General features: G+C 65.2%; 99 protein-coding genes and 1 tRNA gene (1 of these 100 running past the window's edge). 46 read left to right on the top strand and 54 right to left on the bottom strand.

Annotation, left to right across the window (positions count from 1 at the left end; genetic code table 11):
* Window positions 1-134 (bottom strand): hypothetical protein (locus tag Q8M13_RS06380; RefSeq protein WP_305299212.1); only part of this gene is annotated, 134 nt, incomplete at its 3' end.
* A 143-nt stretch (window positions 135-277) separates the two neighbouring features.
* On the opposite strand from Q8M13_RS06380, the gene Q8M13_RS06385 reads away from it, so the two are divergent.
* From Q8M13_RS06385 to Q8M13_RS06405, 5 genes are all read left to right on the top strand, one after another.
* The gene (locus tag Q8M13_RS06385) at window positions 278-1,705 is read left to right on the top strand and encodes a short-chain fatty acyl-CoA regulator family protein (RefSeq protein WP_305298945.1); all 1,428 of its coding nucleotides are present in this window, start codon (window positions 278-280) and stop codon (window positions 1,703-1,705) included.
* A 232-nt stretch (window positions 1,706-1,937) separates the two neighbouring features.
* Window positions 1,938-3,749, top strand: coding sequence for an SLC13 family permease (locus tag Q8M13_RS06390; protein ID WP_305298946.1), 1,812 nt, complete (start codon window positions 1,938-1,940; stop codon window positions 3,747-3,749).
* 156 nt (window positions 3,750-3,905) lie between these two features.
* Entirely contained in the window at window positions 3,906-5,444 is a 1,539-nt protein-coding gene (locus Q8M13_RS06395) for an AbgT family transporter (protein ID WP_305298947.1), read from the top strand.
* 66 nt (window positions 5,445-5,510) lie between these two features.
* Window positions 5,511-7,004, top strand: a complete 1,494-nt coding sequence (locus Q8M13_RS06400; RefSeq protein WP_305298948.1) for a leucyl aminopeptidase — start codon at window positions 5,511-5,513, stop codon at window positions 7,002-7,004.
* Window positions 7,005-7,169: 165 nt separating this feature from the next.
* Window positions 7,170-7,466, top strand: coding sequence for a hypothetical protein (locus Q8M13_RS06405; RefSeq protein WP_305298949.1), 297 nt, complete (start codon window positions 7,170-7,172; stop codon window positions 7,464-7,466).
* Between the two features lie 15 nt (window positions 7,467-7,481).
* Here Q8M13_RS06405 and Q8M13_RS06410 read toward each other — a convergent pair whose 3' ends face one another.
* Window positions 7,482-10,073: an autotransporter domain-containing protein gene (locus Q8M13_RS06410; RefSeq protein WP_305299213.1), complete on the bottom strand. Its 2,592-nt coding sequence runs from the start codon at window positions 10,071-10,073 to the stop codon at window positions 7,482-7,484.
* A 280-nt stretch (window positions 10,074-10,353) separates the two neighbouring features.
* The gene (locus tag Q8M13_RS06415; RefSeq protein WP_305298950.1) at window positions 10,354-10,902 is read right to left on the bottom strand and encodes a 2'-5' RNA ligase family protein; all 549 of its coding nucleotides are present in this window, start codon (window positions 10,900-10,902) and stop codon (window positions 10,354-10,356) included.
* A 162-nt stretch (window positions 10,903-11,064) separates the two neighbouring features.
* On the opposite strand from Q8M13_RS06415, the gene Q8M13_RS06420 reads away from it, so the two are divergent.
* The 5 genes from Q8M13_RS06420 to Q8M13_RS06440 all read left to right on the top strand — a co-directional run bounded on the left by Q8M13_RS06420 (window position 11,065) and on the right by Q8M13_RS06440 (window position 15,793).
* Window positions 11,065-11,730: a hemolysin III family protein gene (locus Q8M13_RS06420; protein ID WP_305298951.1), complete on the top strand. Its 666-nt coding sequence runs from the start codon at window positions 11,065-11,067 to the stop codon at window positions 11,728-11,730.
* A gap of 140 nt (window positions 11,731-11,870) precedes the next feature.
* Entirely contained in the window at window positions 11,871-12,740 is an 870-nt protein-coding gene (locus tag Q8M13_RS06425) for a pirin family protein (protein ID WP_305298952.1), read from the top strand.
* Between the two features lie 202 nt (window positions 12,741-12,942).
* Complete coding sequence (locus tag Q8M13_RS06430) at window positions 12,943-13,341, top strand: hypothetical protein (protein WP_305298953.1); 399 nt, start codon at window positions 12,943-12,945, stop codon at window positions 13,339-13,341.
* A 137-nt stretch (window positions 13,342-13,478) separates the two neighbouring features.
* Entirely contained in the window at window positions 13,479-14,636 is a 1,158-nt protein-coding gene (metB, locus tag Q8M13_RS06435; RefSeq protein WP_305298954.1) for a cystathionine gamma-synthase, read from the top strand.
* Window positions 14,633-15,793, top strand: a complete 1,161-nt coding sequence (locus Q8M13_RS06440) for an aminotransferase class V-fold PLP-dependent enzyme (RefSeq protein WP_305298955.1) — start codon at window positions 14,633-14,635, stop codon at window positions 15,791-15,793. Before metB ends, Q8M13_RS06440 begins: the two co-directional genes overlap by 4 nt.
* A gap of 9 nt (window positions 15,794-15,802) precedes the next feature.
* Here the strand turns inward: Q8M13_RS06440 and guaA are convergent, their stop codons facing one another.
* The 5 genes from guaA to Q8M13_RS06465 form a co-directional block, all read right to left on the bottom strand.
* Complete coding sequence (gene guaA, locus Q8M13_RS06445) at window positions 15,803-17,374, bottom strand: glutamine-hydrolyzing GMP synthase (RefSeq protein WP_305298956.1); 1,572 nt, start codon at window positions 17,372-17,374, stop codon at window positions 15,803-15,805.
* The gene (locus Q8M13_RS06450) at window positions 17,371-18,660 is read right to left on the bottom strand and encodes an RsmB/NOP family class I SAM-dependent RNA methyltransferase (RefSeq protein WP_305298957.1); all 1,290 of its coding nucleotides are present in this window, start codon (window positions 18,658-18,660) and stop codon (window positions 17,371-17,373) included. Before Q8M13_RS06450 ends, guaA begins: the two co-directional genes overlap by 4 nt.
* A gap of 15 nt (window positions 18,661-18,675) precedes the next feature.
* Window positions 18,676-19,071: an MAPEG family protein gene (locus tag Q8M13_RS06455; RefSeq protein WP_305298958.1), complete on the bottom strand. Its 396-nt coding sequence runs from the start codon at window positions 19,069-19,071 to the stop codon at window positions 18,676-18,678.
* Window positions 19,071-20,531 (bottom strand): IMP dehydrogenase, encoded by a 1,461-nt coding sequence (gene guaB, locus Q8M13_RS06460; protein WP_305298959.1) that lies wholly within the window; start codon window positions 20,529-20,531, stop codon window positions 19,071-19,073. The genes Q8M13_RS06455 and guaB overlap by 1 nt, the downstream gene beginning before the upstream one ends.
* 71 nt (window positions 20,532-20,602) lie before the next feature.
* Entirely contained in the window at window positions 20,603-21,799 is a 1,197-nt protein-coding gene (locus Q8M13_RS06465; RefSeq protein ID WP_305298960.1) for an MFS transporter, read from the bottom strand.
* Between the two features lie 54 nt (window positions 21,800-21,853).
* Between Q8M13_RS06465 and Q8M13_RS06470 the strand changes: the two genes are divergently transcribed.
* Entirely contained in the window at window positions 21,854-22,774 is a 921-nt protein-coding gene (locus Q8M13_RS06470; RefSeq protein ID WP_305298961.1) for a LysR family transcriptional regulator, read from the top strand.
* On the opposite strand, the gene Q8M13_RS06475 is transcribed toward Q8M13_RS06470, so the two are convergent.
* Both Q8M13_RS06475 and Q8M13_RS06480 read right to left on the bottom strand, forming a co-directional pair.
* Window positions 22,741-23,445, bottom strand: coding sequence for an RlmE family RNA methyltransferase (locus Q8M13_RS06475; RefSeq protein ID WP_305298962.1), 705 nt, complete (start codon window positions 23,443-23,445; stop codon window positions 22,741-22,743). The genes Q8M13_RS06470 and Q8M13_RS06475 overlap by 34 nt on opposite strands.
* On the bottom strand, window positions 23,442-24,566 hold the full coding sequence (locus Q8M13_RS06480) for a Ppx/GppA phosphatase family protein (protein ID WP_305298963.1): 1,125 nt from the start codon (window positions 24,564-24,566) through the stop codon (window positions 23,442-23,444). Before Q8M13_RS06480 ends, Q8M13_RS06475 begins: the two co-directional genes overlap by 4 nt.
* A gap of 243 nt (window positions 24,567-24,809) precedes the next feature.
* Between Q8M13_RS06480 and hspQ the strand changes: the two genes are divergently transcribed.
* Window positions 24,810-25,196, top strand: a complete 387-nt coding sequence (hspQ, locus tag Q8M13_RS06485; protein WP_305298964.1) for a heat shock protein HspQ — start codon at window positions 24,810-24,812, stop codon at window positions 25,194-25,196.
* Window positions 25,197-25,314: 118 nt separating this feature from the next.
* Window positions 25,315-26,190 (top strand): phenylalanine 4-monooxygenase, encoded by an 876-nt coding sequence (phhA, locus tag Q8M13_RS06490; protein ID WP_305298965.1) that lies wholly within the window; start codon window positions 25,315-25,317, stop codon window positions 26,188-26,190.
* Here the strand turns inward: phhA and Q8M13_RS06495 are convergent.
* The 3 genes from Q8M13_RS06495 to Q8M13_RS06505 are packed head-to-tail and all read right to left on the bottom strand — an operon-like array spanning window position 26,187 to window position 32,535.
* Complete coding sequence (locus Q8M13_RS06495; RefSeq protein ID WP_305298966.1) at window positions 26,187-26,561, bottom strand: hypothetical protein; 375 nt, start codon at window positions 26,559-26,561, stop codon at window positions 26,187-26,189. The two genes, phhA and Q8M13_RS06495, sit on opposite strands and share 4 nt — an antisense overlap.
* Window positions 26,562-26,569: 8 nt before the next feature.
* Complete coding sequence (locus Q8M13_RS06500) at window positions 26,570-30,754, bottom strand: translocation/assembly module TamB domain-containing protein (RefSeq protein WP_305298967.1); 4,185 nt, start codon at window positions 30,752-30,754, stop codon at window positions 26,570-26,572.
* Window positions 30,751-32,535: an autotransporter assembly complex family protein gene (locus Q8M13_RS06505; RefSeq protein WP_305298968.1), complete on the bottom strand. Its 1,785-nt coding sequence runs from the start codon at window positions 32,533-32,535 to the stop codon at window positions 30,751-30,753. The genes Q8M13_RS06500 and Q8M13_RS06505 overlap by 4 nt, the downstream gene beginning before the upstream one ends.
* A gap of 302 nt (window positions 32,536-32,837) precedes the next feature.
* Here Q8M13_RS06505 and Q8M13_RS06510 point away from each other — a divergent pair, with 302 nt between their 5' ends.
* The 3 genes from Q8M13_RS06510 to Q8M13_RS06520 are packed head-to-tail and all read left to right on the top strand — an operon-like array spanning window position 32,838 to window position 36,186.
* A complete protein-coding gene (locus Q8M13_RS06510) occupies window positions 32,838-34,253 on the top strand; it encodes a circularly permuted type 2 ATP-grasp protein (RefSeq protein WP_305299214.1) in 1,416 nt (471 codons plus the stop codon).
* Window positions 34,250-35,194: an alpha-E domain-containing protein gene (locus Q8M13_RS06515; protein WP_305298969.1), complete on the top strand. Its 945-nt coding sequence runs from the start codon at window positions 34,250-34,252 to the stop codon at window positions 35,192-35,194. The genes Q8M13_RS06510 and Q8M13_RS06515 overlap by 4 nt, the downstream gene beginning before the upstream one ends.
* Before the next feature lie 11 nt (window positions 35,195-35,205).
* Entirely contained in the window at window positions 35,206-36,186 is a 981-nt protein-coding gene (locus Q8M13_RS06520) for a transglutaminase family protein (protein WP_305298970.1), read from the top strand.
* 3 nt (window positions 36,187-36,189) lie between these two features.
* On the opposite strand, the gene Q8M13_RS06525 is transcribed toward Q8M13_RS06520, so the two are convergent.
* Genes Q8M13_RS06525 through cysT form a run of 3 tightly spaced genes read right to left on the bottom strand, consistent with a single transcriptional unit; the run spans window position 36,190 to window position 38,946 of the window.
* On the bottom strand, window positions 36,190-37,224 hold the full coding sequence (locus Q8M13_RS06525) for a sulfate/molybdate ABC transporter ATP-binding protein (RefSeq protein ID WP_305298971.1): 1,035 nt from the start codon (window positions 37,222-37,224) through the stop codon (window positions 36,190-36,192).
* 16 nt (window positions 37,225-37,240) lie between these two features.
* On the bottom strand, window positions 37,241-38,083 hold the full coding sequence (gene cysW / locus Q8M13_RS06530) for a sulfate ABC transporter permease subunit CysW (protein WP_370869971.1): 843 nt from the start codon (window positions 38,081-38,083) through the stop codon (window positions 37,241-37,243).
* Window positions 38,080-38,946, bottom strand: a complete 867-nt coding sequence (gene cysT / locus Q8M13_RS06535) for a sulfate ABC transporter permease subunit CysT (RefSeq protein WP_305298972.1) — start codon at window positions 38,944-38,946, stop codon at window positions 38,080-38,082. The genes cysW and cysT overlap by 4 nt, the downstream gene beginning before the upstream one ends.
* Window positions 38,947-39,255: 309 nt before the next feature.
* Here cysT and Q8M13_RS06540 point away from each other — a divergent pair, with 309 nt between their 5' ends.
* The gene (locus tag Q8M13_RS06540; protein ID WP_305298973.1) at window positions 39,256-40,260 is read left to right on the top strand and encodes a DUF2853 family protein; all 1,005 of its coding nucleotides are present in this window, start codon (window positions 39,256-39,258) and stop codon (window positions 40,258-40,260) included.
* 211 nt (window positions 40,261-40,471) lie between these two features.
* On the opposite strand, the gene Q8M13_RS06545 is transcribed toward Q8M13_RS06540, so the two are convergent.
* Window positions 40,472-40,546: transfer RNA gene (locus Q8M13_RS06545), tRNA-Lys, on the bottom strand.
* 119 nt (window positions 40,547-40,665) lie between these two features.
* On the opposite strand from Q8M13_RS06545, the gene Q8M13_RS06550 reads away from it, so the two are divergent.
* Entirely contained in the window at window positions 40,666-41,250 is a 585-nt protein-coding gene (locus Q8M13_RS06550) for a hypothetical protein (protein WP_305298974.1), read from the top strand.
* On the opposite strand, the gene tgt is transcribed toward Q8M13_RS06550, so the two are convergent.
* Both tgt and queA read right to left on the bottom strand, forming a co-directional pair.
* Window positions 41,235-42,350, bottom strand: coding sequence for a tRNA guanosine(34) transglycosylase Tgt (gene tgt, locus Q8M13_RS06555; protein WP_305298975.1), 1,116 nt, complete (start codon window positions 42,348-42,350; stop codon window positions 41,235-41,237). The genes Q8M13_RS06550 and tgt overlap by 16 nt on opposite strands.
* Window positions 42,350-43,423 (bottom strand): tRNA preQ1(34) S-adenosylmethionine ribosyltransferase-isomerase QueA, encoded by a 1,074-nt coding sequence (gene queA, locus Q8M13_RS06560; protein WP_305298976.1) that lies wholly within the window; start codon window positions 43,421-43,423, stop codon window positions 42,350-42,352. Before queA ends, tgt begins: the two co-directional genes overlap by 1 nt.
* A gap of 63 nt (window positions 43,424-43,486) precedes the next feature.
* Here queA and Q8M13_RS06565 point away from each other — a divergent pair, with 63 nt between their 5' ends.
* Window positions 43,487-44,431 carry an endonuclease/exonuclease/phosphatase family protein gene (locus tag Q8M13_RS06565; protein ID WP_305298977.1) on the top strand — a complete coding sequence of 315 codons (945 nt, stop codon included), beginning with the start codon at window positions 43,487-43,489 and terminating at the stop codon, window positions 44,429-44,431.
* A gap of 2 nt (window positions 44,432-44,433) precedes the next feature.
* Entirely contained in the window at window positions 44,434-45,387 is a 954-nt protein-coding gene (locus Q8M13_RS06570) for an endonuclease/exonuclease/phosphatase family protein (protein WP_305298978.1), read from the top strand.
* Here Q8M13_RS06570 and Q8M13_RS06575 read toward each other — a convergent pair.
* From Q8M13_RS06575 to gyrA, 7 genes are all read right to left on the bottom strand, one after another.
* Complete coding sequence (locus tag Q8M13_RS06575; protein WP_305298979.1) at window positions 45,379-45,537, bottom strand: hypothetical protein; 159 nt, start codon at window positions 45,535-45,537, stop codon at window positions 45,379-45,381. The two genes, Q8M13_RS06570 and Q8M13_RS06575, sit on opposite strands and share 9 nt — an antisense overlap.
* Before the next feature lie 8 nt (window positions 45,538-45,545).
* Window positions 45,546-45,836 (bottom strand): hypothetical protein, encoded by a 291-nt coding sequence (locus Q8M13_RS06580; RefSeq protein ID WP_305298980.1) that lies wholly within the window; start codon window positions 45,834-45,836, stop codon window positions 45,546-45,548.
* 10 nt (window positions 45,837-45,846) lie between these two features.
* Window positions 45,847-46,404: a phosphohydrolase gene (locus Q8M13_RS06585; RefSeq protein WP_305298981.1), complete on the bottom strand. Its 558-nt coding sequence runs from the start codon at window positions 46,402-46,404 to the stop codon at window positions 45,847-45,849.
* Window positions 46,401-46,862 carry a peptidylprolyl isomerase gene (locus tag Q8M13_RS06590; protein ID WP_305298982.1) on the bottom strand — a complete coding sequence of 154 codons (462 nt, stop codon included), beginning with the start codon at window positions 46,860-46,862 and terminating at the stop codon, window positions 46,401-46,403. Before Q8M13_RS06590 ends, Q8M13_RS06585 begins: the two co-directional genes overlap by 4 nt.
* Entirely contained in the window at window positions 46,862-47,734 is an 873-nt protein-coding gene (locus Q8M13_RS06595) for a peptidylprolyl isomerase (RefSeq protein ID WP_305298983.1), read from the bottom strand. The genes Q8M13_RS06590 and Q8M13_RS06595 overlap by 1 nt, the downstream gene beginning before the upstream one ends.
* 44 nt (window positions 47,735-47,778) lie before the next feature.
* Window positions 47,779-48,270, bottom strand: a complete 492-nt coding sequence (gene coaD, locus Q8M13_RS06600) for a pantetheine-phosphate adenylyltransferase (protein WP_305298984.1) — start codon at window positions 48,268-48,270, stop codon at window positions 47,779-47,781.
* Between the two features lie 124 nt (window positions 48,271-48,394).
* Complete coding sequence (gene gyrA, locus Q8M13_RS06605; RefSeq protein ID WP_305298985.1) at window positions 48,395-51,163, bottom strand: DNA gyrase subunit A; 2,769 nt, start codon at window positions 51,161-51,163, stop codon at window positions 48,395-48,397.
* A gap of 110 nt (window positions 51,164-51,273) precedes the next feature.
* Here gyrA and Q8M13_RS06610 point away from each other — a divergent pair, with 110 nt between their 5' ends.
* Window positions 51,274-51,801, top strand: coding sequence for a superoxide dismutase family protein (locus tag Q8M13_RS06610; RefSeq protein ID WP_370869986.1), 528 nt, complete (start codon window positions 51,274-51,276; stop codon window positions 51,799-51,801).
* Window positions 51,802-51,936: 135 nt separating this feature from the next.
* Here Q8M13_RS06610 and Q8M13_RS06615 read toward each other — a convergent pair whose 3' ends face one another.
* From Q8M13_RS06615 to Q8M13_RS06645, 7 genes are all read right to left on the bottom strand, one after another.
* The gene (locus Q8M13_RS06615) at window positions 51,937-52,449 is read right to left on the bottom strand and encodes a single-stranded DNA-binding protein (protein WP_305298987.1); all 513 of its coding nucleotides are present in this window, start codon (window positions 52,447-52,449) and stop codon (window positions 51,937-51,939) included.
* Window positions 52,450-52,600: 151 nt separating this feature from the next.
* Window positions 52,601-53,002: a hypothetical protein gene (locus Q8M13_RS06620; RefSeq protein WP_305298988.1), complete on the bottom strand. Its 402-nt coding sequence runs from the start codon at window positions 53,000-53,002 to the stop codon at window positions 52,601-52,603.
* Between the two features lie 41 nt (window positions 53,003-53,043).
* A complete protein-coding gene (locus tag Q8M13_RS06625) occupies window positions 53,044-53,733 on the bottom strand; it encodes a hypothetical protein (protein WP_305298989.1) in 690 nt (229 codons plus the stop codon).
* A gap of 49 nt (window positions 53,734-53,782) precedes the next feature.
* Window positions 53,783-56,680, bottom strand: a complete 2,898-nt coding sequence (locus Q8M13_RS06630) for a hypothetical protein (protein ID WP_305298990.1) — start codon at window positions 56,678-56,680, stop codon at window positions 53,783-53,785.
* A 142-nt stretch (window positions 56,681-56,822) separates the two neighbouring features.
* Window positions 56,823-57,659 (bottom strand): flagellin, encoded by an 837-nt coding sequence (locus Q8M13_RS06635; protein ID WP_305299216.1) that lies wholly within the window; start codon window positions 57,657-57,659, stop codon window positions 56,823-56,825.
* 185 nt (window positions 57,660-57,844) lie between these two features.
* Complete coding sequence (locus Q8M13_RS06640; protein WP_305298991.1) at window positions 57,845-58,135, bottom strand: hypothetical protein; 291 nt, start codon at window positions 58,133-58,135, stop codon at window positions 57,845-57,847.
* Between the two features lie 102 nt (window positions 58,136-58,237).
* Window positions 58,238-59,071, bottom strand: a complete 834-nt coding sequence (locus Q8M13_RS06645) for a flagellin (protein WP_305298992.1) — start codon at window positions 59,069-59,071, stop codon at window positions 58,238-58,240.
* Window positions 59,072-59,458: 387 nt separating this feature from the next.
* Here Q8M13_RS06645 and Q8M13_RS06650 point away from each other — a divergent pair, with 387 nt between their 5' ends.
* Entirely contained in the window at window positions 59,459-60,796 is a 1,338-nt protein-coding gene (locus Q8M13_RS06650; protein ID WP_305298993.1) for a dicarboxylate/amino acid:cation symporter, read from the top strand.
* 64 nt (window positions 60,797-60,860) lie between these two features.
* The gene (locus Q8M13_RS06655; protein WP_305298994.1) at window positions 60,861-62,246 is read left to right on the top strand and encodes a sensor histidine kinase; all 1,386 of its coding nucleotides are present in this window, start codon (window positions 60,861-60,863) and stop codon (window positions 62,244-62,246) included.
* On the opposite strand, the gene Q8M13_RS06660 is transcribed toward Q8M13_RS06655, so the two are convergent.
* The 5 genes from Q8M13_RS06660 to Q8M13_RS06680 form a co-directional block, all read right to left on the bottom strand.
* The gene (locus Q8M13_RS06660; protein ID WP_305298995.1) at window positions 62,243-62,668 is read right to left on the bottom strand and encodes an OsmC family protein; all 426 of its coding nucleotides are present in this window, start codon (window positions 62,666-62,668) and stop codon (window positions 62,243-62,245) included. The genes Q8M13_RS06655 and Q8M13_RS06660 overlap by 4 nt on opposite strands.
* Window positions 62,669-62,734: 66 nt before the next feature.
* Window positions 62,735-64,171 (bottom strand): MFS transporter, encoded by a 1,437-nt coding sequence (locus Q8M13_RS06665; protein WP_305298996.1) that lies wholly within the window; start codon window positions 64,169-64,171, stop codon window positions 62,735-62,737.
* Window positions 64,168-64,611, bottom strand: coding sequence for a MarR family winged helix-turn-helix transcriptional regulator (locus Q8M13_RS06670; RefSeq protein WP_305298997.1), 444 nt, complete (start codon window positions 64,609-64,611; stop codon window positions 64,168-64,170). The genes Q8M13_RS06665 and Q8M13_RS06670 overlap by 4 nt, the downstream gene beginning before the upstream one ends.
* A 351-nt stretch (window positions 64,612-64,962) precedes the next feature.
* Complete coding sequence (locus tag Q8M13_RS06675) at window positions 64,963-65,547, bottom strand: DUF2239 family protein (protein ID WP_305298998.1); 585 nt, start codon at window positions 65,545-65,547, stop codon at window positions 64,963-64,965.
* Between the two features lie 119 nt (window positions 65,548-65,666).
* Complete coding sequence (locus Q8M13_RS06680; RefSeq protein ID WP_305298999.1) at window positions 65,667-66,137, bottom strand: helix-turn-helix transcriptional regulator; 471 nt, start codon at window positions 66,135-66,137, stop codon at window positions 65,667-65,669.
* 333 nt (window positions 66,138-66,470) lie between these two features.
* Here Q8M13_RS06680 and Q8M13_RS06685 point away from each other — a divergent pair, with 333 nt between their 5' ends.
* From Q8M13_RS06685 to Q8M13_RS06695, 3 genes are all read left to right on the top strand, one after another.
* Window positions 66,471-67,142 (top strand): GntR family transcriptional regulator, encoded by a 672-nt coding sequence (locus tag Q8M13_RS06685; RefSeq protein ID WP_305299000.1) that lies wholly within the window; start codon window positions 66,471-66,473, stop codon window positions 67,140-67,142.
* A gap of 247 nt (window positions 67,143-67,389) precedes the next feature.
* Window positions 67,390-68,061, top strand: coding sequence for a lasso peptide biosynthesis B2 protein (locus tag Q8M13_RS06690; protein ID WP_305299001.1), 672 nt, complete (start codon window positions 67,390-67,392; stop codon window positions 68,059-68,061).
* Window positions 68,062-68,246: 185 nt separating this feature from the next.
* Window positions 68,247-69,836, top strand: coding sequence for an asparagine synthase-related protein (locus Q8M13_RS06695; RefSeq protein ID WP_305299002.1), 1,590 nt, complete (start codon window positions 68,247-68,249; stop codon window positions 69,834-69,836).
* Here the strand turns inward: Q8M13_RS06695 and Q8M13_RS06700 are convergent.
* The 3 genes from Q8M13_RS06700 to Q8M13_RS06710 all read right to left on the bottom strand — a co-directional run bounded on the left by Q8M13_RS06700 (window position 69,813) and on the right by Q8M13_RS06710 (window position 76,481).
* Window positions 69,813-72,329 (bottom strand): prolyl oligopeptidase family serine peptidase, encoded by a 2,517-nt coding sequence (locus Q8M13_RS06700; protein ID WP_305299003.1) that lies wholly within the window; start codon window positions 72,327-72,329, stop codon window positions 69,813-69,815. The genes Q8M13_RS06695 and Q8M13_RS06700 overlap by 24 nt on opposite strands.
* Before the next feature lie 29 nt (window positions 72,330-72,358).
* Complete coding sequence (locus Q8M13_RS06705; protein WP_305299004.1) at window positions 72,359-75,322, bottom strand: TonB-dependent receptor; 2,964 nt, start codon at window positions 75,320-75,322, stop codon at window positions 72,359-72,361.
* A gap of 148 nt (window positions 75,323-75,470) precedes the next feature.
* Window positions 75,471-76,481: a FecR family protein gene (locus Q8M13_RS06710; protein ID WP_305299005.1), complete on the bottom strand. Its 1,011-nt coding sequence runs from the start codon at window positions 76,479-76,481 to the stop codon at window positions 75,471-75,473.
* 619 nt (window positions 76,482-77,100) lie between these two features.
* Here Q8M13_RS06710 and Q8M13_RS06715 point away from each other — a divergent pair.
* Together Q8M13_RS06715 and Q8M13_RS06720 are read left to right on the top strand one after the other, a co-directional pair.
* The gene (locus Q8M13_RS06715; protein WP_305299006.1) at window positions 77,101-77,601 is read left to right on the top strand and encodes an RNA polymerase sigma factor; all 501 of its coding nucleotides are present in this window, start codon (window positions 77,101-77,103) and stop codon (window positions 77,599-77,601) included.
* Window positions 77,602-77,968: 367 nt separating this feature from the next.
* Complete coding sequence (locus Q8M13_RS06720) at window positions 77,969-78,379, top strand: DUF3617 family protein (RefSeq protein ID WP_305299007.1); 411 nt, start codon at window positions 77,969-77,971, stop codon at window positions 78,377-78,379.
* A gap of 45 nt (window positions 78,380-78,424) precedes the next feature.
* Here the strand turns inward: Q8M13_RS06720 and Q8M13_RS06725 are convergent, their stop codons facing one another.
* The 3 genes from Q8M13_RS06725 to Q8M13_RS06735 form a co-directional block, all read right to left on the bottom strand.
* A complete protein-coding gene (locus Q8M13_RS06725; protein WP_305299008.1) occupies window positions 78,425-78,838 on the bottom strand; it encodes a hypothetical protein in 414 nt (137 codons plus the stop codon).
* Window positions 78,839-78,993: 155 nt separating this feature from the next.
* On the bottom strand, window positions 78,994-79,800 hold the full coding sequence (locus Q8M13_RS06730; protein WP_305299009.1) for a LytTR family DNA-binding domain-containing protein: 807 nt from the start codon (window positions 79,798-79,800) through the stop codon (window positions 78,994-78,996).
* Complete coding sequence (locus tag Q8M13_RS06735; protein ID WP_305299010.1) at window positions 79,797-80,816, bottom strand: sensor histidine kinase; 1,020 nt, start codon at window positions 80,814-80,816, stop codon at window positions 79,797-79,799. Before Q8M13_RS06735 ends, Q8M13_RS06730 begins: the two co-directional genes overlap by 4 nt.
* A gap of 435 nt (window positions 80,817-81,251) precedes the next feature.
* Here Q8M13_RS06735 and Q8M13_RS06740 point away from each other — a divergent pair, with 435 nt between their 5' ends.
* On the top strand, window positions 81,252-83,033 hold the full coding sequence (locus Q8M13_RS06740) for a M1 family metallopeptidase (RefSeq protein WP_305299011.1): 1,782 nt from the start codon (window positions 81,252-81,254) through the stop codon (window positions 83,031-83,033).
* A gap of 92 nt (window positions 83,034-83,125) precedes the next feature.
* Here the strand turns inward: Q8M13_RS06740 and Q8M13_RS06745 are convergent, their stop codons facing one another.
* Entirely contained in the window at window positions 83,126-84,856 is a 1,731-nt protein-coding gene (locus tag Q8M13_RS06745; protein ID WP_305299012.1) for a hypothetical protein, read from the bottom strand.
* A gap of 161 nt (window positions 84,857-85,017) precedes the next feature.
* Entirely contained in the window at window positions 85,018-85,500 is a 483-nt protein-coding gene (locus tag Q8M13_RS06750; protein WP_305299013.1) for an Lrp/AsnC family transcriptional regulator, read from the bottom strand.
* Window positions 85,501-85,623: 123 nt separating this feature from the next.
* Between Q8M13_RS06750 and Q8M13_RS06755 the strand changes: the two genes are divergently transcribed.
* The 7 genes from Q8M13_RS06755 to Q8M13_RS06785 all read left to right on the top strand — a co-directional run bounded on the left by Q8M13_RS06755 (window position 85,624) and on the right by Q8M13_RS06785 (window position 95,663).
* Window positions 85,624-86,835 (top strand): pyridoxal phosphate-dependent aminotransferase, encoded by a 1,212-nt coding sequence (locus Q8M13_RS06755; RefSeq protein ID WP_305299014.1) that lies wholly within the window; start codon window positions 85,624-85,626, stop codon window positions 86,833-86,835.
* Between the two features lie 259 nt (window positions 86,836-87,094).
* Window positions 87,095-90,073, top strand: a complete 2,979-nt coding sequence (locus tag Q8M13_RS06760) for a TonB-dependent receptor domain-containing protein (protein ID WP_305299015.1) — start codon at window positions 87,095-87,097, stop codon at window positions 90,071-90,073.
* 63 nt (window positions 90,074-90,136) lie between these two features.
* Complete coding sequence (locus Q8M13_RS06765) at window positions 90,137-91,111, top strand: ornithine cyclodeaminase family protein (RefSeq protein WP_305299016.1); 975 nt, start codon at window positions 90,137-90,139, stop codon at window positions 91,109-91,111.
* Window positions 91,112-91,142: 31 nt separating this feature from the next.
* Window positions 91,143-92,441 carry an APC family permease gene (locus tag Q8M13_RS06770; RefSeq protein WP_305299017.1) on the top strand — a complete coding sequence of 433 codons (1,299 nt, stop codon included), beginning with the start codon at window positions 91,143-91,145 and terminating at the stop codon, window positions 92,439-92,441.
* Window positions 92,441-92,914, top strand: a complete 474-nt coding sequence (locus tag Q8M13_RS06775; RefSeq protein WP_305299018.1) for an Lrp/AsnC family transcriptional regulator — start codon at window positions 92,441-92,443, stop codon at window positions 92,912-92,914. The genes Q8M13_RS06770 and Q8M13_RS06775 overlap by 1 nt, the downstream gene beginning before the upstream one ends.
* Window positions 92,915-93,868, top strand: a complete 954-nt coding sequence (locus tag Q8M13_RS06780; RefSeq protein WP_305299019.1) for an ornithine cyclodeaminase family protein — start codon at window positions 92,915-92,917, stop codon at window positions 93,866-93,868.
* A 67-nt stretch (window positions 93,869-93,935) separates the two neighbouring features.
* Window positions 93,936-95,663, top strand: a complete 1,728-nt coding sequence (locus Q8M13_RS06785) for a hypothetical protein (RefSeq protein WP_305299020.1) — start codon at window positions 93,936-93,938, stop codon at window positions 95,661-95,663.
* Here Q8M13_RS06785 and Q8M13_RS06790 read toward each other — a convergent pair.
* Window positions 95,660-97,144, bottom strand: a complete 1,485-nt coding sequence (locus Q8M13_RS06790; RefSeq protein WP_305299021.1) for a S10 family peptidase — start codon at window positions 97,142-97,144, stop codon at window positions 95,660-95,662. The genes Q8M13_RS06785 and Q8M13_RS06790 overlap by 4 nt on opposite strands.
* 231 nt (window positions 97,145-97,375) lie before the next feature.
* Between Q8M13_RS06790 and Q8M13_RS06795 the strand changes: the two genes are divergently transcribed.
* Both Q8M13_RS06795 and Q8M13_RS06800 read left to right on the top strand, forming a co-directional pair.
* Window positions 97,376-98,851: a S10 family peptidase gene (locus Q8M13_RS06795; protein ID WP_305299022.1), complete on the top strand. Its 1,476-nt coding sequence runs from the start codon at window positions 97,376-97,378 to the stop codon at window positions 98,849-98,851.
* Window positions 98,852-98,880: 29 nt separating this feature from the next.
* Window positions 98,881-99,336 carry an FKBP-type peptidyl-prolyl cis-trans isomerase gene (locus tag Q8M13_RS06800; RefSeq protein ID WP_305299023.1) on the top strand — a complete coding sequence of 152 codons (456 nt, stop codon included), beginning with the start codon at window positions 98,881-98,883 and terminating at the stop codon, window positions 99,334-99,336.
* 11 nt (window positions 99,337-99,347) lie between these two features.
* Here Q8M13_RS06800 and Q8M13_RS06805 read toward each other — a convergent pair whose 3' ends face one another.
* From Q8M13_RS06805 to hutI, 5 genes are read right to left on the bottom strand one after another with little or no spacing between them, the layout of a single operon-like run.
* On the bottom strand, window positions 99,348-99,890 hold the full coding sequence (locus tag Q8M13_RS06805) for a HutD family protein (protein ID WP_305299024.1): 543 nt from the start codon (window positions 99,888-99,890) through the stop codon (window positions 99,348-99,350).
* Window positions 99,890-101,557, bottom strand: coding sequence for a urocanate hydratase (gene hutU, locus Q8M13_RS06810; RefSeq protein ID WP_305299025.1), 1,668 nt, complete (start codon window positions 101,555-101,557; stop codon window positions 99,890-99,892). The genes Q8M13_RS06805 and hutU overlap by 1 nt, the downstream gene beginning before the upstream one ends.
* 8 nt (window positions 101,558-101,565) lie before the next feature.
* On the bottom strand, window positions 101,566-102,378 hold the full coding sequence (gene hutG / locus Q8M13_RS06815; protein ID WP_305299026.1) for an N-formylglutamate deformylase: 813 nt from the start codon (window positions 102,376-102,378) through the stop codon (window positions 101,566-101,568).
* The gene (gene hutH / locus Q8M13_RS06820) at window positions 102,375-103,907 is read right to left on the bottom strand and encodes a histidine ammonia-lyase (protein ID WP_370869974.1); all 1,533 of its coding nucleotides are present in this window, start codon (window positions 103,905-103,907) and stop codon (window positions 102,375-102,377) included. Before hutH ends, hutG begins: the two co-directional genes overlap by 4 nt.
* Window positions 103,904-105,109: an imidazolonepropionase gene (gene hutI, locus Q8M13_RS06825; RefSeq protein WP_305299028.1), complete on the bottom strand. Its 1,206-nt coding sequence runs from the start codon at window positions 105,107-105,109 to the stop codon at window positions 103,904-103,906. The genes hutH and hutI overlap by 4 nt, the downstream gene beginning before the upstream one ends.
* Window positions 105,110-105,174: 65 nt before the next feature.
* Between hutI and Q8M13_RS06830 the strand changes: the two genes are divergently transcribed.
* Window positions 105,175-106,545, top strand: a complete 1,371-nt coding sequence (locus tag Q8M13_RS06830; protein WP_305299029.1) for a formimidoylglutamate deiminase — start codon at window positions 105,175-105,177, stop codon at window positions 106,543-106,545.
* Window positions 106,542-107,282 carry a histidine utilization repressor gene (gene hutC / locus Q8M13_RS06835; RefSeq protein ID WP_305299030.1) on the top strand — a complete coding sequence of 247 codons (741 nt, stop codon included), beginning with the start codon at window positions 106,542-106,544 and terminating at the stop codon, window positions 107,280-107,282. The genes Q8M13_RS06830 and hutC overlap by 4 nt, the downstream gene beginning before the upstream one ends.
* Here the strand turns inward: hutC and Q8M13_RS06840 are convergent.
* Together Q8M13_RS06840 and Q8M13_RS06845 are read right to left on the bottom strand one after the other, a co-directional pair.
* Window positions 107,279-107,632 (bottom strand): DUF1428 domain-containing protein, encoded by a 354-nt coding sequence (locus Q8M13_RS06840; RefSeq protein ID WP_305299031.1) that lies wholly within the window; start codon window positions 107,630-107,632, stop codon window positions 107,279-107,281. The genes hutC and Q8M13_RS06840 overlap by 4 nt on opposite strands.
* A 92-nt stretch (window positions 107,633-107,724) precedes the next feature.
* Complete coding sequence (locus Q8M13_RS06845; protein ID WP_305299032.1) at window positions 107,725-108,195, bottom strand: Lrp/AsnC family transcriptional regulator; 471 nt, start codon at window positions 108,193-108,195, stop codon at window positions 107,725-107,727.
* 111 nt (window positions 108,196-108,306) lie between these two features.
* Between Q8M13_RS06845 and Q8M13_RS06850 the strand changes: the two genes are divergently transcribed.
* From Q8M13_RS06850 to Q8M13_RS06875, 6 genes are all read left to right on the top strand, one after another.
* The gene (locus Q8M13_RS06850) at window positions 108,307-109,509 is read left to right on the top strand and encodes an amino acid aminotransferase (protein WP_305299033.1); all 1,203 of its coding nucleotides are present in this window, start codon (window positions 108,307-108,309) and stop codon (window positions 109,507-109,509) included.
* Window positions 109,506-110,576 (top strand): 4-hydroxyphenylpyruvate dioxygenase, encoded by a 1,071-nt coding sequence (gene hppD, locus Q8M13_RS06855; RefSeq protein WP_305299034.1) that lies wholly within the window; start codon window positions 109,506-109,508, stop codon window positions 110,574-110,576. Before Q8M13_RS06850 ends, hppD begins: the two co-directional genes overlap by 4 nt.
* A gap of 174 nt (window positions 110,577-110,750) precedes the next feature.
* Window positions 110,751-112,028, top strand: a complete 1,278-nt coding sequence (hmgA, locus tag Q8M13_RS06860; RefSeq protein WP_370869987.1) for a homogentisate 1,2-dioxygenase — start codon at window positions 110,751-110,753, stop codon at window positions 112,026-112,028.
* Window positions 112,025-113,329 carry a fumarylacetoacetase gene (gene fahA / locus Q8M13_RS06865; protein WP_305299036.1) on the top strand — a complete coding sequence of 435 codons (1,305 nt, stop codon included), beginning with the start codon at window positions 112,025-112,027 and terminating at the stop codon, window positions 113,327-113,329. Before hmgA ends, fahA begins: the two co-directional genes overlap by 4 nt.
* Window positions 113,299-113,697: a Rieske (2Fe-2S) protein gene (locus Q8M13_RS06870; protein ID WP_370869975.1), complete on the top strand. Its 399-nt coding sequence runs from the start codon at window positions 113,299-113,301 to the stop codon at window positions 113,695-113,697. Before fahA ends, Q8M13_RS06870 begins: the two co-directional genes overlap by 31 nt.
* Window positions 113,698-113,843: 146 nt before the next feature.
* Window positions 113,844-115,343 carry the 5' portion of an amidohydrolase family protein gene (locus tag Q8M13_RS06875; protein ID WP_305299038.1) on the top strand. Its footprint extends 528 nt past the window's final position, so 1,500 of the gene's 2,028 nt are visible here — the first part of the coding sequence; the start codon lies at window positions 113,844-113,846; its stop codon lies off the right edge, out of view.

The raw sequence follows: 115,343 nt of genomic DNA on the forward strand, positions 1-115,343 counted from the left end.
TCGTCCAGCAGCAGGTCCAGCCGCTCGCGCGCCGTCAGCTTGCCCTTGCCGTGCTGGCTGGCGATCCGCCGCTCGCCCCCGCCCAGCCGGGCCTCGCCCCGACGCTTCTCCAGCTCTTCAAGGATGTGCTTCATCGGGCCCTTTGGTAAAACTGTGGGGACTAAACGTCAGCCAACTTCGGCGTGGATCGTGCAGAAATCAGAGATTTGCGCTGCGATTCAACCAAGATCGTGCATAAGCTTCGCGCCTTCACTCGCCTATTTTGTAAAGTTGCGAAATGCGCCAGAAAGTCTTCGTCGGTCCCCGTGTCCGCGCCCTGCGTGAAGCACGTGGCTGGAAGCTGGAGGCCTGCGCGACCCGGCTCGGCATCTCGGTCAGCTACCTGTCACAGATCGAGGCCAATCAACGGCCCGTCAGTTCCCGCGTCCTCATCGCCCTGGTCGAGACCTTCGACGTCGCCGCCGAAGCGCTGGACGCCGACAACGACCAGCGCCTGCTGGCCGATCTGCGCGAAGCGGTCGCCGAGGCCTCGGCCGGCGCCCCGCCCATTCCCCTCTCTGAACTGCGCCAAGTGGCCCAGCAGTCGCCGAGCTTCGCTCACCGCTACCTTCAACTGCACCACGCCTATCGCCGGATGGACGAGCGCTTGAAGCTGACGGAAGAGGCAGTCGCCCTGGACGAGGCGGTCGCCGCCAGCGCCCTACTGCCCTACGAGGAGGTCAGGGACTATTTCCACTACTGCGACAACTACGTGCACGCCCTCGACATGGGGGCCGAAGCGCTGTCGCCGCGATGCATCGGCCAGAATGGCGAGAGCCTCGAGCGGGCCCTGGAAAACTACCTCCAGCAATCGCTCGGCATCGTCGTCGAGCGACGGTTCGCCGGTGATCTACTCCGCCGACTAGATCCCGCCACACGCGTCCTGACCCTAAATTCGGCGCAGCCCATCGAAAGCCGCTGCTTCCAGATGGCCTATCAAATCGTCGCCGAAGACCTGGGCGCGATCATCGAAGCTGAACTGGCGGCCGCCGGACTACGCAGCCCCGCAGCGGAGGCTATCGGCCGGATCAGCCTGACCAACTACGCCGCGGGCGCTCTGCTATTGCCCTACGAGGCGTTCCGGGCGCAGGCCATGGCCACCCGCCACGACGTCGACCGGCTGGCCCTGCAGTTCCAGACAAGCTTCGAACAGACATGCCACCGGCTCAGCACACTGCAGCGGCCAGGATCGCGCGGGGTGCCGTTCTATTTCCTGCGGGTAGACCGCGCCGGCAACATCACCAAACGCCATAGCGCCACCCGGTTTCAGTTCGCCCGGTTCGGCGGCACCTGCCCTCTGTGGAACATTCATGAGGCCCTGGACGGCGCGGGCCAGACTCTCATCCAGCTCGCCGAGATGCCGGACGGCGAACGTTACCTCTGCTTGGCCTGGGGGATCGAAAAGCGCTCGGGCTCGCACTTGGAGCCTGGGCGGCGCTACGCGCTAGGCCTCGGCTGCGACGTGCAGCATGCCAGCGCCCTGGTCTATGCCGACGGCCTCGACATGAAAGCTCGGGCCACCCCCATCGGCGTAAGCTGCCGGATCTGCGAACGGGAGAACTGCCGGCAACGCGCCTTCCCGCCCATCGATCGCGCGCTTGCGGTGCCCGGCGCCGAACGGTCCATCGTTCCGTTCACCCTAAGGCCCCTCAAGACCCCAGCCTAAAATGTTGACTTCCCGACGAGGGCGCGGCCAGCATGCGTAAGTAGAGCTAGCGGACAGCTCACCCATGGCGGGCTGCTCCAACACCATCGCCGTTACGAGGGTTGCGTATGGGGGCTTGTCGAACAGCGGCGGACACCGACGCCCGCAGAGGTCGTGACCCCATCAGGGCCGACCCCGACGTACTCCAACGTCCCTCACCGACCTCCCCCGTCACCTGCAAGGATGTCGTTCGTTGAGCGACATCGCCATCATGGCGGCCATCATCGCGGTCGCGGTCGTCCTGTTCGTGTGGAACAAGCTTCCGGTCGTCGTTGTGGCCATGAGCACGGCCCTGGCGCTCTATGCGACCGGCGTCCTGTCGCTGGACGACGCGCTGAGCGGCCTGGGCGACCCCGCCGTCATCTTCATCGCGACGCTGTTCATCGTCAGCGCCGGGCTCGAAGCCACCGGCCTGACGACCTGGGCCGGCCAGATGCTGATCGCGAAGGCAGGCGAGAACAGCCGCGCGCGGCTACTGGTCCTGACCGCCTTGCTCGTGGCGTTCCTGGCGGCCCTGATCAGCGTGAACGGCGCCGTCGCGGCCCTACTCCCGGTCGTCGTAGTCATGGCGATGCGCCTGAAACGCGCGCCCTCGCAACTGCTGATGCCGCTGGTCTTCTCGGCCCACGCCGGGTCGCTGCTGGCCCTGACCGGGTCACCAGTCAACGTGTTGATCTCCAATGCGGCAAGCGATGCCGGTTTGGGACGCTTCGCATTCTTCGAGTTTGCGCTTGTCGGCGCGCCGCTGCTGTTGGGGTCGATCGCGATCATCGTCTTCTTCGGCGAGCGGCTGCTGCCCAACAGTATCAGCCGCAAGATCCCGGCCGATCTCAGCACCCACGCACAGACCCTGGTCGAGCAATACGGCCTTAGCAGCGACGCCTTCCAGATGCGGGTCCGCGCCAGTTCTCCCTTCGTGGGCGCTCCGATCACCTCCATCGATCTGCGGAGCTTCCCGGACCTGCAGCTCATCGCAGTCAAGCAGGACGACGGGAGCCCGCCGCGCCGAAAGAGCATCGCCGAAGGCGACTTCTTCATCCTGCGCGGCAGCCCAGATGCGGCGGTGGCCTTCGCGGCTCAGAACCATCTGGCCTTCCGCGAGCAGAACGCCGCCGCCGAGTTGCAGGACACGCTGTTCAACCGGAATTCCGGCCTGGCCGAGGTCATCATCCCGCCGCGGTCGGGCATGATCGGCACATCGGTGTTTCCAGGCATGATCACCGAGAGCGGCGACCTGATCGTGCTGGCCGTCCAGCGACGCGGCACGGACCTCATCCCCAACGAAACCATCCTCGAAGCTGGCGACACCCTGCTCCTCCAGGGCACCTGGAAGGCGCTGGACCTCAACCTCAACGATCCCGACGTCCTGATGGTCAATTCGCCTGAAGTGGTGCGCCGTCAGGCTGTGCCGCTTGGAGCAGGCGCCAAGCAGACAGTGGTGATCCTCCTGGCCATGGTGGTCATGCTGGCCACGGGGATCGTCCCGCCCGTTGTCGCCGGCATGCTGGCCGCCGGCGCCATGATCCTGACCGGCGTCCTGACGGTGGAGCAGTCGTTCCGCTCCATCAACTGGACGACCGTCATCCTGGTTGGCGCGATGATGCCGCTCTCGACCGCCATGTATGAGACCGGCGCGGCGGCTCTGCTCGCCGACGGGCTCGTCAACATCGTGGGCGACTCCGGCCCGGTCTTCCTGCTGGCAGGGCTATTCATCCTCACCGCCGTGCTCGGCCAGTTGATCAGCAACACCGCCACCGCCCTGATCGTCATCCCGATCGCGCTGGCCGCCGCCCAAGGCATGGGCGTCTCGCCCCGGCCGGTGTTGATGAGCGTCGGCGTCGCCGCAGCCGCGGCCTTCCTGACCCCCATCGCCACGCCAACCAACCTCATGGTCATGGCGCCCGGCGGATACAAGTTCAGCGACTACTGGAAGCTCGGCCTGCCGCTGATGATCTGGTTCTTCATTATCGCTACTTTCTACGTCCCCTTGATTTGGCGGTTCTGATGCGAGCCGCCCCAGAAGCCTCCCCAAAACTCCGCCACCAACCTAACGGCACGGTTGCATTTTAGATAATTGCGCGCCCAATTGCAGATACGTCACCGGTTCTCGCCGCCTAGCTCAGGCTGACGACGGAGCAGATCTCTTGAAGGACTGACGCCCGTGAGCCAACCCGCAGCAGCGCCGAGGTCAACGACCCAGCGCTTTCTTGATGCGATCGAGAAGGTAGGGAACAAGGTCCCCCACCCTGCGGTCATCTTCCTGATCCTGATCGCAATCGTGGTCGCCCTATCCCACGTCTTCTACATGTTGGGCGTGAGCGTGACCTATCAGGTCGTCAATCCCGAAACCCATCAGGTCGAGAACGCTGCAGCGACGGCCAAGAGCCTGCTCACCGCCGACGGCATCCGGTTCATGTTCACCGGCGTCGTCCAGAATTTCATGAATTTCAATGCGGTCGGCGTGATCATCGTCGCCATGGTCGGGGTCGGGGTCGCCGAATCCGCCGGCCTGATCAAGGCCCTGATCCGCAAACTGGTGATCGTCGCCCCGCGCAAGGCGCTCACCTACATCCTGGTCTTCGTCGGCATCCTCTCCAGCATCGCCGCCGACGCCGGCTATCTGGTGCTGATCCCACTCGCCGCCGCCGCCTTCATGAGCGTTGGCCGCCATCCGCTCGCCGGCCTCGCGGCCGCCTTCGCCGCGGTAGCCGGAGCGTTTGGCGTGAACATCCTGATCGTTCCGCTCGACGGCATCCTCACCGAGATCACCAACGACGCCATCCACCTGATGAACCCGGCCATTTCGATCGGGCTGGCCGCCAACATCTGGTTCTCGATCGCCTCCGTCGTATTGCTGACCGTGGTAGTCGCCATCGTCACCGAGAAGGTGGTCGAGCCCCGGCTCGGCCCCTGGGGCGAGGTCGACGAGGAAGTCGAGAACGCCAAGCTGGCGCCCGAAGAGGTCCGCGGTCTGAAGTTCGCGACCTTCGCCTTGATCGCGGTGGCGATCTTCCTGGCCATATTGACCGTCCCGTCAGGCGCCCCGCTGCGCGATCCGGTCACCGACGCTCTGGTCGGCAATTCGCCCTTCATGAACAGCCTGATCGTCGTCATCGCGCTGGTCTTCATGGCCATGGGGATCGGCTATGGCTACGGCGCCAAAACGATGACCAGTATGAACGACGTCATCAACGCCATGACCCAGGCGATCGCCAGCTTGGCCAGCCTGATCTTCCTGCTGCTGATCATCAGCCAGTTCCTGGCCTATTTCGAATATACCAACATGGCGACCCTGGCCGCGGTGTCTCTGGCCGACATCCTGACCCAGGCCGATGTGGACGCCCTTTGGCTGCTCATCGGTTTCGTGGTCGTCGTGATGATCCTCGACCTGATCATCACCGGGGCAATCCCGAAGTGGGCGATCTTCGCGCCAATCTTCGTCCCACTATTGATGAAGCTCAACATGTCACCCGAAGCCGTGCTGGCCGCCTACCGGGTAGGCGACTCGCCGATGAACGCGGTGACCCCGCTCAACGCCTATTTCGCCATGATCGTGGTGTTTGCGCAGCGCTATCAGAAAGAAGCTGGCGTCGGCACCATCATCGCGCTGATGCTGCCCTATGTGCTGGCGATCGGGGTGAGTTGGACTCTCCTTCTTGCAGCCTGGCAGATCCTCGGACTGCCATGGGGCGTGAACTGACACCTCTTCCCGCTTGGCCCCGTCCAGGCGATCGCATCCACGACACCGTCTTCTCGGAGAGTGCTGATGAACATCACCTTGGTGAGCGGATCGCCCGAAACGATCCGGACCGGCACGTTAGTCATCGGCGTCTTTGCCGACGGCGCGCTTCCACCCGCCGCCAAGCTGCTGGATGCAGCCCTGGGCGGCCGCCTCGCCGCGCTTGTAAAGCTTGGCGAGGTCGGGGCCGAGGCCGGGGCCACACTGGTGTTGCATGGACCGGCCGGCGTCGCCGCTGAGCGGCTGCTGATCGTCAGTCTGGGGAAAAGCCAGCCGCTGTCCGAAAAGGCCTTCCGCGACGCCCTGGCCGGCGCTGGCAAGGCGCTGGCGAGCAGCGTCGCCCCCGAGGCTTGCATGGTCCTGTCCGATTTGGCGCCTGCAGGCAGATCGGCCGAATGGCGGCTACGCCACGCCAGCCGGATCATCGCCGACTGCGCCTATCGCTTCGACGCACCCGGACGCCGGCGCGACGCCCCAAAGCCGACGGGCGCAGGCAAGATCGGACTCCTCATCGATGCGCCGTCGAGCGAGCCGCTTGAAGCCGCCATCCGCGAAGGCGCGGCGATCGCCGAGGGCATGGCTTTGGCCAAGGACCTTGGCAATCTGCCAGGCAACATCTGCAATCCGGCCTATCTGGCCGAAACCGGCCAGGCGTTGGGCAAGGAGTTCGGTTTCGAGGTGGATATCCTCGAGCGCGCCGATCTCGAAAAACTCGGCATGGGGTCGCTCCTGGCGGTCGGCCGGGCGTCCTATTCGCCCTGCAAACTGATCGTGATGCACTATCGCGGCGGTCCTGCGGGCGCCCAGCCGGTCGTCCTGGTCGGCAAGGGGATCACCTTCGACACCGGTGGGATTTCCCTGAAGCCCGCGGCCCTGCTCGATGAAATGAAATATGACATGAGCGGCGCCGGGAGCGTCTTCGGAACGCTCAAGACCATCGCCCGCCTCGGCCTGCCGATGAATGTGACAGGCATCGTCCCGGCGGTGGAGAACATGCCAGGCGGCAACGCCGCCCGCCCCGGCGACGTGGTCACCTCGATGTCGGGCCAGACCATCGAGATCCTGAACACCGACGCCGAGGGCCGGCTGATCCTCTGCGACGCCCTGACCTATGCCGAGCGCTTCAATCCCGCCTGCGTCGTGGATATCGCGACGCTGACCGGCGCCTGCGTCGTCGCCCTGGGCAGTCACGCCAGCGGACTTTTCGCCAACGACGAGTCGTTGGCGGCCGAACTCCTGAAGGGCGGCGTCGATTCAGGAGACCGCGCCTGGCAGCTTCCGCTGTGGGACGACTACCAGGTGCAGCTGAAAAGCAATTTCGCCGACATGAGCAATCTTGGCGGACCGGCCGCCGGCTCGGTGACCGCCGCCTGCTTCCTTGCCCGGTTCACCGGGGCCTACAAATGGGCGCACCTGGACATCGCGGGTACGGCGTCGACCTCTGGCGAGGCAAAGGGTTCCACGGGCCGGCCGGTGCCATTGTTGTCGGAGTTCCTGCTATCCCGGTCACGGGCCACCTAGAGGAAAATAGGCTCGATGAGACTTTTCGCTCGCAGGCGATGCGTCGCAAACGCGAGAAAGAGATCGTCGGCATCTGGCTCTTTGCGACGTTCCGCCCTATCGCCGCCACCTTACGCCCTATGGTCCCTTTCGGTCCGCGACGTGGGCGGTGTTTAAGTGAATGGCATGAACGACTTCATCGATCTGACCGGGGCCTCCGGCGCGACCTACCGTTTCCGCCGCCGAGCCGTGGCCGGCGATCACCTGCCGATCGCAGGCAATTTCGCCTTGGTGACCCTTGTCGATGGCAAGGTAACCGTTACCACGCTTGGTAAATCCAACGATCTCTCGCGTCTGGTCGCACCGACCGAGCCGCCCGAAGCACAGGTCTACACGCGCCTGAATGTCGCGCGCGCGATCCGGACTTCCGAGCACGACGACCTGGCCGCCGCCTACCCGGAGGCTCAAGTCATCGAGCACTAGGCCGCCCGCAGCCGCCTACCAGGTGATTCGCAAACCGGCCGTGGCGGCATGCGCCGCGCCGGTTGTGCGAAGTTCGGCGTCGTAGTTTGCGAATATATCGACCGACTTGCCCGCCGCCGCGGCGACGCTCAGGCCGAGCAGAGCGCTGTCGCGAGCCGCGCGAGGCCCGCGCGACGTGAACCCGGTTGTCGGCGCGCCGATGAAGGCGGCCTCAAGCTCCCCATGATCATCTAGGAACTCGTGCAGCCATTGGGCGCGCGCGCCGATCTGGCCCGAGATCTTGGCAAGCGTAAGCGGGGCTGAGAGCCGCAAGCCCAAACCGCCGTCCAGGCTGTCGGCGTTGTTAGAGCCGGCCACCAGCCCGAGACTGCCCACGCCCTGCTCGCTAAAGCCGTCCTGGCGAAGCCCGGCATACCGAATTGAGGCCAGCGGACGGGCGGTCGCACCGCCCAAGTCAATTGCATAGGACGCCTCACTGAAAGCGCTGATGCGTCGCCCGTCATAGTCGGCGCGAGCTCTGCCGCTGCCGCCGCCGAGAACCAGGGTCCGCTCGACCTCGTTCGAAAGCGCCGCATAGCTGAGCCAGCTATCCACCGCGATCGGACCGCTGGCGTAGGCGCTGTAAAGCGCGCCCTCGTAGGTGGTGATGTCCCCCTTGCCGTCAAAGGCGTCGAAATCGACATCGGTCGAGCCATAGCCGAGGCTCACACCCACGCGCAGCGAAGGCGAAACCTGCCAGTCGCGCCCGGCAACCAACCCGCCCATGCTGTAGTCAGCGCCGGAGGCCTCGGAGTCGCCGCCTTGGCGTCCCCACTGGCCGTAGCCGCGCAGCCACACGCCGTCGTCTGAGGCAGGCGACGTCCTGAGGTTGGTCAAACGCGCCGACATGGTCTGGGCGAACGGCAGGCCGCCGGTCAGGGCGATGGAGGCGAGCGAAGCGTGAGCTTCCCCCGAAAGGCTGGCGAGGGATGCCCTGGCTTGCTCCGTGGACGATCCCTGCAGCGCCATGGCGCTGAGCAGGAAGCCGAGGTCCCCTGCGCCAACGCCGCGCTCGAACGCGCCGCCGACGGCACAAGCGTTGCTGCTTGTACAAACCCAACGGTCATCGAACGCCAAGCGGTTGAGGGTCAGATAGACCGCGCCCGCGTCATAGCTAAGCGAGGGTTTGAGATAGGCGTAGTCCTCGGCGTACACCCCATCGAACCGACCGATGACCCCCTCGCCCGCCCGAACAAGGACCTCGGTAAAGGAGCGGAGATAGAGCCCAGGCATGATGACGGCCTCGACCGCCCCGCCCTCGAGATATGCCTCTCCACTGACCGCGAGCCGGTTGCTGAGGCCAAACGGAGTGATCTGGCCGACGACGACACCGGTCTCGGCGTTCACGAAGTCGCCATCAATGCTGAGCGTCCCGGTGAGAAGCGCGTCGCCGGGCGCGACGAAGCCTTCGCTATGCACGGGCCCGCGCACCACGCCCCGACCGGCAAGAGCTCCGTCGTAAGCGATGAAGGTCGGTGAGGGGCTGCTACCCATGACCGCCAGCAGCCCCTCATTGACGCGCGTCGCGCCCGAATAGGTGCTCTGCCCGTAAAGCACGAGCGTGCCGGCGCCGGACTTGGTCAGCCCGCCAGCGCCGGAGATGTTGTTGTACCACTCGCTCGTCCCGCGCGGCTGTACGACATGGAAGTCGCCCCAATCGAAACGACCTGGGCCGTCCACCGCCCGGGCGACGTTCAGCAGGCCGTAGCCGTAGACCTCATCCACACCGGGCGCGCCGAGATCGGTGGCCGTTCCCAGCAGGGTCTGACGCACCTGATCGGTGGTGAAATAGGGAAACATCTGTGTGACCAGCGCCGCGGCGCCGGCGACGTGGGGCGCCGCAAATGAGGTTCCATTGCCCTGCAGATAGCCGCCAAAGGCGTCGGCCATCCAAAGACCGAAGCCGTCGGTCTGGAAGTCACCACCCGGCGCGGCGAGGCACCAAGCCTTGGCCAAGCCGCAGGCGTTAGCATAGGAAGCGATCTCGCCCGTGAAGCCCACGGCGGTGACCGCAAGCCATCCGCGCTCCAGTTCGGGGAACAGGTAAGGCAGGCCGGCCTGGGTGGTCGGCTGCGCCCCCCCATCATTGTGGGTGATGAAAATCACCAGGCCCTCACGCTCTACCGCCCGCCGAGACGACGCGACCAGATCGGGGTCGAAGGCCTCTAGTTCGGCCGCGCTCCAACTGGTGATCGCCTCGTCGTAGCCCCAGCTGTTGTTGAGAATTCGCACGCCACGATCCATCAACCCGCCCCAGGCTTGCTGAAGCAACGTGGCGTCAGAGGCCATGTCTCCGTTTTCATCAAAGACCCGCGCGCTAACGACGCGCGCGCCCGGGGCGACGCCATGGATGCCGACGCCATCACGCTTTCCGACGATGATCGAGGCCACCGCCGTTCCATGGCCGTTGCCGTCGATCACCACCGGGGATCGCGTCACATAGTCGTAGCCACCCGCGACCTGTCCCTGGAGCTCGGGATGGTCCGTAGCCACCCCAGAGTCGATCACGCCGACCAGGACGCCGGTCCCATCGACGCCGCTCGCATAGGCGTAGTCGGCGCCAATCATGTTCACGCCCCACGAGTCTCGAAACTCTGCGGTGCGATAAGTCCTTCGGTCCGTGGGATCGCCAGCGGTCTGGGCCAGGGCGCCTGTCGTCAGGCAAGACGACAGCATCAACGTCGCAAGGACGCTCTTGGACCTAAGATTCACGTAACCCCCCGGAAACGGCCCGACGCTCACGGCGCCGGACTTGACGGGTTTGGGCATGCGCTACGGGACGCGGGAGATCAACCCGCTGTACGTGTATTTTTCTCGATTATAGTGTGCGGCGAGTAAACTCCGCGCCCTAGTTCAGCGGCCATCGCCCAAAGCAGGCATATCCGTCGCGCCGCCGGTCTCTGCCGACCAGCACGAACTCTCTGGCCGGCCAACGGACCGGATCCGCCAACACAGTCGGCGGAATGCGTGGCGCGCGATAGGCGAGTGTCAGATGCGGCGTATATCGCCCCTTCGCCCGCAGAGGCCACTTCATCTTCGCCTCGCGCAGAAGAGCGTGCTGCAAGTATGTCATGGCCTCCGTTGTCTCGGCCGCACAACAGAGCACCAGACTGTTCCCAAAGCTGCAGGCCGTGGGCAGCACGATCTCGAAGGGAGCCGCCGCGACCGCCGAACCCACCTCCCTCATGGCGTCCAAGTCGCCGGACCTCACGTCAAGGCGCAGCCCCAGCAACGAGATGTGGAACCGGGCCGGGGGATATAGAGACGCATCGCTAGTCTGCTTCCCGACCGCGGAAAGACGGGCGCTCGCCGCGGCGCCTGGGGTGACCGCGAAGAACACCACCTGCCCACCGCCCGAAGATGGCTCCGGGATGTCGAGGGAAAGCTGTTCACTCATGCTCAATCTCATTGCTCGAATTAGAACAAAAATAGAACATCTGTTCACATAGGCAACGACGGACTGTCATATCGCCCCACCATCATCGCCGGAGATCGACAACCCGGGGCGCCTGGCGTCTAACTGCGCCTGCCTGCCCCTTTCACGAGAGCGAGCAAAGCCGTGACCCAATCCGCCGCTATCGCGCCACGCCACTACCCGACCGCCGCGGCCAAGTGCGCCGATCTCGTGGTCCATGTCGTCGGCCTGACCCTGGCCCTGGTTGGGGGTGTCGTGCTGCTCACCCTGGCGGTGAGAGACCAGTCGCTCAGCAAGGCGGTCGCCGTTGGCATCTACGCCGTTGGCCTGCTGGCGATGCTGGGCTTCTCCACCGCCTACAATTTCGCCAAGCCGGAGTATCGGCCGGTCCTGAGACGCCTGGACCATGCCGGCATCTTCCTGATGATCGCCGGTTCCTACACCCCGTTCACCACCCAGACGCTAAGCGGCGCCTGGGCCTGGGGCATGACGATAGCGGTGTGGTCGATCGCTCTGTTCGGCGCGCTCGGTAAGGTCTTCTTACCAATTGTCGATCGGCGCTTGTGGGTCGCCGCCTATCTCGCGCTCGGCTGGATCATCGTCCTGGCGCTGAAGCCGCTGATCGACGGCGCCAGCCCCCTCACCCTGACCCTACTGGTGGTCGGCGGCCTGCTCTACTCCACCGGCGTCGCCTTCTATGTGAACAAGCGACTGCGCTTCGCCCGGGCGATCTGGCACGGCCACGTCGTCGCTGGAGCCGGCGCACACTGGGCGGCCGTCCTGCTCGGGGTCGTCCTGGCGACGCACTAGACGGCGGTCCAGCCGGCGTCATCGTTCCACGGATAGGACGCAGCGTGCGATCCGGCGGCCTACAGCCCCCACCGTCCCAGGCTTATTAATACTGCAACAGTTGATCGGGCCCCGCTCGATCCAAGATCGTGAGTTGCAGAATGAAAAAGGTCCTCGGAATCTACAGCAATCCCAATTCTCATTGGGTCGGCGACGGCTTCCCCGTCCGCTCGTTGTTCTCCTACAATTCGCTCGGCTCCCACGTCAGCCCGTTCCTGCTGCTGGACTATGCGGGACCTCATCAGTTCGATCCCGCCACCCGTCCTCGCGGCGTCGGTCAGCATCCTCACCGTGGGTTCGAGACGGTGACAATCGTCTATGACGGCGAGGTCGCCCACCGCGACTCCACCGGTCAGGGCGGCGTGATCGGGCCAGGCGATGTCCAATGGATGACCGCGGCCGGCGGGATCCTCCATGAGGAATTCCACTCGCCGGGCTTCACCCGCACGGGTGGTCCGTTCCGGATGATCCAGCTTTGGGTGAACCTGCCTGCCAAGGACAAGATGAACGCCCCTGGGTATCAGTCGATCGTCAATGCGGACATCCCATCGGTCGATCTGCCCGATGGGACGGGACGCGTCAGGGTGATCGCGGGCGACTTCCGCGGTCACAAGGGACCGGCGCGCACGTTTACGCCGATCAATGTCTGGGACACGCGCCTCAACCGCGACGCCTCGGTGACGCTCGATCTGCCGGAAGGTCACACGACCATGCTGGTGGTGTTGTCTGGCCGGATCGTCATCAACGGCCAGCAAGACGCTCAGGAAGCCGAAATGGTCATGCTCGACCGCCAAGGCGCCTCGGCGATCATCGACGCCAGCAGCGACGCCGTCGTCCTGGTGCTCACCGGTGAGCCGATCGATGAGCCGGTGGTCGGCCATGGTCCGTTCGTCATGAACACCGAGGCTGAAATCCACCGTGCGATCGAGGATTTCAACACCGGCCGCTTCGGCGCGATCGCACACGCCTAACCAACGGCCCCGGCCCCAGATCTGGGGCCGGGGCCGTCACCCTTTGGGCGGCCCAGTTCGCCTACGACCACACGGAGTACTTCCCGAAGGCGAGAGCGGCTCAAGCGTCACTCTCGCCTGTCCGTCCGGCGCCGAACCGGTTAGGCCTTAGATCGGTTCGTTCATTTCGCGTTGCAGCGCCAACCGGAGCTTCGTTGCCCACATGGCTCAATCTGTCGATCGCTTCCTTCGCCACCGCCCACGGATTTCGACCCATGCGCCGCTGGGCCGGGTGTTCAGCGTGACTCAGCAAAGCTGGGACCTGACCGACGACCCGAAGAAGATTCCCCCGATGATCGAAGTGATCGCCACCGGCCGCAGCGCGGCGGAAGCGGCCGACCTGGCGAGAGCGGCCGCGGTCACCTTCAACCGCCACGGTTTCCACAAGCCCTCGGGCGCTTGGTGGGCGTCGGAAGACGGCCGCTTTCATCGCTTCGTGATCGGCAACCGAGGCCAGGCGTCAGCTACATTAGTCGCCGGAATCGGCTTGGCGGGCGTCCTTGCAGGCGCGGCCGGACTGGCTTTCGCCCAGCAACGGACCAAGGGCCGCAAGCGCTCCTGAAGACAATCACGCGGCGTCCTGGCCAAAACGATACGCTCGCATGACGCAGATTACTCGGGCCGCTAAGTAGGGCCAGGCGATGGGTCGCGACTCCCAGTTTGGCGTACGGCGTTCCCCCAGCAGCGAGGAATGAAGACATGCCGAGGGCCCGGGATCCACGAACCATCGCAGCCGCAAATGGTGTCGGCTCAGACACCGCTTTTGGCGCGGTGACGCCGCCGCTTCATCTATCGACGACTTATCTGTTTGACGGTTTCGAGGGCGAGGGCCGCTACGCCTACAGTCGCACCGCCAATCCGACCCGCGACCAATTGGCCGATACGCTCGCCAAGCTCGAAGGCGGCGCCGGCGCGGTGGTGACGTCCAGCGGGATGGCGGCGGTGGATCTGGTATTGTCCCAGGTAGAGCCCGGCCGGCTCGTCGTTGCGCCCCATGATTGCTACGGCGGCACCTATCGATTGTTGGCCGCCCGAGCCGACCGCCGCCAATTCGAAATCGCCTTCATCGACCAGTCCGACCCGGCCGCCATGGGAGAAGCGCTCGGCCGCGGCCCCGCGCTCTTGCTGATCGAGACGCCCAGCAACCCTTTGATGCGCGTGGTAGATGTTCGGGTCCTTTCGAGCCAGGCCAAGGCGGCAGGCGCGAAGGTCGCTGTCGACAACACCTTCCTCTCTCCGGCCCTACAGCAGCCGCTAAGCCTTGGCGCCGACTACGTGATCCATTCGACGACCAAGTACCTCAACGGCCACTCCGACGTGGTGGGCGGCGCGGTGATCGCCGCAGCCCCCGCCGACGTCGAGGCCCTGGCCGCCTGGGCCAACATGACCGGCGTCACCGGCTCTCCGTTCGACGCTTACATGACCCTGCGCGGCGTACGCACCCTCTTCCCGCGCATCGAGCGCCAGCAGCAGAACGCCGCCGCCGTCGCGGCCTTCCTCCAGGCTCACCGCGCGGTCAGCGCGGTCCACTATCCCGGCCTCGCCAGCCATCCGGGGCACGAGATCGCCAGGTCCCAACAGTCCGGCTTCGGCGCGATGCTGAGTTTCGACTTGGCCGGCGGGACAGAAGCCGTGCGCAAGGTCGTTGAGGCAGTCCAGGTGTTCAGCCTGGCCGAGTCGCTTGGCGGCGTCGAAAGCCTCATTGCCCATCCCGCCACCATGACTCACGCCGCGATGAGCCCTGAAGCCCGTGCGATCGCCGGCATTGGCGACGGCTTGCTGCGACTGTCTGTGGGGCTGGAGAGCGAAGCCGACCTGCTCGCTGATTTGGACCAAGCGCTCGGAACACTATCATGAGCTTCAAACCCCTCTTCTCCCACGCCCTGGCCGCGGCGCCGGAGCGATTGCACTTCGCGGCGCACAGCCACCACCTGTGGCCCGACGCCACCCGGACGGCGCAACTCGCCGCCTGGGATGACGCCGCGCGCCTTGCGGACCTGAAATGGGACAGGGTGATTGGAGAGGTGCTCCCCCAAGCTCAGCGTCATGTGGCCGGCGAGCTTGGCCTGCCCTCGCCCGAAACCATCGTCTTCGCCTCGAACACCCATGACCACCTGATCAAGCTCGTCTCGGCCATGGGCAAGTCCCACGTCCGGGTCTTGTCCACCGACTCCGAGTTCCACTCGTTCCGCCGCCAGACCGAGCGCTGGGCCGAGAGCGGGCGCATTTCGCTGGAACTGGTCCCGCAACATCCGCTTGAGACCCTGACCGAACGCTTCCTGGCGCGGGCGGCCGAGGGCGAGCACGACCTGATTTTCATCAGCCAGGTCTTCTTCAACACGGGACGGATCTTCGAAGGCGTCGAGGCTCTGGCGGCCCTGAGCGCGCCGGCCGGCCCGTGGGTCGTCGTCGACGGCTATCACGCGTTCTGTGCGATCGACGTGGACTTGGCGACGGTGGCCGACCGCATCTTCTATCTGGGCGGCGGGTACAAATACGCCATGGCCGGTGAAGGCGCCGCGTTCCTCCATGCCCCGCCTGGGTTTGGGCCTCGGCCGGAAATCACCGGATGGTACGCCGAGATCGCGCAACTGGAGGAAGCCTCCAGCGGGGTGCGGTATTCGCCAACCGCTCAACGTTTTGCAGGCGCCACCTTCGACCCTAGCGGTCTCTATCGCCTGAACGCCGCGTTCGCCGCCCTGCGCGGAGCCGGCCAAACCACGTCCAGCATCTCCGCCCACGTCTGGGGCTTGCAAGAGCAGCTGCTTCAAGGCGTGTCGCGCGGCGACGCCGGCGCTCTGTCAGACGCTCAGTTGCTGAACCCCTTGGGCGCGGGCCAGCATGCCCGCTTCCTGGCCCTACGCGACCCGCGCGCGGCCTCGTGGAAGGCCGCGCTCGCCGAGCACGATGTGCTCGTCGATGTCCGCGACGACGTCCTGCGGATAGGCCTGGCGATCTATCACGACCCCGAGGACGTGGAGCGCTTCATCAGAACGTGTGGAGCGGCGCTTTAGCCGCTCCCATCACTCCCACTCGATGGTGCCGGGGGGCTTGGACGTGACGTCGTAGACGACGCGGTTCACGCCGCGAACCTCGTTGATGATCCGCGTGGCGCAGCGGCCCAGGACCTCCCACGGGAACTCAAAGAAGTCGGCGGTCATGCCGTCGGTGGAAGTGACGGCGCGCAGGGCCAGCACGTCCTCGTAGGTGCGCGCATCGCCCATCACCCCGACCGTCTTCACCGGCAGCAATACGGCGAAGGCTTGCCAGATCGAGTCGTAGAGGCCCGCCTTGCGGATCTCGTCCAGATAGATGGCGTCAGCCTGTTGCAGTACGGCGACCTTCTCGCGGGTGATTTCGCCGGGAATGCGGATGGCCAGGCCCGGGCCCGGGAACGGATGGCGGCCTACGAATGCCGGCGGCAGGCCGAGCTCGACGCCGAGCACACGCACCTCGTCCTTGAACAGTTCGCGCAGCGGCTCGACCAGCTTCAGCTTCATGTAATCCGGCAGGCCGCCGACATTGTGGTGGCTCTTGATCACCGCCGAAGGACCGCCGCGCGCCGAGACGCTCTCGATCACGTCTGGATAGAGCGTGCCCTGCGCCAGGAAGTTGGCGCCGTCGATCTTGGCCGCTTCCTTGTCGAAAACGTCGATGAACAGGCGCCCGATGGTCTTGCGCTTGGTTTCCGGGTCCGAGACGCCGGCCAGTTCGCCCAGGAACAGGTCGGCGGCGTCCACGTGGACCAGCGGAATGTTGTAGTGGTCGCGGAACATGGTGACGACCTGGGTCGCCTCGTCCTTACGCAGCAGGCCGGTGTCGACGAACACGCAGGTCAGTTGGTCGCCGATCGCCTCGTGGATCAGCACGGCGGCGACGGAGGAGTCGACGCCGCCGGACAGGCCGCAGATCACCTTGCCGTCGCCGACCTGGTCGCGGATTTTCTGGACCATCTCGCCTCGGAAGGCGGCCATGGTCCAGTCGCCCTTCAGACCGGCGATCTTGTGGGTGAAGTTGCGCAGCATCAGCGCCCCGCGCGGGGTGTGAGCGACTTCCGGGTGGAACTGGATGCCGTAGAAGCGACGGCCTTCATCGGCGATCACGGCGAAGGGCGAGCCCTCCGACGAGGCCACGACGTGGAAGCCCTGCGGGATGGCGGTGATCTTGTCGCCGTGGCTCATCCACACGGTTTCCTTGGCGCCGACCGCGCCCAGGCCATCGAGCAACGGGCTTTCGCGTTCGATCAGGATCTCGGCCCGGCCAAACTCGCGAGTGTGACCGCCCTCGACCGCGCCGCCCAGTTCCGCGCACATGGTCATCTCGCCGTAGCAGATACCCAGCACCGGCACGCCCAGCTCGAAGACCTTTTTGGTGACGGCCGGGCTCTCGTCCTCATGGACGCTGGCGGGGCCGCCGGACAGGATCACGGCCTTGGGTCCGAAGGCTTCCAGCATCGCCTCGACCTTGTCGAAGGGATGGACCTCGCAATAGACGCCGCTTTCGCGCAGGCGGCGGGCGATCAGCTGGGTGACCTGGCTGCCGAAGTCGACGATCAAGACGCGTTCGTGGGCCTGTTGGGGGGCTTGTTCAGTCATTGCGGGGTCCATTTGGCGCGCTCAAGCACGGCGACGAAGAAGCCGTCGGTGGCCGAGCTGCGGGGCGAAAGGCGAAGATATCCCTCGGCGGTCAGATGACGGACGAGGTGCGGGTTGTTGGTGGCCGGTATCACGCGGAAGTCCATCCAACGCTCCAGGAAGGCGGCGACGCGGTCCTCGTCCTCCTCCGGCAACACCGAGCAGGTGACATAGACGATGCGGCCGCCGGGCTTCACGAACTGCGTTCCCAGGTCGAGCACCGCGTCCTGGTCGGTCATGCGCTGCGCCAGCAGGGCCGGCTTCAGCCGCCACTTGGTGTCCGGGTGACGACGCCAGGCGCCTGTGCCCGAACAGGGGGCGTCGATGAAGACGACGTCGATCTTCTCTTCGAGGTCCTTCAGCGCGTTGGGGTAGATCGGCGAGCGGACCTGGAGATTGCGCACGCCGGCCCGTTCGGATCGGCGGACAGTGTCGGCCAGACGGCGCGCCTCGCTGTCATAGGCGTAGATCTGGCCCTTGTTGGCCATCGCCGCAGCAAGCGCGAGCGTCTTGCCCCCGCCCCCCGCGCAAAGATCGAGCACCTGCGAACCCTTGATCTCGCCCGCCGCCTCCGCGGCGATCTGGGAGGCGAGATCCTGCACCTCGAACCAGCCTTTGGAGAAGGCCGGGACTGTTTCCAGCGACGCACCGCGCTGGCTCGGGTCGGGCGCGGCCATCCGCAGGGCGTTGGGCAAGACGCCCGTCGGCTCGGCGTTGAGCGGGCCGAGCGCCTTGAGCGCCTGCTCGACGTCGGTCTTCAAGGTGTTGACCCGAAGATCGACCGGCGCGCGTTCGGACAGCATTGCGCCTTCCAGCGCCGCGTCGTCGCCAAAAGCCCGCGCCAGCGAGGGCTCAAGCCAGTCGGGATAGTCGCCGCGAACGGCGGCCGGCGCGTCGGCGAGATCGCGGGGCTGGACCAGCGCGGTGCGTTCGGCCTCGGTCAAGGCGCCCGGACCGTGGGGTTCGTCACCGGCGGCCTCGGCCACCCGTTCCACCGGCCAGTTCCAGAACACGTGCAGGGCGCAGAGCGTGGCCGCCCGCGGGCTGTCGTCGCTCATTCGCCAGCCGAGCGAACGGCGACGGCGCAGGACGTCGAGCACCAAGCCCGAAACCCAGGCGCGGTCCTTGGATCCAGCAAACCGGGATGCATCACCCCACGCCTTGAGCGCCAGCTTCACAGGCCGGTGGCGCGTCTCGACGTCGGTGAGGATCTCGATGGCTGCGGAGAGGCGTCCGCCGTCACGCAAGGGCTCTACTCACATTCATAGGAAAATGGCGGCGATGACCGCCAGGGCGCCCCCAAAGCCCACGAACCAGATCAGGCTGCGCAGGTAGGGAACGTTAAGCATATAGGCGATCGGATGGAGCACCCGCGAAACGACATAGAGCACCGAGCCCCACAGCGTCAGCGGCCCGAGCTTGGCGGCGAGGTACGCCGTCACCACGGCCGCCGCAAACAGCGGGAAGGTCTCCATGAAGTTCGCGAAGGACCGATTTAGCCTGGCGGCGACGCCCGTCACAGGGCGCGCCTCGTCCCGCGAGCCGGCGGCCCATTCCAGACCTTGCTGGCGCCGCGAGGCGGCCGCCGCCCAGAGCAACTGGACCATGCCGATGATGACGGCGGCGCCCAGCAGCTTCAGTTCGACGGCCATGGCCATCAGACCGGGCTCGTATAGTTCGGCGCCTCACGGGTCATCATCACATCATGGACGTGGCTCTCGCGGAGCCCCGCCCCGGTGATCCGGATGAAGCGCGCCTTGTTCCGGAAGGTCTCCAGATCGCCAGCGCCCACATAGCCCATGGCCGCCCGCAGGCCGCCGACCATCTGGTGAAGGATCGGGGTGATCGGACCCTTGTAGGCGACTTGGCCCTCGATGCCCTCAGGCACCAGCTTCAGGGCCGAGACCTCCTTCTGGAAGTAGCGGTCGGCCGAGCCATTGGCCATCGCGCCCAGCGAACCCATGCCGCGATAGGCCTTGTACGAACGCCCCTGGTACAGGAACACCTCGCCCGGAGCCTCGTCGGTGCCAGCGAAGGCCGAACCCATCATCGCTACCTGGGCGCCCATGGCGAGCGCCTTGGCCAGATCGCCGGAATACTTGATCCCGCCGTCGGCGATGACCGGCACGTCGGTGCCGGCCGCGGCCCGGACTGCGTCGGCGATAGCGGTCAGCTGCGGAACGCCCACGCCGGCCACGATCCGGGTGGTGCAGATCGAGCCAGGACCGATGCCGACCTTCACCGCGTCGGCGCCGGCGTCGATCAGAGCGCGTGCTCCGTCATAGGTGGCGACGTTGCCGGCTACGATCTGAACGCGGTTGGTTTCGCGCTTCAGGCGGTCGACCGCCTTGGAGACGTCGGCGTTGTGGCCGTGGGCGGTGTCGATCACCACCACGTCCACACCGGCGTCTACGAGAGCCATGGAGCGCTCATAGCCGTTGTCGCCGACAGTCGAGGCCGCCCCGACCAGCAGGCGCCCCTGGGCGTCCTTGGCGGCGCTCGGATAGGCCTGGGCCTTCTCCATGTCCTTGACGGTGATCAGGCCGACCGCGTGATAGTCGTCGTCGACGACGATGATACGTTCGATCTTGTGCTTGCGCAGCAGATCGCGGGCCTCGGCCTGGGTGCAACCTTCGCGGACAACGATCAGGTTGTCCTTGGTCATCAGCTCTTTGGCAGGGATGTCGTCGCGACCTTCGAACCGCATGTCGCGGTTGGTCAGGATGCCGACGAGCTTGTTCGAACCGCGCTCGACCACCGGAAAGCCGGAGATCTTGCGACGCGCCTTGATCTCCCGGACCTCACGAAGGGTCGTGTCAGGATGGATGGTCAGCGGATTGATGACCATGCCGCTCTCGTACCGCTTCACTTCGCGGACTTGATCGGCCTGCTCTTCGACCGTCAGATTACGGTGCAGCACGCCCAGGCCGCCAGCCTGCGCCATAGCGATGGCGAGACGGCTCTCGGTGACCGTGTCCATGGCGGAGGACACGAGAGGGATATTGAGACTAATTTCGCGGGTGAACTTGGTGGTCGTGTCCACCTGGGTTGGCATCACATCCGATGCGCCCGGTTCCAGCAAAACGTCGTCGAAGGTAAGACCTTCGCGAATGTCCATGAAAGGCTCCATTTTGCGAGCCGCGTATAAGCCCTCTGGGGCGCCTCGGGCAAGGGCGGGTTCCAGTGTAATCATGCCGCAGCTTCCTCTTTTTGGGGTTGGAGCCGTCTTTCGAGGCCGAAAGTCATGGAAAACATCACCAGGCAGAGCCCGGCGGACAGGGCGAGCGCCATGCGCGGCGACTCGGCCAGGGCGAATCCGTAGAGCGCCGGGCCGCCGATTTGGATGAGTTGGGCGGGCCGCGAGAGCAGCGCCGAGCGGTAGGCGTAGTTCGCCGGGCCGTAGAGGTGGAGCGGCAGTACGCCCTTGGCGACTGTGGTCATGCCGCTGCCCGCGCCATGGCCGAGGGCCATCAGCGACGCGCCCTTTGCCCCCAGCGCCAGGAGGCACGCCGCCCCCAGCGGGTGCATCAGTGTCGCGACCCGCGTAGCGATCAGCGGCGAAAAGCGCCGCATCACTGTGAACTCGGCGAAGCGCACACTGACCGAAGCCACCCCGACCAAGGCCGCCACTGTCGCAGCTTTGGTCGGCGTCAGGCCAAAGGCGGCCAACAGGCGCGGCAGGTGACTGCTCATAGCCGTGGAGATGAACCAGGCGCAGGCGAACAATACCGCCAGTTGGATCATGCGCCGATCCCACACCACCGGCTCATGAGCGCCGCCCTTGGCGTGATGCTCGCGCCCGACAACGCGCGGCACGATCCAGGCAGAAAGCGGCAGGCAGATCCCGACATGAAGCGCCGCCCAGGCCAAGCAGGCGCCGCGCCAACCGAAATGCTGTTCGAGGTAGGCGCTCAACGGCCAGCCCAGGGTCGATCCGAGGCCGCCCAGTAGGGCAACGCCGGTGATTGGTCGCCGCGCGCCTTCGGCGTAGAGCGACACCAGGATCGCGAACGGCGTGCCGTACATGCCGATCGCCATGCCCAGCCCCAGGACAAGGATGGCGAAGGCTAGCGTCAGGCCGTCTGTCGCCAAGCCCAGCAGGATCAGGCCGGCGGCGAATATCACGTTGGACGCCAGCAGCACTTCCTTGCCGCCCCGCGCCTCGATCCATCGCGCCGTTCGCGTCGCCACCAGCGGCGTGACCGCTAGGGCGACCGACATCAAGCTGAAGATGACGGTGGGGCTGAACCTCAGGTCCGCTGCGATGGCGTCGCCCAGGACGCCCAGAAGATAGAAGCTGGAGGCGAAAGCTACGGTCTGGCCGAACCCAAGCACCAGCGTGATCGCTGTCTGTGATGTGCGTGGATGGGTGGCCGCTCCCGACATTCCGAGCTTGTGCGCCGATTGTCGAATTGAGGAAATCGACATATTGGTTCTGAGATGTTCGAAAATCTCACATCATTACCTCTGCCCTCGCTGAACGCCCTGCGCGCCTTCGAGGCCATGGCCCGCACCGGCCGCGCCACTCTGGCGGCCCAGGAGCTGAACGTGACGCACAGCGCTGTCAGCCGTCAGGTGAAAGCGTTGGAGGAAGCCCTGGGCGTGCGCTTGTTCGCCGGGCCCAAGCACAGGCTGGAGCTGACCCAAGCCGGACGCGAGCTGTTGCCGGCGCTGACCGGCGCCTTCGACCAGATCGCCACCGCCGTTCGGCAGATACGTGGCGCCGGCGAGGATCTGCATGTCGCCGTCAACGCCAGCGTCTCGGTGAAGTGGCTGATCCCGCGCCTGAGCGGCTTTGCGGACGCCCATCCAAGTGTTCGGCTGCATCTGGCGGAACTGCCGTCGCACGCCACCTCCTACCGCGGGGCGCATGCGGTCGTGAGGATGGTGCCGACCAGCCGCTTGGCGGATCCTGACGCGACGAGCTTTATCCAGAGCCATCTGGGCTTGGTGATGTCGCCGGCCCTGGCGGAGCGCTTCGCCGACAATCCGCTAAGAGCGCCCAGGCTGTCGGCCCAAACCCATCAGCAAGGCTGGGCGATCTGGGGCGCGCTGGCCGGCATGGAACTGCCTCCAGCGCCCGAGCAACCCTTCGCCCACCTGCACTTCGCGATCGACGCGGCGATCGCAGGGCTTGGCGTCGCCGTCATGCCCTGGCCGTTGGTGGCCGACTATGTGCGCAGCGGGCGACTGGTCGCTCCGTTCGGCTTCCGCAAGGCTGAAAGCGCCTTTGCATTGCTAGCGGCGCCCGGCGTATCGAGCCGGGCCTTGGATCAATTTCGCAAGTGGCTGGTGTCGGAGGGCGCGAAAACGCCCCCTGCTCCCGCCTATCGACCTTTGAAGCCAGTCGCCACGAGATAGACTTCTGAGCTGTCGGCGCGGCTGGCTTTCGGCTTGATGTGGCGCACGTCGTCGAACTGGCGGTTCAGCTCGCCGATGATCTCGTGGGTCTCACCTCCCTGGAACGCCTTGGACAGGAAGGCGCCGCCCGGCCGCAGAACGCTGACGGCGAAGTCGGCGGCGGTTTCGATCAAAGTCATGATCCGCAGGTGGTCGGTGCGACGATGGCCGACGGTGTTGGGCGCCATGTCCGACAACACCAGGTCCGGCGGGCCGCCGAGCAGTTCGATCAGCCTCGGGCCGCATTCCGGATCGGTGAAGTCCATCTCCAGGATGTGAGCCGGCGGCAACGGATCAACCGGCAGCAGATCGACGCCGACGATATTTGTCACGCCACGCTCGATCGCGACCTGGGTCCACCCACCGGGCGCGAGACCAAGATCGATGACCCGCACGCCGGGCTTCAGCAGCTTCAGCTTGTCGTCGAGTTCACTCAGCTTGTAGGCCGCGCGGCTGCGATAGCCGTGAGCGCGCGCCTTGGCGGCGAAGGGGTCGTTGATCTGACGCGACAGCCAGGCCTGGGACGACGGCGTCCGGTCCTTCGCGGTCTTGAGGCGCGCGGGCTTCACCCGGCCCTCTTCGGTTCCGCCCGAGGGCGGCTTGACCATGCGTTTGCGGGGCGGCTCTGTCATTCAGGGGCGTTTACAGGGGAAGCGCCGCCCGATCTACGGCCGCGACGCCGACGCCTCCGCTTACGCTTGGTTCCCACGCCCGACATCAGCGACATCAGTATGCCTTCGCGGAGGCCGCGATCGGCGACCCGCACCCGCGAACAGGGCCAGAGTTCCTGCACCGCCTGGAGGATCGCCGCGCCCGCCAGCACCAGGTCGGCGCGTTCTGAGCCAATGCAAGGCTCGTCGGCGCGCTCCTGAGGGCTGAGGCGTAGCAGCGTCTGGGCGGCCACGTCGCACTCGTCCCGGGTCATCCAGATGCCGTCGACCTGGCTGCGGTCATAACGCCGCAGGCCAAGATGCATGCCCGCCAGGCTGGTGATGGCGCCCGATGTCCCCACCATGTGCGCGCGGTCAGCGTCGAATATCGGGCGCAGCGGATCGGCATGACGGAACTCGCGGATCTCGTCCTTCACCGTCTCGACCATGGCACGGAACCAGGTTTCGGTGGCGGCAGGGCCTTCCGGAAAACGTTCGGCGAGCGTGACGACGCCGATCGGGATGGAGAGCCACGCCTTGATCGGCAAGCGACCTGCGGCGAACTTCGCCAGTTCGGTTTCCAGGCCGCCTGACGTCAGGTCCACCCAGGACAACTCCGTCGATCCGCCGCCGACATCGACCACCAGCGCGGCCTCCGCCTTGCGATCGAGCAGATTCAGGCAGCCGGCGACCGATAGCTGGGCTTCCTCGCGCGGGGTGATGATCTGGAGCTGCAGGCCCGTTTCAGCCGCGACGCGCGCCACGAACTCGGGGCCGTTCTCGGCTCCGCGGCACGCCTGGGTGGCGATCGCCTTCAGCTTCACCACCTTGCGGCGGCGGATTTTTTCGGCGCTGACTTTCAGGGCCGCGAGCGCGCGCTCCATGGCCGCATCGGACAACCGGCCCGTCTGCGATAGCCCCTCGCCCAGCCGCACGATGCGCGAATAAGCCTCCACAACCCGAAAGCCGCGCCCCGACGGGGTTGCGATCAACAGGCGGCAATTGTTCGTACCAAGATCGAGCGCGCCGTAACAAGGCGACTCGGCCGCTCCTGAGGAATTGCTCTTTTTGGCTCCTGGAGCCGTCTCGAGATCAAGCGTCATCGTCACCGGCTTGGTGGCCGGAACGCTTGTAAATCAAGGATCTGGAGCGCGTTCGGCAAGAACGCGCTCAACAGCGCCGCAGTCATTGACCGCCATCCGTCCCTATGAAGCGCCGACACGACGCCTCGTTTCAGGAGAGACTGTAGCAAGCTGGCTCGCCTCTCGGAAGGCACGCCCTTGCACATGCGAAGATGAGCGGTACGTTCACCTCCCAGTTAGGCGCCAAGGTCTAGAATCGTTTCTATGGACGCTCGCATCGAAAAACGTGGAAGCGACACGGTCACGCCGCCGGCGGTTCTCGCCGAGCCGCGCTTGGCGAAGTACGCCATCGGCCAGGTCGTGAGACACCGTCACTACCCCTTCCGGGGCGTGATCTTTGACGTCGACCCCACCTTCTCCAACACCGAGCAATGGTGGCTTTCGATCCCCGAAGAAATTCGGCCGCGCAAGGACCAGCCGTTCTACCACCTGCTGGCCGAGAACGAGGAGAACGCGTACGTCGCCTATGTCTCCGAACAGAACCTCGTGCCCGACGACAGCGGCGAGCCGGTCGGCCATCCGCAGGCCTCGCTGATCTTCGAGTCGTTCCATGAGGGTCAGTACACGCTACGCCCGCGCATCAGCCACTAGGGCGATCCGCACGGGCGTTTCAATCGGGGCGCCAGCAGCGCAAACTTTTACCGGACGGACCTGATTTCGGCGCACAGTTCGCACGGAAGTTTCGCTGACTTGCGCTCATTCTGTCGCCATGAGCGCAGATAGCCCCACGCCAACCCCGCCCCCCGGCGCACGTTCCGACTGGACGATCGACCAGGATTGGCAGGCCTACTCCCAGAGCGAACACGACGTCTGGACGACGCTTTACGAGCGTCAGACCAAACTGCTGCCGGGCCGGGCCTGCAACGCCTTCCTGAAGGGTCTCGACGCCTTGGATCTGCATCGAGGCGGCATCCCCGAGTTCTCTCGCATCAATGAAGAGCTAAACCGGCTAACCGGCTGGAGCGTTGTGGCGGTGCCTGGCCTGGTGCCTGACGAGGTGTTCTTCGAACATCTGGCCAATCGCCGGTTCCCGGCCGGACGGTTCATTCGCAAGCCCGATGAGCTGGACTACCTGCAAGAGCCAGACGTCTTCCACGATGTCTTCGGCCACGTGCCGATGCTGACCGATCCCACCTTCGCCGACTACATGCAGGCCTATGGCCAAGGCGGCATGCGCGCGCTGGGCCGCGGCCAACTGCACAACCTTGCGCGGCTCTATTGGTACACGGTGGAGTTCGGCCTGCTGGAGACGTCGGAAGGCCTGAGGATCTATGGCGCGGGCATCGTCTCCAGCCGCGCGGAATCGATTTTCGCCCTGAATGATCCTTCGCCCAACCGACTGGGCTTCGATCTGGAGCGGGTGATGCGTACGCCCTACCGGATCGACGACTTCCAGCAGGTCTATTTTGTGATCCCGTCGCTGAAAGCGCTGTTGAACGCCACACTCCAGGACTTCGAACCGATCTATCAGCGCCTCACCCAGGCGCCCGATATCGACATTGACGTCATGGCCCCTGGCGATCGGGTGTTCACCTGCGGAACCCAGGCCTACGCCATGGCCGGTGGACGGTTGGCCTCCGCCTAGCCGCCCGCTTTTTCGCGCGCCATCAGGGTTTCGATGCCCTTCTGGATCTCCAGTCTCTGGGCAGGCGTAAAGACGCGGTAGCGCTGGGAGTTTGGACCGGATGCGGCGCTGATCTCCTCGTCGGTCACGTAAATGAACCGTCCCTGGAAGGCGCCCGTCACCGGCTGGCCGTAGGCCATGCGGATTCCCTCCAGCCGCACCGCACAGTTTTCCAGCGTGTCGATGTTGGGCGCGACCGGCTTGAAGTCCGGCTTGCGGTTCATGCCCTCGACCATGCGCCAGCAGACGCCGGTATGCCCAGGAGCCGCCAGCGGCTTCTCGCAGCCAAACAGTCCCACGGCGGCCGCCAGCCCCAGCAAAACCTTGCGCATGTCGGCCCTCAATAGTCCCTGCGCCAGCGTACGGCGAGCTTGCCGTCGCCCTGGCTGGCGATCTGGGAAATAACCGAGAGGTTGCGGCCAAACCGCCACTCCACCTGGGCCGAGGGACCATCTCGGCCACCACCGGTGATTTCCAGATAGACGTTCTCGGTCAGATACTTGCCGCCAGACACCGTGACGCCAGACTCGTCGCCTCCCGCGAGCGCCAGACGGTCCAGTCCGGCGAAGCTACGCAAGTTGCCGACCACGTCGAAGCCACCACCGCCCGCCAGGGACGAGAGAGCCGAGGCAAGCTGAGCTGCTTCCAACGGTGACAACTGCGCGGCCGAGCGACCGAACAGCACCTGCGACAGCACCTCGTCCTGGGGCAGGACGGGGGTGGAGCTGAGCGTGATCTCCGGGCGCGCGGCCGTGCCTTGAATCCGCACCACCGCCGTCAGAGACGGATCTTCTCGTGTCGCCGTCAGGTCCAGCCGGATCGTCGCCGGGGTGGAGCCCAGGTGCACGACGCCGCGATCATCGAACTCAAATCGCCGGCCAGCGAAGTCGTATTCGCCACGCACCACTCGCGCCGCGCCGGTCAGGACCGGCCTCGCGGTGGTTCCACTAACCTGGGCGTCCAGGGAGAGTTCAACATCCAGCCCCCTGCCCCGCAGATAGACCCGCCGCGGCGCCCGCAGCCGAACATCCAACGCCACCGCCAATCCCCGGCGAGCGACCGGTTGCAACGATTGCGACAAATCCTTCGGTCGGTTTATCTCAACCACGTCGATGCTCACCACGCCTGATGGCGCGGACATGTTCGCCGAGACGTCGGCGCGGTCGATGACCAGATCGCCGCCCAGACGCACCTGGCCATTGGCGGCGCGGTCAAGGGTCGCCTGCCCTGAGGCCGAGGCCGTCGCCATGTCGTTGTCGATCAGACGGAAGTTCTTGAGGTCCAGACGGAAGGTCGAGACCCCTTCGCGAAGCAGACTGACCCGGCCGGCGCCGGACAGCGTCCCGCCGTGACCGTCGGCGGCCGTCGCCTGGGTGATGTCGACGGCGTTGTTGGCCATTGATGCGCGCAGCAGGACATCGGTCAGGATCAGGCCGGTGGCGCCATCGACGAACCGACCGCCGTCCACCTGAGCCGTGCCCGTCGCGCGAGGATCATTGATCGTGCCGCCCAGTGTTCCCTTCAGTTGAACATGCCCAGCCAGCTCGCGTTCGCCGCTGGCCAGCAGTTCCCACAACGGCTTGACCTCACCGTCGGCGAAGAAATCCCCGCGGATCGGGCGATTGCGAACGATGGCGATACGGAATGGGTTCGCGGTCGCCTCGGCGGGAAGGACCACGTTAGCATTGGCGCGAAGACCCTGTTCGTTGGTCATAGCGGCGTTCAGCGTGACGCTGTCGCCAGCCAGCCGCGCCTTGATCGCCCCGTCCATACCCAGCTCGCGCGGCGAGCCTCGGCCACGGGCGTCGTCGAGCTTGGCGTCCAGCGTCCCCTCCAAGGCCTTGCCACGTCCGGTCAGCGTCAAGGTCGCGTCGGCTCGGCCGGTCAGGTCTGGATTGATGATCCCCAGGCCGAGCTTTTCAATCTCCGCCCGGATGCTGGTGACATCCTTGGCCAACCGGGCGTCGAGATCGATCCGCCCGTCATCGGCCGCCGCGAGTCGTAGCTTGGCGCTGGTCTCGGCGCCGCCGAACCGGACCATCGCCGTCTCGGTCGTCTTCAGGACGCGCGCGCCCACATGACCTGAGCCATCGAAGCTTAGGGCGTAGCCTGGCTTGGCGTCCGCCAGCGCGCCGCGCCCCTCCACGCCCCATTCCCCGTTGCTCGCCACGCCTTCGAGATCAATTGCGTATGGCAGACGCGACATCGGGCCATCGGCGGTCAGCCTTCCTTTGCGAACCGCGAACTTCGCGCCGGGAAGAACCGCGTCCGTAGCGGTCAAACTCAGGGTCGCATGCGGGCCGCCGGCGGCGTCCACGATCTTCACCGCGCCGGCGACCTGGCCATGCTCGAGGAAGGCGCCCTCGACAACACGAAGCTGTAGATTGGCTGCTGATGGCGTGGCCCGCCGAAGCGCGACTGAGCCCTCGGCCGTCAACCCGCCCGCATTGACCAGAAGATCCGATAGATCCACCCCGCCACGCGGGAAGCGGAAGGCCGAGCGCGCCTGCGCCGGGCCATAGTCGCTGACCGCGGTCAGGGCGACGACGCCGCTGGAACCGTCGGCTCGACGCAGGAAGCTCAGCGTGAGCTTGGCGTCCTTCAAGGGCAGACGCGGAAGATCGATGGCCTCGAAATTGGCGAGCAGGTCGGCGCGCGGCGCGCCGATGCTGCCCGTCAGCGCTCCGGAGCCCTTGGCCTTACCGGTGATCTCCACCGGCCCCGCCCGGAAGGGACCATCGGCGGACCAATCGAGTTTGAAGCGCAAGGCTCCGTCGGCGCCTAGGACACCGGCGGTCTCGGCGCGGATCGCCGCGCCGTTCAAGCTGCCGTTCGAAACCGAGACCTTCCGGCCCTCGACCGCCGCCTGGGCCTTCAGCCTGGGCGTTGCGCCGAGCAGCCGGTCCAGTTCGGAGAAGCCCGAGGCGAAGCGTGCGCCTTTGGCGTCAAGGCTGAGATTCCATGGTCGCCCGGCCCGCGCCTGGCTCGCAGACCAATCGGCCGACAAAGACCCGGCCGCCCCCGCACGCGCTGCAGCCAGGTTCGAGAACTGAGCCTGGCCTTTGAAGTTCAGGCCGCCGAGCAGGCTGCGCCCGCCGCTTGCGCTCACCTTCAGGCCGGCGCCGGTCGCCTGGATGTCGCGCAACAGCAGCCGGCCGTCCGCGAGCCGGGCCGCGTCGAACGCTGCAGTCGGCCGCGCGCCCAGCAAGGCCGCCGGCAGCCCGGTCCCTCGTCCTCCAGCCCCGGTGATCTTGCCCTCAATAGCCAAGACCTTGTTGCGACGGGTGAAGGTGAACGGTCCCGACACGCGGTCGAGGCTGTAGTCCCCAACCTGCAATCGGGAGACGTCGGCCGTGCCCGCGAACCGCAACTCATCGAATGAGCCGGTCAGCACTCCGTCCACCCGGCCAAAGCCCATCGGCGGGCCGCCCGTCACCTTGGACAGTTCTCGCGCCGTAGCGCCGACGGTGACACCCGCGGGGCCGGCCATGCGCTTGCCGAGATTGGCCTTCCCCTTAGCCGTGACAGCCAAGTTAGCCGACGTCACCTGGGCGTCGAGATCGTAGAGTTCGGCCGGGGCCTGGGTTCCCTTGATGCTGAACTGCACGTCGGGCCCAAGGCGACCGACTAGGTCTTTGGTCAGCGTAGAGGCGCTGAGCAGCACCTTGCCGCTCGCGGCCCCGCCCTCTTTGGTCCAGGCGCCCGAAGCGTCCAGCGGCGTGATCGCGCCCGATTTCGCCAGGGCGGTGAACCGACCCTGCGGCCCTTGGCCCTTGGCCTGGATCTGAAGTGAGAAAGGCTGATCCGCCGGCAAGCCAAGGCTGCCCGCAAGGGCGCCGCCTTTGGCCTCGACCGCGTCGGCGATGACCAGCAGAGGCCGGCCGCCGCCGAAATCAAACTCCGCATTCAGATGGTCGCCGGGCGTCAGGACACTGGTGATCGCGACCTTGCCGTTCTGCCCACCGTTGCGCTTTTGGACATCCACATTGGCGACGACGTCATAGACGCCGCGCGCGACACTGAACTCTGGCGTCAACTCCAGGCGGGTGACGGCGCGGTCGATATTAATCGAGATCGGCAGTCCGGCCGACTCGGTCTTGGGCTCCATCGTCGGACGTCGCAACACGACGACCTTTTCGGCGACGATGTCCTCGGCATGGAACCGGCGCCTGAAAAGCGCGGCGTAACTCCATGTCATCTCGATATTTTTGGCCTCGAGCCAGACACCCTTCTCGTCGCTGATCGTCAGCCGGCGTACGGTGAACTCGCGCCAGACGTCCCCGCCCAGCCCCTCGATCTTCAACCGGCCAAACCGTCCGATTTTCAAGCCGCTGGCTCGGGCCTCGATCAGCAATCGCCCCTGCGGCAGCAACACGCCGTAGCGCGCGGTCAGGGCGATCCCGCCAATGACCAGCGCCAGGACGGCGCACACCACAAGAATGATCTTGGGCAACATCGAGCTTTTCGCGACCTTCGCGACGGCCTCGGTGGCTTCCTCGACGGGTGTGGTCGGCGGCTCGCTCAAAACGCCTGCCCAATGCTGAGATAGATCTGGAAGGACGGATCGCCCTCGCGCTTGTCGAGGGGAATGGCGATGTCAGCGCGGATCGGGCCAAAGCCCAGGTCGTAACGAACCCCGACGCCCACGCCGACGCTTACGTCGTCACCGGTTGGGATCTCGTCAGTGCCGACGGCGCCGGCGTCGGCGAACGCGACGAAGCCCCAGCGCTCGCCGATTTTCTGGCGAAGCTCCACAGACGTCTCCAGCAACGAGGCGCCGCCCTGCGGGGTGTTGTCCGGGGGGGTTCGAGGACCGATAGCCTGGAAAGCGTAGCCCCGGACTGAACCGCCGCCGCCGGCATAGAACCGCCGTGAAGCCGGCACGTCGGGAACGGTCGCTCCGATCATAGAGCCGACGCGCAGCCGACCGGCAATGACGGTGCGAGCCTTTTCGCCAAACGGCACGTAGACCGTGCCCTGGCTTTGGATTTTCACATAGGGTAGCCCCTCGTCGCCGATCAGATAGGTGGGCTCAGCCCGCACCTCCAACCGCCAACCGCGTCGTGGGTCGAGCGGATCGTCGGAGCGATCGAGCGCACCGGCGGCGAGCCCGGCGATCGTCAGCAGATTGGTTCCGAGCGGACTCTTGAGGAATTCCTGCTGATCCTCGGTCTTGCCGTAGTCAACCGAGCCGCCAAAAGTGAGATAGGACGTCTTGCGGAAGCGCCGCGTCACGTCGGCCCGGACGCCGAATCCGGTTTCGTCATAGGCGTCGGTTCGGGTGCGATATCCGCCAGCGCCGGCCTTGAACGTCTGCTGCGGCTTCAGCCAGTGCGGGAGAGTTATCTCCCCCCCCAGCCTGCTGTCCACCCTCGATAGTCGCGCCAGGGCGGCGATGGTGTCGGCACGGCCAAGAACATTGAAATGGGTCCAGCGAGCGTCGGCGCCGACGCCCTCGCTGGTGGAATAGCTCGCCCCGAGCTCAAGCGTCCGCCGCTTGCGATCGGCCAAGCTGACGACGATCGCCCGAAGCCCCTCGGCGTTGATCTGGTCCTTCGGGGCCAGCGACACCGTCACCGAGTCGTAGACGCCGGTATCGAGCAGACGGCGCTCCAACTCGCCAACGTCTTCTGGATCGTAGATGTCGCCCTTACGCCAGGGCGTCAGATGCTCCAACCAGGCGCGGTTCGTGCGCCCAACGGTCGTCAGCTGGACCACATCAAGCCGGACAAGATCGCCAGCGATAATCTTGTAGGTCGGCTGAACCGTGCTGTCGGCATGGTCGACCGTGACGACGCGCGGCGCCGGAGCGACGTCGGCGTAGCCTCGCTTCTGCACCGCCGCGACGATCCGCCCCTCGGCGTTGACGACATCAATCGCCCGACCGGGCGCGCCGGTCGCCAAGCCCAGCACAGCTTCACCAGCCTGCTGAACCTCCGGCAGCGGCGCAGGTTCGATCCAGTCGATCTGCGGGTCGGTAAAGGCGAATCGCGGCCCAGGCTTGATACGAACGATCGCGACTGGCGGCTCGGTTTCGCTGACGTCGGGCTCGACCTGGTGGCCGTAATAGCCTTCCGAACGCAGCACCGCGATGGCGCTTTCGCCCGCGGCGACGGCGCGGCGGCGCGCCTCGAAACGATTGGCGATAGGCCGGTCAGTCTGACCGATGGCGTTGACAATGGCGGTCCGCAGACTCGCGCTGATGTCTCCCTCGACGGTGGCCCGTGGAGACTCGGCCCGGGCGGTCCCAGACACACAAATGGCCGCCGAGGCGGCGACCGCGACGACCAAACGTCCCACGCCCATCCCTTTAATCGCGCCCCGATATTGGATGTAAACTGCGTCGCGGCGTGATGTCACCCATGCCGATGGCGTCAAGCTGCACCATCTAGGGCAGACCGGCGCCTAAATACTGTGCGACGCCCCTCAGTACGGGGTTCATTTCCGAATAGCCGCCGCATTTCACCGCCTCCTTCCTAAGCTCGGAGTTCCCTTCGGCGCGAAAGGACTTGGCTGTGGAGTACGGTGTGGCGACGGCTCAAAGACCCGATGAGGCCGCGGCTTTCTCGCCGGAGGAACTCGCTCAGGCCCCGGTCGCCTATGACGAAATGCTGGCCGCCCTAGGCGATGTCAGGCCGCATTACGCGGCTCTGGACCGCCGCATCGCCACCTTAGCCTCCGCCGAGATGTCGGAACGCCAACGGACTCTTGAACGCTTCTTCCTGCTGCAGGGAATAACCTTCACCGTCTATGGGGGCGAGAGCTCTACCGAACGGATCATCCCGACCGACCTGTTGCCGCGCATCATCCCGGCTGCCGAATGGGCGAAGATCGAGGCAGGCCTCACGCAGCGGCTGCGCGCGCTGAATATGTTCCTCTCGGACATCTATGGCGATCAGCAAATCCTGATGGACGGGGTGGTGCCACGGGAACTGGTGCTCGGCGCACCCTCCTATCGACGCGAGATGCAGAACCTCTACGTGCCGCACCAGGCCTATGCCAACGTCTGCGGCTCCGACCTGATCCGCCAGCCGGACGGCGCCTTCGCGGTGCTGGAAGACAATCTGCGAGTGCCTTCCGGCGTCTCCTACATGCTGGCGAACCGCGAGGCTTCGCGGAGAACCTTCCCGGGGACCTTCAGGGCCGCCGGCGTCCGCGCCATCGACCGCTATCCCGACCTGCTGCTGGCGACGCTGAAGGGCATGGCGGCCGACTGGCGGCCCAACCCGCAGATCGTGGTGCTGACGCCTGGCGTCTACAACTCGGCCTATTATGAACATGCCTATCTCGCCCGGTTGATGGGCTGTCCGCTGGTCGAGGGCCGCGACCTCGTCGTCCACGACAACATGGTCTACATGCGGACCACCACCGGCCTGCGCCGCATCGACGTGATCTACCGCCGCGTCGATGACGACTTCATCGACCCCCTCACCTTCCGGCGCGACTCCGGCCTCGGGGTCGCCGGGCTGTTCAACGTCTATCGCGCCGGCAATGTTGTGATCTGCAACGCGCCGGGGACCGGGGTCGCCGACGACAAGGCGGTCTACGCCTATGTTCCAGCCATCATTCGCTACTATCTCGGCGAAGACGCCATCCTGCCGAACATCGAAACCTATCTCTGCCGCGAGGCCTCGCAACTCCAGCACGTGCTCGGCAATCTGGACAAGCTGGTGGTCAAGGCCGTGGGCGCCTCGGGCGGATACGGCATGTTGATCGGTCCCCACGCCAGCCAGAAGGAGCGAGAGGACTTCGCCGACGCGATCAAGGCCGATCCCGCCAACTACATCGCCCAACCGACCATCCAGCTCTCCACCGCCCCCTGCCTGATCGATGGAGTGATCGAGCCCCGCCACGTCGACCTGCGCCCGTTCATCCTGTCCGGCGAGAAGATCGTCGTGACGCCCGGTGCCTTGACCCGCGTGGCGCTACGCAAGGGCTCACTGGTGGTGAATTCCAGCCAGGGGGGCGGATCCAAGGACACCTGGATTCTCGAGGACACCGCCGAAGAGGACATGGCGTCATGATGCTCGCGAGGGTCGCCGACAGCCTCTACTGGATCGGCCGCTATGTGGAACGCGCCGAGCATCTGTGTCGCCTGTCGGACGTGATGCTGAACGCCACGCTCGACCGTACCGAGGCCGCCAGCCAGGCCACCCGCATCGTGCTGGCCGCCGTGGGCGATACCGAAGGCGCTCGCGCCGCCAGCCCCTATGAACTGGCCTTCGCCTTGGCGCTCAATCGCGAAGACGGCGGATCGATCACCAGTTCGCTGGCCTTGGCGCGCGAGAACGCCCGGCAGGTCCGCGACCAGATCACCACCGAAACCTGGGAGCGGCTGAACCTGCTGTACCTGCGGGTGACAGGACCCGAAGCGCCCAAGGCGTTCGCCGACAGCCCGTCGACCTTCCTGCACGAGATCATCGCCGACTTGCATCTGTTCAAGGGTGCGGCCGACGCCACGATGAGCCACGGCGAGGGTTGGCGCTTCCTGCTGCTGGGGGTCTATCTGGAGCGGGCGCAACTCGTCGGTCGGCTGCTCGAGGTCTGCTTCGGCGACGGCCGCCGCCGCCCCCTGGACGACCACATGGCGCTGATGAGCGTCCTGCGGATGAGCTGTGGCCTCGAGCCTTATCTGCGCCGGTTCACCGCCGACATCCAGCCGCGCAAGATCCTGGAGTTCCTGCTGCTCGACGAGGAGTTCCCCCGCTCGATCCGCTTCGCCACCGCGCGGATCGAGGAACACCTCAGCGCCACCGCCCGCTATGTGGACGCCGCTGGACACGCCGGGCCGGAGCGACTGGCGGGCCGGCTGCGCGCCCGCCTGCAATACGCGGATATGGATGAATTGGACGTCGCTGGCGCCGGCGCGCTGATCTCGACCGTGCTCGACGACTGCGCGGCCCTGCACCAGGCGATCTACGACACCTTCGTCGCCTACTCCCTCGAAATGCGTCTACCGGCGTAAGGACCACACACGTGCTTTTGGAAGTCCGTCACGTCACCCAGTACCACTACGCTGAAACCGTCCGCGAGAGCGTGATGGAGGTGTGGATGCAGCCCCAGAAGGGGATCCGGCAGCGGCTGGTTTCCTTCGAGCTGGAGCTCGATCCGGCCGCGCAGCTGTTTTCCTACGCAGATCCGTTCGGCAACGCCGTCTACCACTTCGACGTGCCCCAGCCGCACGACCGGCTGAACATCGTCGCCCGTTCGGCGGTCGAGACCCAGGCGCCCCCGCCCCTGCCCGACGCCTTAGACCAGGGAGAATGGGACCGGCTGCGCAGCGATTTCGTGCGCGGAGAGAACTTCGACTTCCTCACCCACCACGGCTTCGCCATCGAGACTCCGGCCCTGCGCGCATACGTAGCCCAGCACGAGCTCGACGAACTGCGCCGGCGCGATCCGCTGACCGCCGTCCGGCGCCTGTCGGAGACCATCTATGCTTCATTCGCCTATGAGGCGGGCGTGACGCATGCTGACAGCCCGATCGACCAGGCGCTGGAGGCCGGGCGCGGGGTCTGCCAGGACTTCGCCCACATCATGATCGCCATTTGCCGATCGTGGGGCATCCCGGCGCGCTACGTCTCGGGCTACCTGTTCACCGACCGTCAGGCCGGGGACCGTTCGGACCCCGACGCCACCCATGCCTGGGTAGAGGTGTTCCTGCCCTCGACCCGCTGGATCGGGCTCGACCCGACGAACAATGTCGAGGCCGGCGAACGCCACATCGCCGCAGCCGTGGGGCGCGACTACAACGACGTCCCGCCATCGCGCGGTGTCTACAAAGGCGAGGCCGAAAGCCAACTGGCTGTCGGCGTCTCGGTCCGACGGGCGCGGGCGGCGCTGACCGAGCCGGAGTTCATTCGCATCGCCCAGCCGTCATTCTCGCGCACCGGCCGCCGCAGAGGCCCCGCAGGCGGGATCGCATACGACCAGCAGCAGCAACAACAGCAGCAGTAGGTCTCAGGCGCTGAAAACATAGGAGCGGTCGGCTGCGAGGCTCAGCTTCGCGCCGGGTTGCAGGTCCCCGGCATTCTGGCGTGCGAAGGCCGCTTCGATCCGCTGGCCGCTGGCTGTCGCGCCATCCACCCGCACGACCGCGCCTTGCGGGGCGATGCGCTCGGTCACGATGCTCAGGTTCGCTTGATCCGCGGGAGCCAATACCAGCTCATGGGGACGGACAAAGGCTACAGCCGCGCCATCAGCGACGCCGGGCGCTGGCAAGGCGATGTCGGCCGATTGAAAACGTCCGCCCTTCACCGCGCCCTCGAAGCGGTTGGCTTCGCCGACGAAACCACAGACGAAGGCCCCGGCTGGGTTGTCGTGAACCTCATGGGGTGCGCCGACCTGTTCGATCGCGCCCTTGTTCAGGATCGCCACCCGATCGGCCAGTTCCAGGGCCTCTTCCTGGTCGTGGGTGACGAAGATGGTGGTGACGCCCGTAGCGTCGTGGATCCGGCGCAACTCCTTGCGCAGCGACTTGCGCACCGTGGCGTCGAGCGCGCCGAAAGGCTCGTCAAGCAGCAGCACGCTGGGGTTCACCGCCAGGGCCCGCGCAAGGGCCACCCGCTGGCGCTGCCCGCCCGAAAGCTGGGCCGGATAACGTTTGCCGAGCTCCCCCAATTCGACAAGCTTCAGCAGCTCATCGACGCGCGCGGTGATCTCGCTCTTTGACGGCTTGGCCTGGCCCTTGCGGACATCCAGACCGAAAGCCACGTTCTTGGCCACAGTCATGTGGCGGAACAACGCATACTGCTGGAAGACGAAACCGACCCGACGCGCAGCGGCGCTGGTGAAGGTCATGTCCTGGTCGCCGTAGAGGATCTGGCCCTTCTCCGGGAACTCAAGGCCGGCAATGACCCGCAGGAGCGTAGTCTTGCCCGAGCCCGACGGCCCCAGCAGCGCCAGAAGCTCGCCATCTGCGATCTCAAGGCTCACGCCATTGAGCGCCGGAAAGCGGCCAAAGGTTTTCTCCACCGAGCGGATGGAAATGGTCATGCAATACGTCTCTCGGTCAGTGGCGGCCGGGCCGCGACTGCGGCTGGACGAGTTCAAGCAGGGCCTTCAGCACCAGGGTGACAATGGCCAATAGGCACAACAGAGCAGCGACGGCGAAAGCGCCGACGAAGTCATACTCGTTGTAGAGGATCTCCACATGCAGCGGCATGGTGTTGGTCAGGCCGCGGATGTGACCCGACACGACCGACACCGCGCCGAACTCGCCCATGGCCCGGGCGTTGCACAGCAGCACGCCGTACAGCAGGCCCCAGCGAACGTTGGGCGCGGTCACGCTCCAGAAGGTACGCAGGCCCGAGGCGCCCATCGAAACGGCGGCCTCCTCCTCGTCCACCCCTTGCTCCTGCATCAACGGGATTAGCTCGCGGGCTACGAACGGGAAGGTCACGAAGATGGTCGCCAGCACGATGCCGGGAACCGCGAAGATGATCTTGATGTCGTGATCCAGAAGCCACGGACCGAACCAGCCCTGGGCGCCGAACACCAGCACATAGATCAAGCCCGCGACCACCGGCGACACCGAGAACGGCAAGTCGATCAGGGTGATCAGGAACGGCTTGAGCGGAAACTCGTACTTGGCGATCGCCCAGGAGGCGCAGAGCCCGAACGCCACGTTGAACGGTACGGTGATCGCGGCGGTGATCAGGGTCAGCTTGATCGACGCGCGCGCGTCCTCGTTCTGGATCGCCTCTAGGGCGGCAGGCAGCCCCTTGCGGGTCGCCTCGAAGAACACAGTGATCAACGGCAGGATCAGGACGGAGACCAGGAACAGTCCGACCAGCGTCAGGATGACGACCTTGGCCCAGACAGGATCCTCGGTGGGATGGCGCATGCGGCTCATTGGCCAAGCCTCCGCGCCCAGGCCTGGATGGCGTTGATGACAAACAGCATCAGGAACGAGACCGCCAGCATGACCACCGCGATAGTCGCTGCGCCAGCGTAGTCATACTGCTCCAGTTCGATGGTGATCAGCAGCGGAGCGATCTCCGACTTGTAGGGCATGTTGCCAGCGATGAAGATCACCGAGCCGTATTCACCGACAGCGCGCGCGAAGGCCAAGGCGATCCCGGTCAGCCAGGCCGGGCCCAGCGCCGGCAGGATCACTCTAAGGATGGTGTCGAAGCGGTTGGCGCCCAAGCTGGCGGCGGCCTCTTCCACGTCGGCGGCCAGGTCGCGCATCACCGGCTCCAGCGTGCGCACCACAAACGGCAAGCCGATGAAGGTCAGGGCGATCACAACGCCCAGCGGCGTGTAGGCGATCTTGATCCCGGCCGGCGCGAACAGCGCCCCGATCCAGCCGTTGGGCGCATAGAGCGTGGCCAGCGCGATACCGGCCACCGCGGTCGGAAGAGCGAACGGCAGGTCGATGATGCCATTGACCAGGCTCTTGAAGGGAAACTGATAGCGAATGAGCGCCCAGGCGGTCAGCACGCCGAAGACGCCGTTGATAATCGCGGCGATAAAGGCCGCGCCGAACGACAAGCGATAGGCGGTCAGGGCGCGCTCGTTGAAAGCCGCCTGCAGGAATTCCGGGAAGGTCTGCTCGGAAGCCTTGAGCGCCACCGCGCTCAGCGGGATCAGTACGATCAGCGACAGGATGGTCAGCGTCACGCCCATGGTGAGCGCAAAGCCGGGGATGGCCGAACGGCGTCGGATCATCGGCCGGCGCGACGCGACGATCTGAGAGGTTTCGGTCGCGGTCATTCAGCGGCCCCGGTTCAAACGCATAAACGCCGAGGCGCTCGTATAGCTGCGCCTCTGCTCAGCCCATGGCTAATTCCCACTGATCCCATCGACAATATAGTTTTTCTGAGAGCGAAATAGGAAAGCCTAGGCTGGACTGGTTTCAGGCATGGGCGGTGGACAGCGAACGGGCTTCTACGCGCGCCGCATCAGGAAAATCCCTCAGTCACCACCGTATATGACCCGAGCCAGCATTCACTCGCGAGGTCCTATAGCCGACGAGCGTCATTGTGGCCGTCCTGGCCCTGACCCTAGCCGAGGAGGCTACTCATGACTGAAGATTGGTCCCAGGATGTCAGAAAATACGTCCCTGACGCCGACGAAGGCGTCATCGCCGCCATCGTGCGCCACTGCGGCATCGCCCTGCAGAACCGCGATTCATCGCTCGTCTCGTTCGCCGACCAAACCGAACTGGACCGGGTGCGCGAGAACTACCTGAAAAAGAAGCTGGGCCTCAGCGCCCCGGATTCCGAGCTCGACGCCAGCATCGCGGCCGTGGGCGAGCGGATGAAGGCCGACCGCACCAAGAACCGGGTCACGGTCTATTACCTGCTGGCCGAACATTTCAGAAAATTGTCGGTGTTCGGTGGGCGTGACACGATCCCCGCCGCGCCGGTCGCCGCATCAGCCGCAGCGCTAGGCGTCGCCGCCTCGACTGTCGCCAGCATGTCAGATCGCCAGCCCGAGAGGGATGTCGCCGCGGCCAAGCCAGCCGCCCAGGCCCACAGCGCCCGGCCAGCCGCAGCGGCCGCCGCGCCCGCAGCAGGCGGCTTGATGCGTTGGCTCCCCTGGCTGATCCTTGGCCTGGCGGTGCTCGGGCTCGTTTGGTGGATGCTCGCCGGCCGGCAGCCCGCCGCGCCGGTCGTACAGACAGCGCCCCCTGCCCCAGTCGTCGCGAGCGAGGCGCCCCCAGCGCCTACAACCGCGCCCGCCACCACAGTCGTCGCCCCGGTCGCCGGGTTCCCGGCAAAGGTCTTCTTCGCAAACGACTCGGCGGCGATCCCAGCCGATGGAGGACAAGTGATCGAAGCCGCGGCGGCGTCTCTCAAGGGCGACGGCGGCAAGGCGTCCATTACCGCCTATACCGACCGCACCGGTGACCTGGCCCACAACCAGGAACTCGCAAAGAACCGCGCGGTCGCCGTACGCGACGCCCTCGTCACCGCTGGCGTGCCCACGGCGAACATCGAAATGCGCCCACCGGCCATGGTCGAGGCCGGCGCCGCCAACACGATGGACGCCGACGCCCGTCGCGTTGAGATCAACCGCCTCTAGATCTCCAGGACCTAAGGCCCGCTCCGCGCCGGGGCGGGCCGCTTCTTACCGACGCCGGGCCGAATCCGCCCAGCCTATCGTGAGCGACTCCCCAAGTGAGGTGATGGGGCCGTTGCAAAAGCCAAAAAGAGCGCGTTCACCGCCAAACTGCGGGAGCACTTTTGATAAACACCCTGAAAAGCCCAGCGAAATCAACGCTGAGAAGACAGGATGGTAGGCCGGGTGAGTTTCGAACTCACGACCATTCGATTAAAAGTCGAATGCTCTACCACTGAGCTACCGGCCCCCAGCACGACGCGATCAACGCGCCCTGCGAAGCGGCGCGGACCATATGCGGGCGCCTTCACCGGGGCAAGTGCGCGTGTCAGCTTTCCTTCATCGAGTGACTCCGCGTACCTTCGCCTTATGCATAAAGTCATCTACCCGTTGCCGCTGCTTTTCCTGCTGTCAGCCTGCCTCACAAGCCCCGCCGACGGATCGTCGAAGGTACAAACAACGTCCGAAGCCAAGCGCGAAAGCATCACCGGCGCGGTCGCCTCTCCCCTGCGGGACGTCAATGTCTTGCGCACAAAGATCCCGCCAATCCTGCTTGAGGCCATGGCCGATCCCTACCAACGGCCGAATCCAGCCACATGCGCCGGAATAGCAGCCGCCATCGTTCCGCTGAACGAGGCGCTGGGCGCGGACCTCGATCATCCGTCTGAGGACGAGCAGGACATGATGGACAAGGGCAAGGGCGCGGCGCTGGGCGCGGTAGCCGGCCTCGCCTCCAGCGTAATCCCGTTCCGCAGTTGGGTGCGGCAGCTCAGCGGAGCCGAGCGCCACGACAGCCTAGTGACCGACGCCGTCCTGGCTGGCGCTGTGCGCCGGGCCTACATGAAGGGTCTAGGCGAGGCGAAGAGCTGCCGGCCGCCGGCGACGGCCTCGCACGTTCGTACGGGTCCCGACAATCTGGTCCCGACTCAGGGCCCCCGCTACCCGGTGCGCTGACGGGCCTTGAAGTCCCGCCGAAACTGCTCGAACCGGCCCTCGGCGATCGCTGCACGCATCGCCGAGGTCAGGGCCTGGAAGTGCGCGATGTTGTGCCAGGACAACAGCACCTGCCCGAGGATCTCCTCGGACTTCACCAGATGGTGGAGGTAGGCCTTCGAATAATAGGATGAGGCCGGGCAATCGCTGGTCTCGTCCAATGGACTGTCGTCCTCGGCGAAGCGGGCGTTCTTGAGATTGACTGAGCCCTCCCAGGTCCAGGCCTGGCCATGGCGGCCCGATCTCGTCGGCAGCACGCAGTCGAACATGTCGATGCCCCGAGCCACCGCCTCGACCAGATCGATCGGCTTGCCGACCCCCATCAGATAGCGCGGTCGGTCGGAGGGCAGCATGGCGGGCGCGTAGTCCAACACCTCGCACATCGCTGCGTGCCCCTCGCCGACAGCCAGGCCGCCGAGGGCATAGCCGTCGTAGCCGGTTTCGATCAGCCGGTCGGCCGACTCGCGGCGCAGGTGTTCGAAGGTCGAGCCCTGCTGAATGCCGAACAGGGCCTGGCCTTCGCGCTCGCCGAACGCGGCCTTGGAGCGCGCGCCCCAACGGGCCGACAGCCTCATGGCCTCACTGGCGCGCTTTTCCTCCGCGGGCCAAGCAACGCACTCGTCCAACTGCATGATGATGTCGGAGCCGAGCAGATCGGCCTGGATCTGGATCGAGCGTTCCGGCGTCATGATGTGGCGCGAGCCGTCGATATGGCTCTGGAAGGCCACCGCCTCTTCCGTGACCTTGGCGATCTTCGACAGCGACATCACCTGGAAGCCGCCGGAATCGGTCAGGATCGGGCGATCCCAGCGCATGAAGCGATGTAGTCCGCCCAGCCGTGCGATCCGCTCGGCGGTGGGGCGCAACATCAGGTGATAGGTGTTGCCCAGGATGATGTCGGCGCCGGTCTGGGCGACTTGATCGACGGTCAGCGCCTTAACCGTCGCCGCCGTGCCCTCCGGCATGAAGGCGGGCGTGCGGATATCGCCGCGCGGGGTCTTCAGAACGCCGGTGCGCGCGCCGCCTTCAGTCGCGGAAATCTCGAACGGAAATGCGGCCACTAGGCCCTCCAGAGCAGGCTGGCGTCGCCATAGGAATAGAAGCGGTAGCCGTCGGTGATCGCATGGGCGTAGGCGCCGCGCATGGTCTCGTAGCCCGCGAAGGCCGAGACCAGCATGAACAGGGTCGACTTCGGCAGATGGAAGTTGGTCATCAACCCGTCGGCGGCCCGGAACCGGTAGCCAGGCGTGATGAAGATCGCCGTTTCCTGCGCGAAGGGACGAACAACCCCATCCTCGCCGGTGGCGCTCTCGACCAATCGCAGCGAGGTGGTGCCAACACAGATGATGCGTCCTCCGGCGGCCTTAGCGGCGTTCAACGCCGCCGCCGTCTGAGCGTCGACCTCGCCATACTCGGCATGCATCCGGTGTTCGGACAGGTTCTCGGTCTTCACCGGCAAGAAGGTGCCGGCCCCGACATGCAGGGTCACGAAGTGCAGGGTCACGCCCATGGCCTGCAGCCGCGCCAATAGTTCGGGCGTGAAGTGCAGGCCGGCGGTCGGCGCGGCGACCGAGCCCTCCTCGTCTGCATAGACCGTCTGGTAGTCGGCGCGGTCCTGGGCGTCTTCGCCCCGCTTGGCGGCGATGTAGGGCGGCAGCGGCATGGCGCCGCGCTCGGCGATGGTGGCGTCGAGATCCGGGCCCGACAGGTCGAAGCTCAGCGTCACCTCGCCGCCCTCGCCCTTCTCGACCACGGTGGCGTCCAGCGCGCCGAGGAAGCAGGCGCGGTCCTCCATCGCCCCGAAGTGGATCCGATCACCGGGCGCCAGCTTCTTTCCAGGCCGCATGAAAGCGGACCACTTGGATGGCGAGAGACGTTTGTGGAGAGTGGCTTCCACGGCGATGTCGGAGCCCTCCCGAACCCGGCGGCCCTTCAGGCGCGCCGGAATCACTCGGGTGTCGTTGAGCACCAGGACGTCGCCAGCTCGCAATTGGCTCGGCAGATCGGCGACGGTGAGGTCGGCGAGCGCCTGCCCGGGACGCACCAACAGCAGCCGCGCGGCGTCGCGCGGGCTGACCGGCCGAAGGGCGATGCGGTCCTCGGGAAGTTCGAAGTCGAAATCAGCAAGTTGCATGGGCGCGTTTGAAGCGCACGGGCGGGCTCACCCGTCAAGCATCGCGGCATGTTAGATTTGGCCATGCGCTCGGTTCGATTCGTCTTTCGCGGCCTGGCGCTGCTGCTGGGAGCCCTTAGCGCCACGGGCGCAATCCTCGCGCACGGTGGCCGGTTCAGCGGCCACCTCGACGTCCTGACACACTTTGCGCTGATCTATCTGGCCGCCGCGGCCGTGGTGCTGATCGGCGCAATGACCGCAGCGCCCGGCCGAGCCAGACTGGCCATGGCGCTGCTGGGCGGTGTCGCGGCCGCCGCCAGCCTGGCCTTGATACTCCCGGAGTTGATGCGCCCTTCGCCGCCTCACGCGGCCGCGACCGCCGCGGGCCAGATCAAGGTCATTCAATTCAATGTCAGTCGGCGCGATGCACGCCTGGAAGAGCGGGCGCGCTGGATCGCGCAACAGGATCCGGACTTCCTAATTCTCGAGGAATCCACGCCAGCCATGCGGGCCGCCGTCCTCGCCCACCTACCGCGCCACATGTCCTGCGGCATGACCTGCGAGACGGTGATCTTCACCCGCACGGCCCCGGAGAAAACCGACCGTCCGCGCCGTGGCCGCTATGGCCTCGGGCCCGCGATCGCCATCGTCCACATGGCCCCCGAAGATGGTGGATATATCCTTGTCGGCACGCACTACACTTGGCCCACCCACGTGCGAAACCATCGCGAAAACACCGCCCGCATGCTGCAGCTCATCGATCCCCTGCCTAAGGGGCGAATGATCGTCACCGGCGATTTCAATTCGACGCCCTGGTCGTTCGCCAGGGCTCGGGAGGACGCCCGCAACGGCCTGGAACGGCGGACGCGGGCGATGCCCTCCTGGCCGACGACCTTCGGCGTGCCGTTCCTGCCCATCGACCACGTCTATGCCGGGACTGAGCTGCGGACCGTCAAGGTGGAACGAGGCCCCAATCTCGGCTCGGACCACTACCCAATCCTCGCGGTCCTTGCGCTGGCTTCTGACTAGCCATGGCGCCGCCCATCCTCACCGGCCTCATGTTGTTGATCGCGGTAGGCTGCGCCGGATGGGCTTTCGCCGCCCAGGGCGGGCGATGGAGCGCCCGGATGGATGTCCTGACCCACTTTCTGCCCGCAGTCATGATCGCCGCGGCGCTTACGGTCCTTTACGCCGCCATAGCCGAGACGCTGCTCGCGAAGCTGGCCCTAGTAGGTTTTGGCGGCGCCGGAGCCCTCATGGCGGGATGGCTGATCGCGCCGGAATACCTTGCGCGGCGCGGCCCCGCGGCGACCGCGGGCGCTCCGGGCCAGATCAAGCTGATCCAGTTCAATGCGTGGCGTCGGAACCGCGACCTGGATGGCTCCATCGCCTGGCTGCTGGCCCAAGACGCCGATGTCATCGTCCTGCAGGAGGCCGACGCCATCGGCCCTCTCCTGCGGTTGGGCTCCGCCTACCACGCGACCACGGCCGGTTGCTCGGTGATGATCTTCTCGAAGGCCGCGCCAGTCTTGCTCGACATTCCAACGCCGAGCGACAAGCGCCTTCGGCCGCCGGCCGCAGGCGTGACCCTGCGCGACGCTCATGGCGAATTCACCGTCGTGGGGACGCACTACGTTTGGCCGGTTTTTGGCGGGCTCCAGCAATCCCAAGGTCGAGGGCTCGCGCGGCTGCTCGCCCAATTCCCAAAAGATCGACTGATCTTGACTGGCGACTTCAACTCCACGCCGTGGTCGTTCGCCCGTCGACACGAGGACGCCCTGTTCGGCCTCGAACGCCGAACCCGGGGACTGTTCACGTGGCCGGCGTGGGATCTGCCCAAGCGCGGCGCCCGCACGCCGTTCCCGCTGCTGCCGATCGACCATGTCTATGCGGGATCCGACTGGCGAACCGTCCAGGTCGAGCGCGGACCACGGTTGGGATCTGACCACTATCCGGTCATCGTAACGCTCGCGCCCCTACCTTAAAGCGGCGCGGGCCTCGCGTAGGGCCGCCTGGAGTTCGGCTCGCCGCGAGCTGAAGCGCTTTTCCACTTCGGCCTGGCGAATATCGAGCGCCTCGCGCGCCGCTTCGATGTCAGTGAGTTCCGCCTCATGGACGGAGACGGTTTCGGCCAAATCCCGCTCTAGCCTTGCGACCTTCTCCAGCGCCGCCTTGGAGGGGCCCGGCTTTGGCTTTGACGCTTCGGGGCGCTGGCCAAGGCCGCATGAGTGTCTGCGGCCCGGCGCAAGACCTGGCCTGGCGCGGCGGTAGCAGCGGCGACAAGGTCTGGAACGTCGGTCTCGTGCGCGCCGCCGGTCTTGAACAGATCCTGGTGCGCGCCCCAAGCGGCGAGAGCCTTGGCCCTGGAACTCGCGGCGACCACATAATCGGTGAGCCCGTCGCTGGTGACAAAGACCTTCAGCCGCTGAGCCACCCCTCGCTCCTTAGGTCAGCGACGCGAGCTCCCGCGCGAGGTTGGCGCGCGCCTGGGCCTCCAGCCAATGGGCGAAGGCCGGATCAGGGAAGATAACCTGCGCATCGAGAAAGCGTTGCAGCACGCCGCTGCGGCCGGTCCGCCACAGGTCGTCCGGCACATGGGCGTATTCGGCCCGAACCGCCTTGGCGTACGCGTCGTAGCGGTCCTCCGGCGCGCCCAGGATCGAGAGGTCGATGGAGACGAGAATCTCGCCGAGCCGATCGCCCTCCTCCACCTCATGGCCGGCCGTGAGCCGAATGAGGCGGGCCACCTCGTCGCGAGCATGCAGCGATACGTCAAAGTCGCGGAGATCGCGCTTGGCCATCTCCGCGCTCTTGGCCTCGTTGTCGGAGGCCTTCGGATCATAGACCGCGTCGTGCCACCAGATCGCATAGGTGAGGATCTGGTGTTCGGTCTCGGTCAGATCGGGGACCTGATCGAGCAGCGCCAAGCACTGCTCGATATGGGTCCGCGTATGATAGCGGCGGTGCGGTTCCGCATAAGCCGCTTCAAGTTCAGGCGTCACGCGTCGGCCGCGACCTTGGCCGAGATGATCTTGCCAGGGCTGCGCGGCGGCTCACCCTTGGGCAGAGCATCGACGGCGTCCATGCCTTCGACCACTTCGCCCCAGACGGTGTACTGCCCGTCGAGGAAGGTGGCGTCGTCCAGGCAGATGAAGAACTGGCTGTTGGCAGAATGGGGAGCCGAGGTGCGGGCCATCGAGCAGATGCCGCGCTTGTGCGGTTCGCGCGAGAACTCGGCCTGCAGGTTCGGCTTGTCGGATCCCGACGTGCCGGTGCCGGTCGGATCGCCGCCCTGGGCCATGAAGCCATCGATCACGCGGTGGAAGACGACGCCGTCGTAAAAGCCTTCACGCGCCAGTTCCTTGATGCGCTCGACGTGGCCGGGAGCCAGGTCGGGACGAAGCTTGATCGTCACCGGGCCTGTGTCCAGGGTCAGGATGAGGGTGTTTTCCGGTTCCATTACTTCACCTCCGAGGGAATTCTGATCGCGCATGCTGAGAAGTCCGCCCCCATCCTGGCGCGGGCGCTCTCGATCTCGGCCCTGAACCAGGCGCTCTTGGGATCGATCACGCGCACCTTGGGGCGTTCAGCGGCCGGGATATCCGACAGGACGCGCACCTTGTCCATCTTGTCCTGCGGCGCAGCCACAGGTTCGCCGACCTTGATGGCCCGGACAACGTCGAGGCCGGAGATCACCCGGCCCCATCCGGTGTAGCGCTTCTCAAGCGACGGATAGGCCTGGCGCATCAGGAAGAACTGGCTGTTGGCGCTGTCGACGCCCTCGCCGCGCGCCATGGCCGCGACACCTGGGCAGAACAGCGGCCAGGCCGAGACCTTGCCGTCGGCGGTCATCGCCATCAGCATCTCGCCTTGGCTCGCGACCGGCAGCAATTTGACGAAGCCCAACTGCGTAACGGTCTGGTCGACGACCAAGGTCATGTCGCCCGCTCCACGGCGGAACACGAACTCCTGCGTCAGGTCGGGCTTATCGCTGCCGCCGGTGCCGCGATCTTCCGGGTCACCGGTCTGGGCCATGAACTGGTCGATCACCCGGAAGAAGCTGCGACCGTTGTAGAGGCCGGACCGCGTCAGCTCCTTGATCCGGGTCACATGGTTGGGCGCCACCTCGGGCAGCATCTCGACAATGATGCGGCCTTTGTTGGTGTCGATCACCAGTACGTCGTCGGGATTGGGCGTGCGCCAGTCAGCCGCCGCGGGCTCACCAGGCGCGACGGGCGAGCCGGCGACGGGGGGAAGATTGGGCTTGGGTGTCTGCGCGACGGCGGGAGCCGCAGCGCTCAAGGCGGCGGCGAAGAGTACGGTTCGGATCATGATCGGCACTCGTAGCGGGCGGCGGCTCGCGCCGCCAGCCCGACTTAGGCCCTGACCTTCGAGATCAGGGCGTCATTGATCCGCGGCCCGACGAACTTGGTCACGTCGCCGCCCAGGGATGCGATTTCCTTGACCAGTCGCGACGAGATCGCCTGGTGACGCGGATCAGCCATCAGGAAGACCGTCTCCACCTCGCGGTCGAGTTGCTGGTTCATCGCGGTCATCTGGAATTCGTACTCGAAGTCCGCCACGGCCCTCAGACCGCGAACGATCACCCCGGCCCCGATCTCGCGGGCGAAGTGCATCAGCAGACCTTGGAACGGCTGGACCACGATCTCGGCCCGGTCGGTCAGATGCGCCGTCTCCGACTTCAACAGCGCAACACGCTCGTCGAGCGTAAACAGAGGACCTTTGCCGGCGTTGATGGCGACACCGATCACCAGCTTGTCCACCAACTTCACCGCCCGACCAATAATGTCGGTGTGACCATTGTGGATGGGATCGAACGTCCCGGGATACAGCCCTACGCGCGTCATTCGACGTCTACTCCCCCTGCTGCGGTGCAGCAGGATTTCACCGGCGAGCCCAACGAAAGCAAGCTGAAATGTTGGCTTCGGGTCCTTTGAGGGAGCCCGAAGTCACAACTTGCCGTCATGGTCCCTATTCTTCCGCTGCGTCCGTCTCGACCGCGGCGTCATCGTCATCGCCGCCACCTTGGTCGGCCAAACGCTCGACCGAGACGACGTGCTCGTCCTTACCCGTCCGGAAGATGGTGACGCCCGAGGTGTTCCGGCCGACCATCCGAACCTGGCTGACCGGGGTGCGGATCAATTGCCCCTGGTCGGTGACCAGCAGGATTTCGTCAAACTCCTCGACCGGGAAGGAGGCCGCCAGACGACCGCCCTTCTTGGTCAGGTCCTGGGCCAGCAGCCCCTGCCCGCCCCGGCCGGTGCGGCGGAACTCGTAGGCTGAGCTGCGCTTGCCGAAGCCTTCGGTGGACACGGTCAGGATGATCTCCTCGGCCGCGCCGAGTTCGGCGATCCGTTCCGGGCTGAGCGCGGCCAGATCACCGCCCTCGGCCTCGTCGTCGTCAGACGCGGAGACATCTTCCACATCGGCGTCGTCGCCCGCAGCCCGTCGCATGGCGTTGGAGTGCTTCACATAGGCGGCCCGCTCGGCTGGCGTAGCCTCGACGGAACGCAGGATCGCCATGGAGATGACGCTGTCGCCGTCGGCCAGCCGAATGCCGCGAACGCCGGTCGAGTCGCGTCCGGCGAACACCCGGACCTCCTCGGTGGCGAAGCGGATGCAACGGCCAAGCGCCGTCGTCAGCAGGATGTCGTTCTGGGCGGCGTTGCACAAGCCCACCCCGATGATCGCATCGCCGTCATCGAGCTTCATGGCGATCTTGCCGTTGCGCTTGATGCCCTGGAAGTCCGACAACTTGTTCCGACGCACGCCACCCGACTTGGTGGCGAACATCACGTCGTATTGAGCCCAGGCGGCTTCGTCTTCCGGCACAGGAAGGATCGAGGTGATGCTTTCGCCCGGCTCGATCGGCAGCAGGTTCACAAAGGCCTTGCCGCGCGAGTTCGGGTTGCCGACCGGCAAACGCCAGACCTTGAGCTGATAGACCTTGCCGCCCGAAGAGAAGAACAGCATCGGCGTATGGGTCGAGGCCGAGAAGACGCGGGTGACCGCATCCTCGTCCTTGGTCGCCATGCCTGACCGTCCCTTCCCGCCCCGATGCTGGGTGCGGTAGGTGGTCAACGGCGTGCGCTTGACGTAGCCGCCGTGGGTGACGGTGATCACCATCTCCTCACGAGCAATCAGGTCTTCGTCCTCGACGTCGGCGTCGCCGTCGACGATCTCGGACCGGCGCGGCACCGCGAAGGCGTCGCGCACCGCCACCAGTTCCTCGCGGACGATGGCCATGACGTTCGCGCGGTCCGACAGAATGGTCAGATGGCCCTGGATGGCGCCGGCCAGCTCACGGGCCTCGCCGAAGATTTCATCGCGGCCAAGGCCGGTCAGCCTGGACAGGGTCAAGGCCAGGATGGCCCGAGCCTGCTCCTCGGTCAGGCGGATCTTGTTTCCGTCGATCACCAGGGTGCGCGGGTCGGCGATCAATTCCACCAGCGGCAGCATGTCGCCCGCTGGCCAATCCTTGGCCACCAGACGCTCGCGCGCTTCGGCGGGGTCCTTCGAGGACCGGATGATGTGGATGAACTCGTCGATATTGGCCACGGCGATCGCCAGGCCCACCAAGACGTGACCGCGGTCGCGGGCCTTGGACAGCTCGAACTTGACGCGCCGGACGACGACCTCCTCGCGGAAGTCAACGAAGGCGACGATCAGATCGCGCAGGTTCATTTCGCGCGGCCGGCCGCGGTCCAGCGCCAGCATGTTCACGGCGAAGGACGATTGCAGCGGGGTGTAGCGATAGAGTTGGTTCAGGACGACGTCGGGCGAAGCATCGCGCTTCATCTCGATGACCACGCGCATGCCGTCGCGGTCGCTTTCGTCGCGCAGGTCGGCGATGCCCTCGATCTTCTTCTCGCGCACCAGGTCGGCGATGCGCTCGACCATCGCGGCCTTGTTCACCCGGTACGGGATCGAGTTGATAATGATCGCGTCGCGATCCTTGCGGAGCTCCTGGATCTCCGCCTTGCCACGCATGATCACCGAGCCGCGCCCAGTCATCAGGGCGTTGCGCGCGCCCGAGCGGCCGATGATCTCGCCGCCGGTGGGGAAGTCGGGACCCGGGACGATATCCAGCAGGGCGTCCAGAGACACCCCGGGATCGTCCACATAGGCCAGGCAGGCGTCGATGATTTCGCCGAGATTGTGCGGCGGAATGTTGGTCGCCATGCCGACGGCGATGCCGCCCGCGCCGTTGACCAGCAGAAGCGGAATCCGCGACGGCAGAACCACCGGCTCCTGTTCGGTGCCGTCGTAGTTTTCCTTGAAGTCGACCGTGTCCTTGTCGAGATCGGCCACCACCATCATGGCGGCCTTGCTCATCCGGCTTTCGGTGTAGCGCATGGCCGCCGGCGGATCGTTGTCGACCGAGCCGAAGTTGCCCTGGCCGTCGATCAGCAGCAGGCCCATCGAGAAGGGCTGCGCCATCCGCACCATCGTGAAGTAGATCGAGGCGTCGCCGTGCGGGTGATACTTACCCATCACGTCCCCGACGACGCGGGCCGATTTCACGTAGGAACGGTCGGGCGTATGGCCCTGCTCGTTCATCGAGAACAGGATGCGGCGATGCACGGGCTTGAGGCCGTCTCGCGCGTCCGGCAGGGCGCGGCTCACGATCACGCTCATGGCGTAATCGAGATAAGACTTCTTCAGCTCGTCTTCGATGGCGATAGGGGCAATGCCCCCGCGCCGGCCGTCATCGGGCGGGGTGTGGGTTTCGTCGGTCAAGGAGGCGATTTATCCGTTTAGAATCGGACACAAAACTGAGTTGAGTTGTTACCATCGCGGAGGCCGCAAGGCCAATGTCCGTGCAGATTCGAACCCAGGTGCCAATCCAGATGAAATATGCCTTCGCCGTTCTCGCCGCCACCCTTTTCGCCACTTCGGCGACTGCGGCCGATGCGCCCGCCAACCAACAGATCGAATTGAAGAATTCTACGGGTGCGGCGATTGGCACGGCGACCCTGACGGACGCACCGAACGGCGTGCTGATGCGCCTGCAAGTCAAGGACCTCTCGCCTGGCTGGCACGGCCTGCATTTCCACGAGAAGGGCGACTGCTCCAAGGCCGACTTCACCTCGGCCGGCGCCCACGTCCACGGCAAACCTACCCTGGTTCACGGCCTGCTGAACCCCGACGCCAACGAAGCCGGCGACCTGCCCAACCTCTTCGTCGCCGCCGACGGAACCGGCGCCACCGAGGTGTTCTCCACCTCCGTCGCCCTGAAGGCCGCCGCGGGCCGTGAAAACCTGGCTGACAAGGACGGCTCGGCCATCGTGATCCACGCCAACGCCGACGACCACAAGGCCCAGCCCATCGGCGGCGCCGGCGGTCGGATCGCCTGCGGCGTCATCGCCGGCGGCTAAAGCCCAAAGAGATCGGCGGGCTGTTCACGGTCCGCCGCCCTCCCCCTCAACCCCTTTCGGCGCCGATCGGCGCATGAAAAAACGGCCGGCCCGAAGGCCGACCGTCTTGTCCGTTTAGTGGTCCGAAACCTGGCTCTAGAACGGGATTTCGTCGTCCAGATCGGCCGAGAAGTTCTCGCGGGGTCCGGAGCTTTGGTTGCGCTGACCGCCGCCGAAGCCGCCGCCACCGCCGCTGCTTCCGCCACCGTAACCGCCGCCGTAGTCCCCGCCGCCGCTGCTCTCGCGCTCACCGTCGCCACGCCCGTCGAGCATGGTCAGTTCGCCGCGGAACTTCTGCAGGACGATCTCGGTGGAGAACTTCTCCACGCCCGACTGGTCAGTCCACTTGCGGGTCTGGATCGAGCCCTCGATGTAAACCTTCGAGCCCTTCTTCAGGTACTGCTCGGCGACCTTCACCAGGTTGTCGTTGAAGATCACCACCCGGTGCCACTCGGTCTTTTCCTTGCGCTCGCCCGAGGACTTGTCGCGCCAGGTTTCCGAGGTCGCGATCCGCAGGTTGGCGACGCGGTCGCCGGAATTCAGGCTGCGGATCTCAGGATCGGCGCCCAGATTTCCCACCAGAATGACTTTGTTGACGCTGCCCGCCATGAGGTTGTCCCTTGCTTTCCGTGCTTGCGGGCATGAGGCCCAAGCGCGGGAAACTAGACGACCATCTCGCCGGGATCAATATTAACGTTCTTCATTTGTTCACGACGTCGGACGCTTCTCCACAGAGGAATAGCGCCTGCCGGAAACCGCCCTACTGCGCGGGTGCGGCCGGCTCCGGCGCACGCGGCATGGCGCCGGGCACCGCCAAGCGACCATCGCCAGTGCGCACCATGGCGAGGTAGCGGTGCTCCTCCAGCGAGGGTGCGGTGAAGATCCCTCGGCGCTCGACGAAGATGAAGTTGCCCTTGAAGGCGCCGACCACTTCGCGCTGCGAACCGCCCAATCGCAGGAACCGCACCCGCATGGATTCGAGCTCCGCCGCGCAATGCTCAAGATCGGGAACGCCGGCCTTCAGCTTGTTGAACTTCAGCGTCCCATCGGTCTGCGGGGCGACATGCCAGCAAATGTCATCGCCACCAGGCGGCCGGGTGCGCTTGCTGCAAGCGGCTAGTGCGAGGACGGCGAAGCCGGCGATCAGAAAGGTGCGAAGCATGGGCATAAGCCTATAGACGCGATTGAGGCGGCGCGAGGGCGCTAACCGATCGGTTGAATGGAGCAGTTCGAGGCTTGCTCGGCCAGGGGCCGGAAGCTGCGGTTGTCGCCGGAGACCTCGACCTTGCCAGGCACCAATCGCAGGGTTTGCTGCATCCATCGGCCGTAGGTCGCGCCGCCCGGCCGCTCGCAGCGGCCGGCGAACAGCGTTTGGACACATCCATTGAGCGTGAGGTCGTTCGGAAGCTTGCGCCATCCCCCATCGGCATAACGCCAGCAACTGCCGGCCGGGCCGCTCGCGGCCGTCGCTGCGGGCGCCGTGGGCGCTGGCGCGCTCGGCTGGGCCTGGACAGGCGTCACGGGCTCAGCTTGCGGCGGCAAGGGTGTGAGCATGGTTCCGGCCTGATTGGCCGCAGCGAGGTTGCCTGCCGGGTCGACGCCGACATCGAGGGCTCCAGTCGCCACGCCGTTGCGCTTGGCGCACTCGGCCAGGGTGATTTCGCCGACATACTGGCCAGCCACATAGCAACGCAGGGGTCTGGCGGGGTCCATCTTGCCGTCGTCCGGCGCGCCGGTCTCCACCACGAGCCCGCCCTGCGACGCGGGCGGCGGCGGGGCTTTCTCATTGCGGCCCTTGCCCACGAGCATGGTCGCGATGACCACGCCGGCCAGCAACGCGAGGGCGCCGCCAAGCAGGACCAGAAGCGTGCGCCGATCTTTTAGAAATTCCATAGGCCCTCGCTAGACCGTGCTCGTGACGGTTTCAAGCGGGGGCTCGGCCTCAGCCGCCGGTGAGGCGCGAGAGTCCGGCCTGATAGTTGGCGAGCTGGTTCTTCAGATAGGCCGGGACCGGCCCGTCCGCTTTCTTCTGTTCACTCGCCGGCCGCATGCCGCTTTCCAGGTCGCGATAGGCCGTGCGCAGGATCGACATCGCCATGGTGAGCTTGTCGATCGCGACCTTTACGTTGTCTTCGTTCGACAGATTGAGGTCGCGCGGCAACTTCAGCCCGTACATCGGGGACCCGCCGTCGCCGGGGACGCTCTTGCCATCTTCAAAGGTGGTCGCGCGCACGAATCCTTCTTGCAGGCCCAGCGCCTCAAGGGCGTCGCGGCCGCCCTTCCCGCCCAGGATCTCGAAGCTGCTGCGGCTGTTTTGCGGACGGATCTGCAGCTTACGCACATCCCCGTCGGAGACCACCTCGGCCTTCACCGAATAGGAGGTCGCGCGGAGCACCTTCTTAGCCAAGCTCTCCAGCGTGTCGTTGGCCTCGATGGTGATCGTCACCGCCGCCCCGCCGATGCGCCGCCGGATCTGGAACTGATCGCCGGCCCGGGCCGAGGTCGCCGAAGTAACGAGCTGGGAGTCGGAATAGTCGATGGTGCCGGTCGGCAGACCCAGCCGGTCCAGCGCGCTCGCGCCGTTGACGTCGACCGCGATAGAAGTCGGCGTGGTCATCTTGTCCTTGGCGGTGAAGCGCTGAGACCAGCCGATCGCCCCTGAGTCGATATCGAGTTCAACCGCGAACCCATCGACCTTGCCGATCAGGTCCGGCATGCCGGGCAGCTCGGTCTTGGTGGTGCCGGTCAGCCAGACCTTGCCGCCCGCCACGGTCATCGCGGTGGCGCGGTCGTCGCCTTCCCCACCGTAATAGACGATGGCGTCGTTCGCCGTGCCCAGATCGGCCGATATCCGCGCGGCGAACGCGTCCACGCCGCCCGACGCGTTTCTGTTGACGTTGCCGACGCCCAGCGTCGCGCCGCTCGAACCGGCGATGACGATGTTGCCGCCTTCCATGACCACGCCAGCGATCGTGCCGCCGCCCAGCGATCCGAGGCTGCGCGTACCCGTCAGGACCTGGGTCTTGGGATCGGAGACGTCGAAGCGCCGCATAGTCACCTCGCCGCCCTCGACGCTGGCGACCACGACATTGGTCCCATCGACTACTAGGCCGGCCATCTTGTCGTCGCCGCTGGTGCCGAACTGGGTCGTCGCCTTCAACTTGCCGTCGGCGCCGAAGGTCCGGAGATAGCCGTCCCAGTTGCCATTGGCCGCCTGGCCGGTCATCGCACCCTTGACCCGGCCGAGAACATAGACCGAGCCGTCAGGCCCAAAAGCCACGCCGGTAGCCTCGTCCTCATCGCGTGCGCCCTGGCGCTGCGACCACATCTCTTCGCCCGCATCCATCGGCTCAGGCTGCCCCGGGGTCGTGGTGCTCCACAACTCCTTGCCGATGCCATTGAAGACCACGACGAAGCTGTCGGACTTGTTGGGATCGGCGCCGTTGTCGGCCTTAACAATCTTGGGAATGGTCGCCAGCGAGCCCTCGCCCACCGGCACTCCGCCAGCGGCGAAGCCGCCGGTCACCGAGCCCGCCACGGCGATCTGACCGTCCGGCCCCACCGCCAGAGCCAGGCCTGTCGCATCCTTCGAGGCGCCCAGCGTCCGCGTGTAGACAAGCTGACCGGCCGAATCGAACTTCATCAGGGCGACATCGCCCTCACCCTTGATGATCTGTCCATCGACCGGACCGTTGATGTCGGCCAACATGTAGAGCGAGCCATCGGGCCCGGTCACCGTCTTGTGGACCGTCTCGACGCCCTCCGGCAGGGCGACATTGAACACGCGCCCCTCGACCCAGTTGGTGTCGCCTGGCCGGCGGCTCGCATCCTGGGTGGTATCGGTCGCGGTGTTCGAGCCGGTCTCGAACTTGACCAGCTCCTGCAAGAGGACCGGATCCGTCGTCGTCGTTTTGGTGCCGTCTTCCTTGGTCGTCGTCGTCTTGGTGACGGGCTTCGGGTCGCCCGCGGTCTGAGTGATGTAGACCGCCGGGGCGGTCGCCGGCGCAGAGAAGATTAGGCTCTCCGAACTATCACCTTGAATTTTCAGAGCAAACCGGTCCTGCGCCTTGCCGACGACGATGGTCTTGCCGTTGACCGTGGTGGTCTTGTCCTCGCCGGCGATCTTCTCGACCGCGAAACGCGTCGCGAAGGACGTGCCCGCCAGCTTGTCGTTCATGAACTTCACGACGTTGTTCATCGAGCGGGGCTGCGCGCCCATTTCGCCCAGATTGAAGTCGATCGTCGTGCTGGTCTTGTTGGGGAGCTTGATCGTCACGCTGAACTTGACGTCGCCCTTGAAGGCCTCGACCTCGTCGGTCGCCGTCCCCTGATGCAGCGGGGCCGTGACATAGCGCGGCGTGGTTTTCGGAACGCCGACCGCGGACTTGGCCTTGTCGGTCGCCTCACCATGCGTAAGGCGCAGCTTTTCCAAGGTCGCGTCGTCCACATAGCCGGACACCTCGGCCATGCCCCGCGTGAAGGCGGTCTGGATGCGCTTGAGCTCCGAGGCGGTCACACCCTTTTCGCCGGCGCGTTTGGCCAGGGCCTCGAGCGACTGCAGCCCCTGGTGCATCGCGAAGAGCTGGCGGTAGTCGTCGCTCGCACCCTTCACGTCCAGTTGGGTCTGGTACTCATCGATGAACTTGCGTCCCATCAGGACGCTCTTCACCATCTCGTCGGCCTTAGGGGCCTTGGACAGTGAACTCCACGGCGGGGTCGGCGCCTTGGTGGCTCCGGCCGCCGCGCCTGGGCCACTCCCCTTCGAGCCAGCCGCCGCCGCGCCCACGGCGTTCTTCGCCTGGAAGTAGCTGAGCAGCACGCTGGAATCGAGGTTGATCACGAAGACCGCCCGTGTTTACGGAAATTCCCTACCGCAGATTGCGGCATAAGGGCTGACGAGAGGTTAAGCCCCACCGCCCCGACATCAAAAAGGGCCCCGAGCCGCGCGGCCCAGGACCCTTTTATCGCCCCGCTAAACTTGATTAGCCGCCGCGGAAGAGCTGCAGGATCACCTGAGGCTGGGAGTTCGCGATCGAGAGCGCCTGGGCCCCGAGCTGCTGCTGAACCTGAAGGGCCTGCAGACGCGCGCTTTCCTTGGCGATATCGGCGTCCACCAGATTGCCGATCCCCGTTTCCAGAACGTCCTGCAGCTTGGTCACGAAGGTGACGTGCTTCTCGATTTGCTTGGACTCGGCGCCCATCTCGGCCAGCGCCGAGGTCACATTCGTGATGGCCGAGTTGAGCGAGGCTAGCACCGCCTTGTTCGCCGTGGTCGTCCCGGTCAGAACCGTGCCGGCCAGATCGATGACCGAGCCGCTGATGGTGAAGTCTTGAGGCGTCAGGCCGATGAAGCTGTCGCCGTCCGAGTTCGCCAGGAAGTTGAGCTGCGCCGTCAGGGTGCCGTTCAAGACCGAAACGCCGTCGAACTCCGCGGATGAGGAGAACTGGCTGATCGCCTGCAACAGGGTCTGATATTCGTCGTCGAAGGCCTTGCGCGAGGTCGGCGTCGCCGAGTCCTCGGTCGCAGCGACGACTTTTTCACGCATCTGGATCAGGATATCGCTGATCTGCTCGCCGGCGGTCATGGCCACGTCGGTGATCGAGGTCGCCCGATCCAGGCTCATCTTCACGGCGCTGAGCGAGGAAAAGTCCGCCCGCTGCTTCTGGGCGATGGCGTAGACGGCCGCGTTGTCCTTGGCGTTCGCCACCCGCAGGCCAGTATTAATTCTGCTCTGAACCTGCTCGAGCTTCTCGTTCGTCGTCGTCAGGTTTTGGAGCGCAATCAGCGCCGATTTATTCGTGTTGACGCTCATCGGCATGGCGCTGATCTCCTTCAGAGAACCCATGGTTGACGCGCGACTCGCGCGCCGGAAACATGGTTAACGCTAGGGAGAACGTGGTTGCCGAAAAGTTAATGGCGCAAGCCGAAACTCGCAAAGCCAATCACAGCAAGGATTTCAGCAGGGCCGCCAGAGACGCGGGCGGCCGAGAATCAGTCAGGACGTTAAGCCTTGGTGGCGATCAGCGCGCCCGCCTTATAGGCCTCGCCGTCCGCGAGCCGCAGGATATCCTCGCGCGGCAACTGCAAGATCACCTCGCCGGTCCGCCGGTCGATGGTCTTGTAGATAAACAGCCCCGCCTGCCCGCTCTCCTCAATTACGAGGCGCAGGTCGCCCTGCTCGGCCGATGACGGCTCGCGAGCCGGAGGCCCGTCCCGCCCCTGCAGGGCCAACTTCGATGCTTGCGCCGCTTCCAGATCTGGCAAGGCGGCGACGCCTGAAAGCTTGTTTTCCATGGTCCCTCTCGCCCGCTCGGATGGCCCCATTTGCGCTTAGGCGGCGGGAAGGTTTCCCTTCCCGCCTCCGTCGCTAAGCGCGCGAGCGCGCCCTGGATGGTCTTAGCGGAACAGTCCGAGCAGGATGCCCGAGGACTGGTTGGCGATCGACAGGGCCTGGACGCCAAGCTGTTGCTTGGTTTGCAGGGCCTGCAGCTTCGCGCTTTCCTTGGCGAGGTCGGCGTCCACCAGGTTGCCGACACCAGCGTCCAGGGTGTCCTGGAGCTTCATGACGTTGGTCAGGTGGGTGTCCAGCGCCTTGGCGCCGGTGCCGAGCTTCGACAGCTGCGACGAGACGTTCTGGATCGCCGTTTCCAGCTTCGTCACATCGCCGGCCGAAACCGTGCCGGTCAGTCCGCTCAAGGTCGCGGCGATGGCCGTGTTGGTCTTCGACAGGTTCGCGTGAGCGATGTCGATGGTGGCTGAGGCGTCGGCATTGGCGATGGCCTTGATGCTGGCGCTGTTGACCGTGGTCGACGAGATCAGGTTCACACCGTCGAAGGTCGCGTTGTTGGCGATGGTGTCGATCTGGTTGCGCAGGGCGACATACTCATCGCTGAGCGCTTCTTTGGAGGCGGTGGTTAGGCCAGCTTCCGTCGCCGCCAGCACTTTTTCCTTCATCTGAACCAGGATGTCGGAGATGGCGCCGCCAGCGGCCATGGCCACATCGGCGACCGACTGGCCGCGTTGCAGCGACGAGACGACGGCGTTGAGGGAGGTCGATTCAGCGCGTTGGTTCTGGGCGATGGCCCAGATGGCGCCGTTGTCCTTGGCGTTCGCGATCTTGAGGCCGGTGTTGACCCGGCCTTGGGTCACGCCCAGGTCCTTGTTGGTGGCGTTCAGGTTTTGCAGCGCAATCATGGCGCCAGCGTTCGTGTTGACGGAATTCATCGCCATATCACTAGATCCTTTTCTCAGGGACCGACGTCATTTTGACTGCCGGAGGCGTTTTGCCTGAGAAGGTCCTGAGCAAGCGGCGGGCCAGTTGGGGCCGCGAGCCTCCCATCCTTGATAACCATAAGGTTTTCGATCTCCGAGCCCTTCGGCGCGCTCGATGCGCGAGGTCGGCAGATTTTGCGTATGGTAAATTTCTGCCGATCGACCCGGCAGAAATTGCTCGGTGCGGCCGGCAGCTTTTGCCATTCATGGTGGGGCGCCGGCGCTTCGGGCGACCTGAAGAGCAATGATGGGCGTTTAGCTTTTCTAAGGGCAAGAAAAGCTCAAACCGCTGGCGTGCCCGACACGACGCGACCATGCTCCGGCCAAATCGTGCAGGAGTATTTCATGGCGCAGGCGCGCAAGCGGGGCGGCCTATTGGGTTCCTTCGGGTTCCAGGTGCTGGCGGCCATGGTGCTCGGCCTGGGCCTGGGGCTGTTGGCGCGGAATCTGGGCGCCGAGCAGGGGCAGGCAGGTCATTGCCTATCGGAAGTTCTCCGCCTAGCGGGTTCGACCTTCATCCAACTCCTGCGCGTCCTGGTTCCGCCGCTGGTATTCACGGCCATTGTGGCGAGCATCGCCAACCTGCGGGAACTCCAGAACGCCGCCGCCCTGGTGTGGCGCACGCTCTTCTGGTTCGCCGTCACGGCGCTGATCGCGGTGAGCATCGGCATCACGCTCGGGCTGGTGTTGCAGCCGGGCGTGAACACAACTGTCGCAGCCGCCGCCGCCAGCACGCCCAGCACCAGCGGCTCTTGGCTCGACTTCCTGACCGGGCTCATCCCCTCCAACATGCTGGGCATCGCCGCATCGACCACATTGAAGGATGGCGTGCCGACGACCTCGCTGTCGTTCAACGTCCTGCAGATCGTGGTGATCTCACTGATCACCGGCATCGCGGCGCTGAAGTCCGGCGCGGCGGCCGAGCCGTTCCTGGCCTTCAACGCCTCGGCCTTGGCCATTGTGCGCAAGATCCTCTGGTGGGTGATCCGGCTGACCCCGATCGGCACCATCGGCTTGTTCGGCAATGCCGTCGCTCACTATGGCTGGGACGCGTTGGCGCAGCTGGGGGCGTTTGCGATCGCCGTCTATCTGGGCCTGGGGCTCGTCATGCTGGTCGTCTATCCCAGCCTGCTGCTCTTGAACGGGCTCAATCCGATCCGTTTCTTCGCCGGCGCCTGGCCCGCTATCCAGTTGGGCTTCGTGTCCCGCTCGTCCATCGGCACCCTGCCGGTCACGCAGACGGTGACAGAAAATGCGTTGGGCGTTCCCAAGGCCTATGCAGCCTTCGCCGTCCCGCTGGGCGCGACCACCAAGATGGACGGATGTGCGGCGGTCTATCCGGCGGTCGCGGCGATCTTCGTCGCGCAGTTCTATGGGGTGTCGCTGCAATTCACCGACTACCTGCTGATCGTGTTCGTCTCGGTCATCGGATCGGCGGCGACTGCGGGCCTGACGGGCGCGGTGGTGATGCTGACCCTCACGCTTTCCACCTTGGGCCTTCCACTCGAAGGGGTCGGCCTATTGCTGGCGATTGACCCGATTCTCGATATGGGCCGGACAGCCACCAACGTCGCCGGCCAGGCGCTGATCCCTACGCTGGTCGCCAAACGACAGGGTATTCTCGACCAAGCTGTGTACGATTCAGCTTCCGGTGATCTGGAAGCGGCGAGCCCGACAGCGTGAGTGTTAGGCGCCTGTCCAGGGCCGCCCGGCCGGCCTAGGATTGGGCGCGTGCGGGGGAGTGCCTATGGCGGACGAAGGGCGGGGGCGTCGCTGGCCTGACGGCGGGCGAAGCGGCGAGGCTCTATTGAAGGCGATGTTGGACGCGGCTGAGGTCGTGGCCGGCGTCGTCGAGCTGTTGGATGACGACTACCGCATCGTTGTCGCCAACCGCAGCGCCTCGGATCTCTATTCCCTGCCGGTTGGCGGATTGGATGGTTTGACCGGTCGCCAGCAAGGCCTGACCGAACCCCAGGTGGCGGCGCGCCTGGCGACACTGAATGCGGTATGGGCGGCGCAGGAAAGCCGATCGGGCGAGTACTCCTTTCGGTTTCCGACAGGCCGCGAGGGCTGGTTTTTCGGCACCTATTCGCCACTGCCGGGTCCCACGCCCCTGGTCGCCTTCGTCATCTTGGACATCACGGCGCGCCGCGAAGCGCAGCTTCAGGTCGAGCACCAAGGGGCGAGGTTGGCCTTGGCCCTCAACGTCACAGGCCTGGGACTGTGGGATTTTGATTTCATGGCCGACCGGGTCGATTGGGATGCGCGCACCCGGCAGCTGTTCGGCCTGCGAGGCGATGGGCCGATCGACTTCGCGACCTATGCAGCGGCAGTTCACCCCGAGGATTTCCCCGCGGTGGAGGCGGCGTTCCGCGGGGCGGTGGCTGGCGAGAATGACGGCTCCTACGTCGTGCAGCATCGCACCACAGCGATGGGACGCGATGGTTCGGCCGTCTGGATCCGAGGTGCGGCGCAGGTGATGCGCGACGCCTCAGGACAGCCGACGCATGTGATCGGAACAGCCCAGGACATCTCGGCCCAGGTCGCCGCGCGTGAACGGCAAGAGCTGTTGCTTGCCGAATTGAACCATCGCGTGAAGAACAATATGGCGGCGGTGCAAGCGATCGCGGCCCAAACCATGCGCGGCTCTGCCGACAATCCGGCCGTTTTCCGCGCGGCGTTCGACAGTCGCATCCAATCGATGGCGCGTGGGCATGACTTGCTGACCCGTAACGCGTGGGAAGCCGCGGACCTTCACGAGGTTATTGAAGCGGCGCTGTCGCCATTCGCTCAGGACCTGTTCGACATCAGCGGCTCGGAGGAGCCCGCGCCGCTGAACCCCGAGATGGCCGTCAATCTGGTGATGGTGCTGAACGAATTGGCGACCAACGCGGCGAAATACGGCGCGCTGGCGGGCGCTGGTCGGGTCTCCATCGTTTGGAGCGTGGCGAACAATCTGATGACGTTGGAGTGGCGTGAGCGCGGCGGGCCGCCGGTAGCGCCGCCGACGCGGTCGGGCTTTGGCGCCCGGCTGACGGTTGCGGCCTTGCAGGCCTATGGGGGAACGGTGGAACTGACCTTTCCCCCTGAAGGCGTCGAGTGCCGAATGCGGGCGCCGCTGACGGGCGCCTAGCCTTCCAACTTGGCGTCGAGGGTGATCTCAGCATTGAGCAGGCGAGAGACCGGGCAACTCTTCTCAGCCGTTCGCGCTAGCTCCTCGAACTTGGCCTGATCGAGCCCGGGAACCTTGGCGCGAAGCGTGAGGGCCGAGCGGTCGATCTTGAACCCCTCGCCATCGGGGACGAGGGAGACCGCCGCCTCTGTGCTGAGCTCTTCAGCCTCGGCGCCGGCGCGCTGGATCAGGAAGGCCAGCTGCATCGTGAAGCAGCCTGCATGAGCGGCGGCGATCAGTTCCTCCGGGTTGGTCCCAGGTTCGCTCTCGAAGCGCGTCTTGAACGAGTATGGCGTTGTCGACAGGACGCCGGAGTCGGTGGTCAGGTCGCCGTTTCCGTCCTTGCCGGTCCCGCGCCAGACTGCGCGTGCTTTGCGGATCATTCTCGCCTCCCTTGAGCAGGGCCTGCCTGGCCCAGGCCTACTCAACGTCGGCGAAGCGCAAATGGCTCACGCAATCGACTTGCGGCCGTTCATTTCGTCGCCGGCGTCCTTTGGCAGGCGGACGAAGAAGAACAAGGACAGGAAAGTGATCATGCCGATCACCACGAACACCGGCCCGATGGACGCCGCGCTGAGCTGGGTGTCGCCACGAGCCAGCATGAAGAAGTGCATGAGCGCGGCGGCGATCCCGATTCCGATGGATTGGACAAGTTGCTGCATCATCGCCGCCGTCGTCGATGCGCGGCTCATCTGGTGCTGCTCGACGTCGGCATAGGCCATGCCGTTCAGGCTGGTGAATTGGAGCGATCGGAAGAATCCGCCCACCGCCAGGATCGCCATGATGATCCAATGCGGGGTGGTGGGCTGGAACAGCCCGTAGGTCATGAAGCTGATCCCGACGATGACGGCGTTGACCGTAAGAACCGTTCGGAAGCCGAAGCGCCGCAGGATCGGCGGCGCGGTCGTCTTCATCACCAAGGCCCCGGCTGCGGATATGAAGGTCATCAGGCCGGCCTGGAAGGGCGAGAGGCCAAAGCCGATTTGCAGCAGCATCGCCAACATGAAGGGCGTGGCGCCCATTGCGATCCGCATGAAGGAGCCGCCGATGACTGAGGCCGTGAAGGTCTGGATCCTGAAGACGCTGAGGTCGAGGATCGCGTGCGGATTTCCGCGCGCGTGGCGCCAGTAGATGGTCAGCGCCGTCGCGCCGCCCAGGAAGAGGGCGGCCACGACGCCGTTGGGCAGGGCGCCTCGTCCCAGATTCTCGAAGCCGAAGATCAGGCCAGCCAAGCCTACGCCGGTGAGGACGATGCCGATCCAGTCGATAGGCGAGACTTCCTGCTCCTTCACGTTGGGGACGAACCGGGCCACCAGGAACACCCCGACGATGGCGATCGGAATGTTGAGGAAGAAAATCCATCGCCAGTCGGCGAAGGTGACGATGGCGCCGCCAACGACCGGGCCGATCACTGGACCAAGCAGGGCGGGCATGGTCATGACCGACATGGCGCCCACAAGTTCGCTCTTGGGCGTTGTCCGTAGCAGCACCAGCCGTCCCACCGGCCCCATCATGGCCCCGGCCATGCCCTGGAATATCCGGGCGATAACCAGCTGCGTCAGATTCTCAGCGAAACCACAGGCGGCCGATGAGGCGGCGAACAGCACCATGGCGGCGATGAAAATCCGCTTGGCTCCAAACTTGTCGGCGACCCAACCGCTGATTGGCAGGAACACCGCCGAGGCGAGCAGGAACATGGTGATAGCCAGGTTCAGCCGGAGCGGGTCCTCGTCCAACGCCACGGCCATGGTGGGCAGAGCGTTGGAAAGCACGGTCGCGTTCATCGTCTGCATCAGCAGCGCCGACCCGATGATGGCGGGGATCACCCAACCGCGGGTGACAGCCGTGGCGCGATCTTCTTCAATGGGTTGGTCGACGGGGCTCATGGCTCAAGGCTCAGCAGTTGGAGGAGGGGGCCTTGCGCGGCATGGAGGGCCTCACGCGCCTCCGGCGTGAGCTTCGATAGTCGGGCCGCCAGCCAGTCGTTGCGGTGCTGCCGGATCAGGTCGAGTTGGGCCGATCCGGCGTCTGTGATTTCCAGCCCCGCGCGCCGCCCGTCGTCGGCGCAGAGCGCGCGGGTGATCCAACCGGAGGCTTCGAGGCGCTTCACGTGACCGCTCATCGTCGGGCGGGACATCTGTTCAGCGTCGGCAAGGTCGCAGACCCCGACGCCCGGCTTGCGCTTGATCTGACCCAGGACGAGGGCGTCCAACGCCGAAACGCCGGCTCGCTGCGCCTCCTGCCGCAAGCGCCGAGCGACGCGCAGCAGCGGGGCCCTCAGGGCGTCGGCGAGGATTGTCGGATCGGAGGTGTCGGTGGTGGGCATCGATCGCCAACTAGTTAGGTTTGCGAACTATCTATGCCCAGCCCGTGCGGCGGTCAATCTTGCGGGCCAGATACACGATTAACGGGAACTGCGGGGTGTGAGCCCCGTTTAGAGTTACGAGGACCAACCTTGAGGTGAGTGCGATGACCTTGACGCTTCGTTCAGAGCCGCCCCCGCGCCGGGATGTGGCGAGGTTCACTGAAGAAGTGCGTGGTGCGGTGCGGGAATTCTCGCCCGACCAGATCTTGGACCTAGCCGATATGCTGCACGATGAAATCCGCGAACGTCGAACGCGGGCGATCAGCAGGCCGCGGTAAGGAAGACGCGCAGAAGCGGGCTGCCGCCGGCTGACTAGGGTTGCGCCACACTACCGGGCACGAGGGTGGCGGCTCGTCCTACAAGGGTTCGAACGTAGTCGCCTACATCGCGAGGCCATGCCGCGCTCAGTTCTTCAAAAGCGATGTAGTTGCCTGCGTAGAAGGCGCGCGACGCTTCTTCGAACCCAGGCAGGTCTCCAGCGAGAACCAGCATAACGCGTCGAGCCGCCTCCTGGGCTTCGCGGTGTTTGTCGCGGCCTGATCTTCGTGCCGTATCAACCAGCCGCCGCAAGGTCGCTGAGGCGCCGCCAGGCTGGGCCGCGAGCCATTCCCAATGAGTCGGCAGGAGAGTTACTTCCCGGGCCTTCACCCCAAGCTTCGGGCGCCCGCGGGGCGCAGGCGTTGGCGCACTGACGGCAGCTGTGCGATCCAAGCGCTCGAGCACGTCTTCACACGAACCCCGCAAGTCGAGTTCCATAGGTCGTCCCGTGGCGTCATCGAAGACAACCAAGTGCGATTTGCCCGCGTCAGATGCGGCTTTTACAGCCGGAGCGACGTCAAGCAGAGAGCCGGACGCGATGCAATCCTGGCCTACGAACGCAGTATAGGTATCGGCCATAAACTACTCCAAGCCCGCGACTCTGGCGCGTCGCAGGCAATATTATCCGGCTAATATTGGAGGCGATAGTAGGGCTGCTTGGGGCGTGTGTGCTTCCACCTGCCGTGCCGGCGGCGGCTCTACTCATCCTGCCCAGCGGGCTGGCTCCCATCGGCAAGTGACCCACCGCCAACGTCCAATCGTCCGCGCATTTGATTTTCCATTTGGCCGAACGCCTGATCAAGGGCGCCGATCGCAACGCGCGGTTCTATGGACGAGAGGTTGCGGCCGAGCTTGCCGCTCAACGCCTTTAAGGAAAACAGGGTGATGGTCACCAGTCTGTTGTCCGCGCCGCAGGTGGCGAGATTTGTGTCGCCGACGAGGATCGCACAGGTGAGGCCGTTGAAGTCACTGCCAGTGGCCTCTGCAAAAAGCCTTAGCTTCGGGAAGCTGAAGCGGCCCCCGCCCGCCTCGAAGTGCTGATATGTCCGCAGCTTCATCGTCATTCTCTCCGCCACCTGTTTTGAGGTGAGGCCGCGGTGTTTTCTCACCGCACGGAGCACCGCAGTAAGGGCGTGGGAAATCGCCGGATCTTCAATCTCGCTAGCCATTACACGCCACCGTTAGGCAACTAGGCCGTGTATTTGGCCTTTGAGGTACCTAAAGCCAGTTTTGATCATTCGCCAGATATATTGATAGGACAGAAGAGCCGGACATCGACGCGGCAGGCTTTTCAAAGGGTTGTGGTTCAAGGCAAGCCGATCAGACTCTGCAACCACGCAAAGAGCTTGCGTAGATAGCGCAAGAATATTGCGTCAAAGCGGCCGAGAGACTTTTTGAGCAACTCTTGTTCCTCGGGCGCCTCTTTCGAAAATTTCCGACATCCACCTAATATCATTCTGCATTGCCTGCCTGGGCATGCCGAGTGTCAGGGGATGGGGTCATTGGCTGGAAAGCGTCGCGACACCTTCGGTTTAGCGTTGAACGAGTTGCGCGTACGCGTTCGCGACGGCCGGGCGGCTCCAGGGACGCCCCTAATGGTGAGCGACCTGGCCGAAGAACTGAAGCTTAGTCCGACGCCGGTGCGTGAAGCGCTGGCCTGGCTGGCGGGAGAGGGGTTGATCGAGAGCCAGCGTGGCGGCGAGGGCGGCTACCGGGTAAGGCGACTGTCACTGAGAGCTGTGGAAGATCTCTACGCACTGCAAGATCTGCTCTTGGCGGCCACGGTTCTTCCAGATCCGGGCCCAATTTGGCCGCTAGGCTCGGCTCGAGCGCAAGTAGAGCGGGCGTTGAGCCAGTTGCAGGACGTTGGCGAGGACGTGGTGCGAGCAACCGAGACCCTTTTTGGCGGGGCCATGGCGGGCATGCGCAATCGGGTAGTGTGGCAGGTTCACATCCGTCTGGCGGACCGACTGGCCATCGTGCGTCGGGTCGAGGCGTGTCTCTTCGCTGACCTCCCAAACGAACTGATGGGTATGGCGCTGGCCTATGACGCCGGATCGTTGAATTGGCGCGACGCTCTGGCCAGTTACGCTGAGCGCCGCGCCGGGCGGCTTGCGCACGTCCTGGAGGAACTCGATCCGCCGCCCGGATTGTCGAATATTCTCACGATATAGTTTGTCTATGACCGTTCGAGGTCGCCCCCTTGGTGGGCCGCAACATCGCGGCGTCCGCAAACTAGGAGGCGACAATGCTGAAATTCGCGATGAACCGCCTGATCTGCGTGGGCCAGGCTCGAAGCTTGACCCTCGGAGCTCCGATCGTGGGCGAGCCTGAGGAAGAGTCTCTCTTCTATCAGGAATAAGGTGAGGGCCGGCGTTGGCTGGGGCTGACGCCGGCTCCCTTTCTTTGTGGGAGCGCATCGTGAACGAGACCACTCGCTCAGTCGCCAACGACGTCTACGCAGCTTTGGTCGGCGCCGATCTCGTTTTCCTTGATATTGGTCGAGACGCCTATCACTGCCTTCCGGACGTGGATCCGGAGCTGGCCTCACCGTTCGCGGCTCATGCAATCGCAAACCTACCGGAAGCCTTGGCCGCTGAGTTGGCCAATGTTGGTTTGCTGTCGCACGCCCCTCGATTGCGAAACAGGCGCCCGTTCATTTTCGATCCAGCGCGATCGGACCTGATGGCGCAAGGCGACGTGAGCGCTAGCGCATCGGAGCGTCTCAGCATGGTCGCGGCGACTTTCTCAATGGCCCGCCATTTTCATGGTCGTCCCCTGAAATACCTGATCGACCGTGCGAGCCAAAGATGTGCCAGGACGCAGATCCCGTTGGGAGCGCCTGGAGCGCTGGAGCTACGCCGCGTTCAGGTTTTTCGAGAGTTGTTGCCCTGGGTGCCGCAGCAAGGGGCGTGTCTCTATCGCTGCGTCTTGCTGCTGAAGTTCCTGCGCCAGGCTGGGCTGGACGCCCACTGGGTCTTTGGTGTTCGGACTTGGCCTTTTTCAGCCCACTGCTGGCTTCAGGCTGGCGACGTCGTGTTCGACGATCCCGCCGACTATGTCGGCCGCTTCACGCCCATCTTGGTGGTATGAGCGCCATGCGGTTCATAGCCCTTTGCTGGAATCCGAGCATCCGAAGCGCGCCTCTGATCGCGCCACCCTCGATAGCGAATTCGTCCGCCGATTGCTGGGCGATAGCTCTTGAGATGCCGGGCGTCATAGTTTTGACGGCGGGCCCCCAGCGCCCAGCTTTGAGGTGGGCGACCCAACTTCAAGGCTTGGTCATCGGAGATCTCTACTCGGGAAGCAAGCCAGCGTCCGATGAACCATTGTCGAGCGCCAGCAGCCGCGACCCTGTGTTGGTCGCTAAGCAACTCGTGACGTCGTACTGGGGGCGGTATGTCGCCGTGCTGCGTCCTTCGGATCTCTCTGGACCAAGCGTTTTGCGCGACCCATCGGGCGCTGTGGAGGCGCTGATCTGGCGTAGCGGCAACGTCACCGTCGTTGCGTCGACATTGCCCGATTTCCTGCTCGCGGCGCTTCCGCCGAAACTAAGTCTCGACCGCGAGCAGATAGCCTCCTGGTTGGAATCTCCCGCCGCCATCGCCGGCTCATCTGGCCTGGCCGGGATTCACGCCTTGGCTCCTGGATCCCTGTCCCAACCAGGACAGGCCGATACCCAAGTCTGGAGGCCGGTGGATTGGATCAACACTCCCCCGCCGCCGAATGATGAGCTTCCCACCATGGTGGAGGGCGCCGTTGATAAGGTCGTCCGGGCGCTAAGCTCAGATCGCCGAGGAATTCTAGTCGAGGTATCTGGTGGTCTGGATTCGTCGATCGTAGCGGCCGCCTTGGCCGCGGCCCGACATGCAAATGTGGTGCAATGGCTAAACTATCGCGCAGCCAGCGGTGAGGGTGACGAGCGGGTATTTGCTCGGAACTTAGCTGACGCTTTGGCCTTCGAACTCGCAGAGGCCGAAAAGCCAGACTACGTCCTCACGGAGCGCAAGCTCGCGGACATATCCAGGGGCGTGCGCCCCGGTCTTAGTGGTCTGGATTGTGAACGCGACGTCGACATTGGGATGCGGGCGCAATTGGCCGGCGCCGATACGATATTCACGGGGCAAGGCGGAGACATGGTGTTTTTCCAGTCTCCCAGCCCCCTCGTGGCGGCCGATCTATTTCATCTTCGAGGTTTGCGCGGCTTGGTGGATCCCAGCTTGGTCAACACCGCCCGGTGGCTGCGGAAATCAGTCTGGAGCCTCGCGATGCTCGCGTGGTCTGAGAGACGTGGACGCCGACTTCCGGCCACTGGGCGCCCGTCATTCCTAGCTGACAGAACCAGCTTCGATGGCGCCGCCCACCCTTGGCTTGTTGGATTGGAAGAGGTTCCTCCAGCCAAACGCCTACAGGTGTGCAGTCTGGTGGAGAAGCTGACCCTTTATGGCGAAAACCGCCGTAGCCTGGTGGCCGACGTCATTCATCCGCTACTCGCCCAGCCTATCATGGAGCTATGTCTGAGGACGCCCACACCAGTGCTTACATCGGGCGGGCGAGATCGTGGGCTTGCCAGGCAGGCCTTCTCTCACCGACTACCCGACGCTATCGCCGGCCGGCGCACCAAGGGCAGCCTGGGAGGCTATTATGCGCGAACTGTCGCCGGGAGCCTGGCGTTCCTGCGACCGTTTCTTCTTGAAGGCCGCCTGGCGCAAATGAACATGATCAACGTTGCACGGCTCGAAGCCTTGTTGACGCGCGAGCAATTGATCATCCGCGGCGACTATCCATCCATACTCTTTACCGCGTTGGTGGAGTCCTGGGTTCGGGAGTGGGAGAGCCGTATCTCATCGTTGCACGGACGGTCCTAGCGCTGCGGTCCGCGCTGCTTGTTGCGTCGCATCGGCTGGCTCAGGGGCTGTCGAAATGGAGATGTCTGGCAGTCGTCGCCCTTCACCCAGGTTCTCGCTGAGAAACTCCAGAACCCGCTTGTAGAAGTCGCGAACATTGGCCGGACTGATGATGGCATGGCCTTCTCCCCAGTAGGTCACGAACTGCGCGGTCTTCCCTTGGCGATAGAGAGCCGCGAACATTTCCTCCGACTGATTGAAGCCGACCTCGTCCTGATCTCCGTGAACTAACATCAGCGGCGTGGTGATCTGATCGGCGAAGAAAAGCGGGCTATTGCGGATATATCGAGCTGGGTCACGCCACGGGGGTCCTTCCTGATGCGGATGGCCCCGTTCGGCCAATCCCGCCATCGCCGCATAGAAGGGGCCATCCTCGGCCGCAACGCGGTAGTGGAGAGGCATCACGCCCCAATAGCTGACCAAGTCCGAGATACCTGCGACGGCGACTATCGCCTTGAAGCGGTCGGTTTGGGACGCGCTGGCCATTGCGGCGTACGCGCCGAAGCTGTGGCCAAGTAGAGCAACACGATCACCATCGACCTCGCCGGTGGCGACCGCCTTGTCTACGACCGCCAGGATCTGGTCGGCGACGCCCCTCATGGGTTCACTGGCGGACCGGTCGAAGGGAAGGCTGGGCATCAGGACGGCGTATCCCGCGCCGGTCAGGACCTGAGGATGGATGGGAAACCGTAGCTCGCCAGGCAGAGTAGAGATGGCAGGTTGCGGGAAGACAGCGCTGGGATAGGGCATCACCACGAGCGGCGGTTTGTCGGCGCCCCGGGATTTCGGCTCAGGGAGGTAAAGCCAGCTGGTGAGATGGGCCTCGGCCGGCCCGTGCGCTATTGGAAGGATGCGCGCGGGGGTCACGCCTGCAAGGCTAGAATTGATAGTCAGAAGTCGCCGTGTAGCTCCACCTGGCTGTGAAAATTCAATCGATGCGACTCCGCTGGCAGTCCGACGATGGATGAGCGCGGAGTATTGGTTGGCGGCAAGGACCGTGTCGCGCCGGCCAAGGCGGCCAAGTGTGCCGAGGGCGGGGTAAAGGCCGATCAGGACGTCGCCGTCTGGGTCGCCGCGCCGCGCAAGGGGCGAAACTTCTCGGACGATCGGGTTGGCGTTGAAGCGCGCCCCAAGGCTAGTGTCGAGGTCTAGTGGGACGCTCTCCAGCCGATCTTTGCTAAGGGATCTAGTGTGACCTTGGCGGTCGATCGCCCAAGCCGCGCCACTGGCGATGAGTGAAATCCCATCGCTTTGGATTGTAGCGAGGCGGCGCGGCGGCGCGGCCTGCAGCTGAGCGGTCAAATTCAACGGGCCCGCAGCCGATAGCCGATACCAGTCGCTGCGTCCGCCGATCGTCGGATGGGCGTAGACGATTGGATCTGATCCGATCCACTCGGCTGCGACGAGCACGCCGCCTTCACCGGTATACCCAAGACTGGGTGCTAAACCCTTCAGATCAAGTCGCGTGACCCGGTTGTCCTGGGCGCGGATCCGCACAAGCTCCGGACGGCCGAAATGATCGCCTCTTCTTGCGACGAGGAGTTCGCGGCCATTGGGCGCCCAACTCAGGAGCCGAAGATGAAAGTCGCAGCCGGCGCAGGGCTCCGATTGGGCTTTCGTCCGCAAATCGACGAGCTTTAGGTAGCGACGCCGCGTCGGGAAACTCGCGGTGACCCGGTCGAGCGCCCCAGGCTGTATGCTCTCGGCGTTGCCGAAGAGCGCAACGTGACGCCCGTTTGGCGATATCTCGAGGTCGACAAACTCTCCAGATTCCAACTGAGCAATGTGTCCGGTTTCCGGCGTCACGCTCACCAGGCCAGCCCCAGTGGGCGCAGCTTTCTGGCCCAGATATCTACCACTGCCCACAACGTGAGCGGTGGGGTTCTGGCCCTTGGCCTGCGCGGCCCAGAGCATAGGGAGCCGTGCGCCAGCATCCCAGCCCAGGCGCAATTGTCGTGGTCCTACGCCAGGTTGACGTGTGATGAGCAGGAGCTCGGCGTCTGATCGCCATTGCGCAACTCGCCCGTAAACAGGGAACTCGGGAGTTAGGTCCAGCCAGCGAACGCGCCGCTGGGCTATGGTGACGACACCCGCGGTCCACACATGATTTTGCAGGCGGAAAACCAGCATGTAGCGGCCCGATGGCGAGACTGGGCCAGCTGAGTAGCCCGCGCCAGCTTCGTGCTCGAACAACCGGTTGCGCGGCGAGGGCGTGACGAGATCGACGACGTCGAGTGTGCCCAGCGTGAGCTCAGTTCGGCCCGCGTGGTCAAAGCGCGGGGCAGTGGCCCAGGCTGGGTTGTGAGCGATCACCGCCCAGCGTCCAGTAGGATCGAGTGTGACGCCACCAATGCTCTCGGTGGCGAGCAGATCCTCAACGGTGTAGGGCCGCGCAAAAGCGGGCGGCGAGCCAAGGATGAGCGACAGGGCGCCGAGCGCTGCAAGCAGGCGCATGGATTACCTCGAACGTCGAATGGTGGGGGTTACCAGCTCTTTGTGAGCTGGAGGGAGACGTAGCGGCCAAGCGCGTCGGCGTTAGCGGCGTCATAACCAACGCCCGCTGGATTGTCGTAGAAAGGCGGTGGCTCGTTGAACAGGTTTTGCACCGAAAGGGCGACACCGAACCCTTCAGCAAAGCTTGTCTGTGCCGACCAGCGTATCTGCAGATCGCTCGTCAAGAAGGCGTCAATCTTGGCGCCTGCCTCACTGCGATAGTCATCAGCATAGTTGAACGTAAGGCTCGCGCCCCAACCCCCATATCCCCAATTGAAAGTGGTGCTCGCGCGTAAAGCTAACGGCCGGCCGGGGGTGTCGACGATGCTTTCGATCGGAGACGTGGGGGTGAGTTGTTGGTTGAAATTGATCAGGTAAGACGCGTTGGCCGATAGGATGAGCTTATGGTCGCCCAGCTCGAAAGCGTAGCTGCCTGCTAGGTCGACACCGCGCACTTCCAGACTTGAGGTGTTGATGTACCGACTGTCGACGATCGCGCCGAAGGCGGCCGGCGGATAGAGCCCCGGATTGCTGTAGTTCGGGTCAGCCAGAAGGCGCTCAATCACGGCGATGTCACTCGATAGGCTTGGATCGAGAGTGCGGACAAACGGAGCGAACGCAGGGTTGGTGAGGGCTGTCGCGAGGCTGGTGAGGACCGGTCGATCGATCTGTTGGTCAAAGCGAATGTCAAACCAGGTCGTGCTGAGGGAGAGGCCCGGCAGCGCCGCCGGTGTAAAGTCGATCCCCGCCGTCCACGAGGTGGCGGTCTCCGGCTTTAAATCGGGATTGCCGCCGTTGAGGCTCAGCACCAAGACGCGCTCGGCGCCTCGCGCCAGAAAGGTGGCGTTGCTGGTCTGAGCGCCGAAAACTTCCGAGAGCGCTGGGGCGCGAAATGATGTGCCATAGGTCGCGCGCAAGCGCAGATCCTCCACCGGCTCCCAGATCACGCCGACCTTCGGATTGGTGGTGGTTCCGACGTCGTCATAGTGCTCGACGCGGCCAGCCAGCGACACCTCGAGCCGCTCAATGCCTGCGCGGCGATTTTCGCGGCCTACCAAAGGCACGCGCAGCTCTGCGAACCCCGCTAGGAGGCTCCTGTCAAAGGTGGGCCGCCTATTGACGACGGGATCCACGGTAGACACCCGGTTGATGGTCAGCTGATCGAAGATTTCGGTGCGCGCCTGGGCGCCGATCGCCAACTGGACCTCGCCCCCGGGCAGTGTCAGCAGCCGGCCGTCGGCCTTCAAACTGGCCGTCGCGATCTGGTTTAGATACCGGGCCGACGAGTAGCCGTCACCAATGAACTCCGACACGGTGGCAGGAGTGCGTGTTCCATCGCCGAACGGGTTGAAGTAGCCGTCAATCGAGGCACGAAAAACCGTCGCTGGATTGTCAGGTATCGCGCCGAGCGCCTCACGCAGGAACAGGCTGTTGAGCATTCCAGTCGTCTGAGTGCGCGTCACTTCTTGGGCGTAGGCTATGTAGGTTTCGCCTCGCCATTGCTTTGGCAAGTTGATCTCGGCGCCCAGCGTGGCGCCCAAGCTCTGACTGCTCCCATCCGAAGCCACCGGGCCCAGATCGTCTATAAACGCATAGGTGATCTGGTGACTGCGGGCGCCCACCGGCGATGAAAAGAACGGATTTGCGTCGGTCACCGTGACGGTCGACACGGGCGCCTGGGTCAGGCTCTCGAAAGTGCGCCGGCTGAAGCGAAGGTCGCCATTCAGCTTAACGCCCACTGAGATCTCTTGGGAAAAGCCTCCATAGAAGCTGTGCCGCTGCTGGGCCGGAAGGAGGTCCATGCCCGCGCGGCTTTCGCCATGATTCACCACGCCGTACTGAAAATCTTGCGGTGACAACGGAAACTGCGAGCGTCCGGCGGGGATCGGCCATGTGGGGGTCAGCGCGCCGGTGGCAGGGTTAGCGGACAAGATATTGCCCGGGCTCGCAAAGTTGCTTCGACGATCGGTCCCGCCAAAGACGCGCAAATCTGATGTCGCCGCGAAATCGCGCTTAGCGAACGGGAGCGCTGTGCGATCCTCGTATTCATAGGCTGCAAGCATGTGACCGCTGGACCATGTACGGCCCAGGGTCTGGCTCAACAAAATGTCCTCAAAGCCCCCAGCCGCGCCACCAAGGCGCACGCGGCTCTCGGCGCCCTCGTAGTCGTCCTTCAAGATAATATTGACCACGCCGCCAACCGCGTCCGACCCGTAAATGGCCGAAGCTCCGTCGAGCAGCACCTCAACTCGACTGATCGCCGCAGTAGGCAGGGCCGAAACGTCCGCGAAATCCCCACGCACCCCGGTGCCGGCCATGCGCCGGCCGTTGACCAGCACAAGTGTGGCGTCTGATCCAAGGCCACGCAGATTAACGCCAGTCGCCCGCGACGCGTTGACGCCGGTCAGGTCCGCCCCCGTTCCAATCGTCTCCGGCGAAGCCGTGCCCGCGAAGTTCTGAGGCAGGGCCGCCAAAGCATCGGCCACAGTGGGGTGGCCGGTTTCTAGAAGCGCGTCGCGGCTCAGCGATATGACTTGGGAAGCACCCCGGCCTGCCCCGCGGATATGGGTGCCGGTGACCACCACTTCGTCGATCGTCTCGCCATGTTTGGTTAGGGCGGCGGCGGGTTTGGCCGCCGGCGCCTGGCGCAAAACCAAAGCTCCTGAGGGCGTCTCATGAACGAGGAGGTCTGTGCCCGCCAGCAGCTTGGCGAGCCCCTCGCGCGGCGTGTAGACACCCTTCAAACCGGGGGTGAGCACGCCAGCGACTTGGTCTGGCGTGTAGAGCAATTGCAGTCCAGACAGCTGAACGAACGCCGACAGCGCGCTGTCGAGACTTCCTGACGATACTTCGAAATACATTGGAGCAGTGGTCTGCGCCAAGGCCGGCGGCGCCGTGCAGTTCAAAATGACCGCGGCCGCTCCGCTAGCCCAATACATCGCCTTGGACGACATGGTTTCACTCCCCTGTGTCCGACGATTCTGAACCGTCGGTTATGGGGGATAGGCGTCCGAAACGGGTATGCACCCTAACTGTTGGTTGAATAAAATTTCTTAGACGGGCCCGTTCGGAGGCCGGTGAGAGCGTCTTTGACCTCACAAGTCAGTCATCACTTCGCAACTGAGGCGGTGATTGTAGAACGATCTTGCCATTAGAGGTCTGCGTCACTTCAAGGTCGTACAGCTTAGCGACAGCCTCGGCGAATGCTTCGGGATCACCAGCTTGAAATGCTCCATTGAGGGGGCGCGGGGCGACGTCTCCGGCTTCAAGTTGAATCTTGGAGCGACTGTATCGATTGACTTCGTCTACGGCCTCCGCAAGGGGCGTCTCCTTGAAAGTAAGCCGGCCTGTCGTCCAACTCGTGGCGGCCGCCACATCGACCATTCTCGGCTTTGAGAATGGCTGGCTCGTCCTGCCGACCGTGACCTGCTGACCTGCAGTGAGCGTCCAGGTGTCAGGTGATCCAGTCTGTGGGGCATTTCGAACTTCCACAGCCCCTTCCAGCAGGGTGACTTTCATGCCCGCAGGGCGCAACCCCACCTCGAACCTTGTGCCGATAGCGCGCACCTGCCCCTTTTCGGTGGAGACGACAAAGGGACGGGTCCGATCCCCAGCGACTTCGAACAGAACTTGGCCCCTCGTTAGCTGAACCTGGCGCTGGTCCTCGGTCATGTTCACAATGACCGCCGAGTTAGTGTCCAGTGTGACGCGCGTTCCGTCCTCCAAAAGCACAGTTTTCTGCTCTCCGACCCCAGTCGACAACTCGTCCGACCGTGTCAGAAAATAGGCGCCTGCAAGACAGACGATGGCGATCATCGCCAGTCCGAGGCCTTTTTTACCGGCCAAGTCGGCAAGCAGTCCTGCCTTCCGGCGGTCCGCGCCGCGCCTAAGCGCCTGGCGCACGGCGATGTCGATGTCCGGGTCGCCCCTGAGCCGTGCAGTTTCGCTCCAGAGCCGTTCAATCCGCTCGTAACTGGTGTTGTTCAGTCGATCGCGGCGCCAAGCATAGAAATCCTCGATCGTCTTAGTCGCGACCACCTTGGACCCCAAGCGAGTGAACCAATCAGCAGCTTCACGATCGGCGCGTTCAATGTCCGCTTCGGGATCGGCCATCGGCTCACCGCCTATTCTCACAATCGCGCGGCGCAGGGCCCAAGCGCCTACGATGGCGGCTATTTCAACGCCTTCACGGGTAAGTTGCAAGTGTCCGCTTGTGCGTCGTCGCCGTCTGCGGGCGCTCGCACGCCACTCTGAACCGCGGGTGGGCGGGGGCGAGCGAGGCCGCGACCTCGGCGCCTATCAGCGTGCCGGCATGTTTCGGCCGTCAAGAACGTGTTCGGCAGGGATCGCCGCCCAGCAGTTGCAGACATCGGCCCAGATATCCTAAAGCTGCGGCTCGGGCGCCGCGATATAGGGACTGATCTGGAGCCGGGGGTGCGAATAACTACGGTGTTCGTACGGCGGCGATCAGTCGTGAAATAGCGGGCCTCATCACAGAGGTTCCAACGCCCGACCCCATCTTCTGTCGAAACGCATCCGGTGGTTGCGTTTCGGTGCTACATGGCCGAACCTACCCTACCGGCGCCGCAGCGTCGGTAGGGGCGTGGAATCCCCTGTGCAGGAGCCGACGCCCTCGACTTGGGGCGACGAAGACGTGCGATCCTCAGGTCGCCTGCGTCAGGATTCCATTGGCGTCATGTCGCGCCGTCCCTCCAACTCGTGAGGGAGTGCCATGTCGCGCCTCAAGAATAACGGGCCGGATGATCAGCTTACCCAGCTCTATCGACGCCATGCCGCCTGGCTAAGGCGGATGGTGCGCAAACGCTTTGTCGCCGAGGAGGACGCTGAAGATATTGTCCAGGAGACCTACCTGCGCATCAGTCGACTGGCCGATGAGAACATCGTCGTTCACCCAAAGGCCTTGCTGTTAAGAGTCGCCAGAAACGCCGCGATTGATCGCCGGCGACGAGTGGGAAGGGGACCCCTTGCCGCGCAACTGGACGCCGAAAGTGAGCGTCAGCTTTCCATACCCAGTGATCAGGCCGAAGACCTAGCTTTCAAGCAGATAGTCATGGCCATGCCGCTCGCGTACCGAGACGTCTTCCTTCTTAGCCGGATCTCGGGTCTCACATACGAGGAGATCGCCCTGGAAATCGGCCTTTCGGTAAAGACTGTCGAGTGGCGGATGTCGAAGGCGCTGAGACACTGCCAACGCATGCTGCAGCAAAAATAGCGCCGCGCTCGGTCACTGTTCGATGGGAAGTTCCCGGCTATTCTAAATGCCTGTTCGGGGCTGCAGCGCGAGACACAGGCCCGGCGGCGAACCGTGAAGGCCGCCAAAGCCAATGGGTAAGCGGCCGTGTGACCTCAGTTCGCGCCTACACTATTCACCCGGCTCATAAGATCTGTCGCAGATCATCCAGCGCTCATCGCGAAAACTTCGGTTGCGGCAAGGAAGTGTTCCAGGGTTCAGCTGCCCATCCATCTGGACCCGTCCCATGCGTTATCGGTCGTTGTTTGTTGTCGCCGTAGGTCTGGCTAGTTGCGGTGAGGCGGTCGCGCCGGCCCCTCGCGGGGCGGTGGCCAAGGAAGCGTCGAATTTGCTGCTGGACGCCAAAGGGATTCCGCAGTTTCGCCCAGGCCTCTGGGAGCTTGTGCGAACGGACTCCAGCGGTGATGGCGGGCCTGAACGGGAACGGCAATGCCTCGGCGAGGAAGCCAACGCCGAGTTGACGAAACTGCTGACCGCAACCGGAACGCCGGCCTGCACCGTGTCTCGAGCGCGCCGCGCCGGCGGTATCTACGTGACTTCCGATTGCCTGCAGGCAGGCGTCAGGATGAAGACCTCGCTGGACCTGACTGGCTCCGAAACCGCCTACAGGATGAAGCTATCGATGGAGGTTGTTTCGCCCGATGGCGCGCGCGACGGCGGGGTGGTCATGGCAGACGCCAGATGGGTCGGCGCGTGTCCGGCGGGCTTGGCGCCGGGCGATTCAATGGCGGTCGACTAGGTAAGCGCGGAGATCCAGGCGAAACCCCGCCCCTCCACATCGCGCTTAGCAAGGTCTTTCGCGGTAGATGGTATTTAGATTGTCCAGGCGTTGTTGCTGGGGCGAAGTGGCGGGTGAGGCGACGACGGCCGGGGAGGGCGCGGTGGCGTCGCTGACGACGTGTTGCGCTACGCCGGCCGCAACGTTCGAAGCCAGCAGGCCGGCAAATGCTTCTGGCGATGTCGAGCCGTAGCCGATGATGGACACCCCGCGGGCCAGGCCGGAAAATACGCCCTTGCCGACGGCGGCAGTGGTCCGGCTGGCCTTCGCTCTTTTTTCGGCTTGCTGGTTCAGCTTCAGCACGTCCGCATTCAAAGCGTCGATTTCGGCGGAAAGCCCTGCGCAGGACATCTCGCTGTCCCCGGACCTAAGCACCTCAAAGGCGATTTGCTCGCCGGCCAGGGCGGGGGCGGCGAGCATGGAAGTGACTGCGACGACGACTAGAATTCGATTCATGTAAATTCCCTCATCCCCTCAGTGAGGGGGCCCTTTGGCGCAATTAGAGTTTTGAATTAACGAGGGAAGTCTTCGGGCCTCCAGCAACATGCGACGGAGGTGTCTGGGGCCGCGACGAGCTAGCCGTTTGCGAGGCGTTCGATCGTGGTGTCCAGCCCCAGGGCGGCTGCGACCCGCTTGGAGTAGCTGGCGCCGACGTCGATCACCGCTCCATCTTCGGCATGCAGGCGCATCAGGTTGCGGCCATTGCGTTCGACGCGTCGCACCGTCTCCAACCTCACGAACGCTGATCGATGGACGCGAAGCAGCTTGGCGGGGTTAAGCCTGCGTTCGAGATCTCCCATCGTCACCCGCAGGATGTGGGTCTTCATCGATGTGTGGAGGAGGACGTAGTCGCGCGCGGCTTCGATCCGCCGGATTTGCTCGACGTCGACACGGGCAAAGCCATCGCGTTGCTTGATCCAGATTTCTGACTCATAGGCCGGCGACGGTTCAGCCTGAGGGGGACGTGCGGCGCGCAGGACGGCTTCGAGCTCGGAGACCCGGCCGAAGGTTGCGCTGAGTTCCAGTCGCCGCGCCGCGCGGCGGATAGCTTCTTGTACGCGATCAAAGCGTACCGGCTTGAGGAGGTAGTCGGCCGCCTCAAGATCGAAGGCTTCTGGGGCGAATTCTGCAAATGCGGTGACGAAAACAACTTCCGGCCGGGGACGTCGCGACACCGCGCGGGCGACCGCTACGCCGCTGCGGCCCGGCATCTGGATATCCAGCAGAACCAAGTCCGGCTCTAGGAGGGCGATCAGTTCCAGCGCCTGGTCACCATCCGATGCTTCGCCGACGATCTCCACACCTGTCGTCTGGCCGAGGCAGAGGCGTAGGCGCTCAAGCGCCAGCGGCTCGTCATCGACGATCATCACACGCATGTTCATGCTGCGACCTGTTTTGTCTTGAGTTCGAGTTGCAGGGGCACTTCGATCACCGCCTGGAACAAAGCCCCTTCTGTCCTGGTGGACACTCTGGCGCGGTCTCCGAACAGCGCCTGTACTCTGGCCGCCACGTTCGCGAGCCCGACGCCGGTCCCGTTGGCCGCAGGTTCCTGAGACGTAGATGCGCCACCGTCGTCGGTCACGGTCAGGATCAACGCCGCGTCGTGGGCTATGGCCCGGACGGCGATCGTCACTGGGTGCTTCGCGCGGGCTACTCCGTGCTTCACGGCGTTTTCCGCCAGGGGCTGGAGGAGGAAGTGCGGGACCAGAGCCCGGCGAAGATGATCTGGGAAGTCGATATCGACAATTAGACGCTCGCCGAACCTGGCGGCTTCGATGTCTAGATAGGAGCCCACGACATCGAGTTCCTCTTCGAGCCGAACCAGATCGTTTACGCCGCGGGTCAGGGATGCTCGGAAGAACTCGGCCAAACGGACGACGACCGTCTCGGCTTCCACGTTTCGGCCTGAGCCGATCAGAGACGTCACCGCGTTCAAGGTATTGAACAGGAAGTGCGGATTAATCTGAAATCGCAGTGCGGCGAGTTGGGCTTCCTGAGCGGCGGCCGTCGCGGCGGCGAGGCGACGCTCCTGGTCGCGCATGGCCAGCGATGTGTAAACCAGGCCAAGGACGGTCGCGTACAGACCAAAGATCCACACGTAGATGAGGATGTTGAATACAAACGCATCAATGAGCGGAGGCAGCGGCGCGGCCACGCCAAACGCGTCGGCGCTGATCACGAAAATCAACGGGTCGAGCACGGAGTGCAGTATCGCCGCGACCATCGTGACGGCCCCAATCACCGCGATCCTGGCGGAAAGCGGCAGCGCGCGCGTCAGCAGCGTGGCGCCGTAGATCATCAGAGAGAGCGCCGCGCCAATGCCGACGATGATGAGGTAGCCGGCGGTCTCCCACAGGGTTAGGCCGCCGTTCTTGAGTGCAGGCGCCTGGAACACCACGAAGGTGAAGGTCCAGAACGCGAGGGTCAGGTAGATGGCTTCTCGAACGCCAAAGCGGCGCGTCGGCCAGATCGATCCAGTCATTGGCGTCGCCAGGTTCTATTCAGCGATCACTCTAGCCCAGGTGCGTGTGTGTTGTGGCTCGTTTCGTCGCAGGACTCTGGTCGTTTGTCTCAATTCCGCAGAGCGATTGGCGCATGGAACATGCCGGCCCAGGCTTAATTGCCCTCTACAAAGACAAGAATTCTCCTCAGCCGACGCTAGGATGCGGCATGATTTGAGAAGCGCCATCTTCGAACGGCGGCTAGCTCAGGTCGGTCCATTCCACGTTGGGGCGCCGCCTACATGCATGTTGCTTTTCGAGCCTTCCTTCTCGCGTCTGCGCTGAGCGTGGCGTCCGCGGCCTCAGCTGCGCCCTTGGCGATCGCGCCAATCTTGACGACCCCGGAAGCCAAGGACGTGCGCTCCTTCGCTCGGCCGCAGGTGGCCCGGGTCACCCATGTCGATCTGGATCTGACGGCTGACTTCGACGCAAAAATCATGCGTGGCTCTGCGGCGATGGACGTCCTCGCCGCCCCCGGGGCGAGCGAGATTGTGCTTGATACGTTGGGCCTGGACATCACCAAGGTCACCGATGGCGCGGGGCGTGAACTGCCTTGGGTGCTCGGCAATGAAGACAAGGAACTCGGCGCGCCCCTTACGGTGCAGTTGAAGGGCGCCAAGCGGATTGTCGTTGAGTACGCTTCGAAGCCCGGAGCGCGCTCCTTGCAGTGGCTGCCGCCGTCACTCACTGCCGGAAAGCAGAAGCCCTATCTGTTCAGCCAGGGCCAGGCGATCAACAACCGCAGCTGGATTCCGACGCAGGATAGCCCTGGCATCCGTCAAACCTGGACGGCCCGAATTGTTGTGCCGGACGGACTTACGGCGGTGATGAGCGGGGAAAAGCTGACACCAAAGGGCGAGCCGACGACGGATGGGAAGCGCGCCTTCCGCTTCCGCATGGATCACCCTGTGCCGCCCTACCTGATCGCTATCGGTGTCGGGGATCTTGCGTTCAGAGAGCTTGGCCCGCGGACAGGCGTGTACACCGAGCCCTCCATGATGGATCGGGCCGCGAGCGAACTGGTCGACACAGAGAAGATGGTAAAGGCCGCGGAGGGCCTCTACGGCCCTTATCGGTGGGGACGGTATGACCTGCTGGTCCTGCCTCCGTCCTTCCCACTGGGTGGAATGGAAAACCCGACGCTGACCTTCCTGACGCCCACCTTCATAACCGGCGACGGGGCCAATGTGAGCTTGGTGGCTCACGAGCTGGCGCATAGCTGGTCCGGCAATCTGGTCACCAACGCCACCTGGCCGGACGGCTGGTTGAACGAGGGGTTCACCACCTATTTCGAGAACCGGATCATGGAGGCGCTGTATGGCGCCCCACGGGCGCGGATCGAGGCTGACCTGAGCTGGGACGGCATGCAGGCCGACATCAAGGAAGAGGGCGGGCCGCAGGCGGATGCGACCAAACTCTACGGCCAGCCGGGCGGCCAGCTTGAGTACTTCAAGGGCGCGACCTTCCTTCGCACGATCGAGACCATCGTGGGACGCGAGCGTTGGGACGCCTATCTGCGCTCGTACTTCGACCGGCACGCCTTCCAGCCGCAGACGACAGCCGGTTTTCTGGCCGATATTCGCGCGAACCTGATCAAGGGGGACAAGGGCCTCGAAGCGAAACTGGAGCTCGACAAGTGGGCCTATGCCGCGGGCCTGCCCAGCAACGCCGTCCACATAAAGTCTGAAGCCCTCGCTCGGGTGGATGAGCAAACGGCCGCCTTCGTGAAAGGTGGACCAGCGTCAGCAATCAAGGCGTCGGCTTGGACGACGCAGGAATGGCTGCGTTTCCTGAACAACCTGCCGCGCCAGTTGTCGACGGCGCAGCTCGACGATCTGGATCGAACCTTCAAGCTTTCGGATTCGACCAATAGCTATGTCCGGTCGGCCTGGCTGGAACTAGCGATCGCCAACCGCTACGAGCCGGCGCTGCCGTCGCTGGAAGCTTTCCTGAAAAGCGTTGGCCGTGGCCTGTTCATTCGTCCGCTCTACGCTGGCTTGATGCGTCAGGGCGACTGGGGGCAACCCATCGCCCGCAAGATGCTTGCCGAGGCGAAGTCGAGCTATCACCCGACGATCGTCGCCGGCCTTGAGCGGATCGTGAACGGGTCCTGAGACCCGGCGCGGCCCCGTGAAGGGGCCTGAGTTTGCTAGGTAGTGGGCGACGCGGGACATGCGCGTCGCCTACCGAGCCGCTGGACGATCTTTCAGATTGCGCAGGCGGCGTCAGGTACGTTCGCCACGCGCGCCCAGCGATAGCCTTCGACTGTCTTCCCCCGCGGGAGGTAGGTGATCGCGAGCGGTTTGCCGTCCCGCTTCAGGTCGATCGTCAGCTCGGCTTTTGCATCGCCCTGGATCGCATCGAGAACGACCGCCGTCGTGATTTCATCGCCATCGCGGACACCGGCTTTTTCGGCCGCCGAACCGGCGACCAGCCCCTGTACCCGACGGGGGTTGGACGTCAGGGAGGCGCTATCGAAGCCCAACTCGAAGTTTCGATAGGAGGCCGTTTCGCGCTTGAAGCAGGGTCCAAAGGCGTTGCTTGGGGGAACCATGAGTCTGCCCGCCATCATGTCGTCGAACTCGACCTTAGCCTTCGGGCCAAGCTCGGCCGTGACCAATTCCAACCAGGCGTCCGTGTCATAGCTCAATCCGCGTTTCTGCCGGTCCAGCATGGCGAAGGTCAGATCGTCGAGTTTGCGTTGGCCGCCTGACTTCGCGCGGATTTCGGCATCGACCGTGGACAGATAGAATGAACCCCGATCATACGGCAGCTTGCGGACGCGGGTGTCGCTCCAGAATTTCGCCGCGATCTCCGAGGCCGGAGCGGTGTTCATGGCGTTGCCGTAGTAGCTCTGAGCCCGCTGGTTTACATCCGCGAGGAATTCATCGGTGGTGATGAGACCCGCGCGCCAAGTGAGCACAGGATCGTAGTACTCGGCCATTCCCTCGCCGTACCAAGATACGATGCCGTTCGGGCCTGAAAGGCTGCCGGTCCAATTGTGGACGATTTCATGGGCGAGGTGGCCGCGCATGCTGTCGGCGGTCGGCGCCGGGGTGTCGCTAAAGCCCGACATGAAGGAATTGACTAGGCCGGCGCCGCCGGCGCCGGGGTAGGGGTTCTTTCGGAAGAATACACGGTAGGGCTTGTCCGGTTCGCCAAAGAACCCGGCGATGGCGGTGTGCGCCTTCTGGGTCCAGACGGCCACGGCTTGAGCGTCGAACGGCGGCTCACCGAGCCAGTAGATGCCGAAAGGTCCGCCGCCAGGCGACGGATAGCTGCTGATCGGGCCGGCCATGTAGTAGCTGTGCGCCAGCAGATCGACAGGACCGACGGTGCGCACCTCTCCTTCGCCGAGACTCCACGCGCCATGCGAGCCGGAGGGCATCGCCGCGAGGTCCCACTTCAGGTGGATGCTATAGGGCGTCGACTTATCTGGAAGGGCCAGGAAGCTCACGCCTGCGCCATTGAGGCCGCCCGCCTCCGGACGAAGATCGAAGGGCGGTCCGGAGCCAAGCTTTGGACGGTAGGCGCGGGCCGGCGCGCGATAGCTGACGGTCACATCGCCGACTGTTGGCCGGCTGACTTCCCAGCGTCGGAAGTACATGAAGTTCGACGGATCGACCGGATCGTCTTTCTGAACGAGGGCGACTGGACCTGCTTGGTCCGTGACCTTGATGTCGTTCGCGCCGTAGCGGGCGGTCTCCACCGATGCGAACACCATTGGCAACTTCAGAAACGCCTCGCCCGGCCTTGCGGCGGGCGCCTGAACTTTCAACTGCACGTCGATATAGTCGACGGCTTGGTCGGTCGTGTGAGGCTTGAGAGTGACATCCAGCGAAGGCGGTGCTGCGTCTTGCGCCGCTGCGGCGCTTCCGAGGCTGAGCGCGCCGATCATGGCGGAAACAGCAGTGGTGATCATGCGAGCAGCGCTCATCGTGGCTCCCCTCTTTTCAATGGCGGCTAGTAGGGAAGCTTAGGCGTGATGGGCAGGATTATCTTGTCGTTCTTGCCCGGATTATGCGCAGCGGGCGGCTAGTCTATCGGCTCAAGAGCCGGCGGCTGCATGAGCCATGTTTCGGCTGGCCGGTCTCCGGACTAGCGGAATTTCCGCGCCCGGAGCGGGATAGCGGTGGTGTATTTCGACTCCGATAGCGTCACGATGGAGCGGACGTCGATGACGCCCGGTAGCTTCAGGATCGTTGAAAAGATGAAGTCTTGGTACCAGTTCACGTCCGGCGCCAAAACCTTCAGCATCGCGTCCATTTCCCCGAACACGGTGTAGCACTCGAGAATCTCGGGAATGTCATCGATGGCCTGGTGGAACTTGGCGCGGTCTTCGTCGCTGAGGGTCGTCATCTTCACCTGGGCGAAGATTTGCATCTTGAAGCCAAGCTTCTGGCGATCGACGATCACCACTTGAGCCTTGATGTATCCCTCTTCTCGAAGGCGCTGAATTCGGCGCCAGCACGGGGACTGGGACAGCCCGACCCGCTCGGCCAGTTCGGCGGTCGAGAGCGAAGCGTCCCGCTGCATCAACTCAAGAATCTTGGTGTCGATCGCGTCCAGCTCCGCCGGCATATCTTATGTTCCTCTTCTGCGCGTCACGCATAACGGATGCAGCTCCTGGGGCTGTCAAGGGTGACAAAGGCAAGAAAAACCAAGGTGCGCGGATAGGATCAGTTTGTTGTCAGAACTGCTCCTTTGCAGCTCTTCGAACATCCGAATGACGCCACTGGGGGCGACGCTGTGAACCTGCCGAGTACGCCGCACGCGGGTCCGCGTGGCGGGGCGCCTGACGCCTCCGGCGAGAGCTATTCAAACTGGGTCCGGGATGTCTTGCGCGCGGTCGCCGACGAGCCGGACGCCGCTGTGCTGTTTGACTCCACGATCCGCGAACCAACGGAATTGCTTGCTGGAGTCGCTCGTCGCGCCTTCGAGGGCGGCGTCACGGACCGGTTTGAAAGCGTCTTCGCCGGCGGCAACAGGTTTGTCGTCGAGGCGGTCGCCGCTCGGTACGGCGTCCCGCGCGAAAGCGTCATCTGTACGACAGGCGCAACCAGCGCGATGGCGATGGCGATCCGCGCCTACGTCGCGCCGGGCGACCACGTGATTGTCGAGACCCCGTGCTTCGACCTTTTACCTGGCTTGGCCGAGGAGGCTGGGGCGATGGTCAGCTACCTGCCTCGGCGGGCGCCCGATTTCGACGTGGATCTGGCCGAGTTGGCGCAGCTCATGCGACCGGACACCAAGCTGGTCCTTCTCACCCACTTGCATAATCCTTCCGGCGCCATGCTGGGCGACGGCGTTGTCGCGGCGCTCGGAGAGCTTGCAACCAAGACCGGCGTCCCGATCCTGATCGATGAGGTTTACGGCGATTTCGCCGGGCCTCGCCGTGCGGCGGCCGCGCTATCGCCCGACATCATCAGCGTGGGCAGTCTGGCCAAGGCCCAGGGCTTGTTCGCTTTGAAGTGCGGCTGGGCGATCGCCTCGCCGGCCCGCGTACAGCAGATGTTGGCCGCCAATAGTCACGGCGATCTCGATCTTTCAAAGTTGTCCCATGCCGTGGCCGCGCTCGTGCTGGAAGACATTGCGCCCTTCGACAATCATTGGCGGGCGACGTTGGAAGCGACGCGGCCCGTTGTTGAGCGTCACGTCGGGGCGATGGTCGATGCCGGCTTGCTCGTTGGCGACGTTCCCGTGGCGGGCTGCATGTGCTTCCCGCGGGTGGTCGGTGTGGCCGATACGCGGGCGCTGGCCGATTGGTTCTGGCGCGAGCATCGGATAGTTGTCGCGCCGGGCGAGTTCTTCGGCTTGGCCGGACATATTCGCATCGGCTTCGGCGGTGAGGCCGAGCAGCTAGATCGCGGACTTGAGCGCCTTCACCGAGCGCTAAGTCTATACCGCGCATCTTGATGTGCGGCGGGCCGGCAAATCACTGCGTTCGCCCGCTCAAATCCGCTCACATGAACCATGCGGTCCATTGTCAGCCCCCGCATAAACAATTTGCGACGCTTGGCCTTCGGTTCGAAGAACGAAAAGAAAAACCGCAGGCTCACACCTAGGCTGTTTCGAGTGCGGCGACCTGAACTTGGGCTCGCGGAATACTGATCCCGCCGTTTGCAGAGGGTCATCCGCCAGCCTGAGCCGGGGCGTCCTGGCCTAGGGGGACAAGATGAAGATGCAGACCGTGCGCGGGCGACTTTTCGCCTCAACGATGATGGGCGGCCTGGCCTTGGCGGCGACGATGAGCGCGCAGCCTGCCTGGGCCCAGGACGCAGACGTGGCGATCGAAGAGATCGTGGTCACCGGATCGCGGATCCGGCGGGCCGACATCGAAACCTCGGCCCCCGTCGCTGTGATCAGCGCGCAGACCTTGACTGACCGTGGCGTGGTCCAGGTCGGCGACATGCTGAACCAGATCAGCGCCAACGCACCCTCATTCGCCGTCAGCGACGGCACCGGCTCAGCGGCCGGGAACGGTCAGCAATTCGTGAACCTGTTCGGGCTTGGCCCTGGCCGGACCCTCACGCTTGTGAATGGCCGCCGCATGGTGACGACCTCGCAAAGCCGCGGCGCCGAAGGCGTGTCGGGCTTAGGTGATCGGGTCGTCGACACCAATATCATTCCGACCGGTCTGATCGAGCGTATCGACGTGGTTCAAGCCGGCGGCGCCGCCGTCTATGGCTCGGACGCCATCGCCGGCGTGGTCAACTTCGTCCTGCGGGACAATTTCGAAGGCGTCGAACTGGACGCTCAGTACGGCATCTCCTCGCGCGACGACTACCCGAAGCAAAGTCTGCGCGGCACCTTCGGCAAGAACTTCCTCGACGGGCGCGCGAACCTGGCTGTCGATCTGGAGTGGTCGAAGACGGAGTCGCTGCTCGATTACGATCGGCCGCGCAGCAATCTTGGCCGGGTCACGGTTTCGAACCCGCTGAACAAGACGCCGACCGATGGTATTCCGGCGGTGGTCGAGAACCTGAACACGCGCTTCGTCACCTTTAACGCCAACGGCGTGATCTCGCGTGCGGGTCCTCCGTTCGCCAGCCAGATTGGCGCCGTCGCAGGGCAGCCGATCCAGAGCAACGCCGCAGGTACCGCCTTCGTCCCCTACAACGTGGGCAATCTGGTCAACCCGATGGTGCCGCCGTTCACCAGCGGTGGTGACGGCCTGCCGTTCCAAGAGTTGGCGTCGCTCAACGTCGGTGTTGAACGCTGGGTCGGCAACGCCATCGGGCACATCGACCTTACCGATCGCATCAAGCTCTCGGGCGAGTTCATGTACGCCAAGGTCCAGGGCCGCGATCCCTACGGCAATCAGGCCAGCAACACCGTGCTCAACGGAGCCGACACCGGCTCCGGGGCCATCGCGTTGTCGCGTACCAACCCGTACTTGACGCCCGCCATGGCGGCCGCAATCGGCCCGGGCGGCCCGCCGTTGTTTGTCTCCAAGTTCTGGACGGACCTGCTGCCGACCCGAGAAAACACCAGCACCACCGAAACGGTTCGGGCCGTATTGGCCCTTGATGGCGACTTCGATTTCGCCGAGCGGAACTTCTACTGGAGCCTCTCGGCCAGCCACGCGGAGACCGATGGCGAGACTTCCGGCTGGGGAGTGAACACGGCCCGCTTCAACAAGGCGGTCAACGCCGTGCGCAACGGGGCGGGCGCTATCGTCTGCGGCGTAAACGCCGACGCAGTCACGTCCAATGACGACGCAGCCTGCGCGCCGCTGAACCCGTTCGGCATCGGCAATGTCAGCCACGAAGCCCAGCTCTATGTGACGACGCCAATCGGCTCGGACTACCTGAATTCGCAGGACGATTACCTGGCGACCTTGGGCGGTGACCTATTCGAGCTGCCGGCTGGGATGGTCAAGTTCAGCGTGGCTTATGAGCATCGTCGCGAGAAGGCCAAGTTCACGCCGTTCACCGCCGAACAGCAGGGTCTAGTGGGCTCGCGCGTGCCCACGCTCGCCACCAAGGCGGCTTACAACACCGACGAAATCTCGGGCGAAGTCTTGGTGCCGATTATCGGCGGCGACTTCACCTTGCCGTTCGTTCAGTCGCTGGAGTTCGACGGCGCCTATCGCCGGGTGAAGCACTCCATCGCGGGCAGCGAGGACATCTGGGGCGCGGGCCTGCGCTGGCAAATTATCGACGGCCTGACGATCCGGGGTTCAACCAGCCGCAACTTCCGCGCGCCGAACCTCGACCAGCTCTTCGCACCGTCGCGGACCGCCCTGGGCAGCACCGGCAACGACCCCTGCGATGCGGACCGCATCAATTCAGGTCCGAACCCCGCAGTGCGGTTGGCCAACTGCCAGGCGCTGTTCGCCGCCAACCCGAGCTTTGGGCCGTTGGCGACCTTCCAGAACCTGTCGGAGAATTTCGACAACGCCCAGGTCACCACGGGCGGCAACCCGAACTTGCGCAACGAGATCTCAAAGACCAATACGATCGGCTTCGTCTTCCAGCCGAGCTTCGTGCCGGGTCTGACCATTGTCGTGGACCGGATCGATGTCGATCTGACCGATGGGCTGTCGGCCTTCCAGCCGGCCGACTTCATGTCGGCCTGCTATGACTCGACCAGCCCGTCGGCCGAGATCTGCAGCACCTTCACGCGTGACGCGGCCGGCCAGACCGTCGCGGCGACCTCGACGACGTTCAACGCTGGAAAGGTCGCGTTCCGTGGCGAGACCTACAACATCAACTACCGCTTCCCAATCGGGCGGTTCTTCGATGATCGCGACCTGGGCGATCTGGAGCTCAGCGTCGACGCCACCCACACCACGCGGCTTGAGACTTCGGTGACCGGCTTCGACTCCACGCGCGAGGATGGCACCACGGTTCGGCCCGACTGGCTGGTCCAGTTCGATGCGGTCTACGCGCACGGGCCTTTCCGGGCGAGCTACCAGCTCACCTACCTGCCGGAGACCAAGATCAACGTCTTCGACACCATCGAGAGCACCCCGACGCCGGAGATCAAGGAGAACTACCGCCACAACATCTCCGCGGCTTACGACTTCGGGAAGTACACGGTGCGCGGCGGGATCATCAACGTGACGGACGAAGAGCCGTCCTATCCCACGCGGAGCTACGGCGACATCTTCGGGCGGCAGTACTATGTCGGCCTGAACGCCCGCTTCTAGGGTGACTGTTCGGGCGGCGCTGGCTCTGCGGGCCGGCGCCGCCCTTTCTCTTTGGAGTTGGCTATGAGCGCGAGCGTCGGGGGCGGAGAGATCGGGAGCGTCGCCGTCTTTGACGGCCAAGCGGTTCGCGAACGCCTCACCTACGACGTGGCGATCCCGGTGGTCCGGGAGGCGATGCTCGCACTATCAGATGGCCGGGTGCGCCAGCTATTGCGCAGTTTCATCGGCCTGGGCCAGGGGCGGACTTTCGCCATCATGCCGGCCGCGCTTTCAGATCGCGGCGTGTTTGGCGCCAAGCTGGTCAGCGTCTTCGCCGACGGTTTCGGGCGCAAGGCGCATGAGGGGCTGGTGATCCTCTTCGACGGCGTCACTGGCGCGCCGATATGCTTGGCCGACGCGGCCGAGATCACCGCCGTGCGCACCGCAGCCGCGAGTGCGGTCGCCACGGACGCCTTGGCCCGCAAGGATGCTTATACGCTGGCTGTTCTCGGCGTGGGCAAGCAGGCGGCTGCTCATATCCGGGCGATCTCGAAAGTCCGAACCCTGAGCGATGTCCGTGTTTGGGGCCGCTCCATCGAGCGCGCCGAGGTCTTCGCCGCCGACATGTCCGCTGCGACCGGGCTGCACGTGCGCGCCGCCGCCGAGATCGCAGGGGCGACGCAGGGCGCGGGCATCATTTGCACTGTCACCGCCGCAATCGATCCGATCTTGGACCTGGCCTGCGTGACCCCCGGCGCCCACGTGAACGCAGTGGGGTCCAGCGGACCGGGCCAGGCGGAGATCGCGTCCGACCTCGTGGCCGCCAGCCGCTTTGTCGCCGATCATCGCGAGCACGTCCTGATCCACGGCGGGGAGTTCCTTCGCGCAAAGGCTGAAGGGCTGGTCGGTGACGACCACATCGCCGCTGAACTCGGCGAAGTGCTGGCCGGCGCGCGCCTTGGCCGCACGGGCCCCCACGACATCACCCTCTACAAGTCATTGGGCCACGCCGCGCAGGATCTCGCCGCCGCCGCCTGGCTCCACGAAAACGCAGGATGACTCGCGCCGCGCGGGCCATCGGGGACATCGCATGACCGACACGACGCAGCAGCTCCACAAGGGCGTCAATCTTGCCGCCGTGGTGGCCCTTGGTTTGGGCACGGCGGTCGGGGTCGCGATCTTCTCGGTCATCGCCCCCGCCACGGCGCTAGCTGGGCCGGGGATGCTGCTGGCCGTGCTGGCGGCGGCCGCGCCGATGTTCGTCATCGCCGTGACCTATGCCTTCATGGGTTCGGCGTTGCCGACCTCAGGGGCTTCGTTTGAGTGGTCACGTCGCTTCATTCACCCCTTCGTCGGGTTCCTGATCGCCTGGCTGCGGATCGTCAGCAATGTGGGCGCGATCCTGGTCCTGGCCCTGGTGGCGGTCCGCTATCTCTCGATGGTCGTGCCCCTGCCGACCAAGCCGACCATGTTCGCGGGCTTCCTGCTTTTCTTTCTAGCGAACTACTTCGGCGTAGCCTTGGCCGCGCGCCTTCAGGTCGTCCTGATGGGCGCGCTGGTGGTGCTCTTCTTCATCTTCGCGGCCTGGGGCGCGCCGCACATTGAGCCCGCGCATTTCGAACCTCTGCTCCCTCACGGCACGGCCGGCATGCTGGCCGCCGTACCGTTGCTGATCGGCTTGTTCTTCGGCATTGAGGCGGCGACGGAGATCGGCGACGAGGTCAAGGACGGCCGCAAGGCCATTCCGCTCGGTATCGCCCTGTCGATCGGCAGCGCGGTGGTGCTGTACCTAATGGTGGCGGTTGTCGCGCTCGGCGTCCTTGGCCCCGAGGCCTTGGCTCGGAGTGAGACGCCGCTGCTGGATGCGGCTCAACCGTTCATGGGGCCGATCGCCAAGCCGCTGATCGTCACCGCGGCCGTGGTCGCTATCGGAAAGTCGCTTAACTCGCTCTATCTCGGCTTCTCCCGCAGCCTGTTCGCCATGGCGCGGGCCGGGATGCTGCCGGCCCCGCTGACGAAGATCCATCCGAAGTATGGCACCCCGCACATCGCGCTCTGGACCATCTTGGGCGGCGCGACGCTTGGCCTGTTGGCTCCGATGAACCTGACCAGCCTGTTCCTGGCCGTGAATATCCCGACGCTGCTAAAGTACGCCGCGACCAGCTTCTCGGCCGTCGTGGTGGTGCGCAAGCATCCGGAGATCTACGCCGCCGCCCGCTTCAAGCTCTCACCGCGCGCGACGATCTGTTGGGCCTACGCCGGCGCGGCGGCGGCCCTGGTAATCGCCGTCCTGGGTTTCCAGGCCGATTGGATGCCCTACGCGGCGCTCGGCGTGTGGGCGATGATCGGAATCGCCTACTACGTCGTCACTCACCGCAAGAGCGCCTGATGACTCGAAAACTCGACAGCTTCGACCGCCGCATCCTGGCCCAGCTCCAGACGCAGGGCGATCTAGGACCGGTCGAGCTCGCCGAGATCATCCACCTCTCGCCCTCCCAGTGCTCACGCCGTCTGCAGCGATTGAAGGCCGAGGGCTATGTCGCGCGGATCGTGGCGCTGCTGGACGAGGGGCATTTGAACATCGGCGTCGTCGCCTACGTCCTGACAACGCTCAAGTCCCATGCGCCGGAGCAGACGCAGCTCTTTCAGGCGCGGATCGGCGCGCTCTCGGAAGTTGTCGAGTGCCACAAGATGACTGGCGAGGCCGACTACATCCTCAAGGTCTGCACGCGGAACCTGGAGACCTTCAACGCACTCCTGACCGATCACCTGCTGGTCGCCCCGGAGATCGCGACGGTCAGGTCTTCCATCGTGCTCGACCGCATCAAGTCGACCAGCCAGTTGCCGTTGGAGTTTCTTTAGATGCGCATCATAGACCGTGACGAAGTCGCGCGCCGGCTGACCTATGAGGTCTGCATCCCGATCGTGCGCGATGCGATGATCGCCTTCTCTAAGGGCGAGACCCGGCAACTCCTGCGCTCGATCATCCCGCTCGCCGAGGGGCGGATGTTCGGGATCATGGCGGGCGCGCTTGGCGAGACCGCCCCGTTCGGCGCCAAGCTAATCAGCGTCTTTCCGGACAATTTCGAAAAGGGACTTCAGTCCCACCAGGGCCTGGTGGTCCTATTCGATCCGCAGTCTGGCGCGCCGGTCTGCGTCGTCCACGCCGGCGAGGTGACCGCCATCCGCACCGCGGCGGCCAGCGCGGTCGCAACGGACGCCCTGGCGAGAGCCGGCGCCAGCCGTCTGGCCGTGCTCGGCTACGGTGAGCAAGCCGCCACCCACGCTCGGGCGATCTCGAAGGTCCGCACTCTGAGCCACCTCACGGTGTGGGGCCGCTCTGGCGAGCGGGCAGGGGCGTTCGCGGCCCGCATGACCGCTGAGCTCGGCGTGGCGGTGGAGATCGCCGCCAATGTCAGGGAGGCGGTGGCGCAGGCCGACATCGTCTGCACCGTGACCAACGCCAAGGAGCCGGTGCTGCTGGGCGAGTGGGTCCAGCCCGGAACCCACCTGAACCTCGTCGGCTCCAGCTTCGCCGGCCCGGTTGAGGTCGACAACGATCTTGTCGTGCGTTCGCGCTTCATCGCCGACAGCCGGGAGGGCGTCCTGCGCCAGGGCGCGGAGTTCCTGCGCGCCAAGGAGGCCGGGCTGATCGGCGATGACCATGTCGTGGCCGAGATCGGCGAGGTGCTCTCCGGCGCCGTCCCGGGCCGGCGCTCAGACGACGAGATCACGGTCTACAAGTCGCTGGGTCATGTCGTGCAGGATCTAGCGAGCGCTTGGGCTCTCTATTCGCAGGCCGAAGAGGCGAACTGAGCGGCGCAAGACGCACGGAACGTGCGTCGGCACAGCTCTAGATTTCAGTCCAGTTTTGGGGCGACCAATGATCAGACACACCTTGGCGATGGCCGTGAGCTTCGCGGCCTTGGTGAGCGCCAACGCCGCCTTGGCGCAGGCTGCGCCGTTGCTGGACGTCACCCTGAAACCCGGCGCGGCGGACGCGCAGGGGCATGTCGCCTTTGTGGACATCGTCGCCAAGATTCCCGCTGTCGACACACCTGCGGGCGCGCCGCTGTTGGCGCTGCCGGTGGTGGTGGCCAATGTCGAGGGCGTCGCCAAGACAATGACTGGTTTCGAGGTCGTCGACGCCCAGGGCGCTGTGCCTTTGAGGGTCCAGGACCAGGGCGCCGGCTCGCCGGTCGAAATTCGCCAATGGATCGCGGGACGGCCGGTGGTCGGAGACCTGACCGTTCGTTACCGCGCACCGACTGACAACGCGCCGCCGATCCGGGGCTCCGGCCCTCCCTTCGGCCTGCGCACCGAGGGCGGTGGCTTGTCGGGCGCGGGCAGCATCTTCTTGGTGCAGCCGGTCACCACCAAGCCCTATCGCCTGGCGGTCCGCTGGGACCTGGCCGCGATGGGCAAGGGCGCGACCGGGACCTCCAGCTTCGGCGACGGCGACGTCGAATTGCCCGCCGGTTCGGCTGATCGGCTGGGCTCGGCCTTCTTCATGGCCGGCCCGATGTACCGTCATCCGACCGAGCTGCGAACGAGCGGCTTTTCCTCAGCATGGCTGGCCGGAGCTCCCGCCGACACCGCTGCTGTGATGGCTTGGACCGAGAAGCTGCACGCCTGGTACGACATCAACTTTAAGGGCGGGGGCGAGCTGCCCTACCGCGTCTTCCTCCGCTTCAACCCGGTCAATCCTGGCGGCGGCGTCGCCCTGACCAACTCCTTCGTCGCCACCTACGACGACAAGACGACGGCCGAGAGCATGAAGCTCACCCTGGCTCACGAGATGCTGCACACCTGGGCGCCGACGCTTGGAGCGCATAGCTCCCGCACCAGCGACACCCAGTGGTTTGGCGAAGGGATCGCGGTCTACTACGCGCGGCTGCTGCCGTGGCGCGCGGGGCTGATCGGCGCCAACGCCTTCCTGGATGATCTCAACGAGACGGCTGGCCGCTACTATTCCAACGCCCTGATCGACACACCCAACGACCAGATCGCGGGGCGGTTCTGGGAAGAAACCCTGGTTCGGGTCCTGCCCTATGACCGGGGTTCGATGTATATGGCGGTGGTCGACGAGAAGATCCGTAAGGCTTCCGGCGGCAAGCGATCGCTCGACGACATCATGCAGACGCTGATCGATGCCAAGCGGGCCGGCGTGGAGACGACGCAGGAAACCTGGCTGGAATTGATCACCGCCGAACTCGGCCCGGCCGCCAAGACCGATTTCGAGGCCATGCTGGCTGGCGCGGTGCAGCGCCCGTCGGGCGGCGCCTTCGGTCCGTGTTTCACCGCTTCGACCACCACCCTTCGCCAGTTCGAACTCGGCTTTGCGGGCAAGAGCCTCACTAAGCCCGTGCGGATCGTTGAGGGCTTGGTTCCGGGCTCGGCCGCCGACAAGGCGGGCCTCCGCAACGGCGATGAGATCCTCAAGCCGGTCGGCCTCGACAACATTCAGTCCGACCAGAAGCTCACCGTGACCTGGCAGGTTCGCCGCGACGGCAAGACCTTCTCGATCACCTATCTGCCGCGCGGCAAGAGCGTCGAGGTTCCGCAGTGGAAGCGGGTCGAAGGTGTCTCCGACGCCGCTTGCAAGTTCTAGGGACGCGGCGTCACGAACGCCCGGACGTCGCTGGTGAAAGCCTCCAGCGCCGCCTCGTTGGTGTAGGCCATGTGGCCGCCCTCATAGGTCTTCTGCGAGACGCGGTCCGTCGGGAAATAGCCCTGGGCTGCGAGATAGCGCGCGGGACCAACGGTGGTGGTCAGGTCGTAGATCCCCGTTCCGACCATCAGACGGAACTTCGGATTGGCGGCGAAGGCATCGCCGATCATGGCCGGATAGTCGTAGTCGTTGAACGGACCGCCGGCCCCGCTGGTCGGGTTGTAGAGCCATCCCCGGGTGTCGGGCGCGAATGGGCGATACTCGCTCATCGGAAGGGTCACCGTCAGGTTCTGCGTCAGATGCTCGGACAATAGCGGCGCGACCATGTCGCCCACCTTGGCGAACGGATCGACCGGGCGCTCGCCGGCCTTCGGCGCCGGGCCTGTGTAGCGGGCGTCATAGGTCGCCAGCATCAGTCCCCTGTCCTTCAGGAGCTCGGTGGCGAAGGCGACCTTGGTGATCACCAGGCGGTTTGTCAGATAATAGTCGGCGCTGATCCCGGTCATCGCCTGCAACCGCTCGGCGACCTGCTGGCGGTCCGCCTGCGATAGGTCCGCGCCCTTCGCCAGGGCGCTGAGATACTCCCCCATTCCGTAGCCGTAGGCCGCGTCGATGAAAGCCGCCATGCTCTTGCCGCCCATGTCCGCGCGGCCGTGATAGGCGGCGATGGCCGCCAGGGCCGGCAGGTTCGCGGCGTAGGCCATCACGTTGCTGGCGCGCTGACTGGTCTCGATCATGTTGGTCGCCTGGCCCATCAGCACCACACCATCGAGCGGCATGGTCTTGGCCAGTTCGCTGGCCATCAAGGCGGCGCGGATCGTGCCGTAGCTTTCTCCCAGCACATACTTCGGCGAGGCTTCGCGGCCGTTCGCCTTGATCCAGGCCTCGACGAAGCCGGCGACGGACTTGGCGTCTCCATAGGCAGTGTAGAAGTCGGCGCGCTTGCCGCCCGGCAGCACGCGGGTGAAACCGGTCTCGGCCGGGTCGATGAAGACCAAGTCGGCGACGTCGAGCACCGTGTAGGGATTGTGCTGCAAGGCATAAGGCTTCGGCACGGGCGCGCCCACGTCCTGCGGGACGGTGATCCGCTTGGGCCCAAAGGCGCCCATGTGCAGCCAGGATGAGGCGGAGCTGGGACCGCCATTGAACAGGAAGATCACCGGCCGCTCGGCTTGGCCCTTCGCGCCGTCGCGGACATAGGCGGTGGTCATGAAGCTGATGGTCGGAACACCGTCCTTGTCCTTCAACACGGTCTCCCCGACCGTCGCGAGGTAATGCACGGTCTGACCGTTGAAGACGCCGGAATGCTGGGTGACGAAGGTCCGCGGCGTCGGGGCCTGCGCCGAGACGGCCGGGGCTTGGGCGTAGGCTTGGGAAGCTCCTGCGGTCAGCAGGGCCAGCGCCAGCAAGGTCGCTTTCATCGTCAGTCTCCGTTGCAGGCGCGTCGCCCTCCGACGACGCCAGATTGAGGCGGCGCGGCCGGATTTTCTTGTCGTTCTTCGGGGCAGGCGCGAGGCTTGCCGTCTGATTTATGCGGCTGCGGAAAGCTGTCTGCATCGACAATGTTTGCAAACAGGCGCCGCTCGCCCAGAACGCAAAGAATTTCTCACTGCCCAGGCTATTCTGACCTGGCTTCAGGGTGGGGAATGACGATGCGGAAATCGGTCTTGCTATTGAGCGTCGCCAGCCTTCTGTTGGCCGCGCCCATCAGCGCCCTGGCTCAGGCGGCTACGCCCGCCGCAGCCGCGCCTCGAGCGCCGGTGGTGGCGATCACCCAGCATGCCGGGACCTTCAACGGCCAGAAGGTGAAGTACGACGCCATCGTCGCCGAGACCTTCCTGAAGGAAGCCGTCGGAGCCCCTGCCGCTTCGGTCGTGACGACCGCCTATGTGCGGACCGACAACAAGGACAAGGCCGCGCGGCCTGTCCTCTTCCTGTTCAACGGTGGGCCCGGCGCCTCGACAACGCCGCTGCACTTCGGCGCCTTCGGGCCCAAGAAGCGGGAAGGCGAGGGCGCGGCCCAGCGCATGGTCGACAATCCCGATAGCCCGTTGGACGCCGTGGACCTGGTGTTCATCGACCCGGTCGGCACTGGCTACAGCCGCCCGCTGCCGGGCCACGACGGGCAAGCGTTCTGGAGCCGCACCGGCGACGCCCATGCGGTGAAGACCATCATCGCCGATTGGCTGAAGGCGAATGGCCGCCAAGCCTCGCCGCGCTACATGCTTGGACAGAGCTATGGCACCACGCGCGCGGCGCTGGTGGCTGGGATCGGCCAGGACCTGAACCTCGACGGCATCCTGCTCTTCGCCCTGGTCGGCAATCCGCCGGGCCACGAGATGCCCTATGTCACCAGCCTGCCCGCCTTCGCGACGACCGCCTGGCATCACCAGCGTATCGACCGGGCAGGGCGCTCGGTGACGGAGGTCTATGAGGAAGCGGTCTCCTTCGCGCGCGGCGAATACGTCACGGCCTTGATCAAGGGTGCGAGCCTGACGCCGGCCGAAAAGCGAGCGACCGCCCAGAAGATGTCGGCCCTGATCGGCCTGCCAGCGGAGTTCATCGAGGCCAAGGATCTGCGGCTCTCCAAGGAGGACTTCATGTTCAACCTCCTGAAGGACCAAGGCGTGCGGATCGGGCAGCTCGACAGCCGCGCAACCCGGGCGCTCGACGCCCCGGCCCAGCGCCCACCCTATGACGACCCCGGAATGAACTACGCTGAGCCGCGCCCCGCGCCGCCCACTGCGACCGGCGTGACCGCGGCTTCGACGCGCGGTCTCTCGGCGGTCGATTCCTACTATCAGGAGCACCTGAAGTTCCGCACGGCCGAGACCTACAACGCGCTCAATCTCGACGTGAACAGCGCCTGGGATCACGAAGGCATGACCGACGTGAACAGCAAGATCGGCGAGGCCATGCGGCAGAATCCCAAGCTGCGGCTGTTCTGGGCGGCGGGCTATTTCGACATCACCACCCCGGCCTATAGCGGGCGCTATGCGCTGGATCAGGCTGGTGTCCCGGGCGGGCGGCTGAAGGCGGCCTATTTCAACGGCGGCCACTCGGTGTTCACCGACCCGGCCAACCACACCGCCCTCAGTCAGGCGGTGCGGAACTTCGTGCGGCCCTGATATAGGTCGGGCCAATAGCGGAGGTTGGTATGCGAGTCGCAGTCGGAATCATCATGGCCCTGGCGCTGGCCGGCCCGGGGGCCGCCAAAGATGCGAACGCCGCCTTCTTTGCTCGCAACGCTAAGGCGCCGGGCGTGAAGACCATTCCTGGCATTCAGTACAAGGTGTTGAAGTCGGGGCCGGCCGATGGCGTTCATCCGCAACGGTCCGCGACTGTGAGGGTCCGCTACGTAGGCAGCTTCATCGACGGCAAGGTGTTCGACTCATCGAAGGACGAGCCTGACGGCGCGGTCAGCTTCCCGCTTGGGCGCCTGATCCCCGGCTGGACGACCGTGGTTCCAATGATGCGCCCGGGCGATGAGTGGGAAATCTACTTGCCGCCGGAGTACGCCTATGGCGCGGCCGGCAAGGACATCATTCCTGGCAATGCGGCGATGGTGTTCCGCATCGAACTGCTGGAAGTCACCGACGCGCCGGCCTCCTGAGGCCCGTCAGCCTAGGCGTCGATTTCCGCCAGGATCGCGCGGCCCCCACCAAGGTTCAGCCGTGCGCCGCGTTCGAGTATCGCGCCGTCCTCGGCCTCAAGATGCTCGCGGTTCAACTCCAGCGGCTCCAGCGCCAGGACGAATGTCGTTTGGGCCGCGCATTCGAAAACGTGCGGGCCGTTCAGGCGGCTGACACTGACGGTGCAGACACCGCGGCGGATCATCAGGTTCAGGTCACGGATCGGCCCGTCGTGAAGTGTGGCGGCGCAGGCCGCATCGCCGGGGAAGGCGAAGGGGGGAGTTGCGGCGTCGAGCGTGACGGTCGCCAGACCTTCGACGGCCAGCTGAAGTCCGGCCCCATCAATCACCGTCAGCACCCGATCGACGCCTGGGAAGGCCGAGAACGGCCCGCCCTGCGCCACGTCGGCGATGCTGATCCGCCAGTCGAAGGCGTCCAGCGCCGCGGTCGGCGGCCAGATCGCGACCTCCCGCGTCACCCCGCCGCCGTTCTTCCACGGCATGGGCGTGCGATTGACCGCGCGCAGGATCCGCATCAGCCGAGGATGCCCGGCAGGTCGAGGCCCTTCTCGCGGGCGACGTCGAGGGCGATGTCATAGCCGGCGTCAGCGTGGCGCATGACGCCGGTCGCCGGGTCGTTCCACAGCACGCGCTCGATGCGCTTGGCGGCGGCCGGGGTGCCGTCGCAGACGATCACCATGCCCGAGTGCTGCGAGAAACCCATGCCGACCCCGCCGCCGTGGTGCAGCGAGACCCAGGTCGCGCCCGAGGCGGTGTTGAGCAGGGCGTTCAGCAGAGGCCAGTCGGAGACCGCGTCCGAACCGTCGCGCATGGCTTCGGTCTCGCGGTTGGGGGAGGCGACAGAGCCGCTATCCAGGTGATCGCGGCCGATGACGATCGGGGCTTTCAGCTCGCCCGACGCGACCATCTCGTTGAAGGCCAGGCCCAGGCGATGGCGATCGCCCAGACCGACCCAGCAGATGCGCGCTGGCAGGCCCTGGAACTTGATCTTCTTCCCGGCCATGTCGAGCCAGTTGTGCAGGTGCGGATTGTCGGGGATCAACTCCTTCACCTTGGCGTCGGTGCGGGCGATGTCTTCGGGGTCGCCCGACAGCGCCACCCAGCGGAACGGGCCGATGCCGCGGCAGAACAGCGGGCGGATATAGGCCGGCACGAAGCCCGGGAAATCGAAAGCGTTGGCCACGCCCTCTTCCTTGGCCATCTGGCGAATGTTGTTGCCGTAGTCGACGGTGGGGACGCCGGCGGCCTGGAAGTCCAACATCGACTGAACGTGCTCGGCCATCGAGGCGCGGGCGGCTTCCTCGACCTGCTTGGGGTCCTGCTCGCGCATGGCGGCCCAGCGCTCCAAGCTCCAGCCCTTGGGCAGGTAGCCGTTGATCGGATCGTGGGCTGAAGTCTGGTCCGTCAGCAGGTCGGGGCGTACCCCGCGCTTGAACAGTTCGGGCAGCAGTTCGGCGGCGTTGCCCAGCAGGCCGACCGAGATCGGGGCCTTGTCGGTGCAGGATTGCTTGATCCAGGCTAGGGCTTCGTCGAGATCTTCCGTGGCCTTATCGAGATAGCCGGTGCGCAGGCGCATCTCGATACGCGAGGGTTGGCATTCGACGGCCAGGCAAGAAGCCCCCGCCATCACGGCGGCCAGCGGCTGGGCGCCACCCATGCCGCCGAGCCCGGCGGTTAGCAGCCACTTACCGGACAGATCGCCGGCATAGTGCTGGCGGCCCATCTCGACGAAGGTCTCATAGGTGCCCTGCACGATACCTTGAGCGCCGATATAGATCCAAGAGCCGGCAGTCATCTGGCCGTACATGGCCAGGCCCTTGCGATCCAGTTCGTTGAAGTGCTCCCAGGTCGCCCAGCGCGGCACCAGGTTGGAGTTGGCGATCAACACGCGTGGGGCGTCGGCATGGGTGCGGAACACTCCGACCGGCTTGCCAGACTGAACCAGCAGGGTCTCATCGTCCTCCAGCCGGCGCAGGGTCTCGACGATCTTGTCGTAGCTCTCCCAGTCGCGGGCGGCGCGGCCGATGCCGCCATAGACCACCAGCTCTTCCGGTCGCTCGGCGACGTCGGGGTGCAGGTTGTTCATCAGCATGCGCAGCGGCGCTTCGGTCAGCCAGCTCTTGGCAGTGAGTTCTGTTCCGATCGCGGGGCGGATGACGCGGGTGGGGTCTAGGCGGGTCATGGAATGGCTCAGGCTTTGGCGAAGGCGAGGCACGCCTTCAGGACATCGGTGAGGGCCGCGCGCATCGGCGCGGCTTGGATTTCGGAGTAGGGGGTGGGCCAGGTGGCCGGCGTGGGCGCGGCCGCTGGGTCGTCCATGTAGCCGCGGCACGCCAGTTCCATCTGGATGGCGTGGACGCCGTTCGCAGGCTGGCCGTAGTGGCGGGTCGTCCAGCCGCCCTTGAAGCGGCCGTTGGTCACCCGGCTGAACGAACTGGCGTCGCAGGCTGCCTCGACGGCGCTGGTCAGGGCGTCGTCGCAACTGGTCCCGGAATTGGTGCCCAGATTGAAGTTCGGTAGCGTTCCGTCGAACAGCCGCGGGATCACCGAACGGATCGAGTGGGCCTCATAGAGCACGACCTTGCCGTGGATCTCGCGTAGCCGTTTCAACTCCGCGGCCAGGGCGGCGTGATAGGGCTCGAAGTAGATCGTCCGACGTCGGGCGATCTCAGACTCGTTCGGCTCGCCGCCCAGATAGAGCGGCTCTCCGTCGAAGGTGGTCGTCGGACAAAGCTCGGTGGTCGCCTGACCGGGATAGAGCGAGGCACCGGAGGGGTCGCGGTTCACGTCGATGACGCTGCGGCTGATCGCCGTGCGCACGGTGGTGGCGCCGAGTTCGCGGGCGAAGCCGTAGAGCCGGTGGATCCACCAGTCCGCGTCCTTGCGGGCCAGCCAGGGCGAGATGAGTTGAGCCTCGACGTCAGCCGGGATCTCGGTTCCCGTGTGCGGGAAGCTGACCACCAGCGGCGCGTCGCCGCGATGAACCTCCAGCCAATCCATCACGCCACGCCCGGCAAGGTCGCGGCGCCCAACGCGTCGCAGACCGCGCCCGAACGAACCAGCAGGTTGGCCGCCTCGATATCGGGGTGGAAGTGACGGTCGTCGGTCAGGTGCGGAACCTTGGCGCGCAGCAGGGCGCGCACCGATTCCAGCGCCGGGCTGGAGGTCAAGGGCGCGTGGAAGTCGCAGCCCTGGGCCGCCGCCAGCAGTTCGATGCCGATGACTGCCGTGGCGTTCTCGACCATCGCCAGCAGCCGGCGCGCGCCGTGGGCGGCCATCGAGACGTGGTCTTCCTGATTGGCCGAGGTCGGGATCGAGTCGACGCTGGCCGGATAGGCGCGCTGCTTGTTCTCCGACACCAGGGCGGCGGCCGTGACCTGCGGGATCATGAAGCCGGAGTTGAGGCCAGGCTTGGGCGTCAGGAACGCCGGCAGTCCCGAGAGCGCGGGATCGACCAGCATGGCGATCCGCCGCTCGGCCAGCGAACCGATCTCGCAGACGGTCAGGGCGATCATGTCTGCGGCGAAGGCCACCGGCTCTGCGTGGAAGTTGCCGCCGGACAGGGCTTCGTCGGTCTCTGGGAAGATCAGCGGGTTGTCGGTGACGCCGTTGGCCTCGGTCCCCAGCGTGGTCGCCGCTTGGCGCAGGACGTCGAGCGCGGCGCCCATCACCTGCGGCTGGCAGCGCAGGCAGTAGGGGTCCTGAACGCGCTCGTCGTCCTTCAGGTGCGAGGCGCGGATCGCCGAGCCGGCCATCAGCCCGCGCAGGGCGTCGGCGGTCTCGATCTGGCCGGCATGGCGGCGCAGGGCATGGATGCGCGGATCGAACGGGGTGTCGGAGCCCTTGGCCGCTTCGGTCGACAGCGCGCCGGTGACTAGGGCGGTGCGGAACAGCACCTCGGCCTCGAACAGGCCGGCCAGGGCGTTGGCGGTCGAGAATTGGGTGCCGTTCAGCAGGGCCAGGCCCTCCTTGGGGCCTAGCGTCACCACTGAAAGCCCGGCCTCGGCCAGCGCCTGGGCGGCGGGCAGGCGGGCTTCGCCGACGAAGATCTCGCCGACCCCGATCATGGTCGCCGCCATGTGGGCGAGCGGGGCGAGGTCGCCAGAAGCGCCGACCGAGCCCTGGGCAGGAACGACCGGCGTCAGGCCCTTCAGAAGCATGGCTTCCAGCAGTGCGACGGTGGTCGGCCTCAGGCCCGAGGCGCCTTGCGCCAGACTGGCCAGCTTCAAGGCTAGCATCAGCCGGATCACCGGAACGGGGGAGGGCTCGCCCACGCCCGCGGCGTGGGACAGGACGATATTGCGTTGCAGGGTCTCAAGATCGCCTGCCTCAATGCGGACGCTGGCCAGCTTCCCAAAGCCGGTGTTGATCCCATAGACCGGCTCACCGCGTGCCAGGATGCGCTCGACCGCGGCCGCGCTGGCGGCGATCACCGGTGCAGAGGCCGGCTCAAGCTTGGCGCCGGCGCCGCGATAGATGGCGCGCCACTCGGCGAGGCTGACCTCGCCTGGTCGCATCACGACGTCGTTCATAGTCCACTCCACACGCGGGCATGGAGCGGATTGAACCCCATGCGATAGACAAGTTCGGCTGGGCGCTCGATGTCCCAGATGGCGAGATCGCAGCGCTTGCCGACTTCCAAAGTCCCGGTCTGAGCCAGCATGCCGAGCGCACGGGCGGCTTCCCGCGTCACGCCGGCGAGGCATTCATCGACCGTCAGGCGGAACAGCGTCGCGCCCATGTTCATGGTCAGCAGCAGCGAGGTCAGCGGCGACGTCCCAGGATTGCAGTCGGTGGCCAGCGCGATCGGCACGCCCGCCCCGCGCAGGTCCTCGATCGGCGGCAGCTTGGTCTCGCGTACGAAGTAGTAGGCGCCTGGCAACAGGGTCGCGACCACGCCCGCCTTCGCCATGGCGGCGACGCCGGCCATGTCCAGATGTTCAAGATGATCGGCCGATAGCGCGCCAAATTCGGCGGCCAGCGCCGCGCCGTGCAGGTTCGACAACTGCTCGGCGTGCAGCTTCACCGGCAGTCCATGCGCCTTGGAGGCCTCGAACACTCGGCGCGTCTGATCGGGCGTAAAGCCGATCCCCTCGCAGAAAGCGTCCACCGCGTCAGCCAATCCTTCGGCGGCCACGGCAGGGATCATGCGATTACATACTTCGTCTATGTAACCATCAGAATTACCATCGTATTCGGTCGGCAAGGCGTGGGCGCCGAGGAAGGTCGTCTTCACGCTGACCGGGCGCAATTGGGCGAGCTTTCGAGCGGCCCGCAGCGACTTCATTTCGTGATCCAGCGACAGGCCGTAGCCCGATTTCACCTCAATGGTCGTCAGGCCTTCGGCGATCAGGGCGTCGAGCCTGGGCAGGGCGCTGGCGACGAGTTCGTCCTCGCTAGCCGCCCGCGTCGCCTTCATGGTCGAAACGATGCCGCCGCCGGCCCGCGCGATCGCCTCATAGGAGGCGCCGGCCAGCCGCAGTTCGAACTCGTGGGCGCGGTCGCCGCCGAAGATCAGATGGGTATGAGGGTCGATCAGCCCAGGCGTGATCCAGCGACCTTGGCAATCGATGGTCTCTGCCGTCTCGAATCGCGGGGCCTCAGCGGCGTCACCTGCATAGACGATCTGCCCATCCTGGCTGGCGATGAGGCCGATTTCGACCTCGCCCAAGCCGGGTCGGGTCGGGGAAAGCGTGGCGAGGCGGGCGTTCGCCCAGATCCGATCGCATCGCATGTCCGCCTCCTTCACATCGTCTCGATTAATGTATAGACATATGTCCGAGCGAGGAGGCTTGTCCAGTGTCTGATCGAGGTGAAACGATCTGGTTCGACAGCGCGCTGCTGGCGACCGGTTGGGCGCGCCAGGTGCGCGTGAGCGTTCGGGATGGCCAGATCGCCGCGATCGAAACTCAGGCGCCGCGACGGCCGGGCGAGAGCGCCTATGGCCCAGCGCTGCCCGGACTGCCAAATCTGCACAGCCACGCCTTCCAGCGCGGCATGGCGGGCCTGGCCGAAGTGCGCGGTCCGTCGGCCGACAGCTTCTGGACTTGGCGCGAGGTCATGTACCGCTTCCTGGAGCGGCTGGGTCCGGACGAGGTCGAGGCGGTTGCCGCGCTCGCCTATGCCGAGATGCTGGAATCCGGTTTCACCCGGGTTGGGGAATTCCACTACCTGCACCACGACCAGGGCGGCCGCGCCTATGCCGACCCCGCCGAGATGGCCGCGCGCATCGGCGCGGCGGCGGAGGCTACGGGCCTAGGGCTCACCCTGCTGCCGGTCTTCTATGCGCACTCCGGCTTCGGCGGCGGCGCTCCTACGGCCGCTCAAGCCCGTTTCATCAACAATATCGATATCTTCGCGCGATTGCTTGAGGCCAGCCGGCGGGCGGTGGCCCATCTGCCGGGAGCTGTCGTTGGGCTCGCCCCGCACAGCCTACGGGCCGCGACGCCGGCCGAGCTTGAGGCGCTTGTCGCCCTGGCGGGCGACAGGCCGATCCACATCCACATTGCCGAGCAGATCAAGGAGGTCTTCGATTGCGAGGCTTGGTCGGGGCAGCGCCCGGTCGATTGGCTGCTCGACCATGCGCCGGTCGACTCCCGCTGGTGCCTGGTGCATGCGACCCATGTCACGCCGCAGGAAACCGAGCGCATGGCGGCCAGCGGCGCGGTGGTCGGTCTTTGCCCCATCACCGAGGCCAATCTGGGTGACGGGCTGTTTCCGGCCAAGGACTATCTGAACGCCGGGGGCCGGTTCGGCATCGGCTCGGACTCCAACGTCTTGATCGACGCCGCCGAGGAGCTTCGGCTGCTGGAATACGGCCAGCGGTTGGCCAGGCGGACGCGCAATGTGATGGCGACACAGGCCGGCCGCTCGACGGGCGGCGATCTCTATCGCGCGGCCCTGGCGGGCGGCGCCCAGGCGCTGGGCGGGGATGGCTTGGGGATTAGCGTCGGAGCGCCGGCCGATTTTGTCAGCCTGGACGCCCACCATCCGACCCTGATCGGCCGCGAGGGCGATGCGATCCTGGACAGCTTCGTGTTCGCCGCCCGGCGCGACGTCATCGACGGGGTCTGGCGCGCGGGTCGCAAGGTCGTCAGTAATGGACGCCACCACCGCCGCGACGAGATCACGGCGCGCTATCGGCAGGCTCTGGAGAAAGTGCTCGCGTGAACAAGCCCGCCGCCTTCCCGGAAGACGCTCCCGCCTCGCTGCAGAAACGCATCCGCACCGAGATCGAGGCCAAGATCCTGTCGGGCGAATGGGGGCCCGGCTATCGCATCCCGTTCGAACATGAGCTGACCGTCCAATACGGCTGTTCGCGAATGACGGTCAGCAAGGCGATCTCAGCCTTGGCCGAGGCGGGGCTGGTCGTCCGCCGCCGCCGCGCCGGTTCGTTCGTCGCGCGGCCGAAGGTGCACTCCGCCGTTCTCGATATCCCGGACCTGCGCTCCGAGATCGAGGGGCGGGGCGAGGCCTATGCCTTCAAGCTGGTCTCCTGCACGCCGCGTGCGCCCAAGGCGAAGAACGTCGAGGAAATCGAGTTGGCGCGGGGCGGCGATTTGCTGGCTCTGCGTGGGGTTCACTTCGCCAATGGCCGGCCCTTCGCCATCGAGGATCGCCTGATCAGCCTCACTGCCGCGCCGCTGGCCCGCAACGCCGACTTCGCCGCTCACCCGCCCGGCGCTTGGCTTCTGGAACACATCCCCTGGACCGAGGCGGAGAACCGCATCAGCGCCATGGGCGCAGACAATGATAGCGCCAATCTGCTGGCCATCGCGCCCGGGACCGCCTGCCTGGCCGTCGAACGCCGCACCTGGCGCGGCGGCGAAGGCGTCACCAAGGTGCGTCAGCTATTCCCAGGCGAGGCCTACGACCTCGTCGCCCGCTTCGGCCCGTCGCGGGGCTAAAGGTCGACGAAGCTCTCGAAACCGCCGAAGATCATGCGCTTGCCGTCGAACGGCATGGAGGCGGGATCGGTCTTCAGCCTGGGGTCGGCCATGACCTTGGCGTTGATCGCGTCGCGCTGCTCTCGCGACTCGTAGGTGATCCACGAAAAAATCACGACCTCGTCGTCGGTCGCCTGAACGGAGCGGGGGAAAGAGGTGAGTTCGCCATAGGGCACGTCGTCTCCGACGCATTCGACATAGGACAGCGCGCCGTGGTCCATCCAGACGGCGCCGGCTGTGCGGGCGATTTCCTTGTAGGCCTCGAGGCTCTTCTTCGGCACGGCAAGTATGAAACCATCGACGTAGGGCATGGGAGCGTCTCCTGCGGGTCTGAACTGACCAAAGGACGAACGCGCGCCATCTGTTCCGACAATCGCGGGGCGTTTTGTCGTGTGACCGTTCCCTAAACCGGCATGGCCGTCGAGTATTTCACCTGGCTCAACGCGAAGTGCGAGGCGGCGTTGGCGACGTTGGGGTGGTTGAGCAGGGCGCCCATCAGGAACCGCTCATAGCCGGCGACGTCGGCCACCACGACCCGCATCAGATAATCCCATTCGCCCGACATCGAATGGCACTCCATGATCTCCGGCCTTGAGCGCAGGAACGCCTCGAACTCCTGGCGCACGACGGTGGCGTGAGACTTCATGCGCAGCTGACACATGACGTTGACGCCGCGCCCCACCTTCTCGGCGTCGACCAGCCTGACGCTGTCCAACAGCACCCCGGCGCTCTCCAACGCCTTGATCCGGCGCCAGCAGGAGGCCGGCGACGCGCCGACCTGTTCGGCCAACGCCGCATGGCTCTGACTCGCGTCGTGCTGCAGGGCGCGCAGCAGCTTGCGGTCGATCTCGTCGAGTTGAACAGTTTCTTTCACGTGATGGCCATTATGTGAAACAGATGTCCACATGATCGTCAAAACGCCGCGAGATTGAAAGCCATTTGTCGCGCCTCCTGCGTAGATTTCATCGCAAGAGGAGTCCTTTCGATGTTGGATGTCGCCGCGCCTGCGCGTTCCCTGTTTCAAGGGCTGAAGCCCCAGCAGCCCGACGTGCTGCTGTCGCTGATCGCGCTCTATCGCCAGGACCCGCGTCCGCAGAAGATCGATCTCGGCGTCGGCGTCTATCGGGACGCGGCCGGCGACACCCCTGTGTTCGGCGCGGTGAAGGCGGCCGAAGCCGTCCTACTCGAAACCCAGCCCACTAAGTCTTATCTCGGCCCTGAGGGCGACCTGCGCTTCCTGGAGCTCATCGTCCCGGTGATCTTCGGCCAGGGCGCGGCCTCCCAGGATCTGTTCGGCGTCCAGACCCCCGGCGGCACCGGCGCCCTTCGCCTGGCGGCCGAGCTCGCCAATGCCGGCACGCCCGGCGTGCGGATCTGGCTGGGCACGCCCAGCTGGCCGATCCATGCTCCGATCTTCGCCCAGGCGGGCTTGAGCGTGGCGACCTATCGCTATTTCGACCCCAAGACCCAGGCGGTCTGTTTCGACGAGATGATGACCGCGCTCAGCGGCGTCGAGCCCGGCGACGTCGTCCTGCTGCACGGTTGCTGCCACAACCCGGCGGGCGCCGACTTGACCCTCGATCAATGGCGCGGGGTTGCCGATCTGCTGGCCAAGCGCGGCGCGGTTCCGCTGATCGACCTGGCCTATCAAGGCCTGGGCGCAGGTCTCGACGAGGATGCGGCGGGTCTTCGGCTGGTGCTCGATACGGTCGATACCGCGCTGGTCGCCTATTCCTTCGACAAGAACTTCGGCCTCTATCGTGAGCGCACCGGCGCCCTGTTTGTTCGGGCCCGCGGCCATGCCGACCTGGTCCGCTCCAACATCTTGCAACTGGCCCGCTGCAACTGGTCCATGCCGCCCGATCACGGCGCGGCGGTTGTGCGGGTGGTGCTGGAGGACGCGGGCCTCACCGCGCAATGGCGCGCCGAACTGGACGGCATGCGCCAGCGCCTGGTCTCGGTTCGCCATGCTCTGGCTGAGGCCGATCCGCGCCTTGAGCCGTTACGTGATCAGCACGGCCTCTTCTCGCTGCTGCCGCTGACGCCAGCCCAGGTCGAGACCCTTCGTCGTGACCACGCCGTCTACATGGCCGGTTCCGGCCGCATCAATCTCGCCGGCCTCACCGCCGACACCGTCCAGCCATTTGTCCAGGCGCTCGGCGCCTGCCTGTCGGGAGACGCCCAATGACCATCACCGCCAACAACCCGATCGGCCTCGACGGCTTTGAGTTTGTCGAGTTCACCAGCCCCGACCCGGCCCGCATGGTCGAGTTGATCGAACAGCTCGGCTTCACGGCCTACGCCAAGCACCCGACCAAGAACCTGGTCCGCTACAAGCAGGGCCGCATCAACCTGCTGGTCAACCAGGACGCTGACGGCCAAGTTGCCGCGTTCCGCGCCGCCCACGGCCCGTCGGCCAATGGCATGGCCTTCCGCGTCGCCGACGCGAAGGCCGCCTATGAGCTGGCCCTGTCGCGCGGCGCCAAGGCGGCCGACGCCAGCCAGAGCGCCTTCCCGGACGCCTATGTGCTGGAAGGCATCGGCGGCTCGATGCTCTATCTGGTCGACCGGTTCGGCGACGCCGGAACCATCTATGACGCATGGGACCAGATCCCGGGCGCGGTCGAGGCGGAGCTGGCCAACAATGTCGGCCTCGACCTGCTCGACCATCTGACCCACAACGTCCGTCGCGGCCAGATGCGCACCTGGTCGACCTTCTACAATCAGATCTTCGGCTTCGAAGAGCAGAAGTATTTCGACATCAAGGGCCAGGCGACCGGCCTGTTCAGCCAGGCGATGATCGCGCCCGACAAGGCCATCCGCATCCCGCTGAACGAGAGCCAGGACGACAAGTCCCAGATCGAAGAGTTCATCCGCGAGTACAACGGCGAGGGCATCCAGCACCTGGCCCTGACCACCGCCGACATCTACGGCACGGTCGAGAAGCTCCGCGCGCGCGGCGTGAAGCTGCAGGACACCATCGAGACCTATTACGAGTTGATCGACAAGCGCGTCCCCGGCCACGGCGAGGACCTGGAGCGCCTGCGCAAGAACCGTATTCTGCTCGACGGCAATGTCGGCGACGAAGGCCTGCTGCTGCAGATTTTCACCGAGAACCTGTTTGGCCCGATCTTCTTCGAGATCATCCAGCGCAAGGGCAACGAGGGGTTCGGCAACGGCAACTTCCAGGCCCTGTTCGAGTCCATTGAACTCGACCAGATCCGTCGCGGTGTGATCACGGTCGACGCGGCCTAGGGTGACTTGGGGGGCGGCGGCGGCGGCCCCTTCAGTCAGCCTTTGGCTGACAGCTCCCCCAACGGGGGAGCATCTTCGGGTTCAAGATCCTCCCCCGTTGGGGGAGGTGGCGCGCGTAAGCGCGACGGAGGGGGAGCGGTGATGGAGGAAGTATCCGTGAGCGCGCAAAACTATATGTCCGGCTTCGGCAACAGCTTCGCCACCGAGGCTGTCGACGGCGCCTTGCCCCAGGGCCAGAACTCGCCGCAGCGCACGCCGTTCGGCCTCTATGCCGAGCAGCTGTCCGGCAGCGCCTTCACCGCCCCGCGCCATGAGAACCGCCGCTCCTGGCTCTATCGGCTGCGCCCCACCGCCAGCCACGCGCCGTTCCTGCCTTATGAGGGCGGCAAGCTGGTGCGCTCTGGCCCGTTCGACGAAGTTCCGCCCACCCCCAACCGCCTGCGCTGGGACCCGCTGCCGCTTCCGGCCGAGCCGACCGATTTCGTCGACGGCCTGGTGACCTATGCCGGCAACGGCGACGCCGCGACCGGCGCCGGCATCGCCATCCACCTCTACGCCGCCAACCGCTCGATGCAGGGCAGGGTGTTCTATGACGCCGACGGCGAGCTGTTGATCGTACCGCAGGACGGCGCGCTGCTGATCGCCACCGAACTGGGTCGTCTCGACGTCGCGCCGGGCGAGATCGCGGTGATCCCGCGCGGCGTGCGTTTCCGCGTCGACCTGAGCGGTGAGGCCGCACGCGGTTACGTGTGCGAGAGCTACGGCGCGCCGTTCCGCCTGCCGGACCTCGGGCCTATCGGCTCCAACGGTCTGGCCAATCCGCGTGACTTCCTGACGCCGGTCGCCTGGTTTGAAGATCGCGACGAACCCACGGAAGTCGTTCAGAAATTCCAGGGCCGGCTGTGGACCTGCACGCTGAACCATTCGCCGCTCGATGTGGTGGCGTGGCACGGCAATCTCGCGCCATACAAATATGATCTGGCGCGATTCAATACGTTGGGCGCCGTCAGCTTCGACCATCCCGATCCGTCGATCTTCACGGTCCTGACCTCGCCCTCGGAGATCCCGGGCACCGCCAACTGCGACTTCGTGATCTTCCCGCCGCGCTGGATGGTGGCCGAGCACACCTTCCGCCCGCCGTGGTTCCACCGGAACGTGATGAGCGAGTTCATGGGCCTGATCCACGGGGCCTATGACGCCAAGGCCGGCGGCTTCGCGCCGGGCGGGGCCAGCCTGCACAATTGCATGAGCGGCCACGGCCCCGACAAGGCCAGCTACGAGAGCGCGGTCGCCACGAGCCTCGCGCCGCACAAGATCGAAAACACCATGGCCTTCATGTTCGAAAGCCGTTGGGTGATCCGGCCGACCCGGTTCGCCGTCGAAACCCCACTCGCCCAGCCCGACTACGACGACTGCTGGGCCGATTTCACGAAGGCGGAGTTGCCGCGTTGATCCTAGACGAGACCCATGACCCAGCGCGTACCAGCTGGGTCGCTTCGGCCAACGACCACCCTGACTTCCCCATCCAGAACTTGCCGCTCGGGGTGTTCAGCTCGCCGGGCGAACCGGCGCGTGGCGGGGTGGCCATTGGTGACCGCATTCTCGATCTCTCGCTCGCCGCTCGTTCGGACCTGCTTTCAGGCCCGGCCAAGTCGGCCGCGGAGGCCGGCGCAGGCTCCACGCTGAACCCTTTGCTTGGGTTGGCCCCCGCCGCGCGGCGGAGCCTGCGCCAACGTCTCTCCGAGTTGCTGGCTCAGGGCGCGCCCGACCGAGCCGAGGTCGAGACCTGGCTGCATGCGGCGTCCGACTGCGTGCTGCATCTGCCGGCCGCCATCGGCGACTACACCGACTTCTATGCGGGCATCCATCACGCCCTGAACGTGGGCCGTCAGTTCCGGCCTGAGAACCCGCTGCTGCCGAACTACAAGCATGTGCCGATCGGCTATCACGGCCGCGCTTCTTCGATCCGTCCGTCCGGCGCGCCGGTCAGCCGTCCGAGCGGCCAGCGCAAGGCGCCCGACGCCGAGGCGCCGACCTTCGGTCCCTCGCAGCGCCTGGACCTTGAACTGGAGTTGGGCGTCTGGATCGGCCAGGGCAACGCGCTCGGCCAGCCCATCGCCATTGGCGAGGCGGGTGACCACATCGCCGGTCTCTGCCTGCTGAACGACTGGTCAGCCCGCGATTTCCAGGCCTGGGAGTACCAGCCGCTCGGCCCGTTCCTGGCGAAGAACTTCATGACCACGGTCTCTCCGTGGATCATCACCGCCGACGCCCTGGCCCCGTTCCGCGTCGCTCAGCCGCCGCGCCCGCAGGGCGACCCGCGGCCGATGGCTTATCTGTGGGATGAGCAGGACCAGGCGGCTGGCGCCTACGGGATCGAGCTAGAGGTGCTGCTCTCCACGGCGAAAATGCGTGAGCAGGGCCTGACCCCGGTCAGCCTGTCGCGTGGTCCGGCCAGCAACCTCTATTGGACCCTGGCTCAGCTGGTAGCCCACCACACGGTCGGCGGCTGCGACCTTCGGCCAGGCGACCTGCTCGGCACCGGCACCATCTCCACGCCCGACGACAGCGGACTCGGCAGCCTGTTGGAGCTGACCAAAGGCGGCGCCCAGGCGATCACGTTGCCGACTGGCGAGACGCGAACCTTCCTGCAGGACGGAGACGAACTGGCCATCGCCGCCCGCGCCCAGGCCGATGGCCGGGTCTCCATTGGCTTTGGCGAATGCCGGGGCGTGATCGAGCCTGCCCTTTGAGTGAAGACGCCGCGCCAGCTCGGCTGTTCGCCACCCCGGCCGGTGTGAAGCTCTGCACGCTGGAGACAGTGGTGGACGGCGGCGCGCGCAACTTCGTCCTGCAGATCGGCGAGGCCCGCTTCCATGGGTTCGTCGTCCGGCGGGGCAGGGACGTGCATGGCTATGTCGACCGCTGCCCGCATGCAGGCCTGCCTCTCGCCCAGAAGCTCGACGATTACCTGACCCCGGCCGGTGATCTCATCGCCTGCTCCTGGCATGGCGCGCTGTTCGATATCGACACCGGCGCCTGCGTCGGCGGCCCATGTTTGGGCCAGACCTTACGGCCATGGCCCGTCGCCGCTCGGGACGGCTTTATCGTCACCGCCTGACGCGACGAATTGCCTATGCGCGTTCCGGGGCGGACGCGAATAGGACTGCGCCGAGGCGCACCAAAGCGGGGCCAGATCGCAAAGATCGCCCCGCCTGACCGGCCTAAATTGATCGATGTAAAATGTTCATCGTCGGGGGACGTCCCATGATCCGTTCGCGCACATTCGCGCTGTCCTTGATGCTGGCCTCGGCCCTGGCCGGTTCGGCGTTCGCCGCCACTCAGCGTTTCGTGGTCATGGCCAATGGCGAGAAGGTCGGTCACCTGACCGCCGAGGTCGAGCCGCGCGCCGTCACCGTCGACTATGCGGTCAACAACAACGGCCGGGGGCCCAAGGCCAAGGAGCAGATCGAACTCGACGCCCAGGGCCTGCCGGTCCGGTGGGCGATCGACGGCTCGTCGCTGTTCGGCAGCCCGGTGCAGGAACGCTTCACCTGGACACCCGGCCGGGCCGAGTGGGTCAGCCAGGCCGACAAGGGCAAGGTCAAGTCCACGACCCCTACGCTCTACATCGCCAACGACGCCAGCCCCTGGATGCTGGGCGTCTATGTGAAGGCGCTGCTGAAGGCGCCAAACCACACCCTGCCGGTGCTGCCATCCGGCACGATGCGCCTGGAAGAGGTCCGCAAGCTCACTCTGGGCGAAGGCGCGTCGGCCGTGCCGCTGACGATCTATGAGCTGAGCGGCATCGATCTGGAACCGACCTATGTGCTGGTCGATGGTCAGGGTGAGCTGTTCGGCACGCTCGGCGGCGGTCTGATCCGCGAGGGCTTTGAGGGCCACCTGAAGGACCTGCAAGAGGTCAGCCAGGAGATCGCCATCCAGCGGGCCATGGAGGCCCAGAAGAAGCTGGCTCACCGTTTCAAAACGCCAGTCCGCATCCGCAATGTGCGGGTCTTCGATCCCAGCACGATGAAGCTCGGAGAGCTGTCGTCGGTGGTGGTGTTCGGCGACAAGATCACCGGCGTCATGCCCGAAAGGCCCGGCGTTCCGGCGCCGAAGGGCGAGGTGGTGATCGACGGGCAGGGCGGGACGCTGGTGCCTGGCCTGCACGATATGCACTCGCACACCACCCTGTCGTCGAACCTGTTCTATCTGGCCGCCGGCGTCACCTCGACGCGCGACCAGGGCAACCACAACGAGGAACTGCTCGGCTGGGTCGAGGGGATGGACAACGGGCTGCTCGCCGGTCCGCGCATCGTCCGCAACGGCTTCCTGGAGGGCCGCAGCGACTACTCGGCCCGTCACGGCTTCATCCCCGCGACCCTGGATGAGGGCCTGGACAACGTCCGCTGGTACGCTGACCACGGCTACTGGCAGATCAAGATCTACAACTCGATGAATCCCGATTGGGTCGCGCCGCTGGCCGCCGAGGCTCACCGCCTGGGCATGGGCGTCACCGGTCACGTCCCGGCCTTCTCCTCGCCCGACCGGGTGATCCGCGACGGCTATGACGACATCGCCCACGTCAACCAGCTCATGCTGGGCTGGATTCTTGACCCGAGGGAAGACACCCGTACGCCGCTACGCCTGACCGGCATGGCGCGCGGCAAGGATTTGGATCTGACGTCCCCGCGCGTCCAGGCGACCATCGACCTGATGAAGGCCAAGGGGACCAAGCTCGACACCACGGCGATGATCCTCGAG

The organism is Phenylobacterium sp. (genome assembly GCF_030681155.1).
GTDB lineage: Bacteria > Pseudomonadota > Alphaproteobacteria > Caulobacterales > Caulobacteraceae > Phenylobacterium.

Coding starts and splice junctions, on each gene's coding strand:
- hutH (WP_370869974.1), bottom strand. CDS start 103,907: ATGAACGACGTCGTGATGCGACCAGGCGAGGTCAGCCTCGCCGAGTGG.
- Q8M13_RS06515 (WP_305298969.1), top strand. CDS start 34,250: ATGATGCTCGCGAGGGTCGCCGACAGCCTCTACTGGATCGGCCGCTAT.
- coaD (WP_305298984.1), bottom strand. CDS start 48,270: ATGACGCGCGTAGGGCTGTATCCCGGGACGTTCGATCCCATCCACAAT.
- hspQ (WP_305298964.1), top strand. CDS start 24,810: ATGGACGCTCGCATCGAAAAACGTGGAAGCGACACGGTCACGCCGCCG.
- Q8M13_RS06525 (WP_305298971.1), bottom strand. CDS start 37,224: ATGACCATTTCCATCCGCTCGGTGGAGAAAACCTTTGGCCGCTTTCCG.
- Q8M13_RS06595 (WP_305298983.1), bottom strand. CDS start 47,734: ATGATCCGAACCGTACTCTTCGCCGCCGCCTTGAGCGCTGCGGCTCCC.
- Q8M13_RS06655 (WP_305298994.1), top strand. CDS start 60,861: ATGGCGGACGAAGGGCGGGGGCGTCGCTGGCCTGACGGCGGGCGAAGC.
- Q8M13_RS06760 (WP_305299015.1), top strand. CDS start 87,095: ATGAAGATGCAGACCGTGCGCGGGCGACTTTTCGCCTCAACGATGATG.
- Q8M13_RS06475 (WP_305298962.1), bottom strand. CDS start 23,445: ATGACAGAGCCGCCCCGCAAACGCATGGTCAAGCCGCCCTCGGGCGGA.
- Q8M13_RS06440 (WP_305298955.1), top strand. CDS start 14,633: ATGAGCTTCAAACCCCTCTTCTCCCACGCCCTGGCCGCGGCGCCGGAG.
- Q8M13_RS06785 (WP_305299020.1), top strand. CDS start 93,936: ATGATCAGACACACCTTGGCGATGGCCGTGAGCTTCGCGGCCTTGGTG.
- Q8M13_RS06680 (WP_305298999.1), bottom strand. CDS start 66,137: ATGGCTAGCGAGATTGAAGATCCGGCGATTTCCCACGCCCTTACTGCG.
- Q8M13_RS06505 (WP_305298968.1), bottom strand. CDS start 32,535: ATGGGCGTGGGACGTTTGGTCGTCGCGGTCGCCGCCTCGGCGGCCATT.
- guaA (WP_305298956.1), bottom strand. CDS start 17,374: ATGACTGAACAAGCCCCCCAACAGGCCCACGAACGCGTCTTGATCGTC.
- Q8M13_RS06840 (WP_305299031.1), bottom strand. CDS start 107,632: ATGCCCTACGTCGATGGTTTCATACTTGCCGTGCCGAAGAAGAGCCTC.
- Q8M13_RS06635 (WP_305299216.1), bottom strand. CDS start 57,659: ATGCCGATGAGCGTCAACACGAATAAATCGGCGCTGATTGCGCTCCAA.
- Q8M13_RS06495 (WP_305298966.1), bottom strand. CDS start 26,561: ATGCGCAAGGTTTTGCTGGGGCTGGCGGCCGCCGTGGGACTGTTTGGC.
- Q8M13_RS06790 (WP_305299021.1), bottom strand. CDS start 97,144: ATGAAAGCGACCTTGCTGGCGCTGGCCCTGCTGACCGCAGGAGCTTCC.
- cysW (WP_370869971.1), bottom strand. CDS start 38,083: ATGAGCCGCATGCGCCATCCCACCGAGGATCCTGTCTGGGCCAAGGTC.
- hutI (WP_305299028.1), bottom strand. CDS start 105,109: ATGCGATGCGATCGGATCTGGGCGAACGCCCGCCTCGCCACGCTTTCC.
- Q8M13_RS06415 (WP_305298950.1), bottom strand. CDS start 10,902: ATGAGTGAACAGCTTTCCCTCGACATCCCGGAGCCATCTTCGGGCGGT.
- Q8M13_RS06795 (WP_305299022.1), top strand. CDS start 97,376: ATGCGGAAATCGGTCTTGCTATTGAGCGTCGCCAGCCTTCTGTTGGCC.
- Q8M13_RS06615 (WP_305298987.1), bottom strand. CDS start 52,449: ATGGCGGGCAGCGTCAACAAAGTCATTCTGGTGGGAAATCTGGGCGCC.
- Q8M13_RS06640 (WP_305298991.1), bottom strand. CDS start 58,135: ATGGAAAACAAGCTTTCAGGCGTCGCCGCCTTGCCAGATCTGGAAGCG.
- Q8M13_RS06710 (WP_305299005.1), bottom strand. CDS start 76,481: ATGGCCGATCCCGAAGCGGACATTGAACGCGCCGATCGTGAAGCTGCT.
- Q8M13_RS06700 (WP_305299003.1), bottom strand. CDS start 72,329: ATGCGCCTGCTTGCAGCGCTCGGCGCCCTGTCGCTCATCCTTGGCTCG.
- hutU (WP_305299025.1), bottom strand. CDS start 101,557: ATGACCCGCCTAGACCCCACCCGCGTCATCCGCCCCGCGATCGGAACA.
- Q8M13_RS06775 (WP_305299018.1), top strand. CDS start 92,441: ATGACTCGAAAACTCGACAGCTTCGACCGCCGCATCCTGGCCCAGCTC.
- Q8M13_RS06625 (WP_305298989.1), bottom strand. CDS start 53,733: ATGGAATTTCTAAAAGATCGGCGCACGCTTCTGGTCCTGCTTGGCGGC.
- Q8M13_RS06570 (WP_305298978.1), top strand. CDS start 44,434: ATGGCGCCGCCCATCCTCACCGGCCTCATGTTGTTGATCGCGGTAGGC.
- Q8M13_RS06725 (WP_305299008.1), bottom strand. CDS start 78,838: ATGCTCGCCGCCCCCGCCCTGGCCGGCGAGCAAATCGCCTTTGAGGTG.
- Q8M13_RS06870 (WP_370869975.1), top strand. CDS start 113,299: ATGCCGGGGCGTGATCGAGCCTGCCCTTTGAGTGAAGACGCCGCGCCA.
- Q8M13_RS06425 (WP_305298952.1), top strand. CDS start 11,871: ATGAAAAAGGTCCTCGGAATCTACAGCAATCCCAATTCTCATTGGGTC.
- phhA (WP_305298965.1), top strand. CDS start 25,315: ATGAGCGCAGATAGCCCCACGCCAACCCCGCCCCCCGGCGCACGTTCC.
- Q8M13_RS06730 (WP_305299009.1), bottom strand. CDS start 79,800: ATGAACATGCGTGTGATGATCGTCGATGACGAGCCGCTGGCGCTTGAG.
- Q8M13_RS06750 (WP_305299013.1), bottom strand. CDS start 85,500: ATGCCGGCGGAGCTGGACGCGATCGACACCAAGATTCTTGAGTTGATG.
- Q8M13_RS06765 (WP_305299016.1), top strand. CDS start 90,137: ATGAGCGCGAGCGTCGGGGGCGGAGAGATCGGGAGCGTCGCCGTCTTT.
- Q8M13_RS06745 (WP_305299012.1), bottom strand. CDS start 84,856: ATGAGCGCTGCTCGCATGATCACCACTGCTGTTTCCGCCATGATCGGC.
- hppD (WP_305299034.1), top strand. CDS start 109,506: ATGACCATCACCGCCAACAACCCGATCGGCCTCGACGGCTTTGAGTTT.
- Q8M13_RS06705 (WP_305299004.1), bottom strand. CDS start 75,322: ATGTCGTCCAAGGCGATGTATTGGGCTAGCGGAGCGGCCGCGGTCATT.
- Q8M13_RS06850 (WP_305299033.1), top strand. CDS start 108,307: ATGTTGGATGTCGCCGCGCCTGCGCGTTCCCTGTTTCAAGGGCTGAAG.
- Q8M13_RS06565 (WP_305298977.1), top strand. CDS start 43,487: ATGCGCTCGGTTCGATTCGTCTTTCGCGGCCTGGCGCTGCTGCTGGGA.
- Q8M13_RS06540 (WP_305298973.1), top strand. CDS start 39,256: ATGACTGAAGATTGGTCCCAGGATGTCAGAAAATACGTCCCTGACGCC.
- Q8M13_RS06610 (WP_370869986.1), top strand. CDS start 51,274: ATGAAATATGCCTTCGCCGTTCTCGCCGCCACCCTTTTCGCCACTTCG.
- Q8M13_RS06650 (WP_305298993.1), top strand. CDS start 59,459: ATGGCGCAGGCGCGCAAGCGGGGCGGCCTATTGGGTTCCTTCGGGTTC.
- metB (WP_305298954.1), top strand. CDS start 13,479: ATGCCGAGGGCCCGGGATCCACGAACCATCGCAGCCGCAAATGGTGTC.
- Q8M13_RS06665 (WP_305298996.1), bottom strand. CDS start 64,171: ATGAGCCCCGTCGACCAACCCATTGAAGAAGATCGCGCCACGGCTGTC.
- queA (WP_305298976.1), bottom strand. CDS start 43,423: ATGCAACTTGCTGATTTCGACTTCGAACTTCCCGAGGACCGCATCGCC.
- hmgA (WP_370869987.1), top strand. CDS start 110,751: ATGTCCGGCTTCGGCAACAGCTTCGCCACCGAGGCTGTCGACGGCGCC.
- Q8M13_RS06780 (WP_305299019.1), top strand. CDS start 92,915: ATGCGCATCATAGACCGTGACGAAGTCGCGCGCCGGCTGACCTATGAG.
- Q8M13_RS06800 (WP_305299023.1), top strand. CDS start 98,881: ATGCGAGTCGCAGTCGGAATCATCATGGCCCTGGCGCTGGCCGGCCCG.
- Q8M13_RS06670 (WP_305298997.1), bottom strand. CDS start 64,611: ATGCCCACCACCGACACCTCCGATCCGACAATCCTCGCCGACGCCCTG.
- Q8M13_RS06480 (WP_305298963.1), bottom strand. CDS start 24,566: ATGACGCTTGATCTCGAGACGGCTCCAGGAGCCAAAAAGAGCAATTCC.
- Q8M13_RS06805 (WP_305299024.1), bottom strand. CDS start 99,890: ATGCGGATCCTGCGCGCGGTCAATCGCACGCCCATGCCGTGGAAGAAC.
- Q8M13_RS06590 (WP_305298982.1), bottom strand. CDS start 46,862: ATGGAACCGGAAAACACCCTCATCCTGACCCTGGACACAGGCCCGGTG.
- Q8M13_RS06550 (WP_305298974.1), top strand. CDS start 40,666: ATGCATAAAGTCATCTACCCGTTGCCGCTGCTTTTCCTGCTGTCAGCC.
- Q8M13_RS06455 (WP_305298958.1), bottom strand. CDS start 19,071: ATGGCCATGGCCGTCGAACTGAAGCTGCTGGGCGCCGCCGTCATCATC.
- guaB (WP_305298959.1), bottom strand. CDS start 20,531: ATGGACATTCGCGAAGGTCTTACCTTCGACGACGTTTTGCTGGAACCG.
- Q8M13_RS06620 (WP_305298988.1), bottom strand. CDS start 53,002: ATGCTTCGCACCTTTCTGATCGCCGGCTTCGCCGTCCTCGCACTAGCC.
- Q8M13_RS06385 (WP_305298945.1), top strand. CDS start 278: ATGCGCCAGAAAGTCTTCGTCGGTCCCCGTGTCCGCGCCCTGCGTGAA.
- cysT (WP_305298972.1), bottom strand. CDS start 38,946: ATGACCGCGACCGAAACCTCTCAGATCGTCGCGTCGCGCCGGCCGATG.
- Q8M13_RS06660 (WP_305298995.1), bottom strand. CDS start 62,668: ATGATCCGCAAAGCACGCGCAGTCTGGCGCGGGACCGGCAAGGACGGA.
- Q8M13_RS06770 (WP_305299017.1), top strand. CDS start 91,143: ATGACCGACACGACGCAGCAGCTCCACAAGGGCGTCAATCTTGCCGCC.
- Q8M13_RS06430 (WP_305298953.1), top strand. CDS start 12,943: ATGGCTCAATCTGTCGATCGCTTCCTTCGCCACCGCCCACGGATTTCG.
- Q8M13_RS06470 (WP_305298961.1), top strand. CDS start 21,854: ATGTTCGAAAATCTCACATCATTACCTCTGCCCTCGCTGAACGCCCTG.
- Q8M13_RS06645 (WP_305298992.1), bottom strand. CDS start 59,071: ATGGCGATGAATTCCGTCAACACGAACGCTGGCGCCATGATTGCGCTG.
- Q8M13_RS06510 (WP_305299214.1), top strand. CDS start 32,838: ATGCTGGCCGCCCTAGGCGATGTCAGGCCGCATTACGCGGCTCTGGAC.
- Q8M13_RS06405 (WP_305298949.1), top strand. CDS start 7,170: ATGAACGACTTCATCGATCTGACCGGGGCCTCCGGCGCGACCTACCGT.
- Q8M13_RS06715 (WP_305299006.1), top strand. CDS start 77,101: ATGTCGCGCCTCAAGAATAACGGGCCGGATGATCAGCTTACCCAGCTC.
- Q8M13_RS06400 (WP_305298948.1), top strand. CDS start 5,511: ATGAACATCACCTTGGTGAGCGGATCGCCCGAAACGATCCGGACCGGC.
- Q8M13_RS06410 (WP_305299213.1), bottom strand. CDS start 10,073: ATGATTGGCGCCGACTACGCCTATGCGAGCGGCGTCGATGGGACCGGC.
- Q8M13_RS06675 (WP_305298998.1), bottom strand. CDS start 65,547: ATGGCCGATACCTATACTGCGTTCGTAGGCCAGGATTGCATCGCGTCC.
- Q8M13_RS06465 (WP_305298960.1), bottom strand. CDS start 21,799: ATGTCGGGAGCGGCCACCCATCCACGCACATCACAGACAGCGATCACG.